103 protein-coding genes, 1 tRNA gene, 2 pseudogenes and 1 riboswitch (2 of these 107 cut by a window edge) are annotated in these 112,985 nt (G+C 65.0%); of the genes and pseudogenes, 50 read left to right on the forward strand and 56 right to left on the reverse strand.

Annotation, left to right across the window (positions count from 1 at the left end; genetic code table 11):
• Window positions 1–107 carry the beginning of a UDP-N-acetylmuramate dehydrogenase gene (murB, locus tag OKW26_RS30350; protein ID WP_429356068.1) on the reverse strand. 934 nt of this gene lie to the left of the window's left edge, so the window shows 107 of its 1,041 coding nt (coding positions 1–107); it begins with the start codon at window positions 105–107; the stop codon falls past the left edge of the window.
• Between the two features lie 283 nt (window positions 108–390).
• On the opposite strand from murB, the gene OKW26_RS30355 reads away from it, so the two are divergent.
• Window positions 391–876: a YajQ family cyclic di-GMP-binding protein gene (locus OKW26_RS30355; protein WP_018421633.1), complete on the forward strand. Its 486-nt coding sequence runs from the start codon at window positions 391–393 to the stop codon at window positions 874–876.
• A 93-nt stretch (window positions 877–969) separates the two neighbouring features.
• Here the strand turns inward: OKW26_RS30355 and plsY are convergent, their stop codons facing one another.
• Both plsY and ybaK read right to left on the reverse strand, forming a co-directional pair.
• Window positions 970–1,605, reverse strand: a complete 636-nt coding sequence (plsY, locus tag OKW26_RS30360; RefSeq protein WP_184023064.1) for a glycerol-3-phosphate 1-O-acyltransferase PlsY — start codon at window positions 1,603–1,605, stop codon at window positions 970–972.
• Between the two features lie 142 nt (window positions 1,606–1,747).
• Window positions 1,748–2,239, reverse strand: a complete 492-nt coding sequence (ybaK, locus tag OKW26_RS30365; protein WP_090801630.1) for a Cys-tRNA(Pro) deacylase — start codon at window positions 2,237–2,239, stop codon at window positions 1,748–1,750.
• A 151-nt stretch (window positions 2,240–2,390) separates the two neighbouring features.
• Between ybaK and OKW26_RS30370 the strand changes: the two genes are divergently transcribed.
• Window positions 2,391–3,953 (forward strand): class I adenylate-forming enzyme family protein, encoded by a 1,563-nt coding sequence (locus OKW26_RS30370; protein ID WP_429356069.1) that lies wholly within the window; start codon window positions 2,391–2,393, stop codon window positions 3,951–3,953.
• Between the two features lie 33 nt (window positions 3,954–3,986).
• Here OKW26_RS30370 and xerD read toward each other — a convergent pair whose 3' ends face one another.
• From xerD to queG, 3 genes are read right to left on the reverse strand one after another with little or no spacing between them, the layout of a single operon-like run.
• Complete coding sequence (gene xerD / locus OKW26_RS30375; protein ID WP_429356070.1) at window positions 3,987–4,943, reverse strand: site-specific tyrosine recombinase XerD; 957 nt, start codon at window positions 4,941–4,943, stop codon at window positions 3,987–3,989.
• Window positions 4,940–5,410, reverse strand: a complete 471-nt coding sequence (locus tag OKW26_RS30380; RefSeq protein ID WP_090801634.1) for a methylated-DNA--[protein]-cysteine S-methyltransferase — start codon at window positions 5,408–5,410, stop codon at window positions 4,940–4,942. Before OKW26_RS30380 ends, xerD begins: the two co-directional genes overlap by 4 nt.
• A 50-nt stretch (window positions 5,411–5,460) precedes the next feature.
• Window positions 5,461–6,771, reverse strand: coding sequence for a tRNA epoxyqueuosine(34) reductase QueG (queG, locus tag OKW26_RS30385; protein ID WP_429356071.1), 1,311 nt, complete (start codon window positions 6,769–6,771; stop codon window positions 5,461–5,463).
• 17 nt (window positions 6,772–6,788) lie between these two features.
• On the opposite strand from queG, the gene tsaE reads away from it, so the two are divergent.
• Window positions 6,789–7,385, forward strand: coding sequence for a tRNA (adenosine(37)-N6)-threonylcarbamoyltransferase complex ATPase subunit type 1 TsaE (gene tsaE, locus OKW26_RS30390; RefSeq protein WP_429356072.1), 597 nt, complete (start codon window positions 6,789–6,791; stop codon window positions 7,383–7,385).
• A complete protein-coding gene (locus OKW26_RS30395) occupies window positions 7,379–8,965 on the forward strand; it encodes an N-acetylmuramoyl-L-alanine amidase (protein WP_429356073.1) in 1,587 nt (528 codons plus the stop codon). The genes tsaE and OKW26_RS30395 overlap by 7 nt, the downstream gene beginning before the upstream one ends.
• 82 nt (window positions 8,966–9,047) lie before the next feature.
• On the opposite strand, the gene OKW26_RS30400 is transcribed toward OKW26_RS30395, so the two are convergent.
• Window positions 9,048–9,929 (reverse strand): EamA family transporter, encoded by an 882-nt coding sequence (locus tag OKW26_RS30400; RefSeq protein WP_184058243.1) that lies wholly within the window; start codon window positions 9,927–9,929, stop codon window positions 9,048–9,050.
• A gap of 166 nt (window positions 9,930–10,095) precedes the next feature.
• Here OKW26_RS30400 and OKW26_RS30405 point away from each other — a divergent pair, with 166 nt between their 5' ends.
• Window positions 10,096–10,971, forward strand: a complete 876-nt coding sequence (locus OKW26_RS30405) for a pirin family protein (protein ID WP_429356074.1) — start codon at window positions 10,096–10,098, stop codon at window positions 10,969–10,971.
• Window positions 10,972–11,066: 95 nt separating this feature from the next.
• Window positions 11,067–11,915: a thioredoxin gene (trxA, locus tag OKW26_RS30410; RefSeq protein WP_090801643.1), complete on the forward strand. Its 849-nt coding sequence runs from the start codon at window positions 11,067–11,069 to the stop codon at window positions 11,913–11,915.
• Between the two features lie 67 nt (window positions 11,916–11,982).
• Here trxA and tcdA read toward each other — a convergent pair whose 3' ends face one another.
• Window positions 11,983–12,840 carry a tRNA cyclic N6-threonylcarbamoyladenosine(37) synthase TcdA gene (tcdA, locus tag OKW26_RS30415; RefSeq protein ID WP_429356075.1) on the reverse strand — a complete coding sequence of 286 codons (858 nt, stop codon included), beginning with the start codon at window positions 12,838–12,840 and terminating at the stop codon, window positions 11,983–11,985.
• 266 nt (window positions 12,841–13,106) lie between these two features.
• Here tcdA and pdxH point away from each other — a divergent pair, with 266 nt between their 5' ends.
• From pdxH to OKW26_RS30430, 3 genes are all read left to right on the forward strand, one after another.
• Entirely contained in the window at window positions 13,107–13,748 is a 642-nt protein-coding gene (pdxH, locus tag OKW26_RS30420) for a pyridoxamine 5'-phosphate oxidase (RefSeq protein WP_090801646.1), read from the forward strand.
• Window positions 13,749–13,897: 149 nt separating this feature from the next.
• Window positions 13,898–15,112, forward strand: coding sequence for an SAM-dependent methyltransferase (locus OKW26_RS30425; RefSeq protein ID WP_090801647.1), 1,215 nt, complete (start codon window positions 13,898–13,900; stop codon window positions 15,110–15,112).
• 96 nt (window positions 15,113–15,208) lie between these two features.
• On the forward strand, window positions 15,209–16,546 hold the full coding sequence (locus OKW26_RS30430; protein WP_429356076.1) for a DUF72 domain-containing protein: 1,338 nt from the start codon (window positions 15,209–15,211) through the stop codon (window positions 16,544–16,546).
• Between the two features lie 63 nt (window positions 16,547–16,609).
• Here OKW26_RS30430 and msrA read toward each other — a convergent pair whose 3' ends face one another.
• A complete protein-coding gene (gene msrA / locus OKW26_RS30435; protein WP_429356077.1) occupies window positions 16,610–17,149 on the reverse strand; it encodes a peptide-methionine (S)-S-oxide reductase MsrA in 540 nt (179 codons plus the stop codon).
• Between the two features lie 499 nt (window positions 17,150–17,648).
• Between msrA and OKW26_RS30440 the strand changes: the two genes are divergently transcribed.
• Entirely contained in the window at window positions 17,649–18,158 is a 510-nt protein-coding gene (locus tag OKW26_RS30440) for a flavin reductase family protein (protein WP_090801653.1), read from the forward strand.
• Window positions 18,159–18,231: 73 nt separating this feature from the next.
• On the opposite strand, the gene OKW26_RS30445 is transcribed toward OKW26_RS30440, so the two are convergent.
• Window positions 18,232–18,753, reverse strand: a complete 522-nt coding sequence (locus OKW26_RS30445; protein ID WP_090801655.1) for an Lrp/AsnC family transcriptional regulator — start codon at window positions 18,751–18,753, stop codon at window positions 18,232–18,234.
• A 130-nt stretch (window positions 18,754–18,883) separates the two neighbouring features.
• Here OKW26_RS30445 and kynB point away from each other — a divergent pair, with 130 nt between their 5' ends.
• The 4 genes from kynB (at window position 18,884) to OKW26_RS30465 (ending at window position 22,293) form a co-directional block, all read left to right on the forward strand.
• Entirely contained in the window at window positions 18,884–19,588 is a 705-nt protein-coding gene (gene kynB / locus OKW26_RS30450) for an arylformamidase (protein WP_090801656.1), read from the forward strand.
• A complete protein-coding gene (kynU, locus tag OKW26_RS30455) occupies window positions 19,575–20,825 on the forward strand; it encodes a kynureninase (RefSeq protein WP_429356078.1) in 1,251 nt (416 codons plus the stop codon). Before kynB ends, kynU begins: the two co-directional genes overlap by 14 nt.
• A gap of 10 nt (window positions 20,826–20,835) precedes the next feature.
• Window positions 20,836–21,762: a tryptophan 2,3-dioxygenase gene (gene kynA / locus OKW26_RS30460; RefSeq protein WP_429356079.1), complete on the forward strand. Its 927-nt coding sequence runs from the start codon at window positions 20,836–20,838 to the stop codon at window positions 21,760–21,762.
• Window positions 21,763–21,921: 159 nt separating this feature from the next.
• Entirely contained in the window at window positions 21,922–22,293 is a 372-nt protein-coding gene (locus OKW26_RS30465) for a contact-dependent growth inhibition system immunity protein (RefSeq protein ID WP_429356080.1), read from the forward strand.
• Window positions 22,294–22,386: 93 nt separating this feature from the next.
• On the opposite strand, the gene OKW26_RS30470 is transcribed toward OKW26_RS30465, so the two are convergent.
• The 7 genes and pseudogenes from OKW26_RS30470 to OKW26_RS30500 form a co-directional block, all read right to left on the reverse strand.
• Complete coding sequence (locus OKW26_RS30470) at window positions 22,387–23,124, reverse strand: SDR family oxidoreductase (RefSeq protein WP_429356081.1); 738 nt, start codon at window positions 23,122–23,124, stop codon at window positions 22,387–22,389.
• Window positions 23,121–24,665: an FGGY-family carbohydrate kinase gene (locus OKW26_RS30475; protein ID WP_429356082.1), complete on the reverse strand. Its 1,545-nt coding sequence runs from the start codon at window positions 24,663–24,665 to the stop codon at window positions 23,121–23,123. The genes OKW26_RS30470 and OKW26_RS30475 overlap by 4 nt, the downstream gene beginning before the upstream one ends.
• Window positions 24,666–24,696: 31 nt before the next feature.
• A complete protein-coding gene (locus OKW26_RS30480; RefSeq protein WP_090801663.1) occupies window positions 24,697–25,785 on the reverse strand; it encodes an alcohol dehydrogenase catalytic domain-containing protein in 1,089 nt (362 codons plus the stop codon).
• Between the two features lie 39 nt (window positions 25,786–25,824).
• On the reverse strand, window positions 25,825–26,832 hold the full coding sequence (locus tag OKW26_RS30485) for an ABC transporter permease (protein ID WP_184058264.1): 1,008 nt from the start codon (window positions 26,830–26,832) through the stop codon (window positions 25,825–25,827).
• Entirely contained in the window at window positions 26,819–28,339 is a 1,521-nt protein-coding gene (locus OKW26_RS30490; RefSeq protein WP_429356083.1) for a sugar ABC transporter ATP-binding protein, read from the reverse strand. Before OKW26_RS30490 ends, OKW26_RS30485 begins: the two co-directional genes overlap by 14 nt.
• A 62-nt stretch (window positions 28,340–28,401) precedes the next feature.
• Entirely contained in the window at window positions 28,402–29,355 is a 954-nt protein-coding gene (locus OKW26_RS30495) for a substrate-binding domain-containing protein (protein ID WP_429356084.1), read from the reverse strand.
• A 111-nt stretch (window positions 29,356–29,466) separates the two neighbouring features.
• A pseudogene (locus OKW26_RS30500) lies at window positions 29,467–30,445 on the reverse strand (AraC family transcriptional regulator).
• Between the two features lie 378 nt (window positions 30,446–30,823).
• Between OKW26_RS30500 and dalD the strand changes: the two are divergent.
• The 5 genes from dalD (at window position 30,824) to OKW26_RS30525 (ending at window position 36,396) form a co-directional block, all read left to right on the forward strand.
• The gene (dalD, locus tag OKW26_RS30505) at window positions 30,824–32,245 is read left to right on the forward strand and encodes a D-arabinitol 4-dehydrogenase (RefSeq protein ID WP_429356085.1); all 1,422 of its coding nucleotides are present in this window, start codon (window positions 30,824–30,826) and stop codon (window positions 32,243–32,245) included.
• Window positions 32,246–32,312: 67 nt separating this feature from the next.
• The gene (gene xylB / locus OKW26_RS30510) at window positions 32,313–33,794 is read left to right on the forward strand and encodes a xylulokinase (RefSeq protein ID WP_429356086.1); all 1,482 of its coding nucleotides are present in this window, start codon (window positions 32,313–32,315) and stop codon (window positions 33,792–33,794) included.
• 77 nt (window positions 33,795–33,871) lie between these two features.
• Window positions 33,872–34,819, forward strand: coding sequence for a sugar-binding transcriptional regulator (locus OKW26_RS30515; RefSeq protein ID WP_187616383.1), 948 nt, complete (start codon window positions 33,872–33,874; stop codon window positions 34,817–34,819).
• 446 nt (window positions 34,820–35,265) lie between these two features.
• Entirely contained in the window at window positions 35,266–36,099 is an 834-nt protein-coding gene (locus OKW26_RS30520) for an RNase A-like domain-containing protein (RefSeq protein ID WP_184058612.1), read from the forward strand.
• A gap of 9 nt (window positions 36,100–36,108) precedes the next feature.
• Window positions 36,109–36,396, forward strand: coding sequence for a contact-dependent growth inhibition system immunity protein (locus OKW26_RS30525; RefSeq protein ID WP_184058273.1), 288 nt, complete (start codon window positions 36,109–36,111; stop codon window positions 36,394–36,396).
• A gap of 146 nt (window positions 36,397–36,542) precedes the next feature.
• On the opposite strand, the gene OKW26_RS30530 is transcribed toward OKW26_RS30525, so the two are convergent.
• The 6 genes from OKW26_RS30530 to OKW26_RS30555 all read right to left on the reverse strand — a co-directional run bounded on the left by OKW26_RS30530 (window position 36,543) and on the right by OKW26_RS30555 (window position 42,613).
• Window positions 36,543–37,652 (reverse strand): ABC transporter ATP-binding protein, encoded by a 1,110-nt coding sequence (locus tag OKW26_RS30530; RefSeq protein WP_184058275.1) that lies wholly within the window; start codon window positions 37,650–37,652, stop codon window positions 36,543–36,545.
• Between the two features lie 87 nt (window positions 37,653–37,739).
• Window positions 37,740–38,441: an HAD family hydrolase gene (locus OKW26_RS30535; RefSeq protein ID WP_184058277.1), complete on the reverse strand. Its 702-nt coding sequence runs from the start codon at window positions 38,439–38,441 to the stop codon at window positions 37,740–37,742.
• On the reverse strand, window positions 38,438–39,313 hold the full coding sequence (locus tag OKW26_RS30540; protein WP_184058279.1) for a carbohydrate ABC transporter permease: 876 nt from the start codon (window positions 39,311–39,313) through the stop codon (window positions 38,438–38,440). Before OKW26_RS30540 ends, OKW26_RS30535 begins: the two co-directional genes overlap by 4 nt.
• Window positions 39,310–40,245 (reverse strand): carbohydrate ABC transporter permease, encoded by a 936-nt coding sequence (locus OKW26_RS30545; protein ID WP_026226016.1) that lies wholly within the window; start codon window positions 40,243–40,245, stop codon window positions 39,310–39,312. The genes OKW26_RS30540 and OKW26_RS30545 overlap by 4 nt, the downstream gene beginning before the upstream one ends.
• A 168-nt stretch (window positions 40,246–40,413) precedes the next feature.
• Window positions 40,414–41,736: an ABC transporter substrate-binding protein gene (locus OKW26_RS30550; protein ID WP_184058281.1), complete on the reverse strand. Its 1,323-nt coding sequence runs from the start codon at window positions 41,734–41,736 to the stop codon at window positions 40,414–40,416.
• Window positions 41,737–41,833: 97 nt separating this feature from the next.
• Window positions 41,834–42,613 (reverse strand): L-iditol 2-dehydrogenase, encoded by a 780-nt coding sequence (locus OKW26_RS30555; RefSeq protein WP_184006440.1) that lies wholly within the window; start codon window positions 42,611–42,613, stop codon window positions 41,834–41,836.
• 298 nt (window positions 42,614–42,911) lie between these two features.
• On the opposite strand from OKW26_RS30555, the gene OKW26_RS30560 reads away from it, so the two are divergent.
• The 4 genes from OKW26_RS30560 (at window position 42,912) to OKW26_RS30575 (ending at window position 46,222) form a co-directional block, all read left to right on the forward strand.
• Window positions 42,912–43,409 carry a Fur family transcriptional regulator gene (locus OKW26_RS30560; protein WP_429356087.1) on the forward strand — a complete coding sequence of 166 codons (498 nt, stop codon included), beginning with the start codon at window positions 42,912–42,914 and terminating at the stop codon, window positions 43,407–43,409.
• 101 nt (window positions 43,410–43,510) lie between these two features.
• The gene (locus OKW26_RS30565) at window positions 43,511–44,500 is read left to right on the forward strand and encodes a metal ABC transporter solute-binding protein (RefSeq protein ID WP_429356088.1); all 990 of its coding nucleotides are present in this window, start codon (window positions 43,511–43,513) and stop codon (window positions 44,498–44,500) included.
• On the forward strand, window positions 44,497–45,447 hold the full coding sequence (locus OKW26_RS30570; protein ID WP_429356089.1) for an ABC transporter ATP-binding protein: 951 nt from the start codon (window positions 44,497–44,499) through the stop codon (window positions 45,445–45,447). The genes OKW26_RS30565 and OKW26_RS30570 overlap by 4 nt, the downstream gene beginning before the upstream one ends.
• Entirely contained in the window at window positions 45,440–46,222 is a 783-nt protein-coding gene (locus OKW26_RS30575; RefSeq protein WP_090801692.1) for a metal ABC transporter permease, read from the forward strand. The genes OKW26_RS30570 and OKW26_RS30575 overlap by 8 nt, the downstream gene beginning before the upstream one ends.
• 82 nt (window positions 46,223–46,304) lie before the next feature.
• On the opposite strand, the gene fghA is transcribed toward OKW26_RS30575, so the two are convergent.
• The 3 genes from fghA to OKW26_RS30590 form a co-directional block, all read right to left on the reverse strand.
• Window positions 46,305–47,156, reverse strand: coding sequence for an S-formylglutathione hydrolase (gene fghA, locus OKW26_RS30580; RefSeq protein WP_429356090.1), 852 nt, complete (start codon window positions 47,154–47,156; stop codon window positions 46,305–46,307).
• Between the two features lie 15 nt (window positions 47,157–47,171).
• Entirely contained in the window at window positions 47,172–48,278 is a 1,107-nt protein-coding gene (locus tag OKW26_RS30585) for an S-(hydroxymethyl)glutathione dehydrogenase/class III alcohol dehydrogenase (RefSeq protein WP_429335266.1), read from the reverse strand.
• A gap of 171 nt (window positions 48,279–48,449) precedes the next feature.
• Window positions 48,450–49,916, reverse strand: coding sequence for a xylulokinase (locus OKW26_RS30590; protein WP_429356091.1), 1,467 nt, complete (start codon window positions 49,914–49,916; stop codon window positions 48,450–48,452).
• 466 nt (window positions 49,917–50,382) lie between these two features.
• On the opposite strand from OKW26_RS30590, the gene OKW26_RS30595 reads away from it, so the two are divergent.
• Window positions 50,383–51,792, forward strand: coding sequence for a nucleobase:cation symporter-2 family protein (locus OKW26_RS30595; RefSeq protein WP_429356092.1), 1,410 nt, complete (start codon window positions 50,383–50,385; stop codon window positions 51,790–51,792).
• A gap of 115 nt (window positions 51,793–51,907) precedes the next feature.
• On the opposite strand, the gene OKW26_RS30600 is transcribed toward OKW26_RS30595, so the two are convergent.
• The 3 genes from OKW26_RS30600 to OKW26_RS30610 are packed head-to-tail and all read right to left on the reverse strand — an operon-like array spanning window position 51,908 to window position 57,902.
• Window positions 51,908–53,428, reverse strand: a complete 1,521-nt coding sequence (locus tag OKW26_RS30600) for an efflux transporter outer membrane subunit (RefSeq protein WP_184058296.1) — start codon at window positions 53,426–53,428, stop codon at window positions 51,908–51,910.
• Between the two features lies 1 nt (window position 53,429).
• Complete coding sequence (locus tag OKW26_RS30605) at window positions 53,430–56,660, reverse strand: efflux RND transporter permease subunit (RefSeq protein WP_429356093.1); 3,231 nt, start codon at window positions 56,658–56,660, stop codon at window positions 53,430–53,432.
• Between the two features lie 18 nt (window positions 56,661–56,678).
• The gene (locus OKW26_RS30610; RefSeq protein WP_184058300.1) at window positions 56,679–57,902 is read right to left on the reverse strand and encodes an efflux RND transporter periplasmic adaptor subunit; all 1,224 of its coding nucleotides are present in this window, start codon (window positions 57,900–57,902) and stop codon (window positions 56,679–56,681) included.
• 428 nt (window positions 57,903–58,330) lie between these two features.
• Here OKW26_RS30610 and OKW26_RS30615 point away from each other — a divergent pair, with 428 nt between their 5' ends.
• Entirely contained in the window at window positions 58,331–58,972 is a 642-nt protein-coding gene (locus OKW26_RS30615) for a TetR family transcriptional regulator (protein WP_184058302.1), read from the forward strand.
• Window positions 58,973–59,064: 92 nt separating this feature from the next.
• Here OKW26_RS30615 and OKW26_RS30620 read toward each other — a convergent pair whose 3' ends face one another.
• Entirely contained in the window at window positions 59,065–59,703 is a 639-nt protein-coding gene (locus OKW26_RS30620) for a cysteine hydrolase family protein (RefSeq protein ID WP_429356094.1), read from the reverse strand.
• Window positions 59,704–59,873: 170 nt separating this feature from the next.
• Here OKW26_RS30620 and OKW26_RS30625 point away from each other — a divergent pair, with 170 nt between their 5' ends.
• Window positions 59,874–60,869 carry a helix-turn-helix domain-containing protein gene (locus OKW26_RS30625; RefSeq protein WP_184058306.1) on the forward strand — a complete coding sequence of 332 codons (996 nt, stop codon included), beginning with the start codon at window positions 59,874–59,876 and terminating at the stop codon, window positions 60,867–60,869.
• A 107-nt stretch (window positions 60,870–60,976) separates the two neighbouring features.
• On the opposite strand, the gene OKW26_RS30630 is transcribed toward OKW26_RS30625, so the two are convergent.
• The 6 genes from OKW26_RS30630 to OKW26_RS30655 all read right to left on the reverse strand — a co-directional run bounded on the left by OKW26_RS30630 (window position 60,977) and on the right by OKW26_RS30655 (window position 66,685).
• Window positions 60,977–61,699 carry a CoxG family protein gene (locus OKW26_RS30630; protein ID WP_018421687.1) on the reverse strand — a complete coding sequence of 241 codons (723 nt, stop codon included), beginning with the start codon at window positions 61,697–61,699 and terminating at the stop codon, window positions 60,977–60,979.
• A 34-nt stretch (window positions 61,700–61,733) separates the two neighbouring features.
• A complete protein-coding gene (locus OKW26_RS30635) occupies window positions 61,734–62,114 on the reverse strand; it encodes a DUF427 domain-containing protein (protein ID WP_184058309.1) in 381 nt (126 codons plus the stop codon).
• A gap of 147 nt (window positions 62,115–62,261) precedes the next feature.
• The gene (locus OKW26_RS30640; protein ID WP_429356095.1) at window positions 62,262–62,756 is read right to left on the reverse strand and encodes a carboxypeptidase regulatory-like domain-containing protein; all 495 of its coding nucleotides are present in this window, start codon (window positions 62,754–62,756) and stop codon (window positions 62,262–62,264) included.
• A gap of 277 nt (window positions 62,757–63,033) precedes the next feature.
• Window positions 63,034–64,551 carry a DegQ family serine endoprotease gene (locus OKW26_RS30645; RefSeq protein ID WP_184058614.1) on the reverse strand — a complete coding sequence of 506 codons (1,518 nt, stop codon included), beginning with the start codon at window positions 64,549–64,551 and terminating at the stop codon, window positions 63,034–63,036.
• A 168-nt stretch (window positions 64,552–64,719) separates the two neighbouring features.
• Window positions 64,720–66,018 carry an ATP-binding protein gene (locus OKW26_RS30650; RefSeq protein WP_184058313.1) on the reverse strand — a complete coding sequence of 433 codons (1,299 nt, stop codon included), beginning with the start codon at window positions 66,016–66,018 and terminating at the stop codon, window positions 64,720–64,722.
• A 4-nt stretch (window positions 66,019–66,022) separates the two neighbouring features.
• Window positions 66,023–66,685, reverse strand: coding sequence for a response regulator (locus OKW26_RS30655; RefSeq protein WP_027198735.1), 663 nt, complete (start codon window positions 66,683–66,685; stop codon window positions 66,023–66,025).
• Between the two features lie 264 nt (window positions 66,686–66,949).
• On the opposite strand from OKW26_RS30655, the gene dacB reads away from it, so the two are divergent.
• The 3 genes from dacB to OKW26_RS30670 all read left to right on the forward strand — a co-directional run bounded on the left by dacB (window position 66,950) and on the right by OKW26_RS30670 (window position 71,015).
• Window positions 66,950–68,590, forward strand: coding sequence for a D-alanyl-D-alanine carboxypeptidase/D-alanyl-D-alanine endopeptidase (gene dacB, locus OKW26_RS30660; protein ID WP_429356096.1), 1,641 nt, complete (start codon window positions 66,950–66,952; stop codon window positions 68,588–68,590).
• Window positions 68,591–68,778: 188 nt separating this feature from the next.
• The gene (locus OKW26_RS30665; protein WP_429356097.1) at window positions 68,779–69,696 is read left to right on the forward strand and encodes a sterol desaturase family protein; all 918 of its coding nucleotides are present in this window, start codon (window positions 68,779–68,781) and stop codon (window positions 69,694–69,696) included.
• A 95-nt stretch (window positions 69,697–69,791) separates the two neighbouring features.
• Window positions 69,792–71,015 (forward strand): SGNH/GDSL hydrolase family protein, encoded by a 1,224-nt coding sequence (locus tag OKW26_RS30670; protein WP_429356098.1) that lies wholly within the window; start codon window positions 69,792–69,794, stop codon window positions 71,013–71,015.
• A 151-nt stretch (window positions 71,016–71,166) separates the two neighbouring features.
• Here the strand turns inward: OKW26_RS30670 and OKW26_RS30675 are convergent, their stop codons facing one another.
• The 9 genes from OKW26_RS30675 to OKW26_RS30715 all read right to left on the reverse strand — a co-directional run bounded on the left by OKW26_RS30675 (window position 71,167) and on the right by OKW26_RS30715 (window position 80,840).
• A complete protein-coding gene (locus OKW26_RS30675) occupies window positions 71,167–72,216 on the reverse strand; it encodes an L-threonylcarbamoyladenylate synthase (protein WP_429356099.1) in 1,050 nt (349 codons plus the stop codon).
• Window positions 72,217–72,226: 10 nt separating this feature from the next.
• Window positions 72,227–73,423, reverse strand: coding sequence for a 5-(carboxyamino)imidazole ribonucleotide synthase (locus OKW26_RS30680; RefSeq protein ID WP_184023007.1), 1,197 nt, complete (start codon window positions 73,421–73,423; stop codon window positions 72,227–72,229).
• Window positions 73,424–73,527: 104 nt separating this feature from the next.
• On the reverse strand, window positions 73,528–74,046 hold the full coding sequence (purE, locus tag OKW26_RS30685; RefSeq protein ID WP_018421699.1) for a 5-(carboxyamino)imidazole ribonucleotide mutase: 519 nt from the start codon (window positions 74,044–74,046) through the stop codon (window positions 73,528–73,530).
• 56 nt (window positions 74,047–74,102) lie between these two features.
• Entirely contained in the window at window positions 74,103–74,993 is an 891-nt protein-coding gene (locus OKW26_RS30690) for a phosphoribosylaminoimidazolesuccinocarboxamide synthase (RefSeq protein ID WP_429356100.1), read from the reverse strand.
• Between the two features lie 132 nt (window positions 74,994–75,125).
• Window positions 75,126–76,190, reverse strand: a complete 1,065-nt coding sequence (gene fba, locus OKW26_RS30695) for a class II fructose-bisphosphate aldolase (RefSeq protein WP_184058328.1) — start codon at window positions 76,188–76,190, stop codon at window positions 75,126–75,128.
• Between the two features lie 187 nt (window positions 76,191–76,377).
• Window positions 76,378–77,814 (reverse strand): pyruvate kinase, encoded by a 1,437-nt coding sequence (gene pyk, locus OKW26_RS30700; protein ID WP_018421702.1) that lies wholly within the window; start codon window positions 77,812–77,814, stop codon window positions 76,378–76,380.
• A 478-nt stretch (window positions 77,815–78,292) separates the two neighbouring features.
• Window positions 78,293–79,486 (reverse strand): phosphoglycerate kinase, encoded by a 1,194-nt coding sequence (locus OKW26_RS30705; RefSeq protein WP_429356101.1) that lies wholly within the window; start codon window positions 79,484–79,486, stop codon window positions 78,293–78,295.
• A 278-nt stretch (window positions 79,487–79,764) separates the two neighbouring features.
• Window positions 79,765–80,088 carry an AzlD domain-containing protein gene (locus tag OKW26_RS30710; RefSeq protein ID WP_184058332.1) on the reverse strand — a complete coding sequence of 108 codons (324 nt, stop codon included), beginning with the start codon at window positions 80,086–80,088 and terminating at the stop codon, window positions 79,765–79,767.
• Window positions 80,085–80,840, reverse strand: a complete 756-nt coding sequence (locus OKW26_RS30715; protein ID WP_429356102.1) for an AzlC family ABC transporter permease — start codon at window positions 80,838–80,840, stop codon at window positions 80,085–80,087. Before OKW26_RS30715 ends, OKW26_RS30710 begins: the two co-directional genes overlap by 4 nt.
• 226 nt (window positions 80,841–81,066) lie before the next feature.
• Here OKW26_RS30715 and OKW26_RS30720 point away from each other — a divergent pair, with 226 nt between their 5' ends.
• From OKW26_RS30720 to OKW26_RS30750, 7 genes are all read left to right on the forward strand, one after another.
• The gene (locus OKW26_RS30720; protein WP_429356103.1) at window positions 81,067–81,990 is read left to right on the forward strand and encodes a branched-chain amino acid transaminase; all 924 of its coding nucleotides are present in this window, start codon (window positions 81,067–81,069) and stop codon (window positions 81,988–81,990) included.
• An 81-nt stretch (window positions 81,991–82,071) separates the two neighbouring features.
• Window positions 82,072–82,266 (forward strand): zinc-finger domain-containing protein, encoded by a 195-nt coding sequence (locus OKW26_RS30725; RefSeq protein ID WP_008920434.1) that lies wholly within the window; start codon window positions 82,072–82,074, stop codon window positions 82,264–82,266.
• Between the two features lie 52 nt (window positions 82,267–82,318).
• Window positions 82,319–82,513, forward strand: coding sequence for a hypothetical protein (locus tag OKW26_RS30730; RefSeq protein WP_429293882.1), 195 nt, complete (start codon window positions 82,319–82,321; stop codon window positions 82,511–82,513).
• Window positions 82,513–83,538 carry a lipopolysaccharide heptosyltransferase II gene (waaF, locus tag OKW26_RS30735; RefSeq protein WP_184058338.1) on the forward strand — a complete coding sequence of 342 codons (1,026 nt, stop codon included), beginning with the start codon at window positions 82,513–82,515 and terminating at the stop codon, window positions 83,536–83,538. The genes OKW26_RS30730 and waaF overlap by 1 nt, the downstream gene beginning before the upstream one ends.
• A 165-nt stretch (window positions 83,539–83,703) precedes the next feature.
• Window positions 83,704–84,150 carry a nuclear transport factor 2 family protein gene (locus OKW26_RS30740; protein ID WP_184051410.1) on the forward strand — a complete coding sequence of 149 codons (447 nt, stop codon included), beginning with the start codon at window positions 83,704–83,706 and terminating at the stop codon, window positions 84,148–84,150.
• A gap of 52 nt (window positions 84,151–84,202) precedes the next feature.
• Window positions 84,203–85,255: a hydrolase gene (locus OKW26_RS30745; protein WP_429356104.1), complete on the forward strand. Its 1,053-nt coding sequence runs from the start codon at window positions 84,203–84,205 to the stop codon at window positions 85,253–85,255.
• Window positions 85,248–85,823: a DUF2946 family protein gene (locus OKW26_RS30750; RefSeq protein ID WP_187609920.1), complete on the forward strand. Its 576-nt coding sequence runs from the start codon at window positions 85,248–85,250 to the stop codon at window positions 85,821–85,823. The genes OKW26_RS30745 and OKW26_RS30750 overlap by 8 nt, the downstream gene beginning before the upstream one ends.
• Window positions 85,824–85,890: 67 nt before the next feature.
• On the opposite strand, the pseudogene OKW26_RS30755 reads toward OKW26_RS30750, so the two are convergent.
• Window positions 85,891–86,611: pseudogene (locus OKW26_RS30755) on the reverse strand (hypothetical protein); the annotation flags it as partial.
• Window positions 86,612–86,797: 186 nt separating this feature from the next.
• Between OKW26_RS30755 and moaC the strand changes: the two are divergent.
• Together moaC and OKW26_RS30765 are read left to right on the forward strand one after the other, a co-directional pair.
• Complete coding sequence (moaC, locus tag OKW26_RS30760) at window positions 86,798–87,277, forward strand: cyclic pyranopterin monophosphate synthase MoaC (protein ID WP_184058346.1); 480 nt, start codon at window positions 86,798–86,800, stop codon at window positions 87,275–87,277.
• A gap of 31 nt (window positions 87,278–87,308) precedes the next feature.
• Window positions 87,309–87,659, forward strand: a complete 351-nt coding sequence (locus tag OKW26_RS30765) for a nucleotide pyrophosphohydrolase (protein WP_429356105.1) — start codon at window positions 87,309–87,311, stop codon at window positions 87,657–87,659.
• Between the two features lie 53 nt (window positions 87,660–87,712).
• On the opposite strand, the gene OKW26_RS30770 is transcribed toward OKW26_RS30765, so the two are convergent.
• From OKW26_RS30770 to recA, 8 genes are all read right to left on the reverse strand, one after another.
• On the reverse strand, window positions 87,713–89,497 hold the full coding sequence (locus tag OKW26_RS30770) for a PglL family O-oligosaccharyltransferase (protein ID WP_429356106.1): 1,785 nt from the start codon (window positions 89,495–89,497) through the stop codon (window positions 87,713–87,715).
• Window positions 89,498–89,659: 162 nt separating this feature from the next.
• Window positions 89,660–90,283, reverse strand: coding sequence for a pilin (locus OKW26_RS30775; protein ID WP_429356107.1), 624 nt, complete (start codon window positions 90,281–90,283; stop codon window positions 89,660–89,662).
• A 157-nt stretch (window positions 90,284–90,440) separates the two neighbouring features.
• Window positions 90,441–91,145 carry a TerC family protein gene (locus OKW26_RS30780; protein ID WP_026226026.1) on the reverse strand — a complete coding sequence of 235 codons (705 nt, stop codon included), beginning with the start codon at window positions 91,143–91,145 and terminating at the stop codon, window positions 90,441–90,443.
• 166 nt (window positions 91,146–91,311) lie between these two features.
• Window positions 91,312–92,193, reverse strand: a complete 882-nt coding sequence (sucD, locus tag OKW26_RS30785) for a succinate--CoA ligase subunit alpha (RefSeq protein ID WP_184058350.1) — start codon at window positions 92,191–92,193, stop codon at window positions 91,312–91,314.
• 130 nt (window positions 92,194–92,323) lie between these two features.
• Window positions 92,324–93,493, reverse strand: coding sequence for an ADP-forming succinate--CoA ligase subunit beta (gene sucC, locus OKW26_RS30790; RefSeq protein WP_013090442.1), 1,170 nt, complete (start codon window positions 93,491–93,493; stop codon window positions 92,324–92,326).
• A 55-nt stretch (window positions 93,494–93,548) separates the two neighbouring features.
• The gene (locus OKW26_RS30795; protein ID WP_176078965.1) at window positions 93,549–94,223 is read right to left on the reverse strand and encodes a DUF2889 domain-containing protein; all 675 of its coding nucleotides are present in this window, start codon (window positions 94,221–94,223) and stop codon (window positions 93,549–93,551) included.
• 130 nt (window positions 94,224–94,353) lie between these two features.
• Window positions 94,354–95,121: a recombination regulator RecX gene (recX, locus tag OKW26_RS30800; protein ID WP_429356108.1), complete on the reverse strand. Its 768-nt coding sequence runs from the start codon at window positions 95,119–95,121 to the stop codon at window positions 94,354–94,356.
• A gap of 7 nt (window positions 95,122–95,128) precedes the next feature.
• On the reverse strand, window positions 95,129–96,205 hold the full coding sequence (gene recA, locus OKW26_RS30805; RefSeq protein ID WP_018421721.1) for a recombinase RecA: 1,077 nt from the start codon (window positions 96,203–96,205) through the stop codon (window positions 95,129–95,131).
• A gap of 254 nt (window positions 96,206–96,459) precedes the next feature.
• Here recA and OKW26_RS30810 point away from each other — a divergent pair, with 254 nt between their 5' ends.
• From OKW26_RS30810 to OKW26_RS30825, 4 genes are all read left to right on the forward strand, one after another.
• A complete protein-coding gene (locus OKW26_RS30810; protein WP_429356109.1) occupies window positions 96,460–97,248 on the forward strand; it encodes a response regulator in 789 nt (262 codons plus the stop codon).
• Window positions 97,249–97,257: 9 nt separating this feature from the next.
• Window positions 97,258–98,817 (forward strand): sensor histidine kinase N-terminal domain-containing protein, encoded by a 1,560-nt coding sequence (locus tag OKW26_RS30815; RefSeq protein WP_429356110.1) that lies wholly within the window; start codon window positions 97,258–97,260, stop codon window positions 98,815–98,817.
• 208 nt (window positions 98,818–99,025) lie between these two features.
• Window positions 99,026–100,684: an MFS transporter gene (locus OKW26_RS30820; RefSeq protein WP_429356111.1), complete on the forward strand. Its 1,659-nt coding sequence runs from the start codon at window positions 99,026–99,028 to the stop codon at window positions 100,682–100,684.
• Window positions 100,685–100,770: 86 nt separating this feature from the next.
• Window positions 100,771–100,847 (forward strand) — tRNA-Met (locus tag OKW26_RS30825).
• A 182-nt stretch (window positions 100,848–101,029) separates the two neighbouring features.
• Here the strand turns inward: OKW26_RS30825 and OKW26_RS30830 are convergent.
• The gene (locus tag OKW26_RS30830) at window positions 101,030–102,241 is read right to left on the reverse strand and encodes an MFS transporter (protein ID WP_429356112.1); all 1,212 of its coding nucleotides are present in this window, start codon (window positions 102,239–102,241) and stop codon (window positions 101,030–101,032) included.
• Between the two features lie 299 nt (window positions 102,242–102,540).
• Window positions 102,541–102,640: riboswitch (guanidine-I (ykkC/yxkD leader) on the forward strand.
• 57 nt (window positions 102,641–102,697) lie between these two features.
• Here OKW26_RS30830 and OKW26_RS30835 point away from each other — a divergent pair.
• The 8 genes from OKW26_RS30835 to OKW26_RS30870 all read left to right on the forward strand — a co-directional run bounded on the left by OKW26_RS30835 (window position 102,698) and on the right by OKW26_RS30870 (window position 112,906).
• Window positions 102,698–103,768, forward strand: coding sequence for a putative urea ABC transporter substrate-binding protein (locus OKW26_RS30835; protein ID WP_429356113.1), 1,071 nt, complete (start codon window positions 102,698–102,700; stop codon window positions 103,766–103,768).
• Between the two features lie 75 nt (window positions 103,769–103,843).
• Window positions 103,844–104,656, forward strand: coding sequence for an ABC transporter permease (locus OKW26_RS30840; protein WP_429356114.1), 813 nt, complete (start codon window positions 103,844–103,846; stop codon window positions 104,654–104,656).
• Window positions 104,653–105,444, forward strand: coding sequence for an ABC transporter ATP-binding protein (locus OKW26_RS30845; RefSeq protein ID WP_429356115.1), 792 nt, complete (start codon window positions 104,653–104,655; stop codon window positions 105,442–105,444). The genes OKW26_RS30840 and OKW26_RS30845 overlap by 4 nt, the downstream gene beginning before the upstream one ends.
• Before the next feature lie 13 nt (window positions 105,445–105,457).
• A complete protein-coding gene (locus tag OKW26_RS30850; protein WP_429356116.1) occupies window positions 105,458–106,174 on the forward strand; it encodes an urea amidolyase associated protein UAAP1 in 717 nt (238 codons plus the stop codon).
• A 15-nt stretch (window positions 106,175–106,189) separates the two neighbouring features.
• Window positions 106,190–106,831: an urea amidolyase associated protein UAAP2 gene (locus tag OKW26_RS30855; protein WP_184022979.1), complete on the forward strand. Its 642-nt coding sequence runs from the start codon at window positions 106,190–106,192 to the stop codon at window positions 106,829–106,831.
• Window positions 106,832–107,003: 172 nt separating this feature from the next.
• A complete protein-coding gene (uca, locus tag OKW26_RS30860; RefSeq protein ID WP_429356117.1) occupies window positions 107,004–110,603 on the forward strand; it encodes an urea carboxylase in 3,600 nt (1,199 codons plus the stop codon).
• A gap of 17 nt (window positions 110,604–110,620) precedes the next feature.
• The gene (gene atzF / locus OKW26_RS30865; RefSeq protein WP_429356118.1) at window positions 110,621–112,453 is read left to right on the forward strand and encodes an allophanate hydrolase; all 1,833 of its coding nucleotides are present in this window, start codon (window positions 110,621–110,623) and stop codon (window positions 112,451–112,453) included.
• A 114-nt stretch (window positions 112,454–112,567) separates the two neighbouring features.
• Window positions 112,568–112,906 (forward strand): hypothetical protein, encoded by a 339-nt coding sequence (locus OKW26_RS30870; protein WP_429356119.1) that lies wholly within the window; start codon window positions 112,568–112,570, stop codon window positions 112,904–112,906.
• Window positions 112,907–112,982: 76 nt separating this feature from the next.
• Here OKW26_RS30870 and OKW26_RS30875 read toward each other — a convergent pair whose 3' ends face one another.
• Window positions 112,983–112,985, reverse strand: partial view of a MarR family winged helix-turn-helix transcriptional regulator gene (locus OKW26_RS30875; RefSeq protein ID WP_184050828.1) — the 3' portion only. 441 nt of this gene lie beyond the right edge of the window; 3 of the gene's 444 nt are visible here — the last part of the coding sequence; its start codon lies beyond the right edge, outside the window; it ends in the stop codon at window positions 112,983–112,985.

The following is a 112,985-nucleotide window of genomic DNA, read 5'->3' on the forward strand; positions in this document are numbered from 1 at the left end:
TCGCGCACCGCGGCGAGCAACTGTTCCTCACGCTCGATCAGGCACGCGAACTGCGCGCGCACGTCGAAGCCGAAGGTGTTGTGGGCCTTCAGCGGATAGCCGGCCATGAGGGACGCGACAGCGGGAGCGGCAAGAGCGGATTGGGACATCGGAATGGCAACAGGGCAACGACGGGAAGCAACAGGAAACGACAAAAACCACCAATGACGCGCCTGACGACACGAGCGGCGGCGCCCGACGCGGGATCGCCCGCCGTCGCGACGCCGCGCGGCGGCCTTGGGCAAAAGAGAGCGGCGTCGGTAAAATGACGTCCGGTCCGTGATTATAGCGAGTGCCTCGCGCTCAGCCGACCGGCTGTGTCGCGCACTGCCGCACTATTGGGAGAAAGCAATGCCATCGTTTGACGTCGTCTGCGAAGCGAACATGATCGAAGTCAAGAACGCGATCGAGCAGTCCAACAAGGAAATTTCGACGCGTTTCGACTTCAAGGGGTCCGACGCGCGCGTCGAACACAAGGAAAACGAAATCACCGCGTACGCCGACGACGACTTCAAGCTCGGCCAGGTGAAGGACGTGCTGCTGTCGAAAATGGCCAAGCGCAACGTCGACGTGCGCTTCCTCGACTACGGCAAGATCGAGAAGATCGGCGGCGACAAGGTCAAGCAGGTCATCAAGATCAAGAAGGGCGTCTCGGGCGATCTGTCGAAGAAAATCGTGCGTCTGGTGAAGGACAGCAAGATCAAGGTGCAGGCGAGCATCCAAGGTGATGCGGTGCGCATCACCGGTGCGAAGCGCGATGATCTGCAAAGCGTGATCGCGATGCTGCGCAAGGACGTGACCGACACGCCGCTCGACTTCAACAACTTCCGCGACTAAGCGACGCGACGCGCCAAGCTTGCAACGAGCCTCCCGCGGACCCGGAAGCGCTTCGCATCGGGCCATCGGGCCGGGCGAAGCGCTCAGCCCACTTCAAAGATCGTTGCCCGCCGCCGGACCGGCTGCCTTCTTTTTGTCGCCGATACGGCTCTCCTGCCCCCGCATCAGCTTCGCAATATTGCCGCGATGCCGCCACACGAGCAGCAGGCTCATCACCAGAACCGCGAGCGCGACGATGCGCGGCCCGAACAGAAACACGTAGAACAGCGGCGCGAACAGCGCCGAGCACAGCGCCGCGAGCGACGAGTAGCGCGTAAAGAACGCGACGATCAGCCAGGTTAGCAAGGTCGCGACGCCAAGCGTCGGGTTGATCGCGAGCAGCACGCCCGCGGCGGTCGCGACGCCTTTGCCGCCCTTGAAGCGGAAGAAAATCGGATACAGGTGACCGAGAAACACCGCAAGCGACGCAATCGCGATCGCGCGCTCGTCGAGCCCGTAACGCGCGCCGAAATGCACGACCAGCCATACCGGCAGCCAGCCCTTGAAGGCGTCGCCGATCAGCGTCAGAATCGCGGCCTTCTTGCTGCCGCTGCGCAGCACGTTGGTGGCGCCCGGGTTGCCCGAGCCGTACGAGCGCGGGTCGTCGAGACCCATCGCGGCGCTCACGATCACGGCAAACGACAACGAACCGATCAGATAGGCAACGACAGCGACGATCAGGTTTTGCATCTGGGACTCTTATAAGGATCGCGGTCTGACATTCGATACCCCAACCGCAACAGGGCATGCCCGTCGAATCAGGGCGGCGCACATTTTACCGAACGCGTCCGCGCGAAAAACATTCAGGCAAACGTCAACCCGCTCATCGGCGTCAGTCCACGCTCGCGCATTGCACCGGCTTCGCCGCGAGCAGATCGGTGAGCACCTTCGGCTCGATGCTGACGAGAAAGCCGCGCCGCCCGCCGTTCAACCAGATTTTGTCCATCTCGAGAATGGTCGATTCGACGTACACCGGCATCTGCTTGCGCGTGCCGAACGGCGACGTGCCGCCGATCAGATAACCCGAATGCCGGTTCGCGACCTCGGGCTTGCACGGCTCGACGCGCTTCGCGCCGATCTGCCGCGCGAGGTTCTTGGTGCTGACGGTGCGATCGCCGTGCATCAGCACGATCAACGGCTTCGCGTGCTCGTCTTCCATCACCAGCGTCTTCACGACGTGATGCTCGTCGACGCCGAGCTGGCACGACGATTCCGCGGTGCCGCCATGCTCGACATAGTCGTAAGGATGCTCGCCGAACGTGACGCCGTGACGGCGCAGCAGCTGCGTGGCGGGTGTTTCCGACACATGTCTGGATTTGCTCATCGGCGCATTGTAATGGCGAGTTTGCACAACGGCTATTTGCCGGATGGCCAATTGTGCGGGTTCGACACTTGTGGCACGATCGTTCGAAAATATGCCGGCGTGGTGCGAGATACTGCGCGCAGGGCCACGAATTGGTAAAGAGGAGACAGTGTTGAAGCAGGCTTCATCCATCCGTTCCACGATCGATATCCCCGCGCTGCTCGCCGCCCTGCCCGCGCGCATCGGCGACATTCCGGCGCTCGCCGCCGCACGCGATCCGCGGCATGTCGCGCTGATCGAAGATGCGCGCCGCCTGACCAACGCGCAACTGCGCGAGGCCGTCGATGCGGCCGCCGCGCTGCTGCGCGACTGGGGCGTGCGCGGCAGCGATCGCGTGATGATCGTCGCGGAGAACAGCATCGCGCAAATCGTGCTGCTGTTCGCGACCGCGAAGCTCGATGCGTGGGCGCTCGTGTCGAACGCCCGACTGTCGGCCGCCGAACTCGATTCGATCCGCGCGCATGCGCAACCGCGCGTCGTCGCGTATGCGCTCGAAAGCTCGCTCGACGCACGCCAGCATGCTGAGCGGCATCGAGCGACGCACGCACCCACGCTGTCGGCGGACATCGGCGCATGGTCGTATGCGGTGGACAGCAGCGTGCAAGCCGAAGCCGTCGAAGCCGCCAGCGACCGCCAATGCGCGGCGCTGATCTACACGACCGGCACCACCGGCACGCCGAAAGGCGTGATGCTGTCGCATCGCAATCTGCTGTACATCGCGGCCGTGTCGAGCCGGCTGCGCCAGGTCGGGCCCGACGACGTCGTCTATGCGGTGCTGCCGATCTCGCATGTGTACGGCTTCGCGTCGGTGTGTCTCGGCAGCCTGCATGCGGGCGCGACGTTGCGGCTCGCGCCGCGCTTCGTGCCGGAAGCGGTGCGCCTCGCCCTCGCCACCGAGCACGTCTCGATCTTCCAGGGCGTGCCGGCGATGCACGCGAAGCTGCTCGAACATCTGCACACGCACGGCCACGCATGGTCCGCGCCGCGACTGCGCTTCGCTTACTCGGGCGGCTCGCCGCTCGACGCCGCGCTGAAGGCGCAGGCCGAAGCCGTGTACGGTCTGCCGCTGCACAACGGCTACGGCATGACCGAAAGCAGCCCGACCGTGTCGCAGACGATGGTCGACGCGCCGCGCGCCGATTGCTCGGTCGGCGAAGTCATTCCGGGCGTCGAAGTGAAGTTCGTCGGGCTCGACGGCGCCGAAGCCGCGCCGGGCGAGATCGGCGAGCTATGGGTGCGCGGGCCGAACGTGATGCTCGGCTATTACCGCAACCCCGAGCAGACTCGCGCGAGCGTCACCGAGGATGGCTGGCTGAAGACCGGCGACCTCGCGCGGCAGGCCGCGGACGGCGCGTTGCATATCGTCGGGCGCAGCAAGGAGCTGATCATCCGCTCGGGCTTCAACGTGTATCCGGCCGAGGTCGAGCACGTGCTGAACGCGCATCCGCAGGTCGTGCAGTCGGCGGTGATCGGACGCGCGGTCGAGGGCAACGAGGAGGTGATCGCGTTCGTCGAACTGGTTTCCGGCGCGACGGTCACGCCCGCGGCGTTGATCGCGTGGTGCGGCGAGCGGCTCGCGCCGTATAAGCGGCCAGCCGAGCTGAAGGTGCTCGCGGCGCTGCCGGCCGCATCGACCGGCAAGATTCTCAAGCACCGGTTACGCGAGTTCGTGTGAAGCGCGCGGGCACCCGCGCGCTTCATGTCGTGCTCACCCGCGCGGATGATGCTGCGCATGCAGCGATTTCAGCCGCTCTCGCGCGACGTGCGTGTAGATCTGCGTCGTCGAAATATCGGTGTGACCGAGCAGCAATTGCACGACGCGCAGATCCGCGCCGTGATTGAGCAGATGGGTCGCGAACGCGTGCCGCAGCGTGTGCGGCGACAACGGCGCATGGACGCCCGCGGCCTGCGCGTGTCGCTTGATGATGTTCCAGAACTGCTGGCGCGTCATGCCTTCCGCGCGTGTCGTCACGAATAGCGCATCGGCCGCGCGCGGGCCGAGGAGCGCCGGGCGCGCCTCGCGCAGATAGCGCTCGATCCACGCGTGCGCCTCTTCGCCGAACGGGACCAGCCGCTCCTTCGAGCCCTTGCCAGTGACGCGCACGACGCCTTCGTTGAGTCCCACCTCGACGGTTTTCAGTGTGACCAGTTCGGTCACGCGCAAGCCGCTCGCGTACATCAACTCGAGCATCGTGCGATCGCGCAAGCCGAGCGGCGTGTCGATGTCGGGTGCGCCGAGCAACGCTTCGACCTGGACCTCGCTCAACGTCGAAGGAAATCGCGGCGGCTGCTTCGCCGAGCGGATGCGCAAGGTCGGATCGGCGGCCGCGCGATGCTCGCGCACCGCCCATGCGTAATAGCGGCGAAACACCGACAGCCGGCGGTTCGCCGAAGTCGCCTTGTCCTTTTGCCGCGCCGCGCTGTAGGCGCTCAGGTCGGCTTCGCTCGCGGTGTCGAGCGAAGCGTTGCGCGTGTGCGCGAGCCATTCGCAGAAGAGCCGCAAGTCGCGGCGATACGCGTCGAGCGTGTTGCGCGACAGGCCATGCTCGAGCCACAGCGCGTCGCAGAAGGCGTCGATCGATGCGGAGCTGGTCAGCGGCAGCGGTGATGCGGCGGCTGTGTCTTCGACGTGTACAGCGGTATTGGTGGTGGTGCTCGTGCTCATACGTACGGCACACCTTCATGCGCGAGCAACCAGCGCTTCACGTTGCGGAAGAAGCCGTCGCCGCCATCGTGCGCGAAGCCGCCGATGCCGCTCGAACTCACCACGCGGTGACACGGAATCACGATCGGAAAGAAATTGGCGCCGCACGCCTGGCCGACCGCGCGCGGCACGCTGCCGAGCTGCTTGGCGAGTTGTCCGTAAGTCAGCACGACGCCCGGCGGGATGTCGCTGATCGCCTGCCACACGCGCCGCTGGAACGCGGTGCCGCACTCGGCGAGCGGCAGCTCGAATTTCGCTGAGGCGTGCTCGAAATAACGCTCGATCTGTTCGGCCACCTCGCGTGCGAGCGGCGTGTCGGGCGCGACGTTGGGGGTCGAGTCGGGCAGATAGACGATCTCGCGCACGGCTTCGCCTTCGAGCCGGATGCCGATTTTGCCGAACGGCGCATCGATCACTGCGTTGAACATGTGCCTGCTCCTCTAGCGTGCCAGATCGCCGGCACCGAATTGCCACGACTTTACGCCGCTTCGAGCGCCCACTCCACATGCTCGCGCACGACCGCCGACGGATCGTCGGATCGCTGCCTCAAAGCCAGCACGATCGCGGCACGGGCATCGAGGTCGAGACTTGCTGGCGCGGCGCGCAACGCGTTACCCATGCCGACCGCGAGATTGCGCAGCCAGTTCTCGTAGCCGATGCGGCGAATCGCGCTGCCCTGCATGCGCGTATCGAACTCCTCGGCGCTCCACGCGAACAGTTCGACCAGCGACGCGCGATCGAGCCCGTGCCGCACGTCGAAATCGGCGACCGGTGCGGCCTGCGCGAACTTGTTCCAGGGACACACGAGCTGGCAATCGTCACAGCCGTACACCCGATTGCCGATCAGCGGCCGCAGGTCGAGCGGAATACTGCCCTTCAGCTCGATCGTCAGATACGAGATGCAACGCCGCGCGTCGACCTTGTACGGCGCGACGATCGCACCGGTCGGACAGGCGCCGATGCAGCGCGCGCAGCTGCCGCAATGCGAGCCCGGCGTTTCGGGCGCGGCCTCGGGCGAGGTTTCGGCGTCGGTCGGCAGCGGCACGTCGACATAGATCTCGCCGAGGAAAAACAGCGAGCCGGCGTCGCGCTGCAGCAGCAATGTGTGCTTGCCGCGCCAGCCGATGCCGGCCTTCTGCGCAAGCTCGACTTCGAGCACCGGCGCCGAATCGGTGAACACGCGATAGCCGAACGGCCCGATCGCCGCTTCGATCCGGTCGGCCAGTTGTTGCAGGCGCTGACGCATCACCTTGTGATAGTCGCGGCCGCGCGCGTAGATCGACACGACCGCCGTCGACGGGTCCGCGAGCCGCGCGTGCTCGGCCGCGCGCCAGTCGCGCGCGCGGGGTGTGGCGCGTGAGACGGGTTGCGTTACGTCTTGCGGCATGCTTTCAGGCGCGCTTTCATGGCCCCCTTCATGCGCCCCTTCAGCCGCCTCTGCTCCCAGCGTCTGCGCAGGCAAATAGGCGATGCGCGCGGTGATCACGCGTCGCGTGCCGGCCACAAGCTCGGCCGGCCGCGCGCGTTTCATGCCGTGTTTGGCCATATAATCCATCTCGCCGTGGCAACCCGCTTCGAGCCACGCTGCAAGCGGCGCTTCGGCGGCCGACAGATCGGTATCGCTAATGCCGATCGCCCCGAAACCGAGTTCACGGCCCCACGTCTTGATGTCGAGCGCGAGCGCACGAAGCGCCGCCTCGTCGAAACGGGACGTTGCGCCAGAAGCTCGCGCGGCATCATCGGCCGATGCGGGCGTGCAGAAAACAGGGGACTTCGGACTTCGGTTCATCACGCCATTTTACGAGAATGCCTGTCAATCCCGATCACGCGCCCCTACCGTCCGCTCCCGTGCTGCTCGAACGCTCTGTCGCGCTCGCGGACGAAGCCGCCACGCAGGCGTTCGGCGCGCGCTTCGCACAAGCGATCGAAAGCGTGCGCGCGGCCTCGCATCAGGCACAGCCAGCCCAGCCTGGCGCTGTAAGCAGCCTCGCGTTCCACGGCCTGCAAGTCCAACTGGTCGGCGACCTCGGCGCCGGCAAAACCACGCTCGTGCGCGCGACCTTGCGCGGCCTCGGCCACACCGGCCGCGTGCGCAGTCCGACCTACACGCTCGTCGAACCGTATGTGCTCGAGCGGCCCGCCGGGGAACTCGCGCTCTATCACTTCGATCTGTACAGATTCACCGATCCGGCCGAATGGGCCGACGCGGGCTTTCGCGAATATTTCGACAGCGGCGCGGTCTGCCTCGTCGAATGGCCGCAACGCGCGGGAGCGCTGCTCGGCGTGCCGGATCTCGTCTTCTTGCTCGGGCTCGTCGGCAACACAGACGCAAACGCGGACGCACGCGTACTCGTCGCACGCGCTTATAGCGAATCAGGAAAGGCATGTCTCGAAAGATGTTAATCAAACCATTCCATTCGATCGAATCGGCGGCGGGCGCAACGCATAACTGGCGGCGCCGGCAGATCCTGCGCGCCAGTGCGTCGACGCTGGTGCTCGGCCTCGTCGCTCCGCGTCTCGCGTTTGCGAGCTCGGTGCTCGGCGTGCGCGTGTGGCCCGCGCGCGACTACACGCGCGTGACGATCGAATCCGATCAGCCGCTGCAGAACACGCAGCAACTGCTGCAGGGACCGGACCGGCTCGTCGTCGATCTGAACGGCCTCGACCTCGATCAGGCGCTGAAGGAGCTGGTCTCGAAGATCACGCCGAACGATCCGCAGATTTCGTCGGTGCGGGTCGGGCAGTATCAGCCGCACGTGGTGCGCATGGTGTTCGACCTGAAGGGCTCGGTGAAGCCGCAGGTGTTCGCGCTGCCGCCGGTCGGCGCGTACAAGTACCGGCTCGTGTTCGACCTGTATCCGGCTGTCGCGCCCGATCCGTTGATGGACCTGCTCGCGCAGACCGAGCGCAAGCAGCAGGCACTCAACGAAGAAAACAGCGCGCCGCCCGCGACGCTTGCCGGCCCCGGCACGGCGCCGCCGGTCGACAACAGCGAAGCGTTCTTCGAGCACTACGCGCAGAGCGGTGGCGCCGGCAATGGCGCCGCGGGCGTACCGCATCCGCCCACGCATGGCACGACGGCGCCGTCCGCGCCGGTCATTGCCGGCAGGCAGGCGTCGCCCTCCGCGCCGCCTGCCGCACTGGCGCGCAACAAGGGTGGCAACGCCAACAGCAACAGCACCGCACGCGGTCTCGACAGCAACAACGACAACCTCGGCGACAGCGGCGACACCTACGCATTCACCACACCGAAGTCGAGCCGCAGCAACACCGTGCGACTGCTCACCGTCGCAATCGATCCGGGTCATGGCGGCGAGGACCCGGGCGCGATCGGCGGCGCAGGCACCTACGAGAAGCACGTCGCGCTCGACATCGCGAAGAAGCTGCGCGCGAAGATCGACGCGCAGCCGAACATGCGCGCGATGATGACGCGCGACGCCGACTTCTTCGTGCCGCTGAACGTGCGAGTGCAGAAAGCGCGCCGCGTCGGCGCGGACCTGTTCGTGTCGATCCACGCGGACGCGTTCACGACGCCCGAGGCGAAGGGCTCCTCGGTGTTCGCGCTGTCGGAGCACGGCGCGTCGAGCGCGGCCGCGCGCTGGATGGCGAACAAGGAGAATTCGTCGGATCTGATCGGCGGCATCAACATCAAGTCCGCCGACGCCACCGTGAATCGCGCACTGTTCGACATGTCGACCACCGCGCAGATTCGCGACTCGATGCGCTACGGCAACTTCGTGCTCAAAGAGATCGGCGACATCAACAAGCTGCACAAGGGCTCGGTCGAGCAGGCCGGCTTCGCGGTGCTGAAGGCGCCGGACATTCCGTCGATCCTCGTCGAGACCGCGTTCATCAGCAATCCGGACGAAGAGCGCCGCCTGAACGACGACGCGTATCGCGACAAGATGGCCAGCGCGATCCTGACCGGCATCAAGCGCTATTTCGCGGCGAATCCGCCGCTCGCAAAGGGCCGCATGACGTGATGTCGGCACACACGAACCAATCACAAAACGGCCCTCCGGCCGTTTTGTGATTCACGCTCGCAACCCGTGGCGCAACGGTTGCTCAGCGTGCCGGTATCAAGCGCTGCACGACCCAGCCGCCGAACACGTTGACCGCGAGCCCCGCCATCACGAGCAACGCGCCCGCCACCTGCATCGCAGACAGTTGCTCGCCGAGCAGCCACGACGCCGACGCGAGTCCGACGATTGGCACCAGCAGCGAGAACGGCGCGACCTGGCTCGCCGGATAGCGCGACAGCAGACGGCTCCACAAGCCATAGCCGACCAGCGTCGCGATAAACGCCAGATAGACGATCGCGAAGATCGACAGCGCGCTGATACCAGTCAACGCGGCGGCGATCTCGCGGGGCCCTTCGAACACGAACGACGCCGCGAAAAACGGCAGCGGCGGAATCAGGCTCCCCCACACGACGAGTCCGACCAGATCGACCTTGCCGACCTTCTTCGTAACGATGTTGCCGAGTGCCCACATGCACGCGGCGCACAGCGTCAGCAGGAAACCAGCGACGGACATCGTGTGGCCGCCTTGCAGGCCGATCACCGCGAGCCCCGCCGCGGCGATCAGCAGACCCGCGACGTTCGGCAAACGGAAGCGCTCGTGCAGAAACAGCGCCGCGAAGATCAGCGTGAAAAACGCCTGCGCCTGAAGCACCAGCGATGCAAGCCCCGCCGGCATGCCGACGTACATCGCCGAGAACAGGAACGCGAATTGCCCGAACGAGATCGTCGCGCCGTAGGCGAACAGCCACCGCCACGGCATCTGCGGCCGCTTGACGAAAAACACCGCCGGGACCGCAGCGAGCGTAAAGCGCAGCGCGCCGAGCAGCATCGGCGGCACGCCGTGCAGGCCGACCTTGATCACGACGAAATTGACGCCCCACGCGAGTACGACGATCAGCGCGAGCAGCAAGTCCCTGGGCGACATCCGGGTCTCCAAAGAAATGGTTCGATCTGGCAGTGTAACGGAGGCCGCCAATTCGCTTCGTTGCGCCCGCTCGTGGCGAGCGTGCGCCGTTGCCTCGGCAGCGCGCGACGCGCAGTAGAATCGACCATTCGAGCCGTCTCCTTCCATTTTCCCGTCGAGCCCGCCCATGACTTCCTCGATCAAAGCCGTCCTCAAACCGCACTTACGCGACATCGGCAATCTGACCGTGCGGCGCGTGCTGCCCGCGATGGCGGCGCGCCTCGTCGGCCCGTTCATTTTCTTCGACCACATGGGCCCCGCGACCCTCGAACCCGGCAGCGGCCTCGACGTGCGCCCGCATCCGCATATCGGCCTCGCGACCGTCACCTATCTGTTCGACGGCGCGATCATGCATCGCGACAGCCTCGGCTCCGAGCAGAAGATCGTCCCCGGCGACGTCAACTGGATGACGGCCGGGCGCGGCATCGTCCATTCGGAGCGAACGCCGCCGGAAGACCGCGCGCGCGGCCAGACGATTCACGGCATCCAGACCTGGGTCGCGCTGCCGCTCGCCGATGAAGACGCCGAACCGTCGTTCGCGCATCACGCGGCGGCGACCTTGCCGGTCGTCGAGCGCAACGGCGTGACGCTGCGCGTGATCGCGGGCACCGCGTTCGGCGCGGTGTCGCCGGTCGCGACGTTTTCGGGCACGCTGTACGTCGCCGCCGACTTCACGCCGGGCAGCGCGTTCGCGCTCGAACCGGAGCACGAGGAGCGCGGTGTATATCTGGTGGAGGGCGATCTGGAGATCGACGGCACGCCGCTCGAAGCGGGCCAGATGGCCGTGCTCGCGCTCGACGAAACCGTCACGCTCGCGAGCACGCACGGCGCGCGAGCGATGCTGCTCGGCGGCGAGAAGCTCGACGGCGAGCGCTTCATCGAATGGAATTTGGTCGCGAGCTCGCGCGAGAAAATCGAAGCCGCGAAGCTCGCGTGGACCAATCAGGAAATGGGCCACGTGCCCGGCGAAACCGAATGGATTCCGCTGCCGCAGCGCAAGTGACGGCGCCGGGCCGCGCGCCAGGGTGGGCATTGAATTCGCGCGATTCGGCCCCACCTAGCGCCTGTTCACAAACCGTTTCTATCGACGAGGACGCAATGGACACCACTCTGGCCACTTTCGAACAGGACGTCATCAAGGCGTCGATGCTGGCCCCCGTGCTGGTCGATTTCTGGGCGCCGTGGTGCGGCCCCTGCAAGAGCCTCGGCCCGATGCTCGAAAAGCTCGAAGCCGAAGCCGCCGGCAAATGGAAGCTCGTGAAGGTCAACGTGGACGAGAACCACGAGCTGGCCGCGCACTTCCAGGTGCGCAGCATTCCGCACGTGATCGCGTTCGCCGACGGCCAGGCCGTCGATCAGTTCGTCGGCGTGCTGACGGAAGGACAACTGCGCGAGTTCCTCGACCGGCTCGTGCCGCAAGGGGCGCCGGCCGCGCGCATCGAAGCGCAGACCGCGCTCGCCGAAGGCCGCCGCGACGACGCCTACGACCTGCTGCAAGCGGCGCTCGCTTACGACCCGGGCTTCGACGACGCGCGCATGGACCGCATCGAGTTACTGCTCGAAGACAACCGCATCGATGAGGCCCGCAACGAAGTCGATCTGCTGTCGCCGAAAACCACGCAAGGCATCGACGCGCGTTTCAACGCGATCAAGACGCGGCTCGACGCGGTGGACGCCGCCGCGGACCTGCCGCCCACCGATGCGCTCGAAGCGCGTGTCGCCGGCCACCCCGACGATCTCGAAGCACGCTTCGATCTCGCGAATGCGTTTATCGCGCGACGCAAATACGCGCAGGCGCTCGAACATCTGCTCGCGATCGTGCAACGCGACCGCGCGTTCCGCGACGATATCGGCCGCAAGACGATGTTGTCGGTGTTCGATCTGGCCGCGCATCAGCCGGAGCTGGTGTCGCAGTGGCGGCGCAGGCTGAGCGCGTCGTTATATTGATCATTGTGATGTTTTGCCCGATGGCAGCCTGGGTCAGAGCGGTTGAAACCGCCGCCCGGGCTGCCACCTAAACCGTCGCCTTCTTCGCCAGCTCCCGCAACACAAACGCCGCGGCCGCAAAACCAAAGCTCGCGGTCACGCACACGCTGGAGCCAAACCCCGCGCAATTCAAGCCGACCGGCCCCGTATGTCCCGGCGACGTGCTCACGTGCTCGGCTTCTTCATCGATATCGCAGACGGCCGCTTCCGGATAGATCAGCGGCTCGTCGGAATACACGGCGTTCACCTTGAACTTCGCCTTCGGCCCGCGCGGAAAGCCATGCTGCTTGCGCAACTGCCCGCGCACCTTCGACAGCAGCGGGTCCTGGATCGTCAGCGCGAGATCGTCGATGCGGATCCGCGTCGGGTCGAGCTGACCGCCCGCGCCGCCGACCGTGATCAGCGGCTGCTTGCGCTCGACGCACCATGCGATCAGCGCGGTCTTCGTGCGCACGCTGTCGATCGCGTCGATCACATAGTCGAAGCCGCCGCCGAGCGTGGCCGCGAAATTGTCCGGCTCGACGAAGTCCTCGATCAGCCGCACCTCGCAGTACGGATTGATTGCCGCGATGCGTTCGGCCATCGCTTCGACCTTCGGTTTTCCGTAATTGCCGTCGAGCGCGTGAATCTGCCGGTTCGTGTTGCTTTCCGCGACGTTGTCGAGATCGATCAGCGTCAGCGTGCCGAGCGCGCTGCGCGCAAACGCCTCCGCGACCCACGACCCCACCCCGCCGATGCCGATCACCGCGACGTGCGCACCCTCGAATGCGGCGAGCGCGGGCGCGCCATACAGACGGGCGATGCCGCCGAAACGGCGCGCGCGGTCGGCGGTTTCGTTCGCGTCGAGGCTGGTAGTAAGATCGGATTGCGCGGCGGTGCTGGACATGATGGCAGGGCTCGAAAACACAGGCGGAACAAAGCAGGCGGCGGCGCTTTGGCAAATCGCCTGGGCAAATTGCTTTGGCAAATTGGGCGCGCAGCCCGTATTTTGCCTGAACACGTGAAAACAGCCGCGCAGGACCACGAGCAGCGACGCAATGTTGCAGGCTTGCGCCGGCGCAACATGCGCCGCGCCATACGTTGCTCCGCTCGCGCGCAAAAACCTGACGCCTTAGCTATACTTGGCCCACACTGTAGCGTTCGCATAAGAATATGATCTCACTCGCCGAGCTTCGAAAAAACTACTCGCTGGGCTCACTGGACGTTGCCGACGTCAACCACGATCCGTTCCGTCAATTCGACACGTGGTTCCAGCAGGCCATCGACGCCAAGCTGCCCGAGCCGAATGCAATGACGCTGGCCACGGTCGACGCGCGCGGCCGCCCTTCGGCACGCATCGTGCTCATCAAGGGCGTCGACGAGCGCGGTTTCGTATTCTTCACCAACTATGAAAGCCGCAAGGGCCGCGAACTGAACGTGAACCCCTACGCGAGCCTGCTGTTTCACTGGATCGAACTCGAACGCCAGGTGCGCATCGAGGGCCGCGTCGTCAAAACGAGCGAGGCAGACAGTGACGCGTATTTCGCGTCCCGTCCGCTCGGCTCGCGGATCGGCGCATGGGCATCGAATCAGAGTCAGGTGATTGAAAGCCGTTCGCAGCTCGAAGTACGCGAACGCGAAATCAGCCTGCAATACGGCGAAAATCCTCCGCGTCCGCCGCACTGGGGTGGCTACCGTCTGGTGCCCGACGCGATCGAATTCTGGCAGGGGCGGCCGTCTCGGCTGCACGATCGTCTGCTTTACACGCGCGCGGAAGAAAGCGCCAACTGGCTGATCGCACGCCTGTCGCCCTGACCGGTCGATGACCGGACGAATGAGGCCGGCGGCGGCGCCAACGTAGCGGCGCGCGTCGGCGGGATTGCGTTGCGCGGCCCGCGGAATGCGCCGCGCCATGTCGCGATCCACATAGCTTTGCTTTAAATCAACGAACACGGAGAGATCACATGTTCTGGGAGAAAAAGCTGGCGCAGTGGGTTGAAGATGTCAAAACCACAGCTAACCTGCCCGCACGCCTCGTGCTGTGGGACGGTCAGCAACACGACTTCGGGCAGTTCGCCGCGCCCCGGGTCACGCTACACGTGAAGAGCGCAACCGCGCTGCCCTATCTGCTCGAACCGAGCCTCGACAATCTTGGCGAAGCCTATGTCAAAGGCAAGATCGACATCGAGGGCAAGCTGTCGGACATCATCAATATCGGCTATCAGCTCGCGCGCAGCACCGTGACGAGCGCCGGCAAGCTCGCGCGCGTGCGGCGCTACTTCAATCACTCGAAGACGTCGGATAAGAAAGCGATCCAGTATCACTACGACGTGTCGAACGAGTTCTACAGGTTGTGGCTCGACGAGAACATGGTCTACTCGTGCGCGTACTTCGAGACCGGCACCGAAGACCTCGCGACCGCGCAGCTGAAGAAAATCGATCACATTCTGACCAAAATCCAGCTGCAGCCCGGGCAGCGTCTGCTCGACATCGGCTGCGGCTGGGGCGCGCTCGTGCTGCGCGCCGCGCAGAAGTTCGGCGCGAAGTGCGTCGGCGTCACGCTGTCGCAGAACCAGTTCGATCTCGCCACCGCGCGCGTGAAAGCGGCGGGCCTCGAAAACCAGATCGATATCCGCCTGCAGGACTATCGCGACGTCAAGGGGCAGTTCGACCGCATCACGAGCGTCGGCATGTTCGAGCACGTCGGCCGCAAAAACCTGCCCGGCTATTTCCAGAAGATGCACGATCTGCTCGCCGACGACGGCATCGCGATGAACCACGGCATCACGTCGAGCGACGCCGATAGCGGCGAAACCGCGCTCGGCGGCGGTGAGTTCATCGACCGCTTCGTGTTCCCGGACGGCGAGCTGCCGCACATCAGCCTCGCGCTCGAATCGATGCAGCGCGGCGGGCTCGAACCGGTTGACGTCGAAAGCCTGCGCCGTCACTATGCGCACACGCTCGACATCTGGGCGGAAAATTTCGAAGCCCACGCAGACCAGGCGCGCAAGCTCGTCGACGACGAAAAATTCCGCATCTGGCGCGTGTATCTGGCCGGCTGCGCGTATGCGTTCGAAAACGACGACGTGTCGATTTTCCAGGTGGTGTGCCGCAAAGCCGGCCGCAGCGCGAAAACCCTGCCGTGGTCGCGCCGCTACATGTACGAAAAACCGCTGTGACCCGGCTGTGACCCGGTTTGTGACCGGTCGCGCCGCGGCGGCGTGCATGGAGCGCGCGCCGCGGCGCAATTCTGATGAACAGCAGGCCGGACATTGATGGACCAGAGCAGGACGAGTGACGTTGAAGAGCCGTTAAACAGCAAGGACGGCAGCACGGACGATGCGGCGCATCAGGCCGCGCAGCAGTTCGATCTGTTCGGGATGCCGGTGGAGGCCGCGGCTGAAGCGCCGGCCATGTCCGCACGTGAAGCCGATTCGGCCGCAAGCGCTGCCGCGCGGCCAGAGCACAAGCGCACGCCGAAGACCGCAATTTCCAACGCCCCCGCGTCGCTGTTCGAAGACGACACCCGGCCCGACAGCCCCGCTCCTGAACCAGACTGCGCCCCGGTCTCCGCCGACGCCCCGAAAAAGCGCCGCAGCCGCGACGTGCTCGCTGAACCGCCCTCGCCTGAGCTGCTCGCGCTCGCGGCGCAATTGCCGCCGCAGATCCACCTCGGCACGTCGACATGGTCGTTCCCGGGTTGGACAGGCATCGTCTACGGCGACGACTACAGCAACAGCAAACTGTCGCGCGAGGGCTTGAGTGCGTACGGCGCACATCCGCTGCTGAAGACGGTCAGCATCGACCGCTCGTTCTACCAGGCGTTGACGGTCACCGAATACCTGCGCTACGCACAGCAGGTGCCCGAGCACTTCCGCTTCATCGTCAAGGCGCCGATGACGATCACCGACGCCACCGTGCGCGCCGAGCGCGGCGAGCCGGTGTCGCTGAACCCGTGCTTCCTGAACGCGCAGATGGCGATCGACGATTTCGTCACGCCCTGCCTCGAAGGCCTCGGCGCAAAGGCCGGCGCGCTGGTGTTCCAGTTCTCGCCGCTGCCGGATCAGATGCTCGCGCAGCCGGCGGTATTCATCGAACGACTGGGGGAGTTTTTCGACGCGCTGCCCGGGCTGCCCGACGGCAGTTGCTACGCGGTCGAGATTCGCGACGCGAGCCTGCTCACGCCGCGCTTCATCCGCATGCTGAAGACGGCTGGCGTGCGCTACTGCGTCGGCATTCATGCGCGGATGCCCGATCCGCTGCGCCAGGCCGCGGCGCTCGCGCTGCTCGATGGTGAGCCCGCCGGTCCGCTGATCGTGCGCTGGAGCCTGCACGGCGGTTTCAAGTACGAACAGGCGAAGGCGAAGTACGAGCCGTTCAACCGGCTCGTCGACGAAGATCCGGCGACGCGCGCGTCGCTCGCCGAACTGGCCGCGCGTTACGCGCTCGCTGGTCAGCCGGTCGTGATCGCGGTCAACAACAAGGCGGAGGGATCGGCGCCGCTCAGCTGCGTGAAACTGGCCGAAGAAATCGTCGAAGCCTGCGTGCGTGTCACGCAGGGACGCGGCGATAACGGCGACGAGGCGTCATCGCGAGCACAGGAACCGCAGTGACGAACAGCAGCGGGCGGTCTCCCGCATCCGCCCGTTGCCGACTCCAATCCCCACGCTGCGCCGTTAACCCGCCTTGATCCGATGCGCGAACTTCTGGCGGAATTTCGCGACTTTCGGCGCTACCACGAACGAGCAGTAGCCCTGATTCGGATGCTGCGCGAAATAGTTCTGGTGGTAGGCCTCGGCGGGCCAGTAGTTGTCGCCGAGCGGCAGCACCTCGGTCACGAGCTTGCCGTCGTAGATGCGCTGTTCGCCGATCTCGCGAATCGCCTGCAGCGCGGTTTCGTGCTGCGCGTCGGAATGCGTGAAGATCACCGAGCGGTATTGCGTGCCGACGTCGTTGCCCTGCCGGTTCAGCTGGGTCGGATCGTGGATCGCGAAAAAGATGTCGAGAATCTCGCGATAACTGATCTTGGCCGGATCGAAGTCGACCTTGACCACTTCCGCGTGACCGGTGTCGCCGTCGCAGACCTGCTCGTAGCTCGGATGGCGCGCGTGACCGCCCGCATAACCCGACTCCACCGCATTGACGCCCTCGACGCCCAGATACACCGCTTCGAGGCACCAGAAACATCCACCGCCGAGCGTTGCTGTCTCGTTCATAAGCTTCACTCCAGGATCAGATTCACACAATGATCGGCAGCCGGCCTGCGTAGCGCCGCCGTATCTGCCACCGCATCCGAATATATGGCCGAACACGCGTTCTGAAAGGCGCAGTCAGGCACGAGTCAGGCACCCGTCGCGCAATGACCGCAAATCCGGCCGTGCAGATATCGAGTATAGAAACGCCGGCACGCGACGTGTGAATAACCGTGCCTCACACCCGCAAGCGCCGCGCCCGCGCCTCGATCCAGCACGATCGGCAAATTTTCGGGTGCAGCCTTTCGAGGCGATAGTCGCTGCAACCGCCCGGCTGCCACGCGCCGCACGCATCGTGGTGCGGCGCGCGCGGCGATTGCAGTTAAAATTGGCGGAAATCAACGATTTTCACCATGACTTTCGAAACATCCGCTTCCCGCCGCGCGGGTATACGCTTCAATTCGCGCCTTGATTCGCGCTGCAGTCGTTCTTTCACACGGCGCGCGACGGGGGCCTCGCCCCGATGAAGCGCGCGAGCCCACCCAACTTCGACCCGTCCGCGTTCAAACAGGCGCTCAGCCAGTTCGCGACCGGCGTCACCGTGATTACGACGCGCGCCGCGTCCGGCCAACTGATCGGCATCACGGCCAGTTCGTTCAACTCGGTGTCGCTTTCTCCGCCGCTCGTGCTGTGGAGTCTCGCGACGCGCTCCGCGTCGATGCCGGTGTTCCGCGCCAACAGTCACTATGTGATCAATGTGTTGGCCTCGACGCAGCTCGATCTGTGCAAGCGCTTCGCGACCGTGAAGGGCGACCGCTTCGAGGGCGTGTCGCACGCGGCGGGCGACAGCGGCATGCCGGTGCTCGACGGCGCACTCGCGTGGTTCGAATGCCATAACCGCAGCCGCTACGAGGAAGGCGACCACGTGATTTTCGTCGGCGAAGTGGAGCGCTGCGGTGTGCATGAAAATGCCGCGGACATGCTGCCGCTCGTGTTCCAGAGCGCGCAGTTCCACGGCCTGAAGCCGCTTTGAGCGGCGCGGCGCTTCCCTGGCGTCTGTAGCGCCTGTCGGTCGGACGCGTCGAAAACGGCGCGCCCCGCCCTCATCATCCTGAACGGTCGCTATGCGTGGCTCCGTGCCCGCTGTTCTTCTTCACGAGCGACACCGGCACGCCCGAATCTTCCTTCAGCGTTTCGAGCACGATGTTCGAGCGGATGTCCATCACTCCCGGCGCCTTGTACAAGCGATTGAGCACGAAATCCGAATAGTGCTTGAGGTTGTGCGCGAGCACGCGCAGCAGATAGTGGGTTTCGCCGGTCACGACGAAAGCGCCGACCACTTCGGGCCAGTCGCGCAACGCTTCGGCAAAACTCTCGTGCCAGTTCTGCTGGTCGTTGCGCATCGATACCTGCACGAACGCTTCCAGCTCGAACCCCAAAACTTCGCGGTTCAGGCACGCTCGGTAGTGTTCGATGACGCCCTGCTCTTCCAGCAGACGCAGGCGTCGCAGACAGGCCGATGGCGAGAGCGAGATGCGCTCCGCCAGGTCGAGATTGCTGATCCGTCCTTCCTGCTGAAGCACCGTCAAGATACGGCAATCGGTGGCGTCGAGCGAGATCGCGTTCATATTCGGTCTCCCTTTCCTGTTTGACTCAAATTATGTTCCAAGACACGGCTGGTAAGGAGATTTTTTCGCAATCACATTTCACAGCTTGACCTCTATCATTTAGAGATCGCTACCAACCGCCGACACCGCCATGCGAGCACTCTGGGACATCACCCCCGCCGTCGATACCGCCACGCCCGTCTGGCCGGGCGACACGCCGGTCGGCATCGAGCGCGTCTGGCGCATGGAGGCTGGCTCGCCGGTCAATGTCGCGCGTCTGACGATCTCGCCGCACACCGGCGCGCATACCGATGCGCCGCTGCACTACGACGTCGACGGCGCCGCGATCGGCAACGTGCCGCTCGACGCATATCTCGGTTTATGCAGAGTGATTGACTGTATCGGCGCGTCGCCTGTTGTGACGCCACAACATCTGGCCGGCTCGCTCGACGATTTGCCGCCGCGAGTCTTACTGCGCACTTACAGAAAAGCGCCGACGCGCGAGTGGGATAGTGCGTTCTGCGCGGTCGCGCCCGAGACCGTCGACCTGCTCGCCGCGCGCGGCGTGACGCTGCTCGGCATCGATACGCCGTCGCTCGATCCGCAGGAATCGAAGACGATGGATGCGCATCACCGCATTCGCGCGCACCGGATGGCGATTCTCGAGGGCATCGTGCTCGACGCGGTCGAACCCGGCGACTACGAGCTGATCGCGCTGCCGCTGAAGCTGACCACGCTCGACGCGAGCCCGGTGCGCGCGGTGCTGCGTGCACTGCCCGGCTCGCGCTCAGCCACGCTCCCCGGCGAGCGATCTACCCGACAACCCAACCCATCGAACCACCATGAACCATCGTGATGAAGCCGTGGCGCTCGACAGCGCCGACCCGCTCGCAGCGCTGCGCGAACAGTTCGCGCTGTCGCCGACGACCATCTATCTCGACGGCAACTCGCTCGGCGTGCCGCCGGCCGCCGCCGCGCAGCGCGCGCAGACCGTGATCGCCGCCGAATGGGGCGAGGGACTGATCCGCAGCTGGAACAATGCCGGCTGGTTCGCGCTGCCGCGCCGACTCGGCAACAAGCTCGCGCCGCTGATCGGCGCGGCCGAAGACGAAGTCGTGATTACCGACACGATCTCGATCAACCTGTTCAAGCTGCTGTCGGCCGCCGTGCGGCTCGCCAATGCGCGCGATCCGAAACGTCGCGTGATCGTGTCCGAGCGCTCGAACTTCCCGAGCGATCTGTATATCGCGCAGGGCCTGATCGAGCAGCTCGATCGCGGCTACGAGCTGCGCCTTGTCGACGATCCGTCCGAACTGCCCGACGCGATCGGCGAGGACACCGCGATCGCGATGATCACGCACGTGAACTACCGCACCGGCTACATGCACGACATGGCCGCGCTGACGAAGCTGATTCACGACAGGGGCGCGCTCGCGCTGTGGGATCTCGCGCATTCGGCGGGCGCGGTGCCGGTCGATCTGAACGGCGTCGGTGCCGACTACGCGGTCGGCTGCACGTACAAGTACCTGAACGGCGGTCCCGGTTCGCCCGCGTTCGTGTGGGTGCCCAGACGTCACCAGAACGGGTTTGCGCAACCGCTGTCGGGCTGGTGGGGGCATCGCGCGCCGTTCGAGATGAACCCGACGTATCAGCCCGACAACGGCGTGGGCCGCTACCTGTGCGGCACGCAGCCGATGGTGTCGATGGCGCTCGTCGAATGCGGGCTCGACGTGTTCCTGCAAACGTCTATGCAGGCGGTCCGCCAGAAGTCGCTCGCGCTGACCGATCTGTTCATCGAACTCGTCGAGACACGTTGCAGCGAATTTCCAATGAAGCTCGTGACGCCGCGTGAGCATGCGAAGCGCGGCTCGCACGCGAGCTTCGAACATCCGCACGGCTACGAGGTGATGCAGGCGCTGATCTCGCACGGCGTGATCGGCGACTATCGCGAGCCGCACGTGCTGCGCTTCGGCTTCACGCCGCTGTACACGCGCTTCGTCGACGTATGGGACGCCGTCGAAATCTTGCGCGACGTGCTCACCCGCGAGACCTGGCGGGCTCCTGAATTCGCCCAGCGCGGCGCCGTTACCTGAGGACGACAGAATGACCGATCACATGCACACGCCGGGCTTGCCAGAAGAACCGGCGGCACAAGGCTGCCCGTTCGGGCACGGACGGACGGCGTCGGCGCCGTCCGCGAGCGCGTCCGACAGCAGCTGGCACGACGCGCAGCTCGACTTTTCGGAGTCGATGAGCTACGGCGATTATCTGTCGCTCGGCACGGTGCTGGACGCGCAGCATCCGTTGTCGCCGGATCACAACGAGATGCTGTTCATCATCCAGCATCAGACGAGCGAGCTATGGATGAAGCTCGCGCTGTACGAACTGCGCGCGGCGCTCGCGGCCGTGCATCGCGACGACCTGCCGCCCGCGTTCAAGATGCTTGCGCGCGTGTCGCGAATCATGGAGCAGCTGGTGCAGGCGTGGAGCGTGCTCGCGACGATGACGCCGTCCGAATACACGGCGATGCGGCCGTACCTCGGCAGTTCGTCGGGCTTTCAGTCGTATCAGTACCGGCAGATCGAATTCCTGCTCGGCAACAAGAACGAGCAGATGCTGAAGCCGCACGCGCATCGCGCCGACGTGTACGCGCAAGTGAAGGCATCACTCGAAGCGCCGTCGTTCTACGACGAAGTGGTGAGGCTGCTCGCGCGCCGCGGCTTCAGGATTTCGCCCGCGCGGCTCGAACGCGACTGGACGAAGCCGACCGAACATGATGCATCGGTCGAAGCGGCGTGGCTCGAGGTGTATCGCAATCCGTCCGAGCATTGGGATCTGTACGAGATGGCCGAGGAACTCGTCGATCTGGAGGATGCGTTCCGCCAGTGGCGCTTCCGCCACGTGACGACGGTCGAGCGCATCATCGGCTTCAAGCAGGGCACCGGCGGCACGAGCGGCGCGCAGTATCTGCGCAAGATGCTCGACGTGGTGCTGTTTCCCGAGCTGTGGCACGTGCGGACGATGCTGTAGCGGTTAGCGCGTGTAAGGCACTTCCCGGGCAAACCTGGCATCCTGGCGGGGAACAAAGAGCAAGCCAACACTATTACGCAAGTTCGGAGTTATCCGAATCTTGAGAGATGGTCAGCATGGCAGCATCGGAACCCCATAAAAACATCAGAGTGTTTCGATATGCCCGGTGCCGATGACGACGAAGGACTGAAGGTTGTACTGAGTGCTCAGCAACTCGCGGCTGTGCTATCCGGCCAGTCGATCAATCTGAGATACGAAAATTTGTATCAATTGATTGGTGGCCGCTTCCATGAAGATTTCGACTTGTTCGGAAACACAATTGAGGAATTGGTTTTGTCTTTTACATGCGAATGCACACCGGAAGAGATTAACGCGACGGTGGCCGAGATAGACCGATTCAAGAGCGATCATGCGGGGAACCTTGACGCAGCACTTGAGGAAAACTTTGGCTACCAGTGCGATCCGACCGTGTGGGAGCAGACCACCGAGGCTTTTCTCGACAAGCTTAAGCGTCTTCTTCTGAGTGAGTAGCCCGCACTTCCTCCCGCCGGACGGCCCCACACCGTCTGGTAGGGCCTCCGTGTACTTCCATTTCACCCGGCAACCGACAGTGCCTGACACCCGCTAGCGCGCGGTATAACCACCATCGATCGGCAAACACACCCCGCTGATCATCGACGCCGCGTCGCTCAACAGAAACAGAATCGGCGCGGCGACTTCGTCGGATTCGGCAAAGCGCCTGAGCGGAATCGCCTGCAAAGCGGGATCGCGTTTGACAGGATCGCTCCACGCCAGCACCGCCATCGGCGTCAGCGTGACCGTCGGGTTCACGCTGTTCACGCGAATTCCGTACGGCCCCAGCTCGATGCACAACGCGCGCGTGACTGCATCGAGCGCGGCCTTCGACGCCGAATAGCTCAGATGATCGTCGAGCGCGACGAGCGCGGCCTGGCTCGACACGTTGACGATGCTGCCCGCGCGCCCCGCGTCGAGCATGCCACGCGCGACGTGCTTCGCGACCAGCACCGCCCCGCGCGCATTCACCGCCATCACGCGATCGAAGCTTGCGGCCGTCGTTTCCACCGCGCGTTCGAGCAACGCGATGCCCGCGCAATTCACCAGACCGTCGAACGGTTCGAGCGAGGCCATTGCTTCGTCGATCACGGCTTCGTCGCTGATGTCGAGCCTCAACGGCTCGCAACCGGTTTCCTCGGCGAGCCGCGCGAGCTCGTTCAGGTTGCGCGCGGCCGCGACGACCGACGCGCCGCTCGCGCACAGCGCCTCGACCGCCGCGCGGCCGATGCCGCTGGAGGCGCCCGTCACCAGAATCGAGCGGCCGGAAAAATCGAAAGTAGCGTTCATGATGATTGCAAGCGATGCATGACCGGCTTCAACGCCGGATAGAGGTCCGTGTACACGCCGAAGCGCTCTTTGTATAGCGCCATGCGCCGTGCCTCGGGCTGCGCGCGCTCGATCAGCGTGACCCAGCCGCCTTGCGCCGCTTCGCGCGACACGAGACCGACGCCGAGCGCGGCGAGCAGCGCGGCGCCCATCGCGGCTTCGACGTCCTGCTCGATCGTGTAGACCGGATAGCCGGTGACGTCGGCGATGATCTGCATCCACAGGTCCGAATGCGCGGCGCCGCCGACCACGATCAGCTTATCGTCGAGCGATTGCGCGCCTTTGCGCCCCGCCTCGATGTTGTGCTTCAGCGCGAACGACACGCCTTCGAGCACCGCGCGATACAGATGCGCGCGCGTATGAAACAGCGACAGCCCGACGAACGCGCCGCTCGCTTTCGCATCCCACACCGGGCTGCGCTCGCCCATCAGATACGGCAGGAACAGCACGCCGTCGGCGCCAGCCGGCACTTGCGCGGCGCTCTCTTCGAGCAGCCGATGCGGATCGCCATGCGGTGTCGCGCGCGCGGCCTCGATCTCCGCATGACAGAACTGCTCGCGATACCAGCTGACCGACGCGCCCGCGGTAATCGCGCCGCCGAATATGTAGATGTCGTGCTGCCCGTTGAAAACGTGCGGCATGCTGATCAAACCGTGCCGTGCGTCGACACGCTGATTGAGGTAACCCCAGCACATGCTGGTGCCGATCATCGCAACGTGCTGCCCCGCGCGCGTGACGCCGGCCGCGAACGTCGCCATCGCCGCATCGACGCCACCCGCGACGATCGCCGTGCCCGCGTCGAGCCCGAGCTGCGCGGTCCATTGCGACAACAGCCCGCCCACCACCTCCGACGATTCGACGAGCCGCTCCGGCATCATCGTCGCGGGAATGCCGAGCATGTCGAGCGCTTCGTCCGACCAGTCGCGCCGCGCGATATCGTAGACGCCGCCGATGTTGCCGGCCGAGCTGTGATCGACGGCGACCTCGCCGGTCAGCATGTAGATCACGTATGCGTTCGGCGGCAAAAAATAGCGCGTATGCGCCCACACGTCCGGCTCGTTCTCGCGCAGCCACAGCATCTTCGTGTAACCGTAGTAGCTATCGACGCCGTTGCCGGTGATCGTATAGAGCCGTTCGAGATCGACGTTCTCGCACACCCAGTCGACCTGCGCGGTCGCGCGCCGGTCCATCCAGATCAGGCACGGCGCGAGCGGCCGCATGTCGTTGTCGACCGCAATGCCCGAGCCGCCGTACAGGCTACTCACGCACAGTGCCTTGATCGCGCCCGGCGCGATGCCGGCCGCCTTCGCGTCGCCGACGCACGCGGCCACGCATTCGACCACGGCCTTCAGCCACACCGCGGGCCACTGCTCGGCCCACAATGGCTTCGGCGTATCGGGCTGATAGCTCGACGCATGCTGCGCGACGATCGCGCCCTGCTCGTCGACCAGCAGCGCCTTCGTGCTCTGCGTGCCGATATCGACGCCGATGACGTAGTTCATAGAGTCTCCGTTGAAACGCCGCGCCCCAGATTCACGCGCGCGGCTTCATCAGCACTTTGATCGAATCGAGCGAGTTCGCGATCCTGATCGCTTCGTCCCATTCTTCCAACGAAAAGCCGTGCGTGACGATGCCCTTCGACGTAACGAGTCCGCGCGCGAGCAGATCGATCGCGATCGGATAGCAATAGGGCCCAAGATGCGCGCCGCGCACGTCGAGTTCCTTGCGATCGCCGATCACCGACCAGTCGAGCGTCGTATCCGCGCCGAACACCGAGAATTCGACGAAGCGCCCGAGCTTGCGGATCAGGTCCATCCCCTGATTCACGCCAATCGGCGCACCCGTCGTTTCGATATAGACGTCGCAGCCGTAGCCGTCCGTCAGTGAATGGATGATCGCGAGCGCGTCGTCCTTCCGAGGATTGATCGTCACGTCCGCGCCATATTCGCGCGCGAGTGCGAGCCGTTCTTCGACCAGATCGATCACGACGAGCCGCTTCGGCGTCTTCAGATGCGCGACCTGCGTCATCATCAGACCGAGCGGCCCCGCGCCCGCGATCACGACCACGTCGTCGAGTTGCAGATCGCCGCGATTGACCGTGTGAATCGCACACGCGAGCGGCTCGATGATCGCGGCGTCTTCGAGCGAGATGCCGTCGGGAATCTTGTGGACGATCGCGGTCGGCGGAATGCGCATGTACTCGGCCATGCCACCGTCCGCGACTTCGCGCTGAAAGCCGAAGATGTTGTGCACTTCGCACATCCAGTACTGGCCGGACTTGCAATAGCGGCACTTGCCGCACGGCACGATCTGCTCGGCGATCACGCGCTCGCCCTTCTGCACGCCGAAATGCTCGGCCGCGCCTTCGCCCAGTTCCTCGACATAGCCGAAGAACTCGTGGCCCGGAATCACCGGCGCCTTGACCCATGGGCTCGGGCCGCCCCAGAACATCTTCGCGCCCGAATGGCATTTGCAGTCGCTCGCGCAGATGCCGCACGCGGCGATGCGGATCACGAGTTCGTGCGCGCGCGCGCGTGGTTTCTGTACCTGCTCGACTCGATAGTCTTTCGGTGCATGACAGACGATGGCGGTCATGTTCTGCTGGTCGGATTGAGTCGTCATTGCATGGTCCTGCGAAAAGAGGGATGTGGGAAGCGAGCGTTACTTTCTACGGTCGCGGCTGATATAGATCGCGAGCAGAATGATTCCGCCCTTGATCACGTTCTGCACGTATGGATTCACGCCGACCATGTTCAGGCCGTTATTCAGGACGCCGAGTAACAGCGCGCCGATCAGCGTGCCGATGATCGAGCCGCGCCCACCGGAGATCGACGTGCCGCCCATCACGACGGCGGCGATCGCGTCGAGTTCGAAACCGACGCCCGCGTTCGGCTGGCCGCTCATCAGGCGCGCGGTCAGCACGATCGCGGCAAACGCTGACGTCAAGCCGGCGATCGTGTAGACGATCAGCTTCACGCGCGCGACGCGCACGCCGGACAATCGCGTCGCCTGCTCGTTACCGCCGATCGCATACACGTAGCGGCCAAACGGCATCCGTTCGAGCAGCACCCACGCGATCAGATAGATCACCGCCATGATCACGACCGGTGCCTGGACGCCGAGAATCTTGCCGCTGCCGAAGAAGCTGACCCAGTCGGGCAGACCGTCGATCGGGTAGCCGCCCGTGTAGATCAGTGCGAGGCCGCGCGCGATACCCATCGTCGCGAGTGTGACGATGATCGGCGGCATGCCGGCGAACGCGACGAAAAAGCCGTTGGCCGCGCCGAAGCCGAGACCGACCGCGAGGCCGACCGCAAGCGCGGCCACCCCATTCATGCCGGCGACCATCAGCCCGGCCGACAGCGTGCCCGAGAGCGCCATCACCGAGCCGACCGACAGATCGATGCCGCCCGTCAGGATCACGCAGGTCATGCCGACCGCGATGATCGCGTTGATCGACACCTGGCGCAGCACGTTCTCGATGTTCGCGGCCGACAGAAAGCTGTCGCTCGCGAACACCATCACGATGCAGACGACCAGCAGGCCGATGAACGGATAGAACAGCGTCGAGCGCTTGAGCGCGGCCCACGTGAAGCGCACCGGCGCGCCCGGCGTGTCGCTGTTGACACTCGATGTTTTCGGCGAAGAGAAAGGATTAGGCATGTTCATGAGAGGCTCCAGCCGAACCGGCGGTCGCATAGGTCATCACGGCATTCGATTCGATCGCGTCGCCTTCGAGCAGCGCTTCGATGCGGCCCTGCCGGAATACGGCGACGCGGTCGCACATGCCGACGATCTCCGGCAACTCGGACGAGATCATGATGATCGAGTAGCCGCGCGCGGTCAGTTCGCGCATCAGCAGATAGATTTCGGCCTTCGCGCCGACGTCGATGCCGCGCGTCGGTTCGTCGAAGATCAGGATGTTGGTGTGGTGATTGAGCCAGCGCGCGATCACGACCTTCTGCTGATTGCCGCCCGACAGCGTCGCGACTTCGGTGTGCATCGTTGGGGCCTTCACGCCGACGCGCTTCATGATGTCGGCGGTCGCGCGCGCTTCGCTACGTTGGTCGATGAAGAAACGTAGCGACCGGTACTTGCCGAGGTTGTTGATCGAGATGTTCTGCTTGATCGAGAACTCGGTAATGAGCCCTTCGGTCTTGCGGCTCTCGGGCAGAATGCCGACGCCCGCGCGCAGCGCATCAGCCGGATCGGCGAGCTTCGCGGCCGCGCCGTTGACGCGAATTTCCTTCGCGTACGCACGGTCCGCGCCGATCACCGCGAGCGCGGTCTCGGTGCGCCCCGAACCGACGAGTCCCGCGAAGCCGAGAATCTCGCCCTCGCGCAGCGTGAAGCTCAGCTCGGGGCTGTCTTTGAACAGCTGCAAGCGCACGACGTCGAGCACGACCTTCGCGTCGGCGCGCGGCGTCGGCTTCGGCGGAAAGCTGCTTTCGATGCGGCGTCCCACCATCATCTGCACGAGCCGGCCCACGTCGGATTGCGCGACCTCGGTCATGCCGACGTACTGGCCGTCGCGCAGCACCGTGATGCGGTCGCACACCTCGAAAATCTCTTCGAGGTGGTGCGAGATGAAGATCATCGCGACGCCCTGCTGCTTCAGCTCGCGCATGATCGTGAACAGATGCGCGGCCTCGGCGGGCGTCAGCGTCGCGGTCGGTTCGTCGAGAATCAGCACGCGCGCATCGAGCGACAACGCCTTGCCGATTTCGACGAACTGCTGCTGCGCTACCGACAGTTCCCGGATCTGCACCGACAGATCGATCGCTACGCCAAGCCGCTCAAAAATCCGCGCCGCCGCGCGCCGCATTCTGCCGCGTTCGAGCAGACCGAAACGATTGCGCAATTCACGGCCGAGAAACATGTTCTCCACCGCGTTCAGATACGGAATCAGGCTGAACTCCTGAAACACGATACCGACGCCCGCGGCCACCGCGTCGTGATAGTTCGCGAAGTGGCGTTGCTCGCCGTCGAGCGTGATCGAGCCTTCGTCGGGCTGGTAGATACCGCACAGAATCTTCATCAGCGTCGACTTGCCCGCGCCGTTCTCGCCGAGCAGCGCGTGAATCTCGCCGCGCGCGATCTCGAGGTGAATGCCTTGCAGCGCCTTCACGCCGGGAAAGCTCTTGCTGATGTTGTCGAGCTTCAGAATCGTGTCCATCGCATGTTCCTGTGCCGCGCGCCGCCGCGCATGATCCGCACGCGCGGCAGCCTGCGCTTGCATTACCAGCTGAAGCCCTTGGCGTTGCTCTTGTCGATCATCTTCACGTCGACCGGAATCGCTTTCGGCACATTGGCGCCCCACTTCTTCGCGAGCGCGATGCCGAGCGCGATGCGCACCTGGTCGGCCGGGAATTGCGCGGACGTCTCGACGAATTTCGAATTCGGCTTCTGGATCGCGGCGATCGCTTCCGGTGCGCCGTCGACGCTCGTCAGCTTGATGTCCTTGCCCGACGATTCGATCGCCGACAGCGCGCCCATCGAGCCGCCGTCGTTCACGCTGAACACGCCCTTCAGATTCGGATGCGCCTGGATCATGTTCTCGGTGACGGACAACGCGGTCGCGCGTTCCTGCTTGCCGTTCTGCGTATCGACGAGCTTCACGCCCGGCGACTTCGCGAGCGCCGCCTTGCAGCCGCGCACGCGTTCGAGAATCGGCACGACCGGAATGCCGTCGAGAATCGCCACTTCGCCGCTGCCGCCGATCGACTTCGCGAGGTAGTCGCACGCCATCACGCCCGCGTCGTAGTTCTTCGAGCCGACGAACGAATCGACCGGACCGTTCGCGTTCGCATCGACCGCGACCACGACGACGCCCGCCTTCTTCGCCGACACGACCGCCGACTGGATGCCGGTCGAGTCGGTCGGATTGACGAGCAGGATGTCGATTTTCTTTTGCAGCATGTCTTCGACGTCGCTGACCTGCTTGCTGACGTCGTGATGCGCGTCGGTGACGACGACCGTCGCGCCGGTCGACGCGGCCGCGTCGTTCAGCGCTTTCTGCATCGTCACGAAGTACGGATTGTTCAGTTCCTGGAACGTCATGCCGATTTTGAGCGGCGCGGCCTGCGCGGTCTGCGCGGCCGACACAGCGACTAGCGACAAACCGAACGCGAGCGCGGCGACACGGCGCGCGAACATCATCGAAGGGTTGAGCGAAAGAGTAGACGGCTTCATGGTTGTCTCCATTTTTTGAAGTGAGCACGCCCCCTCGCGCTGTGGGCGCACAGCGCGATCGATGCGTGTTGAAACGCGAGTTGAATAAAGCTGTGAACTACCGGATGGGCACTATGTGACCGGGTACGCGACGCCGCTACGCGACAAGCCCGGCGCGAGCACGATCGCCGGCGCGTTGTCGATGCCCCTGCCATGCGCGGCCGCCTGCTCGGAAGCATCGCGGCTCGCATCGTTCAGTTGCTGATAACGGCGAAACGTCGACGGCGCCATGCCCTTCATCGCAAGAAACTGCCGGTTGAAATTCGACAGGTTGTTGAAGCCCGCCTTGAAGCAGATGTCGGTCACGCTCAGTTCGCCGTCGGTCAGCAACTGGCACGCGAGATTGATGCGCATGCGGTTCACGTACTGCACGAACGGCAGCCCGGTATGGCGGCGGAAATATCGCGAAAACGCGCTGACGCTCTGGCCGGCGAGTTGCGCAAGCTCCGACTCGCGCAACTCGTTCGCGAGGTTCTTGCCGATATACGCGAGCACGTGATTGATGCGGGTCGCCGCGAAGCTGGTCGGATCGGCCTGATAAGCGGGACTCGCGAGCGTGTCGCGATCCGGCGCGTTGATCAGGATCTCGAGCATCGACATGAACAGCACGAGCCGGCGCAGCCCGCGCGCCGCGAGCAGTTCGAGAAAGAGCGGCTTGATCTGCGCGGATGTCTCCAGGCCGAACGACAGGCCGCGACGCGCATCGGCGAGCAGCGCCTCGACCTGACGCCACTCCGGAAAACTCTCGAGACAGTTCGATACGAACTCCTGGCCAAACTGCACGACCAGATTGCGCTGCGCGACGCTCTCGCCTTCGGGCACGTCGCTGACCCAGTTGTGCGGCAGGTTCGGCCCCATCAACACGAGGTTGCCGAGGCGCGAAGCTGCCGATGTGATCGCCGACGAACATCTTGCCGGTCGTCGCGACGATCAGATGGATTTCGTACTCCGGATGAAAGTGCCAGCGCACCGTGCGATACGGATAGCCATGCGACCACACTTTGAACGATTCGTCGTGGCGTACGGCCACGATTTCGAGATCAGGTTGCACTGTCTGCCTCCATGAAGCGGCGCGCGGGAGGCGCCGCCGATCTTGATCTTGTAAAGCGAAAAGTAACCGCCAAACGCGTTGGCGACCACTTTAAAAGAAACCGCGGACCGATACTTTTTTGTATTCGGGTTAGCCCCGACGTGTGCGCGGTCAAATTTGATGCAATGCAATATGAGTGGCGCGACTCGTTTTCTCGCCTCGGTTGCTCGTCGCTGCCGCCGGCGCATCGCCCATGCCGCGCTGCGCCATCAAAAGCCCGTCCCCTTGCCTTGACTTTCGTTTCTCCGGGTACGATCATTCGCTCACATACAGAGCAAATGCTCTGCACGCACAGAACGCGCGCCGCGAGCGCCGCGGACAAGTTTTTGGAGACACAACATGAACAGCGGGCAAGGCAGCGGCGCGGCCGCACACGTGATCCTGCACATCGGCGCGGGATCGTTTCATCGCGCGCATCAGGCGTGGTATCTGCACCGGCTGAACGAAGCGAGCACGGCCGGCGAGCCGCGCTGGTCGCTGAGCGTGGGCAATATCCGCGGCGACATGAACCCGGTGCTCGAAGCGCTCGCCGCGCAGAACGGCGTCTACACGCTCGAAACCGTCACGCCGCAAGGCGAGCGCGCCTACGAGACGATCCGCTCGATCGAGCGCGTGCTGCCGTGGAGCGAAAGCCTCGACGGACTGATCGAAGCGGGCGCCGATCCGGCTTGCAAGATCATCGCGTTCACCGTGACCGAAGGCGGCTATTACCTCGACGAACACGACCGGCTCGACACCGCGAATGCCGATCTCGCCGCCGACCTCGCCGGCGGCCACACGACGATCTACGGCGCGCTCGCGGCGATTCTCGACGCGCGCGTGAAGCGCGGCGCGGGACCCGTCACGCTGCAGACCTGCGACAACCTGCGCAGCAACGGCGAGCGCTTTCATGCGGGCATGAGCGAGTTTCTCGAACGACGCGGCGCGAACGAACTCGCGCAATGGTTCGACGACAACACGTCATGCCCGTGTTCGATGGTCGATCGCATCACGCCGCGTCCGACGCCCGACGTGCGCGAGCGCGTGAAGGCCGCGACCGGCGTCGACGACGCGAGTCCGGTGATGGGCGAGGCGTTCATCCAGTGGGTGATCGAAGACCGCTTCATCGCGGGACGGCCCGCCTGGGAGAAGGTCGGCGCGGAACTCGTCGATTCGGTGCTGCCGTACGAGGAAGCGAAGATCCGCATTCTCAACGCGACGCATAGCTGCATCGCGTGGGCGGGCACGCTGGTCGGCCTGAACTACATCCACGAAGGCACGCTCGACGCCGACATCCGCCAGTTCGCGTACGACTACGTGACCGAGGACGTGATCCCGTGTCTGACACCGAGTCCGCTCGATCTCGAACGCTATCGCGACGTCGTGCTCGAGCGCTTCAGCAACCCGCATATCCTCGACACGAACCAGCGCGTCGCCGCCGACGGCTTCTCGAAGTTGCCCGGCTTCATCGCGCCGACACTCGCCGAATGCTTCGAGCGCGGCGTCACGCCGGCGGCGAGCGCGATGCTGCCCGCGTTGTTCTTCCGCTTTCTGGAACGCTGGCACACGGGCAAGCTGCCCTACGCGTATCAGGACGGCGTGATGGAAGAGCGCGTCGCGCACGCCTTTTTCACGGCGCCCGATCCGCTGCGCGCGTTCGCGGCCGACCGGCTGCTGTGGGGCGGCATGGCGCAGACGCCCGAGCTCGAAGCGGCGCTCGCGGACGCGCTCGCGCGGGTCGACGCATGGCTCGCCGAACGCGGCGCGACTAGCCAGGCTTAATGCGCATGACAGCGCGCGCGATGAACCGCTAAAGTAGCGCATCCCCAACGACGAAGGTTTCGCTCCCATGTACCTTGGCATCGACCTCGGCACGTCCGAAGTGAAAGTTCTGCTGCTCGCCTCCGACGGCCGCGTGATCGGCACCGCAGGCTCGCCGTTCACCGTTTCGCGTCCGCACCAGCGCTGGGCCGAGCAGAATCCCGAAGACTGGTGGGCCGGCACGCGCACGGCGCTCGCCGCGTTGCGCGCGCGTCATCCCGACGAATTCGCGCGGATTCGCGGCATCGGCCTGTCGGGGCAGATGCACGGCGCGGTGCTGCTCGACGCGGAAAACCGCGTGCTGCGGCCCGCGATCCTGTGGAACGACATGCGCAGTGACAAGGAGTGCGCGGAACTGACCGAGCGCGCGCCGGAACTGCACAGCGTCGCCGGCAATCTGGCGATGCCCGGTTTCACGGCGCCGAAGCTGCTGTGGGTCGCGCGTCACGAGCCGGAGATTTTCGTGAGGACTGCCTGCGTGCTGCTGCCGAAAGACTATCTGCGCCTGCAACTGACGGGCGGCAAGGTGTCCGATCCATCGGACGCGGCCGGCACATTGTGGCTCGACGTCGCGAAACGCGATTGGTCCGATTCGCTGCTCGCGGCCTGCAACATGACGCGCGCGCAGATGCCGGCGCTGCGCGAAGGCAGCGCGCCGGCCGGCACGCTGCTGGCGGAACTCGCGCGCGAATTCGGCCTGCGCGACGACGTGATCGTCGCGGCCGGCGGCGGCGACAACGCGACCAGCGCGATCGGCATCGGCGCGACGCAACCGGGCGACGGCTTCGTGTCGTTGGGCACCTCGGGCGTGCTGTGCGTGGTCGGCGACAGCTTCCGCCCGAACCCGGCCTCCGCCGTGCACGCGTTCTGTCATGCGATCCCGGACCGCTGGCATCAGATGAGCGTGGTGCTGTCGGCGGCGAGCTGTTTGCGCTGGGTCTGCAAGCTGACGTCGACCGACGAGCCGACGCTGCTCGCCGAAATCGAGGCGCTGCCCGCCGAGGCCTTGAGCACCGCGCCGCTCTTTTTGCCGTATCTGTCGGGCGAGCGCACGCCGCACAACGACCCCTATGCGCAAGGCGTATTCTTCGGCATGACTCACGCAACCGACCGCGCGCTGCTCGGCTACGCGGTGCTCGAAGGCGTGACGCTCGCGCTGACCGACGGCCTCGACGCGCTGCGCGCGGCCGGCACCGAGGCGAAGGTGTTGTCGCTGCTCGGCGGCGGCGCACGCAGCGACTACTGGGCCCAGTTGCTCGCCGATGCGCTCGACACCGTCACCGTCAAGCACGGCGGCGGCGAAACCGGCGCGGCGCTCGGCGCGGCGCGTCTCGGCTGGCTCGCCGCCGGTGGCGAGCCGGCCACCGTGCTGACCAAGCCGCCTGTCGAAAAGGAGTTCACGCCGAATCCGCGCCGCCACGCGCAATTGCGCACCCGGCTCGAAGCGTATCGCGCGCTGTATCGCCACGTACGGCCGCTGTTCGATCCCGCGCGCGCACCGCTCGCCTGAGCGTCAACCGCGGCCGGCCCGCGCGACAGACGCGCCGCCGGCCGCTATCATCGGCGCACTTCAACCGAAACCTCATCGTGCCCAGGTCCACAGAAAAACTCGATCTCGCCACACGCGCCGCGTGGCTTTATTACGTCGCGGGCAATACCCAGAACGAAATCGCCGAGAAGCTGCAGGTATCGCGGCCGGTCGCGCAGCGGCTCGTCGCGTTCGCGGTCGAAAAGAACCTGATCCGCGTGCGGGTCGATCACAAGCTCGCTGATTGCCTGTCGCTCGCCGATCAGCTGTCGAAGCGCTATGGCCTCAGCATGTGCGAGATCGTGCCGATCGATGGCGATACCTCCGAGGAAGTCGACCGTAAGCTCGCGGTGGCCGGCGCGCAGGTGATGGAGCGCTATCTGAGCGAGGAAAAGCCGATGGTCGTCGCGGTCAGCAGCGGCCGCACGCTGAAGGCCGCGGTCGATCAGATCGCGCAGCTAGACCGTCCGCAGCATCGGCTGGTATCGATGGTCGGCGCGATCGCGCAGGACGGCTCCTCGAACCGCTACGACGTCGCGCTGCACATTTCCGAAAAGACCGGGGGCAAGCATTTTCTGCTGCCCGCGCCGCTGCTCGCCGACAGCGAGGCCGAGCGCGCGCAGTGGTGCAATCACCGTCTCTATCGGATCGTCGAATCGCTGTCGGCGCAGGCCGATGTCGCGTTCGTCGGCATCGGCAACATTGGGATGACCTGTCCGTTGCACGAGGACGGCTTCATCACGGAAGGCGAGGTGAACGAGTTGATGCACAACGGCGCGGTCGCCGAAATGCTCGGCCTGCCGATCGATGCGGCCGGCGCGCACGTCGAATCGCCGACCGGCCGACGCGTGACGAGCATCGCGCTCGACACGCCGCCACGCCGGCCGACCATCGGCTTCGCGGGCGGGCTGCGTAAGCGCGAGGCGCTGATCGCGGTGCTCAAGGGGGGATGGTTGTCGGGGCTCGTGACCGACGAGGTGTGCGCGCGGGCGGCGTTGGAGGCGTGAGTTTCGAATGCGTGCCGGTCGCGCTCTATCGCGTCAACGCCCGCAAGCACCGCTCACGCTTGACGATCTGTAGTGCGTGTCTTTGACACGCATGATTCTTTCAATGCAAGGCATAAAAAAGCGCCCGCAGAAGAAGCGTGCCTTCTGTTTAATCTATCCAGAGCGATTGTCTACTCGCTTGCCAAATCAGTCTTCATCTTCAAGCCAGATACAGAAATATTGACCATCTCCACTACTTATCACAGTACCCGAATCAAATGTCGATTCCCTGCCTGTAGCGCCGTTATGACGAAACAGTCACGGCGAGCATCATGCTGCGGCTATTCCTGCTTGATGCAGAACGGGTCTCGTGCATCGGGCTACGGAAAATTCGGAGTCGTCCGAATCTTGAGAGACGGTCCGCACGGCAGCATCGGAACCCCATAAAAACATCAGAGGGGTTCGATATGCCCGGTGCAGATAATGCCGACGGAGTGAAGGTTGTACTGAGCGCTCCGCAACTCGCGGCCGTGCTATCCCGCCAGTCGATCAGCCAGACCGAGATGCTTTCCAACCGGCTTTGGGGCGGGTTACAGCTCGTCGGCGGCGTGCTGGAAATGGTCGGTGCGGGTGCGCTGTGCGTTTTGCCCGACCCGACGATGGCGAGCAAAGCCGGGTGTGTCGTGTTCGGGGTACATGGTTCGGACTCGGCGGCGGCGGGCCTGCGGCAGGTCTGGACTGGTCAGGATACGGCCACGCTGACCCAGCAGGGCACGACGAAACTCGCTGAAGCGATGAAGGCGAGCCCCGACATGGCGAACAATATCGGCCTGTCGCTCGATATCGCCGTGCCATTCGGCTTTGCCGGCTCGATCAAGGCGGCACGCGCTGCGCGCGTCACGATGGGCCGGATCAACCTGGACATGCATGAGGCGAAGGCGGGCAGCCGGATCGGTGGACATACGCTCTTGAAACATGTCGGACGGACCGAAGCGCAGTTGCGGGAAAGATTGGTAAATGAGCCGAAGCGGAAAATCGTGTCGTCGTTCACAAGCCGCGGGACTGCGGAATGGGCTATATCGGAAGTTATGTCTTCAAACGTAGGTAGAATCCGCACGTGGGCGCAGAATCCGACGCGAGATATTACTCTCACACTGATTAAGCACGTCGCGGGTGACGTTGGATATGGGATATCGAGGGCAACAGGAAAGCTAACGAAGATGAACAGGGTTACAGTCTTTCTAAAGTACGAACCCTATAATGGCATGTCATATTACGTGCTTACCGCTTACATTGACTGAAGGGAAACGATGTCGCCCGAACGCTACCCGGCGATGCGCCGCATATTCCACGTGTATTTTGGTCAGGATTTTGACCTGTTTGGCGAAACCATTGCTGAAATCGTGGCTTGTTACAAGAAGGACAGTCCCCACACATATTCGGATTTGATTCGTGAAATCAATTCGTTCATGGATGAGCACTCGACCGATCTGGATTCTGCGTTCGAAACAAGCTATGGAGCGGGTTTTGATCCGACACTGTGGGGACACACCACCGAGTCTTTTCTTAATGAACTTAAGCGTCTCATGAGCGAGTAACCTCGTTTTCCCCGAACCGGACGACTCCCCGCCGTCCGGTAGGTTTTTCGTGCGTTCGTTTCACCTTGGCAAGCGAACGCGCCTAACACCTTCCACGGACAGCGCCTTGCGTGCGCCGCCTGCTTATGCAATGCGTCATCGCGCGATCACGCCGCCAGCACCTCAACAATCTTGCGCTGGAACGCCTTGCCTTCGCTGTCGAACAGATGGCAATGCTCGGGCGTCGCGCCCAGCTTCTGCGTATTGCCCTTCGCATGCCGTTCGAGCGGCGGAATCCGCGCGATCAACCCATCGGGCGCGACGCTCGACTCCGCGTACAGATACGCGGCATCGCCGAGCGATTCGACCGTCATCGTGCGTGCCTCGATACCATCCTCGGTCGTGCTGACGTGCAGATGCTCGGGGCGGATGCCGACCGTCACCTTGTCGCCCTGCTTGGCCGCGCCCGGCTCGACCAACACGCGCTGCGTCTCGCCGGTCTCGTAACGCACCGAGACGCCGTCATGCGACACCGACTGCACGACGCCTTCCATGAAGTTCATCTTCGGCGAGCCGATGAAGCCGGCGACGAAGCGGTTCGCCGGCGCGTGATACAGCATCGTCGGACTGCCGACCTGCTCCAGATTGCCCGCCGACAACACGACGATCTTGTCGGCCAAAGTCATCGCCTCGACCTGGTCGTGCGTCACGTAGATCATCGTCGTCTTCAGTTCGTCGTGCAGGCGCGCGAACTCGAGGCGCATCTTCACGCGCAGCGCGGCGTCGAGATTCGACAGCGGCTCGTCGAACAGAAACACCTTCGGCTTGCGCGTGATCGCGCGGCCGATCGCGACGCGCTGACGCTGGCCACCCGACAGCTGCTTCGGCTTGCGATCGAGCAGATGGTCGATGTGCAGGATCTTCGCCGCGTTGCGCACGGCTGAGTCGATCTCCGGCTTCTTCGCGCCGGCAAGCTTCAGGCCGAACGCCATGTTGTCGTACAGCGTCATGTGCGGATACAGCGCGTACGACTGGAACACCATCGCGATGCCGCGCTTGGCCGGCGGCACGTCGTTCATGCGCACGGCGTCGATGTTCAGATCGCCGCCCGTGATGTCCTCGAGGCCCGCGATCATCCGCATCAGGGTCGATTTGCCGCAACCGCTCGGCCCGACGAACACGACGAACTCGCCATCGGCGATGTCGAGATTGATGTCGCGCATCACTTCGTTGTCGTCGTAGGCCTTTCTGATGTCGCGCAAGGTTACGCTTGCCATGATGTGTCTCCGTGTAATGCTGTTCGATGCTGCTCGTTACTTCGTGCTGCTACCTGATGCCGTGTCACGTCGCGTGCATTCGTGCGCTCATGGCGCCGCGGCCGTCGCGGAGAGCGTCCATTGCGCGACGAGGTCGGGCAACTGCCGCATGTCCTCGAACACATGACGCGCGCCCGCCGCGTGCAATCGATCGATCTGCGCATCGCTCGCATGACCGCCGCCGATAAACCCCAGCACCGCCATGCCCGCCGTGGCCGCCGCCGTGACGCCGGTCACGCTGTCCTCGACGACGAGGCACGCACCCGGCGCGAGCCCGAAGCCTTGCGCCGCCGCCAGGTACACGTCCGGCGCGGGCTTCGGATTCGGCACCGCATCGGCGCAGAACAGCCGCTCGCCGAAGAAACGCTTCAGGCCCGTGCGCGCCAGCACCGTCTCGACGTAGGGCCGGAAGCTATTGCTCGCGCAGCCTTTGACGAGCGGCACCTGGGTCAGCGCCATCTCGATGCCATCGACGGCGGGCGCCTCGATCGCCGCCGCTTCGACCGCGCGGCGGATCGCATCGATATCGTCGGCGCCGAGTTGTTTGCCGAGCTGAGTCGCGGTGTCCTGCAACACGCGCTCGATGCGCAGCCCGAGCAGCGGCAGCACGACCGGCGCGGCGTCGATGCCGGGCCAGCGCGCCTCGAGTTCGCGCACCAGCATGCGCGCGGCCACCGCTTCGCTGTCGATCAGCACGCCGTCGCAATCGCAAATCAACGCATAGCGCGCGATGCCCGGGCCAGCCGTCATTTGACGGCCCCGAACGTGAGCCCGCGCACCAACTGCTTCTGCGACAGCCAGCCGACGATCAGGATCGGCGCGACCGCCAGCAACGAAGCGGCCGACAACTTGGCCCAGAACAAACCTTCAGGACTCGAATACGACGCGATGAACACGGTCAGCGGCGCCGCGTTCGAGCTCGACAGGTTGATGCTCCAGAACGCCTCGTTCCACGCCAGGATCACGAGCAACAGCGCGGTCGACGCGAGCCCGGGCAGCGCCATCGGCATCAGCAGATAGACGATCTCCTGCCACGTCGCCGCGCCGTCGATGCGCCCGGCTTCGAGAATGTCGCGCGGAATCTCGGCGAAGTACGTGAACGCCATCCAGACCGCGATCGGCAGATTGATCAGCGTGTAGACGATGATCAGGCCCGACACGGTATCCAGAAGGCCGGTGTTTTTCCACAGCAGATAGATCGGCACCAGCACGCCGACCGACGGCATCATCTTCGTCGACAGCATCCACAGCAGCACTTTCTGCGTGCGGCGCGTCGGGAAGAACGCCATCGCGTACGCGCACGGCACCGCGAGGATCAGGCACAGCAGTGTGACGCCGACCGAGATCAGTATCGAGTTCCACGCGAACGCGAAGTAGTTGCTGCGCGCGAACACCTCGCGGAAGCTGTCGAGCGTCGGCACGAAAAACAGCGACGACGCATAGGCCTGCTGCTCGGTCTTGAACGCGGTGATTGTCATCCAGAAGATCGGGAAGAACAGCAGCAGCGCGACGAGCCACGCGATCACGCCGGGAATGCCGCGACGAATCGTGTCGAACGGCGATTTGGTCGGCACCGCGACCGGCTGCGTCGTCGATGCCGTAGTGGAGGCAACGTGGCTCATTTTTCGTACTCCCCTTTCAGGTTCTTCGCGAGCATCCGCACGAGGAAGATCGACACGATGTTGGCCAGCACGACCGCGAGAATACCGCCCGCCGAGGCGAGACCGACGTCGAACTGTTGCAGGCCCAGCGCGAAGATCAGGTACGACAGGGTGGTGGTCGCGTTGCCCGGACCGCCGCCCGTGGTCGTATAGATCTCGGCGAAGATCGACAGCAGGAAAATCGTCTCCATCATCACGACGACCGCGATCGCACGTCGCAGGTGCGGCAGCGTGATGTAGAAGAACATCGAGAACGGACCGGCGCCGTCGATCTTCGCGGCTTCCTTCTGCTCCTGATCGAGCGACTGGATCGACGTGAACAGGATCAGGAACGCGAACGGCAGCCACTGCCACGCGACGATCATGATCACCGCGGTGAGCGGATAGTCGGCGAACCAGTCGATCGGCTGCATGCCGAGCGCGCGCATGCCCTGCGCGACGAGGCCGTACACCGGGTGCAGAATCATGTTCTTCCAGATCAGCGCGCTGACCGTCGGCATCACGAAGAACGGCCCGATCGCGAGCAGGCGGGCCACGCCCTGCCCGTAGAACTTGCGATCGAACAGGATCGCCATCAGCACGCCGCCGCCCACGGTGATCACGAGCACCCATACGATCAGCTCGATCGTATGCGCGATCGACGGACCGAACGACGGATCGGTCGCGAGATAGCGGTAGTTGTCGAAGCCGGCGAAGCCGCGCAGATCGGGATTGAGCAGGTTGTAGTGCGAGAACGAGAACCAGATCGTCATCGCGAGCGGGATGACCATCCACAGCACGAGCACGCCGACCGACGGCGCCACGAGCCAGCGGGCCGAATTGGCCTTACGCTCCTCGCGTTCTTTTTCTGTCTGGGGATGGGTTTGCATCAGAGGTAGGCGCAAAGGACGCATGATGGACCACCTGTTCGGTAATGCGCGGAGCGTTCGCCGGAGCCGCGTATGTGCGACGCGGCGTGCCGTGCCTGAATGGCGCACGACACGCGCCGCATCGCATCGGGCGCAGACGAACGGCCGCCCTGCTGCATGAGCCGCATCGGTCGATGCGGCGGGCCTGCCGGGTTACTTCTGATAACCCGCCTGCTTGACCGCGCGATTCGCGGCCGCGTTGCCGGCCGCGAGTGCCTGGTCGACCGTCATCTGACCGGCGATCGCGCCGGAGATGCTCTGCCCGACCACCGTGCCGAACGACTGGAATTCGGGAATTCCGACGAACTGCACACCCGTGTACGGGACAGGCTTCAAGGTCGGATGATCCGGGTCGGCGGTCTGGATCGCCTTTAGCACGAAGTCGCCGAACGGCGCGGCCTGCTTGTACTCGGGGCGCGCGTAGGTGGACTCGCGCGTGCCCGGCGGCACCGAGGCCCAGCCCTCATCCTTCGCGACCATTTCAATGTACTCCTTCGAGGTCGACCACTCGATGAACTTCTTCGCCGCATCTTGCTGCTTCGACGACTTCGGAATCGCGAGCGCCCACGCCCACAGCCAGTGCGAGCCCTTCGGCGTGACCTCGATCGGCGCGGCCGCGAAGCCGACCTTGTCGGCGATCTGCGACTGCTGCTTGTTGTAGAGCATGCCGGCCGCGACCGTCGCGTCGATCCACATCGCGCACTTGCCCGACGACATCAGCGTCAGGTTTTCGTTGAAGCCGTTCGAGCTCGCTCCCGGAGGACCGTCCTTCCTCAGCAGATCGACGTAGAACGTTATCGCCTTCTTCCATTCCGGCGAGGTCAGCTGCGCGTTCCACTTCTCGTCGAACCAGCGGCCGCCGAAGGTGTTCACGACCGTCGTGGCGTACGCCATGTTCTCGCCCCAGCCCGCCTTGCCGCGCAGGCAGATGCCGTATTGCTCCTTGGACTTGTCGGTGAGCTTGTCGGCGAATTGGGCGATCTGGTCGTAGGTCGGCTGGTCGGGCATCTTCAGACCGGCCTTGTCGAACAGATCCTTGCGGTAATAGGTCATCGAGCTCTCGACGTAGAACGGCAGCGCGTACAGCTGGCCGTTCGCGGACAGGCCGTCGCGGGCCGTCTTCACGACGTCGTTGAGGTCATAGCTCGCCGGCAGGTTCGTGATCGGCGCGAGCCAGCCGCGCTTGCCCCATTGCGGCGTTTCATACGCGCCGATCGTCATTACGTCGAACTGGCCGCTGCCGGTCGTGATGTCGGTCGTCGCGCGCTGACGCAGCACGTTTTCCTCGAGGATCACCCAGTTCAGCTTGATGTCCGGATTCGCTTTTTCGAACGCGGGCGACAGCTTCTTCAACTCGATCATGTCCGGATTGTTCAGCGTCGCGATCGTCACCGTCGCCGCCGATGCGCTCAGCGCGAAGCAGGTGGCCGCGCCGGCACCGGCCGCCTTCAGCACGAATTTGAAAGCTGGTTTCATCGTTGTCTCCTTTCTCGTACGTTATGTGATGCTGCGTTCGTTTGACGGAATGACGCGCCGCTCAGAGCAGTCAACGTGCCCGCTCCCTGCTCTTTATTCAGCTCATCCAGTTGCCGCCGTCGACGTTCAGCGTCTGCGCGGTGATGTAGTCGGCATCGGCCGACGCGAGGAACAGCGCGGCGCCGGTCAGGTCGTCGGGCACGCCCATGCGGCCGAGCGGCACGGCCTCGCCGACGAGGCGCTTCTTCTCGCCGAGCGGCCGGTTCTCGTAGCGCGCGAACAGCGCGTCGACCTCGTTCCACATCGGCGTGTCGACGACGCCCGGCGCGATGCCGTTCACATTGATCTTATGCGGCGCGAGCGCGAGCGCCGCGGACTGCGTATAGCTCAACACCGCCGCCTTGGTCGCGCAGTAGTGCGACACGAGCGCCTCGCCGCGCCGCCCGGCCTGCGACGACATATTGATGATCTTGCCGCCGCGGCCCTGTTCGACCATCTGCCGCGCGACCGCCTGCATCAGGAAGAACATGCCCTTCACGTTGACCGCGAACAGGCGGTCGAACACGTCCCAGGATTCGTCGAGGAGCGGGCGCATGTCGAACAGCGCCGCATTGTTGAACAGGATGTCGATCTGGCCGAAGCAGCCGAGCGTGCTCGTGACGATGCGCTCGATGTCCTCGCGGCGCCGGACGTCGGCGCTGACGCTCAACACGCGCTCGCCGTAGATGCCGCGCAGCGCGCCGCCGAGGCTGTCGGTCGGCTTCACGTCGACCAGCACGCAGCGCGCGCCCTCGTCGAGATAGCGCAGGGCTACCGCTTCACCGATACCGCTGGCCGCGCCCGTCAGAATGGCGACTTTGTCCTGCAATCGTGCCACTGCCTGTCTCCGCTTCGTTTTTACATTTTGGCGCGCGGTGAGCGAACGCTCATCGCGCGAACAATTGCTCGGCTAGTGATCGAATGATCGGATACGGACCGGATCATGTCAAGGCACGCGGACGAATTTCGATGGTGCAGCGCGGCAGGAGCAAGCCCATTGCGCGATGGGTCGCCACGACGCGTTCGCTGCGTGCCGTCGTGCGAGGATTCGCACCGCTGACAAAAAATCGCGCTACGTTATATCATTTCGACCTTGCAGCCCGCTCGGGGGCCGCCATGTCAGGAGATTCACGCCGATGACTACCTCGCTCGCCGAACAGCACGCGATGCGGCTCGCGCATGCGGACGCGCACGCCGCGGCGCAGGGGCTCGCGCTGACGCCGCTGCGCCGCCAGGTGTACGCGGCGATCGTCGCGAGCGAGCGGCCGGTCGGCGCGTACGAGTTGCTCGACGCGCTCGCCCCCGAGCGCGGTCGCATGTCGCCGACCACCGTCTATCGCGCGCTCGACTTCCTCGTCGCGCACGGCTTCGTGCACCGGATCGAATCGAAGAACGCGTTCGTCGCCTGCTGCGAAATCGGCGTGCCGCATCGCAGCCAGTTCCTGATGTGCGACGGTTGCGGCGCGACTGTCGAGATTCCCGGCGACGAACTCGCCGACCGCCTGTCGCACAGCGCACCCGCGCATGGCTTCGAGGTGCATCGTCAGGTGATCGAGCTAAGTGGACTGTGCGGGCCATGTGCGCGAGCGGCGAAGCCTGGCGGCGCCGGCGGCGCAGCAGGCACTTCGTCGTGATCAGAGGCGCGGCGCCGCGCTAAGCACCACCCCGTGCCACCCCGTATTTGGCCTTGCCACCGCGAGTGGCTGATTCAACTCTCACCCAGCAGGAAACAACGATGAAAACAATCGGCTTGATGTTGTCCAGAGCGCACCGCGCGCTGAAGCGTTCGACGTCTGTGCGCACCCATCTGTGCACCTGCCTGCTCGCGATCGCGGCGCTCGGCTTCGGCCACAACGCGTTCGCCGCCGACGCGAAAATTCCGGTCGTCGCCGCGGAGAACTTTTATGGCGACGTGGTCCGGCAACTCGGCGGCGATCGGGTCGACGTGACCAGCATCCTCAGCAACCCGGACCAGGACCCGCATCTGTTCGAAGCGAGCCCGGCCACCGCGCGCGCGTTGCAGCACGCGAGCCTCGTCGTCTACAACGGCGCCGACTACGATCCGTGGATGGTGAAGCTGCTGGCCGCCTCGAAAGGCGCGCATCGCACGGTGATCGTCGCGGCCGACCTCGTCGGCAAAAAAGGCGGCGACAATCCGCACCTGTGGTACGACCCGGCGACGATGCCGAAAGTCGCGCGCGCGGTCTGCGACGCACTCGGCGCTGCTGACCCGGCGCACAAGCCGGCGTACGATGCGAACCTCGCGAAGTTTCTCGATTCGCTGAAGCCGATCGACGCGAAGGTCGCCGAGCTGCACGGCCGCTATGCGGGCTTGCCGGTCACGGCGACGGAGCCGGTGTTCGGCTATATGTCTGACGCGATTGGCCTCGCCATGCGCAACCAGCGCTTCCAGCTCGCCACGATGAACGACACCGAAGCGAGCGCGGCCGATATCGCCGCGTTCGAACGCGATCTGCGTGAGCGGCGCGTGCGCGTGCTGATCTATAACAGCCAGGCCACCGAGGCGCTGACCAAACGCATGCTGAAGCTCGCGCAACAATCGAAGGTACCGACGATGAGCGTCACCGAAACCCTGCCGCCCGGCAAGACCTATCAGACGTGGATGCTGACGCAGCTCGATGCGTTGCAGAAAGCGCTCGCGGCGGGTGACACGAACGGCGCGATCGGCGCGACCAGCGCGAGCGCGAAAGGCAAGGCTCCATGATTCCGACTGGCCATCAAACGCCAGCAGGTGCGCAATCAGGCGCACCCACCGCGCGCGGCGACCGGCCCGTGCTCGAACTCGACAACGTGACGCTCGATCTGGGCGGCCGCACGATCCTGCGCGACACCAGCTTCGTCGTGAACCAGGGCGAGTTCATCGGCGTGCTCGGGCCCAACGGCGCGGGCAAGACGACGCTGATGCGCGCGGTGCTCGGCCTCGTGCCGGCCGCGGGCGGCGCGATCCGCGTGCTCGGGCAGACGGTCGAGCGCGGCAACGCGTCGATCGGCTATATGCCGCAGACGCGCAGCGCGCTCGCCGGCCGTCGCGTGCGCGGCCGCGATCTGGTCGCGATGGCAGCCGATGGTCATCGCTGGGGCTTGCCGCATGCGGATGCAAAAACGCGCGCGGACGTCGATCGGGTGCTCGAGCTCGTCGGCGGGACGACTCTGTCGAAGCGGCCACTGTCGGAGTTGTCGGGCGGCGAACGGCAGCGGCTCCTGCTCGCGCAATGCCTGCTCGGCAATCCGAAACTGCTGCTGCTCGATGAACCGTTGATCAGTCTCGATCCGCATCACCAGAAGAGCGTCGTCGAACTGGTGCGGCGCGTGCAGCAGGAGCTCGGCATCGCGGTGCTGTTCTCCGCGCACGAACTCAATCCGCTGCTGAACTCGATCGATCGCGTGCTGTATCTCGGCAGCGGCGTCGCGGCGCTCGGCACCGTCGACGAAGTGATCACACGGCCGGTGCTGTCGCGTCTGTACGGCTCGCCGATCGACGTGATGCGCGTGAACGGCCGCATCTTCGTGATGTCGGGCGGCGTCGAAGTCGAGAAGCACGATCACGGGCACGAACACGACGAGGACGGCGGACATACGCATTCTCACGGCCACTCACACAGTCGCCCAGACCCGCACGACTCACGCGACGGACACACGCACGATGTTTGAATACGATTTCATGGTGAACGCCTTCGCGGCCTCGGGGATCGTCGCGGTGCTGGCAGGCGTGGTCGGCTATTTTCTCGTGATGCGCGGACAGACGTTCGCGGGCCACGCGCTGTCGCACGTCGGCTTCACCGGCGCGACCGGCGCGGTGCTGATCGGCATCTCGCCTATCTGGGGGATGATCGGCTTCACGCTCGCGGCCGGTGTGGGCATGGGCGCGCTCGGCGAACGGCTCGCCGGCCGCGACGTCGCGATCGGCGTAATCCTTTCCTTGTCGCTCGGCTTTGGGCTGCTGTTTCTGCATTTCTTCACCGCCTACGCGACGCAGGTGACGGCGCTGCTGTTTGGCAACGTGCTCGGCGTCAATGCAGCGACGCTCGGTGTGCTCGCGGCGTTGGGCGTCGTCAGTCTGGCCGCGCTCGCGGCCATCATGCGGCCGCTGCTGTTCGCGTCGCTGCAACCGGAGCTGGCCGAAGCGAAGGGCGTATCGCTGCGCCGCGTGTCGGTGCTGTTTCTCGCGATCGCCGCGCTGGCCGTCGCCGCTTGCACGCAGATCGTCGGCGTGCTGCTCGTGTTCACGCTGATGGTGGGGCCGGCCGCCGCCGCGCAGAACCTGAGCACGCGGCTGTCGACGGGTCTCGTGCTCGCGGCCGTGTTCGCGCTTGCGCAGGCGTGGCTCGGGCTGACGCTCGCGTTCTATACCGATTGCCCGACGAGCTTCTGGATCACCGCGCTGTCGGCGGTGGTGTATGGCGGGAGTCTGTTGAAGCGGCATTGAGCGGCGCTTACGCCGATCAAATGAAAAAACGGCGGCACATGAAGTGCCGCCGTTTTTTTTGCCCCGCGTTTTACGACGTTGTTCAGCCGAGCAATACCTTCGCGTGATGCGCGAGATGATCCTCGACGAACGTCGAGATGAAGTAGTAGCCGTGGTCGTAACCCGCATGCCGGCGCAACGTCAGTGGCTGACCCGCGGCCTTGCACGCCGCTTCGAATACGTCGGGATTGAGCTGCGTGGGCAGGAACTGATCCGCGAGCCCCTGATCGACGAGAATCCCTTCCGCGAACTTGTGCGTCGCGTGCGAAACCAGCTCGCTCGCGTCGTACTGCTTCCACGCTTCACGGTTCTCGCCGAGATAACCGCTAAACGCCTTTTCGCCCCAGGGACAACGCATCGGCGCCGCGATCGGCGCGAACGCCGACACCGACCGATAAATGTCCGGATTGCGCAGCGCGAGCATCAGCGCGCCGTGGCCGCCCATCGAATGACCGAAGACGCCGAGACGCGCGCCATCGATCGGCAGGTTGGCAAGCGCCGTTTCGCGCAGCTCGTCGCGCACGTACGAGTACATGCGGTAGTTCCGCGCCCACGGCTGCTCGGTCGCGTCGACATAAAAGCCCGCGCCGACGCCGAAGTCCCACGCATCGCTCTCGCCTGGCACGCCCGCGCCGCGAGGGCTCGTATCCGGCGCGATCAGCGCGATGCCGTGCCGGGCCGCGAAGCGCTGCGCGCCGGCCTTGATCGCGAACGTCTCTTCGGTGCAGGTCAGCCCCGCTAGGCAGAACAGCGCGGGCACCTTCGCATTGCCCTGCAACGCCTGCGGCGGCAGATAGACCGAAAAGCGCATCGGCAGACCGACGGTGCGCGACTCGTGCCGGTAAAAGCGCTGCTCGCCGCCGTGGCAGGCGTGCGACGATAGTAGTTCGAGCATCGCGACGCTCCTCGCTTAGTAGAGCACGACCGAGCGGATCGACTCGCCCTTCTTCATCAGCTCGAAGCCCTCGTTGATGCGCTCGAGCGGCAGACGGTGCGTAATCAGATCGTCGATATTGATCTTGCCTTCCATGTACCAGTCGACGATCTTCGGCACGTCGGTGCGGCCTCGCGCGCCGCCGAACGCCGAGCCCTTCCACTCGCGGCCCGTCACCAGCTGGAACGGCCGCGTGCTGATCTCCTCGCCCGCCGCCGCGACGCCGATGATGAACGACTGCCCCCAACCCTTGTGCGTGCATTCGAGCGCCTGGCGCATCACCTTCACGTTGCCGATGCATTCGAACGAGTAGTCGGCGCCGCCGTCGGTCAGCTGCACGATGTGATCGACGACGTTCTCGACTTCGTTCGGGTTGATGAAGTGCGTCATGCCGAACTTCTTCGCGAGTTCGACGCGGCCCGGGTTGAGATCGACACCGATGATCTTGTCCGCGCCGACCATCTTCGCGCCTTGAATCACGTTCAGCCCGATACCGCCGAGCCCGAACACCACCACGTTCGCACCCGCCTCGACCTTCGCCGAATACACGACCGCGCCGACGCCGGTCGTCACGCCGCAGCCGATGTAGCAGATCTTGTCGAACGGCGCGTCTTCACGCACCTTCGCGACCGCGATCTCCGGCACGACGATGTAGTTCGAGAACGTCGACGTGCCCATGTAGTGAAACAGCGGCTTGCCATCGAGCGAGAAGCGCGAGGTCGCGTCGGGCATCAGGCCTTTGCCCTGCGTCGCGCGGATCGCCTGGCAGAGATTCGTTTTGCGCGACAGGCAGAACTTGCACTGACGGCATTCGGGCGTGTAGAGCGGAATCACGTGATCGCCCTTCTTCAGCGCGCCGACGCCCGGCCCGACATCGACGATCACGCCCGCGCCTTCGTGGCCGAGAATCGCCGGGAAGATGCCTTCGGGATCGGCGCCCGACAGCGTGTAGTAGTCGGTGTGGCAGATGCCCGTCGCCTTCACTTCGATCAGGACTTCACCGGCGCGCGGACCTTCGAGATCGACTTCCTCGATCGTCAACGGGGCGCCGGCTTTCCATGCGATTGCTGCTTTGGTCTTCATCGTCAATGCTCCTGTGAGTCCGTGAGTCCGTGAATGCGTGAATGCGTGAATGCGAAATGGCATCGCGTGCCGGCGACTGCGTGGCGCGCGAAAAGCGTCATGGTATTGCATAGTGCGTGAAGGCTGCCTCGCCGATGGCTGCGCTCGGCACCGTGTTCAACGCCGTCGCTGTCACTGCGCTTCGCACCGCGCGCTACCACCGAACCACGGCTCGACCCGGACATACAGATCGACGAAGCGCGCATAGCGTTCAGCAAGCGCCGCATCGCCGCGTGGACCCGCGACGCGCGTCGCGCCCGGCGCGAGCGCGGCGAGATCGCGCGTCTGCCAGTGGCCGCACGCGAGACCGCCGAGGATCGCCGCGCCGCGCGGCGCCGCGTTCGGGCAATCGACCGCATGCAGGTCGACGTCGAGCGCATCGGCGAGCAGTTGTCGCCAGCGCGCATCGACGGAGCCGCCGCCCGCGAGCTTGAGCGCCGTCACCGGCGCGCCGCTCGCGCGAATCGCGTCGAGCCCCGCGCGCAACGAGAACGCGACGCCCTCGAACGCGGCACGCATCATCGCGCCGCGCGTATGCTCGAGCGACAAACCGAGCCAGCCGCCGCGCGCCTGCGGGTTCAGCCACGGCGTGCGCTCGCCGGTCAGGTACGGCAGGAAGCTCAGCGTCGACGCCGCTTCAGCGGCGGCATGAGCGCTTGCATCAGCCGCATCGTCAAATGCCTCTCGGTAAGCCTCCGCCCACCCAAACGACAGCCACCCGCGCACCCGCTCCAGCGCGATGCCGACGTTCTGCATCGCCGCCATCCGATACCAGTGATCGCTCGCCGCGCGATAGCGATGCAAGCCCTTTAGCGGCGCAGGCTCGTCGTTCGCGAGCACGACGATCTGTCCGCCGGTGCCGGTCGTCAGCAGCGCGTCGCCATCACGCACGAGTCCGCTGCCGAGCGCCGCGCACGGCGTATCCGCGGCGCCGGTTGCGAGCACGATACCGGCCCGTAAGCCAAGTGCCTGCGCGGCCTGCTGCGACAGCGCGCCCGCCGCCGCATACGACAGCGCCACAGGCGCGAACCACTCGGGCGGAATCTCGAGGCGTTGCAGCAGCGCCGTGTCCCACGCGCCGGCGGGATCGGCGAGCGCGGTCGCGCACGCGTCGGACGCATCGGTCACGCACGCGCCGCCGAGCGCGACGCGCAGCCAGTCCTTCGGCTGCAGCGCCCAGCGCGTGCGGCGCGCGGCATCTGGCTCTTGCAGCACGAGCCAGCGCAGCAGCGGTCCGGCCATGCCGGGCGCGACCGGATTCGGTTGCGGCTCGGGCCACGCGTCGAGCATGGCGAGCGCGCGCGAGTCCGGCCACAGCATGGCGCGCCGCACCGCTGCGCCGTTTGCATCGAGCAGCACGACGCCGTGCATCTGGCCAGAGAAGCCAATCGCGCGCACGCCGTCACGCAGCTCGCGCGGCAGGCCCGCCATCGCATGGACGAGCGCGTTCCACCACGTCTCGACGTCGATTTCGGCCCAACCCGCGTGCGGCGTAACGAGCGCATAAGCGACGCTCGATACCGCCTGCTCGCGTCCATGTTCGTCGACGATTGCCGCTTTCAGGGAGCCGGTGCCGAGATCGATGCCGAGAAAACTCATGAGCGCAGGGACGTTGAAACGAGGTGAAGAAGGAGCCAGCGAGACTGGCGACGAAGTGGGAAAGCGAAGCTCAAAGGCGAAGCTGCACAGACGCCGCGAACGTTGAACAAACGGCTCGGAAAACACGCGAAAAAAAACCATTCGCGGGTTAACCCCGCCGTGCTGCGAGCGTCATCAAAACAGGACTATGCGTGAAGCGTGATACACGTCATTGATTCTCACACATATCCCCTCGCGCGACGAACCCGCGCCGCGCACGCCATGCACCGCCCGCGGCCCCCACTGCATAGGGTTCTCTGGCGTCCGGCGGCCGATCCGTCCCACTCGTGGCTTTAATTTGCCTTTCAAAACAGGTCTCTGCATATCGCCGCCGGGAATGCCGGAATAGCCACGTATGGTCTTGTTGCGACTTTTCGTCCCCGATACCTTGGAGTCATCCCAAAACGAGATGGTGGAGACAGACGATATGCAAGCGAACACGGTTCACCCGTGCGACGAGCGCCTACCGGCGGGCCAGTTGCTCACTCTCGGCATCCAGCACGTGCTGGTCATGTACGCTGGCGCGGTCGCGGTGCCGCTGATCATCGGCGCGGCGCTGAAGCTGCCGAAAGACCAGGTCGCCTTCCTGATCAGCGCCGATCTGTTTTCCTGCGGCATCGCCACGCTGATCCAGACGCTCGGACTGTGGATCTTCGGCATCCGCCTGCCCGTCATCATGGGCTGCACGTTCGCGGCCGTCGGCCCGATGGTCGCGATCGGCACCAATCCTTCGCTCGGCATCCTCGACATCTTCGGCTCGACGATCGCGGCCGGCGTGATCGGCATTCTGCTCGCGCCCGCGGTCGGCAAGCTGTTGCGCTTCTTCCCGCCGGTCGTGATCGGCGTCGTGATTTCGGTGATCGGCCTGTCGCTGATGGAGGTCGGCATCAACTGGGCGGCCGGCGGTGTCGGCAATCCCGACTACGGCAATCCGGTCTATCTCGGCCTGGCGCTGCTCGTGCTGACGCTGATCCTGCTGATCAACAAGTTTGCCAGGGGGTTCGTCGCCAATATCTCGGTGCTGCTCGGCATCGTCGCGGGCTTTGCGATCGCGCTGATGCTCGGCCGCGTCAACCTGGACGGCGTCATGCACGCGCCGTGGGTCGGCTTCGTGATGCCGTTCCACTTCGGTCTGCCGCACTTCGATGCGCTGTCGATCGCGACGATGGTCACCGTGATGTTCGTCACGTTCATCGAATCGACCGGCATGTTTCTCGCGGTCGGCGACATGGTCGATCGTCCGGTCGATCAGAAAACGCTGGTGCGTGGCTTGCGCGTCGACGGTCTCGGCACGCTGATCGGTGGCATCTTCAACTCGTTCCCGCATACGTCGTTCTCGCAGAACGTCGGGTTGATCGGCGTGACCGGCGTGAAGAGCCGCTTCGTGTGCGCGATGGGCGGCGTGATCCTCGTGCTGCTCGGCCTCTTCCCGAAGATGGCGCAGGTGGTCGCGTCGGTGCCGGCGTTCGTGCTCGGCGGCGCGGGCATCGTGATGTTCGGCATGGTCGCGGCGAACGGCATCAAGGTGCTGTCGCGCGTCGACTTCGTGAGGAATCAGCACAACCTCTTCATCGTCGCGGTCAGCATCGGGCTCGGCCTCGTGCCGGTCGTCTCGCCGCACTTCTTCTCGCAACTGCCGCCGGCGTTGTCGCCGCTGCTACATAGCGGGATTCTGCTCGCGTCGGTGTCGGCGGTCGCGCTGAACCTGATCTTCAACGGCGTGAAGAGCGAGAAGAAGGCGAAGAGCGAGCTTCGCCGCGCCGGGCACGATCTCGACGCCAGCGCGGGCGGCGCACCGCAGAGCAACGAGATGCTGCGGGCGGCGGATCTGCATTGAGCTTTTGATGCATCGATGATGCGGCGAGCGACACCGAACGCCGCGAATCAACAAAAACGCCACGGCATGCCGTGGCGTTTTTGCTTTACTTCAGCGGTTCGTCGAGCCGCAGCGCTTAGCCTGCCGTCGCCGCCGAAGCCGCGACCGGTGCGCTCGCCGCACCGTAGTCGACCGGCGCGTCGGCGGGACGCGGCTGGTCGCCGTTGTGCTCGATCCAGCCGCCGCCGAGCGCCTGGTACAGCGTGACCAGGTTCTGCAGACGTTCCATGCGCGCGGTGACCAGCGCCTGCTGAGCCACGTACAACGAGGTCTGCGCGGTCAGCACCGAAAGATAGCTGTCGACACCGTTCGTATAACGGAGGGTCGACAGATCCAGCCGGCGCTGCTCGGCCGCGACATCCCGCTCGAGCGCCGCGATCTGCTCGTCGTACGTGCCGCGCGCGGCCAGTCCGTCCGCCACTTCGCGGAAGGCCGTCTGGATCGCCTTTTCATACGTGGCGATCTGCACGTTCTTCTCGATGTTGGCGAGATCGAGGTTGGCCATGTTCTGACCGCCCTCGAAGATCGGCAGCGTGATCGACGGTGCGAAGCTCCACGCCGCCGAACCCGGCTTGAACAGCCCGCCGAGCGTCGGGCTCAGCGTGCCGGCGCTGCCGGTCAGCGTGACCTTGGGGAAGAACGCGGCGCGCGCCGCGCCGATGTTCGCGTTGGCCGCGAGCAGATTTTCCTCGGCCTCCATGATGTCGGGACGGCGCGTCAGCAGATCGGACGGCAGGCCCGCCGGAATATCCGTGAGCAGGCTCTGGTCGCTCAGCGGCAGGCCTGGCGCAAGATCAGCCGGCAACGGCTCGCCGATCAGCAGCACCAGCGCGTTGTCAGCCTGAGCCCGCAAACGCATCTGCGCCTGCAGGTCCGCGCTCGCGGTTTCGACAACCGTTTGCGACTGGCGCAGATCGAGTTCCGAACCGGTGCCGTTGTCGAACTGCAGCTTGGTGATCCGAAACGACTCCTGCGCCGTCTTCAGCGTGTTCTGCGTGACCTTCAGCAGATCGTCCAGTTCCAGCACCGTCATGTACTGGTTCGCCACCTGCGACACCAGCGCGATTTCCGCGGACTTGCGCGCCTGCGCGGTGCCGAGGTACGTGGCCAACGCCTGATCCTTCAGGCTCTGCACGCGCCCGAAGAAGTCGATTTCCCACGACGCGTTCAAGCCCACCGAATACGTGTTGCTAATCGTCGGGCCGTTGGGCAACGCCAGCAGATCGCGCGGCGTGCGCTGCCGGCTTTGCGAAGCCGCGGCGTCGAGCGTCGGGAACAGGCCCGCGCGCACGATACGGTACTGCGCCGCCGACGCCTGCATGTTCAGCACCGACACACGCAGATCACGGTTGTTCTTCAGCGCGATTTCGATCAGCTGCTGCAGACGCGGATCGACGAAGAAGTCGCGCCAGCCGATGTCGCCGGCAGCCAGGCCGTTCGCGCCGCGCGCGCCCTGCGCGCCCGGCTGCTGGTCGTACACGCCGCCCGTCGGGAAAGTCGCCGTCACGGGCGCGGCGGGCCGCTGGTAGTGCGGCGCCAGCGTGCAACCCGCGGCGAGCAGCGCGACCGCCACTGCAATCAAAGAGTGTTTTTGCATCTCAATGCCCATCCTTGCCCGAGCCATTGCCATCCGAGCCGTCGGTCGTGCCACCCGCCGCGCCGCCTTGCGGATCGTGCGGATGGTGCTGTTGATAGTGGCGCAGCGCCTCATCCGGGTCTTCCTTCTCACCGCCGAACTTCGCGCGAATCACGACGAAGAACATCGGGATCATGAAGATCGCGAGGAAGGTCGCCGTCAACATGCCGCCGATCACGCCGGTACCGATCGCGTGCTGGCTGGCCGAGCCCGCGCCGTTACTGATCGCGAGCGGCAGCACGCCGAGAATGAACGCGAGCGAGGTCATCAGGATCGGACGCAACCGCAGACGCGCCGCTTCGAGCGCGGCTTCGATCGGTCCCATGCCTCCACCCTGCTGCAGTTCTCGCGCGAATTCCACGATCAGAATCGCGTTCTTCGCCGACAGACCCACTGTGGTCAGCAGACCCACCTGGAAGAACACGTCGTTCTCGAGCCCGCGCAGCGTCGCGGCCAGCAGTGCGCCGATCACGCCGAGCGGCACCACCATGATCACCGAGAACGGGATCGACCAGCTTTCATACAGCGCCGCGAGACACAGGAACACGACGAGAATCGAGATGCCGTACAGGATTGGCGCCTGCGAACCCGACTGACGCTCTTGCAGCGACAGACCCGTCCACTCGTAGCCGACTCCCGCCGGCAGCTTGGTGACGATCTGTTCCATCGCCGCCATCGCCTGACCGGTCGACTTGCCCGGCGCGGCCGCACCCTGGATTTCCACCGACGAAATACCGTTGTAGCGCTCGAGCTTCGGCGAACCGTAGGTCCACTCGGTGCTCGCGAAGGCCGAGAACGGCACCATCGCGCCCGCGCCGTTGCGCACGAACCAGGCATTCACGTCTTCCGGTTTCATCCGGAACGGTGCGTCGCCCTGCAGGTAAACCTTCTTGATCCGGCCGTCCGTGTCGAGGAAGTTGTTCACATACGCCGAGGCCCATGCGATCGAGAACGTCTGGTCGATCGAGGCGAGCGAAACACCCTGCGCCGAAGCCTTCTCGTGGTCGATGCTCACCTTGAACTGCGGCGTATCGTTCAGGCCGTTCGGACGCACCTGCGCGAGCGTCGGATCTTTCGCCGCCAGACCGAGCAGCATGTTGCGCGCTTCCATCAGCTTCGCGTGACCGATACCCGCGCGATCCTGCAACTGGAAGTCGAAGCCCGCAGCCGTGCCGAGTTCAGGAATCGACGGCGGATTGACCGGGAACACCGTCGCGTTCTTGTAGGTGCTGAAGTGCATGTAGAGACGGCCCACCAGCGCTTGCACCTTCTGGTCCGCGTGCTGGCGCTGCGCGTAGTCCTTCATCCGCACGAACACGAGACCCGCGTTCTGGCCACGACCCGCGAAGCTGAAGCCGTTCACCGTGAAGGTCGATTCGACGATCGCCTTCTCCTCGTTCAGCAGGTAGTCCGACACATCCTTCAGCGCGCGCGCGGTAGTTTCCTGCGTGGAACCCGACGGCGTTTGCACCAGCACGAACATCGTGCCCTGGTCTTCGTCAGGCAGGAACGACTTCGGCAGACGCACGAACAGCAGCCCCACCGCGAAGATCACCACCATGTAGATGATGAGCCAGCGGCCCGAGCGCTTGATCACGTGGTGCACGCCCGAGTGGTACTTGTCGCGGCTCGTGTTGAAGGTACGGTTGAACCAGCCGAAGAAGCCGGTCGCTTTTTCGTGATGACCCTTCGGAATCGGCTTCAGGATCGTCGCGCACAGCGCCGGCGTCAGAATCAACGCGACGAGCACGGACAGCACCATCGCCGCGACGATCGTCAGCGAGAACTGCCGGTAGATCGCGCCGACCGAGCCGCCCGAGAACGCCACCGGCACGAACACCGCCGACAGCACGAGCGCCACGCCGACGAGCGCGCCGGTGATCTGGTCCATCGCCTTGCGGGTTGCCTCGCGAGGCGATAAGCCCTCCTCCTGCATCACCCGCTCGACGTTTTCCACCACCACGATCGCGTCGTCCACCAGCAGGCCGATCGCGAGCACGAGACCGAACATCGACAGCGTGTTGATCGAGAAACCGACCACGTTCATGATCGCGAACGTACCGAGCAGCACCACCGGCACCGCGATCGTCGGGATCAGCGTAGCGCGCAGGTTCTGCAGGAACAGGTACATGACGAGGAACACCAGCACGATACCTTCGAGCAGCGTCTTGACCACTTCCTCGATCGACAGGCGCACGAAAGGCGTCGTGTCGTACGGGTACTGCACCACCAGGCCGTGCGGGAAGTACTTCGACAGTTCGGCGATCTTCGTGCGCACCGCCTTCGCGGTGGCGAGCGCGTTCGCGCCCGTGGCGAGCTGGATACCGAAGCCTGCCGTCGGCTGACCGTTGTACTTGGTGTCGAAGTTGTAGTTTTCGCCGCCGAGCTCGACGCGCGACACGTCGCGCAGACGCACCTGCGAGCCGTCCTGATTCACCTTCAGCAGGATGTTGCCGAACTGCTCGGGCGTATTGAGCAGCGTGGCCTGCGTGATCGTGGCCTGCAGCACCTGCCCCGGCACCGACGGCGTACCGCCGAGCGAGCCGCCCGCGACCTGCACGTTTTGCGCCTGCAGCGCGGAGGAGACGTCGAGCGGCGTCAGGCCGAAGTTGTTCAGCTTGTTCGCGTCGAGCCAGATCCGCATCGCGTACTGCGAGCCGAACAGCGTCACCGTACCCACGCCGTCGATACGGCTGATCGGATCCTGAATGTTCGACGCCACGTAGTTCGCGAGGTCGTACTTGTTCATGCTGCCGTCGGTCGACACGAACGCCATCACCATCAGGAAGCTGCTGCTCGACTTCGTGACCTTGGTGCCGAGCTGCTGCACCGCTTGCGGAAGCAGTGGCGTGGCGAGCTGCAGCTTGTTCTGCACCTGCACCTGCGCGATGTCAGGGTTGGTGCCGGCCGCGAACGTCAGCGTGATGGTGGCCGTGCCTGAGTCGTCCGAGGTCGACGCGAGGTACAGCAGGTGGTCAAGACCACTCATCTGCTGCTCGATCACCTGCGTAACGGTGTTTTCCACCGTCTTCGCCGAAGCACCCGGATAGGTTGCGCTGATCTGGATGGACGGCGGCGCGATGGTCGGGTATTGCGCGATCGGCAGCGTGAACACCGACGCGATACCCGCGAGCATCAGGATGATGGCGATCACCCATGCAAAAATCGGGCGATCAATAAAGAACTTTGCCATGAGGCGGGCTCCCTGTTATTACGCGCCCGAAGCGGCGGAGGCAGGCTGAGCCGCGGGTTGACCTGTCTGGGCGCCGTTTGCGGCGGCCTCGGAAGCCGGGTTGCCGGGCAGCTGCGCCGGCACGGGCTTGACCTGCTGGCCGGGACGCGCCTTGTCGGTGCCCTGGACGACCACGCGGTCACCCGGCTTCAGGCCGTCCGAGACCACCCAGTACGAGCCGAAGGTGCCCGAGGTGACGAGCTGACGCAGCTCGACCTTGTTGTCGTTGCCGACGACGAGCGCGGTGGGCTGACCCTTCTGGTCGTGCGTGACGCCGACTTGCGGCACGATCAGCGCGTTCTGGTTGACGCCCTCGTCGATCTTCGCGCGCACGAACATGCCCGGCAGCAGCACGTGGTTCGGGTTCTTGAAGATCGCGCGCACCGTAACCGAACCGGTGCCCTGGTCGACGGTCACGTCGGTGAACTGCAGCTTGCCCTTCTCGGAGTAGACGCGGCCGTCTTCCAGCACCAGCGTGACCTGCGCGGCGCCCGGGCCGGTCGTCTTGAGACGCCCTTCCTGCATGTCGCGGCGCAGCTTCAGACCTTCGAGGCTCGATTGCGTGAGGTCGGCGTACACCGGGTCGAGCTGCTGGACCGTGGCCATCAGCGTGGCCGCACTCTGCTGCACGAATGCGCCCGGCGTGACCTGCGACACGCCGATCCGGCCGGTCACGGGCGAGGTCACGTCGGTATAGCCGAGGTTGATCTGCGCGGTATCGACCGCGGCCTTGCCCGCGGCGACGTCGGCGGCGGCCTGGCCTTCGGCGGCGACCGCGTTGTCGTAGTCCTGCTTGCTGACCGCGTTCGCCGCGACCAGCACCTTGTAGCGATTGGCCTGCGCGGTGGTCGTTACCAGGTTCGCCTGCGCCTTCGCGAGCGATGCCTTCGCGTTGTTCAACGACGCGATGTACGGCGCCGGATCGATCTTGTACAGACGCTGGCCGGCCTTGACCTCACTACCCTCGGTGAACTCACGGCGCAGCACGATGCCGTCGACCCGCGCGCGCACCTGCGCGACGAGGAAGGCACTGGTACGGCCGGGAAGTTCGGTGACGACGGGCACGGTCGTCGGCTGGAGGGTGACGACGCCGACTTCGGGCGTCTGTGGCGGCGGGGCAGATTGTTTTGGTCCGCACGCCGCCAGCAAGATGGCAGCCGTCGCGGCACTGATTAAGCGGAATGGAACCCGTTCGACGCGCATGGAGCGACCTCTGTCAAAGACTGAGTAATGAAAAAGTGCGCGCATCCCTACCCCGGGGACGACAGCGCACACAAGCGTCTCGCGACGCTCGACCGGAAGCCCATGGATGCAAACCTGCGCCTGCAGGGCACCCTGCTACGAATGCGCCATACCGGGGAATGCCGCGCAACGCCGCCGTTTGGCGGCCGCGAAAGCGCTTTCGAAAGGCAACAGTGACGGATATTAACCGCTCGTCACGGCTTGGGCTATCCGATCGTGGGGTGCTATTATATATACATTCATGAATGCATGTAAAAGTGCATTTATATCTTCCGAGGCTGGGGTACCGCAGATTCGCGTCGCAATTCGCTTCAGAAGTAGTCAAAGCGTCATCAGACTGACTTAAAACTGTCCGCATAAACCCCAGGATCAGCGCAGGCTACACCAATATGGTCAGAAGAACCAAAGAAGAGGCGCTGGAGACGCGCAACCGGATTCTCGACGCGGCCGAACTGGTCTTCTTCGAGAAGGGTGTATCGCGCACGTCGCTGGCCGATATCGCCCAGGCCGCGGGCGTCACGCGCGGCGCCATTTATTGGCATTTCGCGCATAAGAGCGAGCTGTTCACCGAAATGTTCGACCGCGTGCTGCTGCCGCTCGACGAACTGAAGGCGGCGTCGCTCGATCCCAACGAAGCTGACCCGCTCGGGCGACTGATGGAAGTCTGCATCGTCTGCCTGCGCGACACCGCCAACGATCCGCGCCGCCGCCGCGTGTTCGACATCCTGTTTCTGAAGTGCGAGCTGGTCGAAGACATGGGGCCGGTGATGGAACGGTATCAGACCAATATGCGCGAGGGGCTCGCGAAGATCGAGGGCGGTCTGCGCAATGCGATCTCCAAAGGCCAGATGCCCGCCGACCTCGACACGAAGCTTGCCGCGGCGATGGTCCACGCGTTCGTCGGCGGCTCGTTACGCGACATGCTGTTTTTGCCCGACGCGACCGACTTCGGCGCGCATGCGCAGCAGATGGTGGAAGCGATGTTCGACGCCTTGCGCCTGAGTCCGGCGTTGCGCAGGAAGGCGGCGTAGAAGGCGCGCGAGGGTGACGGATTGGAACAGCGGGCGGTTCGGTGAACCGCCCGTTTCTGTTTTTGGACCGGACCACCGCCCCTGCGCCGGGTTCAGGCAACCGCCCGGCGCGCTCGCGCCGCCTGATTCGACGCATAGATGTTGCCGCGCTCGAGCGGCGCGCCGCTCTTTAGCACCGCGATCCATTGATCGGTGCTCGCGACCGCCGCGAAGCGCGACTGCAGCACCACGCTGAACACGCGATGAATCTCCTCCGCGCTCGCGAAGCCCGCGCTGTTTTCATACGGCACCGAGCCGGTTGCGTCGTGCAGGAACTCGACGGCGAGGCCAGCATGCACCGCGTGGTTGATCGTCGAGGCATCGCAATTGTGGGTCATGTAGCCGGTGACGCTCAGCGTATCGATCTGCCGGGCGGCGAGCCAGTCGCCCAGATCGGTCCCAGCGAATGCGCTCGGCAGCGACTTCTCGACGAAATGATCATGAGCGCGCGAGCTCACGACCGTGTGCAGTTCCGCGCCCGCGCTGCCGCGCGCGAACAGCGGCGAGGTGGCGGGCGCGACGTTCTGCACGATCACGACCGGCACGCTGGCGGCGCGCGCTGCATCGATCGCGCGACCGATGTTGGCGAGCGACGTGCGCACGTCCGGAAATTCGATCGGCAGGTCGCCGCTCACGTATTCGTTCTGCACGTCGATGACGATCAGCGCACGGCGCGGCGCGGGTGTGCTCATGGCAAGGCTCCTTGTCAGAAAAAGCGGTCGATGGTGCGCGCCCAGCGCGGTGGCCGCGGCGCAACGGCAATGACGGCATTGTTGCTCCGCTGCCCGCCTGTCGACAGCGGCCCGAATGACAACCTTCGCTAGAATCGGGCCATACTTATGGCTTTCATGAGGCGCCCGGCATGACCACCTTCGCATCTTCCGACGACGTCTCCGATCAGGCGCCGCGCCACGTCGTCGCCGTCGTCGCGTTCGACCGCATCAGCCCGTTCCATCTGTCGGTGCCGTGCGTCGTGTTCGGCGAGGACCGTCGCGGCGGCGGTGTTCCCGACTTCGACTTCCGCGTCTGCGCCGCGGAGACAGGCGCGCTCGCGACGACCGCGGGCTTCTCGATCGCGGTCATACACGGACTCGAAGCGCTTGCCGACGCGCAGACGATCATCGTGCCGAGCTGGCGCGATCCCGCCGAAACCCCGCCCGCCGCGCTGCTCGACGCGCTGAGGGCCGCGCATGCGCGCGGCGCGCTGCTCGTCGGCCTGTGCCTCGGCGCTTTCGTGCTGGCCGCCGCGGGCATCCTCGATGGACGGCCCGCTTCGACGCACTGGGCCTGGGCCGACGACTTCGCGCGCCGCTACCCGCGCGTGCGGCTCGACGCCGACGTGCTGTACGTCGACGACGGCAACGTGCTGACCTCGGCCGGCACCGCCGCCGGCCTCGACTGCTGCCTGCACGTGCTGCGCAAGATCTGCGGCGCGCGGGTGGCGAACCACGTCGCGCGCCGGCTCGTCGTATCGCCGCATCGCCAGGGCGGCCAGGCGCAATACGTGCAGCAGCCGATGCCGCCGAACCCGCGCGGCGATCGCCTGTCCGGCCTGCTCGACTGGGTGAGCGGCAACCTGGCCGCGCCGCATACGCTCGACACGCTCGCCGCGCGCGCGTTGATGAGCCGCCGCACCTTCACGCGGCGCTTCCGGCTCGCGACCGGCACCACCGTCGGCGCGTGGCTGCTCGCGCAGCGGCTCGCGCGTGCGCAACAGCTGCTGGAAAGCACCGACGGGTCGGTCGAAGCGATCGCGGCGAGCGCCGGATTCGGCTCGGCCGCATCGCTGCGGCAGCATTTCGCGGACGCGTTTCGCACGTCGCCGAGCGCGTGGCGGCGGGAGTTTCGCGGGGATTAGATGAAGGCGGCGGGAGCACCGCTATTTCGTAGTGCGTCACCGGGATTTCGTAGTCGCGCGGGATGTTTGTCGCGCGTTCCATCAGGGGCTGCGCGCGGCTCGCGGCCTCAATGCTCGCTGAACCAGCGCGCGACATACAACAATAGTGCGACCAGAAAGATCATCCCGGCCCACGCCCAGTACGGCACGACATGCTGACCGGGCTCGTGATGCGACCAGCTATGCGACGCGCTCGCCGCGCGCCCCGACAGCGCATGGCTGTGCTCGATGCGCGCTCGCCGCGCGATGCCGCCGAGCGTGATCGGCCGCAAAAACACGTACTGGCGACGCGGCGCCGTGCCACGCGCGCGGTTCGGCCCTTTGCCGTGCTTGGCGCGCACGACGGCGTCGAACTCGGCGAAAAAATCGTCGGCGATCTGACGCAAGGCGTTCTCGAGCTGGCGCGTCGGCAGCTCGGCTAGCGGTCCCGACGACGTCGCCCACAGTGTGTAGTCGATGCGCGTGCCGCGCTCCCGCCCCTCGTCCGCGCGCAAACGCACTTCGATCTGACCGCGCAACGCGCCGATGCCCTCGGCCAAGGCCTTGAAGTTGATGGTGCGGCGCTGCGCGTCCGCCGGGCCGGAATCCTGGCCGGCGACGTGCGCGCGCGCCTGATAATGCGCGCGCAACGGGCCGAGCGGCACGGTCATCGTCAGCGCGTATTCGCCGTGGGCGAGACGCACGAACGACTCGCAGTTGTCGAGGCTGGCACGCAACAGCGCGAGGTCCTGCAACGCGTCCCAGACCTCGGACGGCGCCAGCGGAATCCGTAACGCGTCGTTCAGTTCCATGACAACCTCCCCGATGAACGCGCCGACTGCGGGATCAGGACGTCTGATCGATGCGGTCGACGCGCGATGCGTAAAAAGCGAGATAGCCCTTGATGCGACTGACCGGCTCGAACGGCGCCTCGTAGCACCACACCGCGTTCTCGATCACGCCATCTTCGGTGCGCAGATGGAAGTACGACGCGTCGCCCTTGAACGGGCAATGCGACGTGTGCGTCGAGCGTTCGAGCCGGGCCATGTTCACGTGCTCGCGCGGGAAATAGAACACGTCGGCGAGGCCGGTCTCCGATAGCGTCAGCGCGGCCTTGGTGTCGGCCATCGTCACGCCGCCGTGAATCACGCGCACGCGGTGACCGTTGTCGCGGATCACGATGGTATGGCCGTCCAGCCGTCCCGCAGATGTCGACGCATCGCTCATGTCCAGGCTCCGTGATGGGGTGGGTGCTGCACTGCCGGCTGTTGCCGCCGGAACGGCAAAGCCACGGGAGCTGCCCGTGGCTTCATTATCGGCCAAACTTCGGCCGATTGCGCAAGCTTGCTGCGCGGCGGCGGACCGATCGACCCGTTACTTCGCGTTCCAGATGAACGCGGATTTGACGTTGCCGTGCGCCGGCACGCTAACCGAGCGGGTTTGCTCGCTGTCGTTGTATTTCGCGTGCACCGTATAGCGGCCGGGGCTCAAGCGCACCAGCATGAACGGTCCGCGCGACGTCGTGTTCAGCACTTCGCCGTTATGGGCATCGACGATACGCACGTGCACATCCGCGAGAAACTCGGCGTTGGGTCCGGTGAAGCGCAACGTCATTGGCCACTGGCTTTGCGCTTGTCGCAACGCCCGCGATTCGTCGAGGCCGACGCCGCCCGACACGTACGACACGTCGCCCTGCTGCTGGACTTGCGGCAGACCGCCGCCGTTGGTGTTGCCCGCGCTGGTGTTGTCGGTCGTCGAGCCACCGGTCACGCCCGCCTGCTGCGCGTACGCACCGCCCGCCAGTCCGAGCGCGAGCGCCGCGCACAGCGCGACGGCTACGATCCTTTGCTGATTGCGTTGGGTTTTCATCGGTTCGCTCTCCTTGTTGCAGTCCTTTCCCAGTCCCCGAACAGGCCCAAATCAAGGTCGAAGCAACCTGCGTGCCAACCATCCGGTTGCGTCGACTGGACATGCGCGACCGTGGCAACAAGCCGCGTGGCGCGTTTCGCCCTGTCCGCGCTGCTCGCTGTAGCACGGTACGGACCGGCGAAAAAAAACCGGTCCTTGCAGTAAATGCAAAGGACCGGCAATCGCTACTACAGCCAAACTGGAATGGGCGATCCGTTCGAACCGCCCGGATACTGGATCAGCCGAGATCTACGGGCACGAAAATCTGCGCGTTGTCCCGCTGGATCAGCAACGCAATGCTGTTGCCTGCGCCCGAAATCATCTGCTTCAGCTGATCGATGTTCGTGACCGGACGGCCATTGACCGCGAGAATCACGTCGCCCGCCTGGATGCCGGCACTCGCCGCCGCGCCGCCTGCCTGCTGTACGAGCAGACCGTGCGACACCGACGCGCTGCTCTTCTCTTCCGGCGTCAGCGGCCGCACCGCGACGCCGAGACGGCCTTGCAACTGGGTCTGCTGATCGGTCTTGTTCGCCGACGCAACCTTTGCGTCCGAGAACGAGCCGATCGTCACCTTCACGTCCTTGCTGGCCTTGTCACGCCACACTTTCAGCGTGGCCGAGCTGCCCGGCGCGAGACCTGCGATCTTCGCCGGCAGATCCGTCGAATCGCTCACTTCGTCGCCATTCACCGACAGGATCACGTCGCCCGGCTGCAAGCCAGCCTTGGCCGCCGGCCCGTTGGCGTCGACCGAGCTGACCAGCGCACCTTGCGGCTTCTGCATGCCGAACGACTCGGCGAGCGTCTGGTTCAAGCCCTGTACCGCGACGCCGAGGCGGCCGCGGCTCACGTGACCGGTCTTGACGAGATCGTCTTTGACCTTGATCGCCTCGTTGATCGGGATCGCGAACGACAGGCCCTGGAAGCCGCCCGTCTGCGAGTAGATCATCGAGTTGATGCCGATCACTTCGCCTTGGAGATTAAAGAGCGGACCGCCCGAGTTGCCAGGGTTCACCGGCACATCGGTCTGGATGAACGGCGTGTAGTTCTCATTGGGCAGCGAACGCGACTTCGCGCTGATGATGCCCGAGGTCACGGTGTTGTCGAAGCCGTACGGTGAGCCGATCGCGACGACCCACTGACCAACCTTGCTTTGGCGCGGATCGCCAATCTTCACCGTCGGCAGATCGCTCGCGTTGATCTTCAGCACGGCGACGTCGGACTGCTTGTCGGCACCGACCACCTTCGCCTTGAATTCGCGCTTGTCGGTGAGCTTCACGGTGACGACGTTCGCGCCATCGACCACGTGCGCGTTCGTCAGAATGTAGCCGTCATTGCTGATGATGAAGCCCGAGCCGAGGCTCGCGCTCGGCTGGTCGGGCGCGTCTCCGCCATCGCCGCCCTGCATGCCGGGCACGCCGCCGAAGAACCGCTTGTAGAACTGATAGAACGGATCGTTCGGATCGATCGGCAGCTGGTTGCCGTTGAGGTTGCCGCCATTACCACGCATCGCGGTTTGCTTGACCACGTGCTTCGCGCTGATGTTGACGACGGCCGGACCGTAGGTTTCGACGAGACCGGAGAAATCGGGGATACCGGTTTTGGCGGCTGCTTCGGCTGGCATCATCGCGGCGGCTTGCGCTGGCGAGATGATCTGCGGTGCTGGCACGTCGCGATGGCCCGCCACATAGCCGGCTGAAAGCGCAGCGGCCACAGCTACCGCAACGGCGCCGCGGGACAAGGTTTTCGCGTTCATCATGAGCTCCTGACTGGAGAAAGTGACTTGGGATGTCGAGGAGCGTAAGGGGCATCACTTAAAAGAGTCTTAAGCAGCGCCAGATCATGGGAACCTTATCGGACCGGCCGCTACGGACTGCCGCGCCAGCACGAACGCCGGCGTTGGCCGAACAGTAAATCACCATGATCAGAAGCGTACGATGACCTGCAAACCACCGGCCGGCGAGTCATCGAGCGACACTTGCGCATGATGTTGGGTGGCGATCCGACGCACGATCGCGAGACCGAGGCCGCTGCCCGCCACGTCGGTGCGCGCGCGATTCGCGCCCGCTCCCGCGCGATAGAACCGGTCGAACACGCGCTCGCGATCGGCGGGATCGATACCGGGGCCGCTATCGGCGATCCGCACGACCGGATGGCCGTCCTCGACACGCAGGCTGACGTCGACGCGGCCGCCACGCGGCGTGTACTTGGTCGCGTTGTCGACGAGGTTGTTGAACATCACGCGCAGCGCTTCGGCGTCGCCGGTCACGCTGGCGGCCTCGCTCGCCTCGATGCCGAGGTCGACGCCGCGATTCATCGCGAGCGGCGCGTAGGTCGCGACGCACTCCTGCAGCAGCTCGCGCAGATCGAGCATCACTGCGCCGGCGGCGCCGTCCGGCTCGGCGCGCGCGAGCGCGAGCAGTTGCTCGGCGAGGCGCGTCGCGCGCGTGACACCGGCCTGCAGATCGACGAGCGCCTCGCTGCGGGCTGTGTCGTCCTTCGCGCGCGCGACCAGTTGCGCCTGAATCTGTACCGCGGCGAGCGGCGTGCGCAATTCGTGCGCGGCATCGGCGACGAACGCCTTCTGGATATCGAGCGCGGTCGCGAGCCGCTGCAGCAGCCCGTTCAGCGCACGCACGAGCGGCCGCACTTCGAGCGGCAGGCGCTGATCAGGCAATGGATCCAGCGCTTCGGGATGACGGGTGTCGAGCGCGCTCGTCACGCGCCGCAGCGGCCGCAGCCCGCGACCGACGATCACCCATACCGCGAGTCCGAGCAGCGGCAGCAGCACGATCAGCGGCCACAGCGTGCGCAGCGCGACATTGGCGGCGAGCCGGTTGCGCACCGACAGCGGCTGCGCGAGCTGCACGACGTTGTCGCCGACGATCGCGCCATATACGCGCCATTCGCCGCGGTCGGTGCGCTCGGTCGAAAAACCGAGTTCGGCGCGCGGCGCGAGCGGCGCACGCGGCCGCGAGTAATACATCAGCATGCCGTTGCGGTTCCAGATCTGCAGCACGATGCCCTCATCGCCGGTATCGCGGCCGAGCACCTGCGAGAACGGTTCCGCCGGCAGCGCCGCGGCGATCTGCTCGAGCTGGTAGTCGAACAGCTCGTTCGCTTCGGCGAGTGCCTGCCGGTAGATCAGCCAGCCCGCGATGCCGACGCCGAGCAGCACGAGCGCGAGCAGCCAGAACAACAGTTGTCGACGAATCGAGCGCATCGGCTCAGGCGTCCTTCGCGATCATGTAGCCAAGCCCGCGAACGTTGCGGATCAGATCGGCGCCGAGCTTCTTGCGCAGCGCGTGGATATAGACCTCGACGGTATTGCTGCCGATCTCCTCGCCCCAGCCATACATCTTTTCCTCTAGCTGGCTCTTGGACAGCACCGCGCCGGGTCGCGCGAGCAGCGCCTCGAGCAGCGCGAATTCGCGCGCGGATAGCGCGACCAGGGCGCCATCGAGCGTCACCTGGTGCGACGCGGGATCGAGGGTCAAATTGCCGTGGCGAATCGTCGAATCGCTGCGGCCGGACTGGCGCCGGATCAGTGCGCGCATCCGCGCACCGAGCTCGTCGAGATCGAAAGGTTTGACAAGGTAATCGTCAGCGCCGGCGTCGAGGCCTTTGACACGATCGGCGACCGCGTCGCGCGCGGTGACGATCAGCACCGGCAGCGCATGGCCGCGCGCACGCAGTGCGCGCAGCACCTCGAGACCGTCGCGCTTAGGCAGACCGAGGTCGAGCAACGCGAGGTCGTAAGGTTGGGCCGCCGCCGCTCGCAGCGCCGCTTCGCCGTCCTCGACCCAATCGACGGCGAAGCCTTCGCCGCGCAGCGCCTTGCGCACGCCTTCGGCGATCATCCGGTCATCTTCGACTAGCAGGATGCGCATGGTTGTCCGTTCCAAAACATTCGATGATGCCGCATTCTAGCGCCCGCTTCCGACCCGTGCGGCGTGTGGCGCTTTTTTCACCGCAGCCTCGCGGGATGTCACTACAATGGGCGCTTTGCGTCGCGCGACGGCCGTCGGGTAGACCGCGGCGCGCTACCGCGCCGTCAAGGCGCCCAGCTTGCCGTTCCATCGTCCCGCGCACGGCGCACGCCGCTCGCCGCACACCTTGAAATCCTGCTCATCCGTTTGCCCGTTCACCCGTTCATGACGCACCCTTTTCTGTCTTCCGTCGCACGCCGTATGGCGCTGCGCTCGCGCCGTATGTTCGATCGCGCAGCCTTCATGCCTAACCGCGTCGTGCCGCGCGCGGCCGTCTGGCTCTGCGCCGCCGCGCTCGGCGCAGGCACGCTGCTGCCGCTGACCGGGGAGGCCCGCGTCAAGGCCACGCATCCGAGCGTCAACGTCACGACGGTACTGCCGCAGCCGGTGATGGTCGGTCTGCAGCGCGCGCACGTGCCGTTGTCGTCGATCAGCGTGGTCGTCGAAAAGGTCGGCGATCGCACGCCGATCCTCGCGCTGAACGCCGGCAAGCCGATGATGCCCGCCTCGACCATGAAGCTCGTCACCACCTACGCGGGCCTGTCGATCCTCGGTCCCGGTTACCGCTGGCGCACCAGCGCGTACGCGGACGGCCCGCTCGACGCGAGCGGCGTGCTGCACGGCAATCTGTACATCCAGGGCACCGGCGACCCGAAGCTCGTGCCCGAAGAACTGATCGACCTCGTGCAGAAGATTCACAAGGCGGGCATCAACGGTATCGACGGCGCGCTGGTGCTCGACAAGCGCTACTTCGATCCGTCGACTCGCGACCTGCCCGCGTTCGACGACGACGTGAACGCGCCATACAACGTCGGCCCCGATCCGCTGCTGTACGCGTTCAAATCGCTGTCGTTCACGCTGACGCCGTCGCCCGATGGCACGGTGGCGATCGACGTGCTGCCCGCGCTCGCGCAACTGCGCATCGACAACCAGTTGCGTGCGACGAGCGGCCCATGCCGGGGCGAGCTGCCGACGCCGACCGTCACGCCGGAGCCTGACGGCACGCTCGTCGCGTCGTTCATCGGCGATTTTCCGGTGCGCTGCGACGCGCGCACGATCAACGTCGCCGTGCTCGATCACTCGACGTTCTTCGCGCGCGGCTTCCTCGCGCTGTGGCAGCAAACCGGCGGCACATTCACGGGCGCGACCCGCGAAGGCGCGGTGCCCGCCGGCGCGAAGCTCGTCGCCAGGCACGAGGGGCCGATGCTGTCGGACATCGTTCGCGACATCAACAAGTTCAGCAACAACACGATGGCGCGCAACCTGTTCCTGACAATCGGCGCCGCCGAGGAAAGGCCGCCCGCCACGCCCGCGAAAGCCGCGCACGCGGTCGAAGCTTTCCTGACGCGCGACAGCCTGAACACCGAATACCTGTCGCTCGATAACGGCTCGGGCCTGTCGCGCGACGAACACATCACCGCGCTCGCGCTCGCCGATGTTCTGCAACGCGCGAACGCGAGCCCAGTCGCGCAGGTGTTCGTCGACTCGCTGCCGATCGCCGGTGTCGACGGCACGATGCGCAATCGCCTGACCAGCCAGGGCGCGGGCGGCAACGCGCACATCAAGACCGGCACGCTGCGCGACGTACGCGCGATCGCCGGCTACGTCGCGTCGGCCGACGGCAACAGCTATGTCGTCGTCAGCCTGATCAACGATCCGCATTCGGAAGCGGCGCGCGCCGCGCACGACGCGCTGCTCGAATGGGTGTACGAAGGCCCGTCGCAGGGCTTTACGAAGGTTTCCGCGCCCATCGAGGAAGCGCGCGAGAAGCCCAGGAAAAACCCGCGCAAGCGCGGCAGCCACTGAGTATTCCTTCTAGCGATGCCGCGCGCGGCAAGCCCCTAACCGTGTACGCTGTCGGGCAGCATGCGGCGCGCGACATCACGGGCTTGCCGCGCAGGGCGCCGGTCGTGCAGACCGCGCGACCTCACGAACGATAACGACACCACCCGCCGCGTACCGCGCGGCGGTCAGGGACCAGGAAGGGAGACAAGATGCAATTCGATGCCGAATTGCTGCTGCTCGCCATGGCGCCCGTCTTTCTTGCCTGCATCGGCTGGGAGGCGTGGCACGTGAGCCGCACGCGCCCGGCCGAGCGGCTCTACAGCTGGCGCGACACGCTGTGCAACGCCGCGCTCGCGCTGCTGCAGCAGGCCGCCGACAAGCTCGCGTGGCTCGCGATCATCCCTGTCTACGCGTTTTTCTACGAACATTACCGCTTTCATACATGGCCGGCGACGTGGCTGTCGTTCGTCGTGCTGTTCGTCGCGCAGGACCTGCTCTATTACCTCTTTCATCGCTGCAGTCATCGCGTGCGCAGGCTGTGGGCCGCGCACGTCGTGCATCACTCGTCGGAGCGGATGAATTTTTCGACCGCGTTCCGCCAGAGCCTGATGTACCCGATCGCCGGCATGTGGGTGTTCTGGATTCCGCTCGCCATTGCTGGCTTTGCTCCGAAGCAGATCGTCGCGGTCGTGCTGATCAATCTCGGCTTCCAGTTCTTCGTGCAGACGCAGGCGATCGGCAAGCTCCGCTGGCTCGAATACGTGTTCAATACGCCGTCGATCCATCGCGTGCATCATGCGCGCAACGATCGCTACATCGATCGCAATTACGCAGGTGTACTGGTGATCTGGGATCGCCTGCTCGGCAGCTACATCGAAGAAGACCCGCACGAGGCGCCGCGGTACGGCATCGCCGAGCCGCTGCATACGTACAACCCGCTGAAGGCGACGTTTCACGAATGGGCATCGATGGCCGCAGACTTCGCGAGCGTGCGCGGCTGGCGCAACAAATGGCGTGCGCTGTTCGCGCCGCCCGCCTGGGCCGCCGCTTATCATGCGCAGCGCGCGAAGGGAGCCGGCTTGAACTCAAACCATACGGTCGCGCTTCGGACATCGCGCAGGCCGTAGAAGATTCTGTAAGCTGTCGTCACGCCGCCAACGCGGTGGACGCCGCCTGCAACACATGGCATCAAGGGCCACACATACGAGGAGATGCAGTCAACATGAATCAAACCGCTTCGAAGAAACAGCAATGGTTGCGCGTCACGCAGATCGCAGTGGCGAGCGCAGCGTTCGCCGCGCTCGCGGCATGCGGCGGTGGCAGCGACAACAATAGTTCGAGCAGCAGCAACACGCCGCCGGGGGGCGTCACGCTGCAGGTCGTGTCATTCGGCGACAGCCTGTCGGATGTCGGCACATACATGCCGACGGTCCAGGCGAACGTCGGCACGGGCGGCGGCCGCTTCACGACGAATCCGGGTGAGGTCTGGACGCAGAAGGTCGCCGAGTACTACGGCGGCACGCTCACCGCCGCGTACGTCGGCGGCTTCGGCATGCCGCTCACCGCGACGGGCGGCCTCGGTTACGCGCAGGGCGGCTCGCGTGTCGATCTGCAGCCGGGCGAAGGCTACGCGCCGAACAACATGGCCGCGACGACGGTGCCGGTCACGACGCAGGTCGCCGAGTATCTGGCCGGGCACAATAACAGCTTCAATTCGAACCAGCTCGTGCTGATGAACGGCGGCGCGAACGACATCTTCGTCGCGGTGCAAGCGGTCTCGGCTGCCGGTACGGCAGCGGCGACGCAGGCGCTCCTGAACGGCGGTACCCCGGCCGACGCGCAGACGGCGGCAGCCGCCGCGTCGCAGACGGCCACGCTGGCCGCGCTGCAGGACATCACCACCGCGGCGACCACGTTCGTCGGCACGGTGCAGAAGGTCGTCGCGTCGGGCGCGACGCACGTGGTGGTGTCGGACGTGCCGGACATCGCGCAGACGCCGCAAGGTCTCGCCGCGGGCGCGCAAGGCCAGGCGCTCATCAACGCGCTCGTCAAGACCTACAACGGCGTGCTGCAGCAAGGCCTCGCGTCGAGCAAGCAGGTCATCTACGTGAGCGCATTCGCGTGGATCGACCAGACGTTGCAGAACTATCAGTCGCTCGGTTTCACCGTGTCGAATACGGGCACCGCGTGTAACCTGACGTCGATGGCCCAAAGCGCGACCACGTACGCGACGAACAATCCGAGCGTGCTCGCCTCCGGCCAGACGGCGGCGGACTTCGGCAGCGCGCTTGCGTCGTCGCTGTTCTGCTCGCCGCAAACCTACACGGTGGCCGGCGCGGACCAGACCTACATGTTCGCCGACCTCGTGCATCCGACCACGCATCTGCAAGCGCTGTTCGCACAGCAGGTCGAGACGCAGATCGCTGCTAGCGGGCTTGGCAAGTAACGCGGCGTTGGCCGTGGGGTTAGCGGTATTGACATGACAGCTAACCGGCGTCGCTAAGGCTGGCTGGATGGCAAAAGGCCCGGCTCGTTGAACGAGCCGGGCCTTTGTCTTTTCCGGTGGCCGTGCCATGCAGCGCAGCGAGCCGATTGCGTCAGTGCTGCGCTTCGAACGCCGCCGCCGCGCGCCCGAGCCGATCGTTGACCGCAATCCATTCGATCGTATCGGGCAGCTTCTCGATCAGAATCCGCGTGACGTTCGCGCGATCGAGCGCGCGCAGCAAACCGTAGAGTTCGCGTGCATAGACGTGCGGATCTTCCGGCGCGGCGACGAAATGCACGCCGTCGACATCGGCCCACTGTCCCGCACGCGACGCGCGCGCGACCAGTGCGACGCGCTCGCCCGGCTCGCGCACCGCGAGCAGCGGCTCGAGCTCGCCGAGTGGCAGCAGCACGAGCGGCGTGCGCGGCGCGTAATGCGCTTTCAACGTGCCCGACGCGCGCGGCGCGGTCGCGTCCGACCCGTCGGGCAGACGCGGCGCCTCGCCGAGCACGTCGGCGATATCCTGCGGCGTCACGCGACCGGGCCTCAGCAGCGCCGGAAAGCCGCGCGACAGATCGAGAATCGTCGACTCGATACCGACATCCGACGCGCCGCCATCGAGCACATGAATCGCGCTGCCGAACTCGTCGCGCACATGCTGCGCGGTGGTCGGGCTCACATGCCCGAAGCGGTTCGCCGACGGCGCGGCGACGCCGCCATGCCCGCCGCGCAACGCGCTGAATGCATCGAGCAACGCCTGCGCAACCGGATGCGACGGGCAGCGCAGTCCCACGGAGTCCTGCCCGCCGCTGACCGCCGCCGGAATGCGCGCAGCGCGCTTGAGGATCAGCGTGAGCGGTCCCGGCCAGAACGCGTCGATCAGACGCTGCGCATCCTCCGGCAAATACTCGACCCAGTAGTTCGGATCGCCATGCGGCGCGAGATGCACGATCACCGGATGATTGGCCGGCCGCCCCTTCGCCGCGTAAATGCGCGCGACCGCGTCCGGGTTCTCGGCATCGCCGCCGAGGCCGTACACGGTTTCCGTCGGAAACGCGACCAGCCCCCCCGCGTCGAGCAAGGCCGCCGCGTGCTCGATCTGCGCGGCGCTGACCGGCAACGCGTTGGTAGCGTCCTCGGCGGGTTTCAGTTGATCCGGCATGGCGCGCGCGTCAGCTGGTGGCGATGTGCAGCAGCCGCGCGCAATCGCGCGCCGCGGTGCGGGCTTCTTCGAGGGTCGGCGCGGTGAAGTTCACGTGGCCCATCTTGCGGCCGCAACGCGCCTCTTCCTTGCCGTACAGATGCAGGCGCGCTGACGGCATCGCGGCGACTTCCTGCCACGGCGGCGTGACCGCCGCGCGCTTCGGACCGTCCGGAAACCACACGTCGCCGAGGATGTTCAGCATCACCGCCGGCGAATGCTGGCGCGTGTCGCCGAGCGGCATGCTGGTCATCGCGCGCACCTGCTGCTCGAACTGGCTCGTCGCGCAGGCGTCGACCGTGTAGTGGCCGGAGTTATGCGGGCGCGGCGCCATTTCGTTGGCGACCAGCGAGCCGTCTTCGAGAATGAAGAATTCGACGCACAGCACGCCGACGTAGCCGAGCTTCTCGGCGATCTGCAGCGCGGCCTGTTGAGCCTGCTGCACGAGCGCCGGCGACGCGTCCGGCGCGGGGACGATGGTGTGCGACAGCACGCCGTCGCGATGGGTGTTCTGCGCGAGCGGATAGACCACCGACGCCCCGCTCGCCGCGCGCGCGATCAGCGCCGACACCTCGAACTTCAGCGGCAGGCGCTTCTCGAGCACACACGGCACGCCGCCGAGCGACGCATGCGCCTCGCGCACTTCCTCGGCGTTGCGCACGCGAATCTGGCCTTTGCCGTCGTAACCCATGCGCGCCGTTTTCAGGATGCCGGGCAGCACCGCTTCGAGCTCGCCATCGCCCAGCGCCGCAAGCGCATCCGACGACTCGATCACGACGTGCGGCGCAACCGTCACACCCGACGACGCGATAAAGCGCTTCTCGGCGATCCGGTCCTGCGCGACGGCGACGCAACGCCCCGCCGGGCTCACGAAGGTGGTCTTGCCGAGAAAGTCGAGGCTCGCGGACGGCACGTTCTCGAATTCGGTCGACACCGCCGCGCACAACCGCGCGAGTTCGGTCAGCGCCGCTTCGTCGCCGTAGGCCGCGCGCAGGTGGCGGTCGGCGACCGCGCCGGCCGGGCTGGTTTCGTCCGGATCGAGCACAGCGACGCGATAGCCCATCGCCTGGGCGGCAAAACAGAACATGCGGCCGAGCTGGCCGCCACCGACCATGCCAAGCCATGCGCCGGGCAGAATCGGTGAAACCGGTGTGTTGTCAGGGTTCATCTTGGTGGTCGGTCGCGGCCGGATACGCGTCGCGCTCGCACAGCGAGCGGCGGGCATCCGGCCGGGGGTCGGACAGGAGACGTCTTATAAAACAACCAGCGCGCTTACAGCGCCGGCAATACCATCGCGTGAGCCGCTTCGTTCTGGCGCACACGGAATGCAGCGAGCTTGTCCGCGTATTCGGCGCTGGTGCCGGAGAGCAGGGACACCGCGAACAGCGCCGCGTTCGCGGCACCCGCCTCGCCAATCGCAAACGTCGCGACCGGCACACCCTTGGGCATCTGCACGATCGAATGCAGCGAATCGACGCCCTTCAGATACTTGCTCGCGACCGGCACGCCAAGCACCGGCACCGTGGTCTTCGCGGCCAGCATGCCCGGCAGATGCGCGGCGCCGCCCGCACCCGCGATGATCGCGCGAATGCCGCGCTCGCGCGCGCTTTCAGCATAGGCGAACATTTCGTCGGGCATGCGGTGCGCGGACACGACCTTCGCTTCGTACGGCACGCCGAATTCCTGCAGAATCGCGACGGCGTTTTTCATCACTTCCCAGTCGGAACTGGAGCCCATCAATACGCCGACGACCGGCGCATCATGCGTATGGGCGGTTTGTGCTTCACTCATCTTACGGCTTCCTTGTTTCCCGGCGATGCGCGCCTGACACGGCGCGCGCGATCACATCAGTCGAGCTTGTGGCCGGTCAGGCGCTCGAGCGCTTCCTGGTACTTCTCGCCCGTTTTCGCGACCACGTCGTCCGGCAGCTTCGGCGCCGGCGGCTCTTTCTTCCACGGCTGGGTTTCGAGCCAGTCGCGCACGAACTGCTTGTCGAACGATGGCGGGTTCGTGCCGACCCGGTACTGGTCCGCCGGCCAGAAGCGCGACGAATCGGCGGTCAGCGCCTCGTCCATCAGGTACAGCTTGCCGTGGTTGTCCAGACCGAATTCGAACTTCGTGTCCGCAATGATGATGCCGCGCGTGGCCGCGTAATCAGCGGCTTCCTTATACAGACGGATCGAAATGTCGCGGATCGTGGCCGACAGTTCGGTGCCGATGCGGCGCTCCATCTCGTCGTAGGTGATGTTTTCGTCGTGGTGGCCCATCTCGGCCTTGGCGGCCGGCGTGAAGATCGGCTCGGGCAGCTTCTGCGCATTCTGCAGGCCCGGCGGCAGTTGCACGCCGCAGACCGAACCGGTGGCCTGGTAATCTTTCCAGCCGCTGCCGGCCAGATAGCCGCGCACCACCGCTTCGACGAGGATCGGCTCGAGACGCTTGACGACCACCGCGCGCCCCTTGACCTGCTCGACTTCGTCCGGCGCGACCACCGACTCCGGCGCGACGCCCGTCAGGTGGTTCGGCACCACGTGCTTCAGTTTCTCGAACCAGAAGTTCGCCATCGCGTTGAGCACGCGACCCTTGTTCGGAATCGGCTCGCCCATGATCACGTCGAACGCCGACAGACGGTCGGTCGTGACGATCAGCAACTGGTCGTTGCCCACGGCATAGTTGTCGCGGACTTTGCCGCGGCCGAGCAGCGGCAGCGAGCGGAGCGTGGATTCGTAGAGGGTAGACATCGTCGTGGTTCGCTAAAGTGGTGCAAAAAATGTGACCGGAACAAAAGGGAAACGCCGTTCCCCCGATGATGCGGGAACGGCGATCGGACGACAACCTGGCCGAACGGCCAGGCGCGGAGCCAAAACTACAGCTTAACGGACGACTTGCGCGAGCTCGCCCGACTTGTACTTCTGCGCAATTTTATCAAGCGAAACCGGCTTGATCTTGCCAGCCTGGCCTTCGCAGCCGAATTGCATGTAACGGTCGATACAGATCTTCATCGCCGCTTCGCGCGCCGGCTTCAGGTAATCGCGCGGATCGAACTTGCCCGGGTTGGTCGCCATGTAGCGACGGATCGCGCCCGTGATCGCCAGACGCAGGTCGGTATCGATGTTGACCTTGCGCACGCCGTGACGGATGCCTTCCTGGATTTCTTCGACCGGCACGCCGTAGGTTTCCTTCATGTCGCCGCCGAATTCGCGGATTTCCGCGAGCAGCTCCTGCGGCACCGACGACGAGCCGTGCATCACGAGGTGCGTGTTCGGAATGCGCTGATGGATTTCCTTGATGCGCTGGATCGAGAGAATATCTCCCGTCGGCTTCTTGCTGAACTTGTAGGCGCCGTGCGAGGTGCCGATCGCGATGGCCAGCGCGTCGCACTGGGTCAGCTTGACGAAGTCGGCGGCCTGCTCCGGATCGGTCAGCAGTTGTTCACGCGTCATCGTGCCTTCGGCGCCGTGGCCGTCTTCCTTGTCGCCCTTCATCGTTTCGAGCGAACCGAGCACGCCCAGCTCCGCTTCCACGGTGACGCCGATCGAGTGCGCCGCCTCGACGACCTTGCGCGACACTTCGACGTTGTACTCGTACGATGCGACCGTCTTGCCGTCGGCTTCGAGCGAACCGTCCATCATCACGCTGGTGAAGCCGCTGCGAATCGCCGCCATGCACACCGCCGGCGACTGACCGTGGTCCTGGTGCATCACGACCGGAATGTGCGGATACGACTCGACCGCCGCTTCGATCAGATGACGCAGGAACGGCTCGCCCGCGTACTTACGCGCACCGGCCGACGCCTGCATGATGACTGGGGCGTTCACCTTGTCGGCCGCGGCCATGATCGCCTGCACCTGCTCCAGGTTGTTCACGTTGAATGCCGGAAGGCCATAGCCGTTTTCCGCAGCATGGTCCAGCAGTTGACGCATTGATACGAGAGGCATGCTGAAACTCCTTAGATTGAAACGAATTCTTTTGCCGTCGGCATCTTTTGCGGCGATTTTATCGCGAAGCAGGCGGCGTTCCCGCGATGACACCGGCGCTTTGGTGCGCCGTCGCACATGGACCGTACGGGTTTCGCCGCCCTGCTTCGCTCAATCGAGCCTGTGCCGATCGAGCAGTCCTGCCTGATCAGTACGGTTCACCGACCCGCACGATCTTCAACGTGTTGGTGCCGCCCGCCTGACCCATCGGCTCGCCGACCGTCAGCACGACCATGTCGCCGTGCGACGCGTAGCCCTTGCCGACCACCGTTTCGAGCGCCTGCTGCAGCGCCGTGTCGCGGTCGGTGTTGGTGTCCAGATGCAGCGAAGTCACGTTGCGATACAGCGCCATCGCCCGTTCGCTGCCGACGCGCGGCGTCAGCGCGAAGATCGGCACGTGGGTCCAGTGACGCGACATCCACAGCGCGGTCGAGCCCGATTCGGTCAGCGCGACGATGGCCTTGGCGCCCAGGTGATAGGCGGTGAACAGCGCGCCCATCGCGATCGACTGGTCGATCCGCGTGAACGTGCGGTCGAGGAAGTCCTTGTCGAGCTCCGACTGCTCGGACTTTTCCGCTTCGACGCAAATCGCGGCCATCGTCTCGATGGTCTGCACCGGGTACTTGCCCGCCGCCGATTCCGCCGACAGCATCACCGCGTCCGTGCCGTCGAGCACCGCGTTGGCGACGTCCGACACTTCCGCGCGGGTCGGCACCGGCGCGTGGATCATCGACTCCATCATCTGCGTCGCGGTGATCACGAACTTGTTCGATTCGCGCGCCATCCGGATCATGCGCTTTTGCAGCGCCGGCACCGCGGCATTGCCCACTTCCACGGCCAGATCGCCACGCGCGACCATGATGCCGTCCGACGCGTCGAGGATGCCTTGCAGCGCCGGAATCGCTTCCGCGCGCTCGATCTTCGCGATCATCTTCGGCTTGATGCCGTACGGCGCGCCGGCGATGTTCGCGAGCTGGCGGGCCATTTCCATGTCGGTCGCGTTTTTCGGGAACGACACCGCGACGAAATCGACGCCGAGCGACATCGCCGTGCGAATGTCCTCCATGTCTTTCGCGGTCAGCGCGGGCGCCGACAGACCGCCGCCCTGGCGGTTGATGCCCTTGTTGTTCGACAGCTCGCCGCCGATCTTCACGACCGTGTGGATCTCGTTGCCGATCAGGCGCTGCACGTTCAGCACGATCAGGCCGTCGTTGAGCAGCAGTACGTCGCCCGGCTTCAGGTCGCGCGGCAGATCCTTGTAGTCGAGGCCGACGCGCTCGTCGTTGCCGAGCTCGCAGTCGGCATCGAGGACGAACGGATTGCCGGTGACGAGCGTCGTGCGGCCGTTCTCGAATTTGCCGACGCGGATTTTCGGGCCTTGCAGGTCAGCCATGATGGCGACTTCGCGGCCGGCCTGGCGGGCCGCCTCGCGCACGAATTCGGCGCGCTGGCGATGGTCGTCCGCGGTGCCGTGTGAGAAATTGAGCCGCACCACGTCCAATCCCGCCTGAATCATTTGCAGCAGGATTTCCGGCGTGCTGGAAGCCGGACCGATAGTAGCGACAATCTTGGTGGCGCGATGCATGAGTCTCCTCGTCTGGATAGGATCGCTGGTAAGAGCGCTGCGGGGCTGCTGCGGAGTTCGCGCATCGAAAGATGCTGCCTGGGGTCGCGCGCCGGTTGTGGCCGGTGTCGCTTTGTGGAGTGATGCGGTATTCGAGAGCGGCGCCTCGCGCGCCGGAGATTTGCTGTCCTGCTTGCCGGAAGGCTGTTCCGGCTGGGCCGAATCGTGTTGAGCACCTTCGACCTGTGCCGTTGGGGGCTGCTCCGCGTCGCCGGTCGGAGCATGCGCTGCAACCGGTCCCGCGGGCGCTCCGGCGGCTAGCGCCGGTTCGGTGGCCGCGGGCGCTATCGGCGCTTCGGCAGCCACGTCCTGTCCGGCCGCTGCCGACGCAGCGGCCGCGCGTGTCGCGCGCTCCCCTGCCGGCGTTGCCGCGTTACCGCGCTGCGCTTTCACGCCACGCGCCTTGGTCGACTTCGCCGCTGGGGAGCGCGTCGCCACGTTAAGCCCGCGATTCCAGAACTTCTACCGCCGGCAGCTTCTTGCCCTCGAGGAACTCGAGGAATGCGCCGCCGCCCGTGGAAATGTAGCTCACCTGGTCGTGGATGCCGTACTTGGCGATTGCCGCGAGCGTATCGCCGCCGCCTGCGATCGAGAACGCCGCCGAGCGCGCGATCGCGTCCGCGAGCGTCTTCGTGCCGTTGCCGAACTGGTCGAACTCGAACACGCCGACCGGGCCGTTCCACACGATCGTGCCGGCCTTCTCGAGTTGCGCGGCGAGCACCTTGGCCGTTTCCGGGCCGATGTCGAGGATCATGTCGTCGTCCTGCACATCGGCGACGGCCTTTACTTCTGCCTTCGCGCTCGGCGAGAACTCCTTGGCCGTGACGACGTCGGTCGGGATCGGCACCGAGGCGCCGCGGGCCTTGGCCGCGTCGATGATCGCCTTCGCTTCGACGACCAGATCGGCTTCGGCGAGCGACTTGCCGATCTTCAGGCCGGCCGCGAGCATGAACGTATTGGCGATGCCGCCGCCGACGATCAGCTGGTCGACCTTCTCCGCGAGCGACTTCAGGATGGTCAGCTTGGTCGACACCTTGGAGCCCGCGACGATCGCCACGAGCGGACGCTTCGGTGCGCCGAGCGCCTTGCCGAGCGCTTCGAGCTCAGCGGCGAGCAGCGGACCCGCGCAGGCAACCGGCGCGTACTTCGCGATGCCGTGTGTAGTCGCTTCGGCGCGGTGGGCGGTGCCGAACGCGTCGTTCACGTAGATATCGCAGAGCTTGGCCATTTTCTGCGCGAGCTCGTCGGAATCTTTCTTTTCGCCCTTGTTGACGCGGCAGTTTTCGAGCAGCACGACCGAGCCCGGCGCGACGTTCACGCCGTTTTCGACCCAATTCGCGACGAGCGGCACGTCGCGGCCGAGCAGCTCCGCGAGACGCTTCGCCACCGGTGCGAGCGAATCTTCCGGCTTGAAGTCGCCTTCGGTCGGACGGCCGAGGTGCGAGGTGACCATCACCGCGGCGCCGGCGTCGAGCGCGGCCTTGATGGCCGGCACGGAAGCGCGGATGCGGGTGTCTTCGGTGATGTTGCCTTGATCGTCCTGCGGCACGTTCAGATCGGCGCGGATGAACACGCGTTTGCCGGACAGCTTGCCTTCGGCGATCAGGTCGGAGAGACGCAATACCTTGTTCATGGGCTTGAGTATGCGAGTTGATGAGAAGGCGGTGACGGTCAGCGCGCGGGGACGAGGCGCAGCGAACTCCAGCGCTTCGGCCCAACGGCTCCGCGGGATCGGGCGCCGGCGGCCGGCCGCGGCACCAGGCGCCTTGCCGCGGCGCGCTCAACCCGGAAAAGGCATTTTAACTGATCCCAACGGCCTTCTGATCCGCGACACAGCGAATGTCGCGGATTTGATCGCAAGGCCGCGGATGCCGCGGCGTAGCATTCATCGCCGCACCCCGGGCCCGGCCCTCACAGGAAGACGCGCATCAGCGTGAATACGACCATTCCGGTCACGATCGTGCCGAGCATGGTGCGCCGCCACAAAAACCAGCCGAGGCCGGCGAGCGTCGCGTAAAGCTCATGGTTGGAAGGCGCGAACGACAGCCCATCGGACGTCGTCAGCACGTCGGGCACCACCACCGCGGCGAGCGCGGCGGCCGGCGCGTAGCGCAGCATCTTCTGCACGCGCGCCGGCAGTACCGTGCGCTCGCCGCCGATCAGGAACATCGCGCGCGTGAGCGCGGTGACGAAGGTCATGCCGAAAATGGCGAGCCAGATTTGCGTGGTGGTCATCGGGAGTCTCCGGCGCGATCGTTCACGCCACGAATGCGGCGCAGGTCGGCGCGCTCGATCATCAGGTCGGCCGCGCTGCCGGCCGCGATCGCCGCGATCACCGCGAGCAGCAACGCCAGCCGGTACGGCAGATCGAGCGCGAGCAGCGACACGATGCCGGCCACGCTGACCGCGACCAGCGTTGAGCGGGTGGCGATCGCCGACACCATCACCGGCAGCAGCGCGAGCGTGCCGGCCAGCGCGAGCCCCCAGTTGTCCGGAATCAGGCTCGCGAGCAGGATGCCGATGATCGACGACACCTGCCACGACAGCCAGCTCGATACCGCCATGCCCCAGAAGTATGCCTCCTTGCCCGGCACGTAGCCGGTCGGAAAGCTCTTCTTGACGAATAGCAGATAGATCACGTCGCCGTTGAAATAGCCCAGCACGATGCGCCGCCACATCGACAGATACGAGAAGTGCGGCGCGAGGCCGGCGCTGAAGATCACGAAGCGGGTGTTGACCATCGCCGCGGTCAGCAGCACGGTCCACACCGGCAGCTTCGCGGCGAGGAGCGGCAACACCGCCAGCTGCGACGATCCGGCGTAGCACAGCAGCGACGTCGTGAGCGCCTGGGGCAGCGTCAGCACGGACTTGCTCATCGCGATGCCGGTCACGAGGCCCCAGGAAAAAATCGCCATCAGCGTGGGGGCATAGGCGCGCGCGCCTTCACGAAAAGCGCGGCGATCGGTGTCGGACAGTCGAGCGAGCATCGGGCGAAGGGTGCGGGCGCAGGAAACGCCGTCAAGAAGGCCAGGTCGGCGCCAGCTTGCGAGACCACCCGCTGGCGCATCCGGATTTGATTTATGCGTGCGCTGGATTATAGCGTCCGGGGTGCGCCCAAATGCCCGTGGTGTGTGCAAAAGACGCTAAAATAGCGCTCCCGGCTATGTCCTGCGCTCATGGCCGCACCTCATAACGCACCTGCTGGAGAACCGTATGTCAATGGCCGACCGCGACGGCAAGATCTGGATGGATGGCAAGCTCATCGAGTGGCGTGATGCCAAAATCCACGTGCTCACCCATACGCTGCACTACGGCATGGGCGTGTTCGAGGGCGTGCGCGCTTACAAGACCGCCGACGGCGCCACCGCGATTTTCCGCCTGCAGGAGCACACCAAGCGCCTGCTGAACTCGGCGAAGATCTTCCAGATGGCCGTGCCGTTCGACCATGAAACGCTCGCCGCCGCGCAGCGCGAAGTGGTCCGCCAGAACAAGCTCGAGTCGTGCTATCTGCGCCCGATCATCTGGGTCGGCTCGGAAAAGCTCGGCGTGTCGGCCAAGGGCAACACGATTCACGTCGCGATCGCCGCGTGGCCGTGGGGCGCATACCTTGGCGAAGACGGCATCACCAAGGGCATCCGCGTAAAGACGTCGTCGTTCACGCGCCATCACGTGAACGTGTCGATGGTGCGCGCGAAGGCGTCGGGCTGGTACGTGAACTCGATCCTCGCGAACCAGGAAGCGATCGCCGACGGCTACGACGAAGCGCTGTTGCTCGACGTCGACGGCTACGTGTCGGAAGGCTCGGGCGAGAACTTCTTCCTCGTCAACAACGGCAAGCTGTACACGCCTGATCTGTCGTCGTGCCTCGACGGCATCACGCGCGACACCGTCATCACGCTCGCGCGCGACATGGGCCTGCAGGTGATCGAAAAGCGCATCACGCGCGACGAAGTCTATACCTGCGACGAAGCGTTCTTCACCGGCACGGCGGCCGAAGTCACGCCGATCCGCGAGCTCGACAACCGCACGATCGGCGCTGGCGCGCGCGGCCCGATCACCGAAAAGCTGCAGTCGGCTTTCTTCGACGTCGCGAACGGCAGAAGCGCGAAATACGCGCACTGGCTCACGAAGATCTGAGCGACGTTTCGAGATGCCCCGCGCAGCCCAACGGCGGCGCACCGCAAGCACCCCGCATACAACGAGAAACGAGAAAGTCTCATGAGCGAAATCAAGGAAATGCCGCTGGTCGAACTGTCGGCAAAAGATCTGCCGGCGTATTGTCCGAACCCGGCCATGCCGCGCTGGAGCGCGCATCCGCGCGTCTTCATCGACGTGTCGCACGGCGAAGCGCGTTGCCCGTATTGCAGCACGCGTTACAAGCTGCGCGACGGCGAAGTGATCAAGGGCCATTGATCCAACGCATCGAGCGGTTCTGAGCCAGCTTGCGCGGCACGAGGTGCGCGTTTTGAATCACGCGCTCGCCGCGCCGCAGGCTCGACCGCACGACCCGTGCGGCCGCACCGCCGCCGCGCCGCCATCGCGGCGCGTGTGGCCAAACGGCATCGCGCCGTGCGGCTTTCCGCTTTCCCCATTTACCTATCCGAGCGCCGCGCGCATCGCGCGCGCGGCGCTTGTTATCGACACCGGACACTCACTCTGATGCGTCGCGCGTTGGTTATCGCACCGAACTGGATCGGTGACGCATTGATGGCGCAGCCGCTGTTCGCGCGCCTCGTGAAATTGCATCCGCGCATCGTCATCGACGCGGTCGCGCCCAGCTGGGTCGCACCCGTGCTCGAACGCATGCCGGAAATCCGCGACGTCTACGCGACCGATCTCGCCCACGGCAAGCTGCAGATGCTGCGCCGCTGGCAGCTGTCGAGCGATCTGCGCGACGTCGGCTACGACGCGGCCTACGTGCTGCCGAATTCGTTCAAGTCGGCGCTGATTCCGTGGCTGGCGGGCATTCCGCTGCGCATCGGCTACACCGGCGAGAGTCGCTACGGCGTGCTGAACGTGCGTCACGCGAATCCGCGCAAGGACGCCCGCCCGCCGATGGTCGGCCACTACGCCGCCCTCGCCTACGCGCCAGCCGCCAAGGTCCCCGAAGATCTGCCGATGCCGCGCCTCGACACGGACCTGAACGAGGCCTCGCGCGTGTCGGCGCGCTTCAATCTCGATACGCGCGTGCCGCTGTTGGTGTTCTGCCCCGGCGCAGAATACGGTCCCGCGAAGCGCTGGCCGCCCGAGCACTTCGCGTCGCTCGCGCAGATGGTCGGCCAGTCGTTCCCGTACACGCAAATCGTCGCGCTCGGCTCGCCGAAAGACGCGCCGCTCGCGCAGGCGATCGCCGAGAAAGCGCCGAACGTGCGCAACCTGTGCGGCCAGACCGCACTCGGCGAGGCTTGCGCGCTGATCTCGCGGGCCAACGCGGTCGTCACCAACGACTCCGGACTGATGCACGTCGCCGCCGCGCTGCGCCGCCCGCTCGTGGCCGTCTACGGTTCGACCGATCCGCGCCACACCCCGCCCTTGTCCGAGCTCGCGAAGGTACAATGGCTTCATCTCGAATGCAGCCCCTGTTTTGAGCGCGAGTGCCCGCTCGGTCATCTGAACTGTCTGAAGCAGCTGAGCGCCGAGCAGGTTTTCGGCGATTTGCGCGGCATGCTGCTCGCGCAGCGCTGAGCCGACTGGTACTTGCACGCAACACCGCACGCCCCGAGCGCGTCGCGTCATGTTCGCGCCTTGCGGCACGGGCAAGCTGACGCCGGGGGCGATGGTCCGGCGCTCTGGACCGTCCCGCTACCGCTGCCCCGCAACCGCGCGCCGCGCACAAGAGACTGACAAGCCATGCCACGTTTTGCCCACATCTTCGAAGCCGCCGCCGATACCCTGAGCGCCTACTATCAGGCCGTCGCCGAGGTCAATATCGACAGCTTGATGGGCTTGTGGATCGACGAGGAGTTCGTCAGTTGCATCTGCGCGGACGGCTCGCATCTGCACGGCCTCGAGAGCATCCGCAATGGCTTGCAGGTCCAGCTCGAAGCGCTGCCGGTGTCGATCGAGCCGCTCGACATCCGCGTCTACGACAGCCTCGGCACCGTCGTCTATGCGATTGCCGAAGCACATCGTCCGGCCGACCCGACCGCCACGCCCGCGATGGTCTTCACCACCTACGTGATGGTCCATGAACGCGGCGAATGGCGCATTGCGCATATTCACGCAAGCCCGATGCCGAACGAGACCGCCAGCCAGTTCGCAACGAAGATGCGGCATGGCCAGGGCCCGCTGCACTGACGCGCGGCACCACGACAGATTCAGAATCACGTTTTCTCGCTTTTCCGCCGGTATGAGTTCGACGCCACATAAACCCGCTTCCTCCGGTACGGCCCCCGCCAAGGTGGCGGCCGCCGTCGAGGCGGCCGTCGAGCTGCTGTACCGCGCGCCGCTCTGGCTGCCGAACCGGCATGTGCAGACGATCGTCCCGTCGCTGTTCGCGCGCCGCCCCGCGGTATCGTTTCGCCGTGAGCGCTGGGACACCCCGGACGGCGATTTCATCGATCTCGACTGGGTCGCGCACGATACTCCGCCCACCGACACCGCGCCGCTCTTCGTGCTGTTTCACGGCCTGGAAGGCAGTTCGTCGTCGCACTACGCGGTCGCGCTGATGGCCGCCGCGCGCGAATACGGCTGGCACGGCGTGGTGCCGCACTTTCGCAGTTGCAGCGGCCCGCTGAACCGGCTGCCGCGCTTCTACCATCTCGCCGACAGCAACGAGGTCGACTGGATACTGCGCCGCCTGCGCGCCGCGCATCGCGGGCCGGTGGTCGCGGCGGGCGTGTCGCTCGGCGGCAACGTGCTGCTGCGCTGGCTCGGTGAGCGGCAGGCCGATGCGGCGCGGGTGGTAGCCGCCGCTGCCGCGATTTCGACACCGATCGACGTCCATGCGGGCGGCCGTGCGCTGTCGCAGGGCTTCGGCCTCGTCTACACGCGCAGCTTCCTGAAGACGCTGAAGCACAAGGCCAACCAGAAGCTCGAGCAGTTCCCAGGCCTGTTCGATCGCGACGCGATGCTCGCGAGCCGCACGATGTACGAGTTCGACAACGTCGTGACCGCGCCGCTGCACGGCTTTCGCGATACCGACGACTACTGGAGCACCGCAACCACCCGCCCGCTGCTGCCGCACATTCAGGTGCCGACGCTCGTGCTCAACGCGCGCAACGACCCGTTCCTGCCGGCCGAAGCGCTGCCGTCGCGGCACGAGGTGTCGGCGGCGGTCGAGCTTTATCAGCCTGAGCACGGCGGCCACGCGGGCTTCATGACCGGGCCGTTCCCGGGCCGCATCGACTGGCTGTCGCGGCGCGTGTTCGGCTATCTGGAGCGACACGTCGATCATGGATGACATCGTCAAACAGGCGCTCGCCAAATGGCCGAACGTGCCGAGCTGCACCGGCTGGCTGATGCTCGACCGGCGCGGCAACTGGCGCATGCGCGACGAAGCGGCCCAGGCGAGCGGCGCGCCCGGCGTGCCGATCCGGCATGAGGCGCTGCTTGGCTTCATCAACCGGAACTACGAGGCCGATGAGCGCGGACAGTGGTTTTTTCAGAACGGACCACAGCGCGTGTATGTCGAGCTGGCTTATACGCCGTGGGTGGTCAGATTGTCCGCGCACGCGGATGGAACGCTCGCGCTGCACGACCAGGGCGGCGGCGCGTTCGAGCCGGCGGCGGTGTTCGCGGATGAAGACGGCGGCATTCTGTTTGCCGATCGCTCGCAGCCAGCACGTATCGCGGTGCTGCACGACCACGACCTCGAGCTCTTCTCCGATCACGCGACGCTCGCCGACGATGGCTCATTGAGCGGTGCGTTCCACTGGAGTGTTCAGCGCACCTTGCCGCTGCAAAGCGTGCGACGCGATCAGGTGGCCGCGCGCTTTGGCTTCGTTGCGAGCCCGGCGGCGCAGGTCTGACGCGCGCAGCGGCGCGCGTTCACGTCCACCTTACCCTTTCTCGTCGAGCCGCTCCTGCTTGTATCGGCTCTCCATCTCGTGCACGCGCGCCCGAGACGAACGTCGCGCGCGCGTTCGCGAGCGAGGCCGCCGCGTCGTCGTAGCGCTCGAGCAGCATCTGCCCGTAAGCGATGCCGTACCAGTTCGCCGCGACGTTCAGCGCGGTGCGGTCCTCGATTTCCGAGCGCAATCGCGAAATCTCGTCCGCGTATTCGCTGCGCGACTGGTCCTGCAACAGACGCGAGCGCGCCCGCACGAAGCCGTACTCGGGGTCCTGATGCGGCTGCCGCTGCCGCGAGCTTGACGGCGACCGAATTGAGATAGTCGCGCACGAGCCAGTCGTCGAGATAGTCGGGGTCGCGGCGTATCTCACGCATCACGCGCTCGCCGAGCTTGCGTTCGGCCTGTGGACTCAGCGAGCCGGCGCCGCCGCTGCCGAGATCGGGCAACTTCTGCGCGACGATCGGCGCGCGCCAGTCGTTGCTGCCGGTTTTGCCGCCAGTGCCACCGCTACCGCCGCCATTGGAAAAGCGGCTCTGCGCGCCGCCGTAGGTGCCGAACACGCCGCGCGCGATGTCGGGCGGCAGGATCGGATCGGCATGCGCGTCGCTCGGGCCGCTCACGAGCGGCGCCTCGACGATGACGTTCCCGGCACGGTGGCCGCCCCGCCCGTCGATTGCGCGAGCGCGCCCGGCGGCATCGCGATGCGCGATGGATAGCGACGCAGCGAGGAATCGTTTTGGATGCAACGCGAAGCCGGTCTGACGAAGTCGAAAACGCCGCGCGTGGCCCGGACTAAGATAACGGGCAAGGGCGTCGCAGGACGCGTACGAGGCAAAACTCAGCGCACGACACAGCGCAAGTGGAATCAGTCGCCGCGACGATTCGAGGCCGCGCCGCACTGCTATGATAGGCGCCCTCTGAAGGAGTCAACCATGCCTGAACTCACTCATTTCGATGCGGCCGGTGACGCGCATATGGTGGACGTCGGCGGCAAGCAGGAGACGAGGCGCATCGCGATCGCGCGTGGCTCGATCCGCATGCTGCCCGACACGTTCGCGCTGATCCGCGACGGCAACGCCAAAAAGGGCGACGTGATCGGCGTCGCGCGGATCGCGGCGATCCAGGCCTCGAAGCGCACCGCCGATCTGATTCCGCTCTGTCATCCGCTCGCGCTGACACGCGTGAAGGCCGATTTCGAACTCGACGAGCAGATGCCCGGCGTGCATTGCACGGTCCAGGTCGAGACGTTTGGACGCACGGGCGTCGAAATGGAGGCGCTTACCGCCGTGCAGATCGGGCTGCTGACCGTGTACGACATGTGCAAGGCGGTGGATCGCGGGATGACGATCACCGATGTGAAGGTGATGGAAAAGCACGGCGGGAAATCGGGGGATTGGGTGGCGCAAGCTTGACGTGCGATTCGACAACTATCCGGATAGCAACATGACCATCGACGAACTGCTCGAGCAGCTACTGGCGTTTCGCGACGCGCGCGACTGGCGACAGTTTCACACGCTGCGCAACCTAATCGTCGCCACCGGCATCGAAGCCGGCGAGCTGTTGGAGACGATTCAGTGGAAGACCGATGCGCAGATCGACGCGCTGCTTGGCGATCCCGCGCAATCGACGAACCTCAGGCACGAGTGCGCCGACGTGTTCATGTATCTGCTGCTGGTCGCCCATACCGCCGGCTTCGATCTCGTCGACGCGGCAGCGGAAAAACTGAAGCTGAACGAAGCGCGCTACCCCATCGACAAGGCGAAAGGCACGGCCGCGAAGTATTCCGAGCTTTGAACTTTGAAGGGAGGAAGCCGCGGCGCCAGCACGCCCAAGCTTCCGCGGTCCGATCAATCGTCGTCACTGTCGTCATCCGGCGTCGCATCGGCCGCCGGTGTGCCGTAGCGCTTCACCAACTGCTGCTTGAAGCCCGCGAGCGACTTCTGCTCGTCGACGAGCTGGTAGAGATAGCCGAGCTGCGCCGGCCAGTCTTTCAATTCCTCGGCGAAGATCCGCAAGCGTTCGACCGTATCGAGCGCCGCCGCGGTATCGCCGGTCAGCGCCTGCAGCACCGCGTAGCGACGCAGCACCGTCTCGCCCGGCAACAGCGCGATCGCCTGCTTGTGCATCGCGAGCTTGCGCTGCAGGTTCAGCGGATTCATCGGCTGCAGCGTCGCGAGACCGTATTCGCCCCACGCGCCGAACATGAACGACGGATCGGCGCCGTACTGCTCGGCCGGACGCGCGCCGTAGTAGAGCACCTCGGCACGCGCATAGTCGCGATACACCGGATACAGCGCGGCGAGTCCGCCGAACACCACCACCGCGAACGCGCCGAGCGACAGATTCGCCGGCACCGCGCGCAACGGCCGCGTTTCGAGCAGGCCGAACACGAACATCGCGGGCAACAGGAAGAACATGTACTGCTGCGGATACTCGACGAGCGCATGCATCGTCAGCACGCCGATCAGCGCGATGCCGAACACGCGCGCGGCGCTTTGCGGCGCACGCACGACGCGCACGAGCCACGCGACGAGACCCACGAGCACGATCGCGAGACCGATCAGACCGGTTTTCGCGAGCAGGTCGACGAAAATGTCGTGCGAGTTGTTGGCGATTTCGACGCCGCCCAGCTGCTTGACGAGCTCGAACTGATGGCTCGGAAATTCGCCCCAGCCGACGCCGAGCAGCGGATGCTGCTTGAACATCGTCCAGCCGTATTTCCACAGCGCGAGGCGCGGCGCTATCTGGCCGGCATCCTGGAAGCGTTCGGCCGCCGACTGCGCGAGTTCGAGGTGAAAGCGCACGTTGGCCCAGCGGATCAGCGCATTGACCACGAAAAACAGCACCGCGAGCGCGATCGGCACCAGCCATTCACGGTTGCTACGGCGCAATTGCGGTTCGTTGCGAGTCTGCGCGAAGGCCATCCAGAAGCCGGCGACGACGATCACGCCCATCTGCAGCCATGGACCCCGCGACACGGTCAGCGCGAGGCCGACCGAGAAAATCGTCGAGACGAGCAGCCAGATGGGCACCGCGATGCGCCGCGTCTGCACGAGATACAGCGCGCCCGCCATCGCGAACGCGATATACGTCGCGAGGTGGTTCGCCTGCGCCATGTTGCCGAACGGCCGGCGCTCGACGGTTATGTTGTACGCGACGACGAGCGGAGCCACGCGCGCCTCGAGGTGAAACAGCTGGATCACCTGACTGAACACCGCGAACAGACCGCCGACGATCAACGCCCCCGCCGCCCAGCGCAACGCGGTCTCGTCGAGCTTCACGCGCGTGAAGCCGTAGCCCACATGCACGGCCATCCACGCAGCGAGCAGGAAGCCCGCGCCGAGCCAGTTCATCGATGGCTCCGCGACCGGCAGCACCAGCGTCTGCACGACCAGCACGAGGCCGAACAGCAAGGGTACGAGCGCGACCGTGGGCGACGCGAAGCTCACGCGCGGCCGGGTGGTCGCGACCAGCAGCACGACGGCCGCCCCGGTCAGCAGAAACAGCGCGAGCGAGGTGAGTTCGGCGTAGAAGGTTGGGATCGGATACGTATGGTTGGCAACCGCGTAGGGCAGGATCAACGCAAGAGCCAGCAGTACGAGAGACAGGTAGCGTGCGAAAGGGGTGGGCATCGAATCAACAGTGGGCGTCAGCAACCGGCGCACTATACAAAAATTTCGTTGCACTGTGCGCCGGTCCGGCCGAAATAGGCTGAAAATCAGCCCTTTACGTCGTGGCTTCGACTCATCCAGTCAGCGCTCGGCTGCTGTCTCGCTCACTCACTCATTTGCCCCTTATGAACGGCATTCGGGCGGCGCCAGATTCGCGGCGAGCGTCGGCGCCTCGCTTGGCATCGGCCCCGAACCCGGCGCCGGCAACGACGACGCGCTCTTGCCGCTCGCAAAGCATTCCCACGTCAGCGCGCCGGTCTGCACCGCGTCCTTGCTCAACGCGACTCGCGCGCTCGGCGCATCTACGTTGTCCGGGACCGACGGCACCAGCGTCATGGTGTTTGCGCCGGCCTGCGCGACACGCGTCGAGTACGTGATCGTGATCTGACCAGTGTCGTCGTCGATCTGGATGGACTCGACGTTGCGCGTGGCGGGCGGCGACGCATAACCGCCGCTGAACGCGTTGCCGCTCGCGGCGTTTTCGGCCACCGCGAGCCGCGCCGACGCCGCGAGCGACAAGCCCTCGCCGACCCGGCTGCGCGCCAGATAGTCCTGATACGCGGGAATCGCGTAGGCCGCGATCACGCCGACGATCGCGAGCACGATCATCAACTCGATCAGCGTGAAGCCGACGCCGCAGCGGCGGCAGATGCGCGCGAACCAGTTCGCGCGCCAGCGTGCGCGGCGCGACCTACGCGGGGATTGCGTCGATTGAGAGTAAGGGGAATATGGCAGGGTAACGATCATCGGCAGACTCCTGATACGAGAAACGCCTGGCCCGTGGATCGGGAACAGGCGTTTCAATCGTAGCGAGCGAAGCTTGCGCGTCACAGTCAGCCGGATGGCCAGGCTTGCATTCGGACGGCATCACGAATCAGGCAGCGATGCACCGTCAGCACCATGCTCACACCGCCGCACGTTTCGCGTTACGGCGCTTCAACAGATAACCGACGATCACGACGAACAGCGCGCCCGCGATGCTCATCCCGTATTCGGCGACTGGCGTGTCGAGGATCGGCCAGCGGTCGCCGGCCGGGTCGTTGACCATCAGACCACCCGCGATCCAGCCGAGCAGGCCCGCGCCGAACAGTACGATGCCCGGAAAGCGATCGAGCAGCTTCAGAATCAGCTGGCTGCCCCACACGATCAGCGGAATGCTCACGACGAGGCCAAAGATCACCAAAGCCAACCGGTGCTCGTGCTCCGCGGCTTCGGCCGCGCCCGCGATCGCGATCACGTTGTCGACGCTCATCACCGCATCCGCGATGATGATCGTCTTCACCGCCGAGATCAGCTTGTCGGCCGGCTTCACGTTGTCGTGAGCGTCGTGCGCCGGCGCGAGCAGGCGCACGCCGATCCACAGCAGCAGCAAGCCGCCCGCGAACTTCAGGAACGGCACGTCGAGCAGCACGACCGCGAACGCGATCAGCACGACGCGCAGCGCGATCGCGCCGGCGGTCCCCCACACGATCCCACGCATGCGCTGCGACTGCGGCAGGTTGCGGCAGGCGAGCGCAATCACGACCGCGTTGTCGCCGCCGAGCAGAACGTCGATGACGATGATCTGAAAGACCGAGCCCCAATGGAGGGTCGTGAAGAATTCGAGCATGGAAAAAAGCATAAGAAAAAATCGACCGCGCGGACAGAACCGCGGCGCAAGCGCGGACAAAAAAAAAGCGGGGGAGTCTGCACTCCCCCGCTTTTCGGGACCGCCCGCTCACGAAAGGAGTTCGTAAGCGTAACAAAATCGCGCGCCAACGGCACGCGAATTCGATTTACAGCATCGCCTTCAGAAGACGCGCCATTTCCGACGGGTTCTTCGTGACCTTGATACCGCACGCGTCCATGATTTCCAGCTTCGCTTCGGCGGTGTCCGCACCGCCCGAGATCAGCGCGCCGGCGTGGCCCATGCGCTTGCCCGGAGGCGCCGTGACGCCAGCGATGAAGCCAACCACCGGCTTCTTCATGTTGTCCTTGATCCACTCAGCAGCGTTCGCTTCGTCCGGACCGCCGATTTCGCCGATCATGATGACGGCGTCCGTATCCGGATCGTCGTTGAACATCTTCATCACGTCGATGTGCTTCAGACCGTTGATGGGGTCGCCGCCGATGCCGACTGCCGACGACTGGCCGAGGCCGATCGCGGTCAGCTGGCCGACTGCTTCGTACGTCAGCGTGCCCGAACGCGACACGACGCCGATGCGGCCCTTGCGATGGATGTGACCCGGCATGATGCCGATCTTCAGCTCGTCCGGCGTGATCGTGCCCGGGCAGTTCGGTCCGAGCAGCAGCGTCTTGCGGTTTTCGCGACGCATACGGTCCTTGATCTCGATCATGTCGCGGACGGGAATGCCTTCCGTGATACAGATTGCGAGATCCAGGTCGGCTTCGACTGCTTCCCAGATTGCGGCGGCAGCGCCTGCCGGCGGAACGTAAATCACCGACACGGTCGCGCCCGTTTCAGCCTTGGCTTCAGCGACGCTCGCGTAGATGGGGATGCCTTCGAAATCTTCGCCGGCGCGCTTCGGGTTCACGCCCGCGACGTACGCTTCGCGGCCGTTTGCGTATTCACGGCAAGCACGCGTGTGGAACTGACCGGTCTTGCCGGTGATGCCCTGCGTGATGACCTTGGTGTCTTTGTTGATCAGAATCGACATGTATTGACCTCTGTTCGTTTGGCGTCGCGCGGTAGCGCCACTCGGCGCGATGCTTCACGCCTGTGTCGCTCGCGCGCCGCCACTCGTAAACCTGGCAAATGAGCTGGTAAATGCGCCGTGGACAGCTGGCTTACGCCTTGCCCGAAGCAGCCGCGACGACCTTCTGAGCCGCCTCTTCCATGCTGTCCGCCGAGATGATCGGCAGGCCGGATTCGGCGAGCATCTTCTTGCCCAGGTCTTCGTTCGTGCCCTTCATGCGGACCACGAGCGGCACCTTCAGCGACACGGCCTTCGACGCCGCGATCACGCCTTCCGCGATCACGTCGCAGCGCATGATGCCACCGAAGATGTTGACCAGAATCGCGGTCAGGTTCGGGTTCTTCAGCATGATCTTGAACGCTTCGGTGACCTTCTCGGTCGTAGCTCCTCCGCCGACGTCGAGGAAGTTCGCCGGTTCGCCGCCGAACAGCTTGATGGTGTCCATCGTTGCCATTGCGAGGCCGGCGCCGTTCACCAGACAGCCGATGTTGCCGTCGAGCGAGATGTACGCGAGGTCGAACTTCGACGCTTCGATTTCAGCCGGATCTTCTTCGTCCAGATCGCGGTACGCGACGATTTCCGGGTGACGGAACAGCGCATTCGAGTCGAAGTTGAACTTCGCGTCGAGTGCGATGACCTTGCCGTCACCGGTCAGGATCAGCGGGTTGATTTCGGCGAGCGATGCGTCGGTTTCCCAGAATGCCTTGTACAGGCCTTGCAGGATCGCGCGAGCTTGCGGGATCGAAGCGTCGGGCACGCCGATCTTCTTCGCGAGGTCGTCTGCTTCCGAGTCCTTCAGGCCAGTCGACGGATCGACGGCAACCTTGTGGATCAGCTCAGGCGTCTTTTCCGCGACTTCTTCGACGTCCATGCCGCCTTCGCTCGACGCCATCACGACGATCTTCTGCGAAACGCGATCGATCACGAGACCGACATACAGTTCCTTCTTGATGTCGGCGCCTTCTTCGATCAGCAGGCGGTTCACCTTCTGGCCTTCCGGACCGGTCTGGTGCGTGACGAGCTGCATGCCGAGGATCTGGTTCGAGTACTCGCGAACCTGTTCCAGCGACTTGGCGACCTTGACGCCGCCGCCCTTGCCACGGCCACCCGCGTGGATCTGAGCCTTCACGACCCACACCGGGCCGCCCAGCTCTTCCGCGGCCTTGACCGCATCATCCACCGAGAAGACCGGCTTGCCGCGCGGTACCGCGACACCGAATTTCCGCAGGATTTCCTTACCCTGGTACTCGTGAATCTTCATGCGTGATTCCCTTCAGTCTGAGAGTTGGATAGAACTTCGATTCCGTTGCCGCCGTTCAGGCCGACGCGTCGCCGCTTCGTTCGCGGGCCGCCGCGCCGTCCGACGAGGCCGCGCGTTGCGCCGGACGCGGTGCATGACCATACCAGCGCGGATAAAACTGTTTCACCGCCTCGCCGTCGAAACGCAGCGCGTGGCAGCGTCCCAGCTGGAATGGCGGTTTGTCGTTGGAATGCTCGCCTGTGCCGTTGGACGATTCGTCTCCCGAACCCGCGTTCGCGCCCGGCGTGCCGTCATCGGTGTTCCATACGTCGCCGGCGAACGCCTGGATCGCGGCGGTCGGCAGGATCGCGCACAGCTCGGTGAGATGCGTGCAACCGGCCGTGCCGGCCAGCAAACGGGCAGCATCGCGACGGAAGTTGTGGAACAGATTGAGCCCGATGAGGGCACGGTAGGCGGGATTACTGGCTTGGCACAACCCTGGATAGGGGACCCAGTCGGACGACGCCTCGGCGTTGACGACATTGAGCTTGCGATCGATGGTGATGCGAAGCCAGAGTTCATGGATCGGCTGACCATTGGGCCGGACACCCGACGCAAGCGCCACATCGCGTGGCTTTTCGTCGGTCAGGCACGCTTCCACATCCCACAGGCCATCGGCTCGCTCGTAAGCTTCCGCTCTGATTGCGCGACGATGGCGCAACTGACGGGACACTGGCGGGGAGAGCGACATGCGGGAAGGAAAGGCCGGATTGGAAAACTTCTGGAGTTTAGCATAACGGGTATTTGGGACAGCCCCGATTGCGCACGGCCTGGCGCCAGGTTACGGCGCGGTAATTGCCCTACCCGTCGAGACTGGCGTGTTAGTCGCCGTCCCCGATCTCGTCGATACCCTTCAGGATCTTGCCGATCGTCGCGCCGGAGAAGCCGCGCGACGCGAGAAAGCGCGCCTGCTTCGCGCGCTCGGCCGGCGTTTGCGGCAACTGGCCGAACTTCTTGCGCCAGACCGCCTGGGCGCGCGCGAGTTCGGTTTCGCGCAATTGCGCGCTCGCCTCTTCGACGAGCGCCGGGTTGAGCGCGTGTTGCTTCAGTTCGCCGAGAATGCGGCTCGTGCCGAGCCGCGATGCGCGCCGATGGATCAGGCTTTCCGCGAAGCGCGAGTCGGATAGCCAGTTTTCGGCCTGCAGCGCGTCGAGCACCGTGTCGAGCGAATCGGTTTCCTCGACGTAAGGCTTCAGCTTGCGGGCGAGGTCGGCGCGGCTATATTCGCGGCGCGACAGATAGCCGAGCGCGCGCGCTTTCAGCGAACGGGCGGGGCGTTGGGATTTTCTGCTGTCGTCTTTGTCGGACTGGCCCGGCTTCTCTTCGCCGGGTTGGCGACGCGAGCGGGTGTAGGTGACCTCGGAGGGGATTGGGGAATCGAGTCCGGAGGAATCCCGGCTGGACAACGCTGCAGCGGGCGCAGACCGCGTACGCTGCGGGCCGCGGCCCGCGGCGCGGTCATGTGCGTCGAACGGTTCGAACGGTTCGAACGGATCGCCGGACTCAGGCGATCCGTCCGCCACGTCGCGCGGGCCGTCCGGATAGCGTCCGGAGTCGAAACCGGACAGCGGCCGACCTTTGCGTATCACTTGATGCTTACTCTTCTTCGCCCGCGACTTCAGCGTCCGCGCCGGTCACGGCGTTCGCCATCGCGGTAACGCCCAGCGATTCGCGGATACGGTTCTCGATTTCGCGAGCGATATCCGGATTTTCGCGCAGGAATTCACGCGCGTTGTCCTTGCCCTGACCGATCCGCTCGCCGCTGTAGCTGTACCATGCGCCGGCCTTGTCGACGATCTTCGCCTGCACGCCGAGGTCGATGATTTCGCCCTGACGCGAGATGCCCTCGCCGTACAGGATGTCGAAAATCGCTTCACGGAACGGCGGCGCCACCTTGTTCTTGACGACCTTCACGCGGGTTTCGTTGCCGATCACTTCGTCGTTCTTCTTGATCGAGCCGATGCGGCGAATGTCCAGACGCACCGACGCGTAGAACTTCAGCGCATTACCGCCCGTGGTGGTTTCCGGGTTGCCGAACATCACGCCGATCTTCATGCGGATCTGATTGATGAAGATCACGAGGCAGTTCGTGCGCTTGATCGTGCCGGTCAGCTTGCGCAGCGCCTGCGACATCAGACGCGCCTGCAGACCCGGCAGCGAGTCGCCCATTTCGCCTTCGATTTCCGCCTTCGGCACCAGCGCCGCGACCGAGTCGATCACGATCATGTCGATCGAGCCCGAGCGCACCAGCGCGTCGGCGATTTCGAGCGCCTGTTCGCCGGTGTCCGGCTGCGAGACCAGCAGGTCGGCGACGTTCACGCCGAGCTTGCCCGCGTATTGAATGTCCAGTGCGTGTTCCGCGTCGATGAACGCCGCGGTGCCGCCGAGCTTCTGCATTTCGGCGACGACCTGCAGCGTCAGCGTGGTTTTACCGGACGATTCCGGACCGTAGATTTCGACCACCCGGCCACGCGGCAAACCGCCGACGCCCAGTGCAATGTCGAGGCCGAGCGATCCGGTGGAGACCACCTGGATGTCTTCGACTGCCTCACCTGCGCCGAGCCGCATGACCGACCCTTTGCCGAACTGCTTTTCGATCTGCGCGAGCGCGGCGGCGAGAGCCTTGCTCTTTTCAGCAGTCAGTCCAGCCGAGCCTTTCTTGCTTTCTTCCATGAATCGTCCTTTGCTATGATGAACGGCGTCTGAGGCAGGTGTGCACCCGTGGTTCCACTCGAATTGAGCGGAATCTCCAGGACATCACACGAAACGCAGACACTGTATAAAAAAACAGTAGTTTTGGCAAGCGCGATTGTGATGCGAACGCGCATCTTTTACTGTCGCATCGCCCCAACTACCCACAATAATGTTCGGAGACCGCTGCGCGCCGGGGCAACCCCGCGGTGCCGGCAAAGCCAGGCTGGCGCATCATGCGAATTCTGATTGCCGAAGACGACAGCATACTCGCGGATGGTCTGGTTCGATCACTCCGCCAATCGGCCTATGCGGTCGATCACGTGAAAAGCGGCGTAGAAGCCGACACCGCGTTGTCAATGCAAACGTTCGACCTATTGATCCTCGATCTGGGCCTGCCGCGCATGTCCGGGCTCGAGGTGCTGCGCCGCCTGCGCGCGCGCAATTCGAACCTGCCCGTGCTGATCCTGACCGCCGCCGATAGCGTCGACGAACGCGTCAAAGGCCTCGACCTCGGCGCCGACGATTACATGGCCAAGCCCTTCGCGCTGAACGAACTCGAAGCGCGCGTGCGCGCGCTGACACGGCGCGGCGCGGGCGGCGGCCCGACCGTCGTGCGGCATGGCTCGCTGTCGTTCGATCAGGTGGGCCGCATCGCCTACGTCAACGACCAGGCGATCGATCTGTCCGCGCGCGAACTCGGGCTGCTCGAAGTGCTGCTGCAACGGATCGGCCGGCTGGTCTCGAAAGAGCAGCTCGTCGACCATCTATGCGAATGGGGCGAGGAAGTCAGCAACAACGCGATCGAAGTCTACGTGCACCGGCTGCGCAAGAAGATCGAACCGAGCGGCGTGCGCATCATCACCGTGCGCGGGCTCGGCTACTGTCTCGAAAAAGCGGCGCCGCCGGCGAATGCGAGCGCGCCCGCCACCCCGGCCGGCTCCGAGCCGCAGACGGCACAAGCGGCACAATCGTCCACCGCGCCGTCGTCCGCCGCGATGCCGGCGAGCCACCACTACAAATAGAGGCCAGCGATGTCCGCACGCGCTGATCGCGCCACGGCGCACGCTGCGGACCTCGACGAGGCGCGCGACGCGCGCTACGCCAATCCGTTCGCCCCGCCCGACGAAACCGAAGCCGCCGCCGAAGCGCGTCCGCGCTCGCTGTTCGGCGAAATTCTCGACTGGATGCTCGCGCCGCTGCTGCTGCTGTGGCCGATGAGCCTCGCGGTCACCTATCTGGTCGCGAAGTCGATCGCGAACGGGCCGTTCGACCGCGCGCTCGAAACCGACGCCTACGTGCTCGCGCGCCAGATCCATCCGGTCAATGGCGTCGCGGAGCTGTCGCTGCCCGAGTCGACGCGCGATTTCCTGCGTGCCGACAACGTCGACAGCGTGTTCTTTCAGGTGCTCGGCACGCGCGGCGAGCTCGTGGCCGGCGAGCGCGACATGCCGCTGCCGCACGAGGAGGACCGCCCGCCACCGGGCCTCGTCGAATTCCGCGACGACGTGCTGCGCGGCAACGACATCCGCGTCGCCTACACGACCGTCGAGTTTCCGCAGACGCCGGGCGCGCAGGCCGTGCTCGTGCAGGTCGCCGAAACGCTCGACAAGCGCAGCCAGCTCGCCAACGACATTATCAAGGGCGTGATCCTGCCGCAGTTCGTGATCCTGCCGCTCGCGATCCTGCTCGTGTGGTTCGGACTGTCGCGCGGGCTCGAGCCGCTGCATGCGCTGCAGGCGCATATCCGCGCGCGCCGGCCGGACGATCTGTCGCCGCTCGAAGCGCGCCGCGCGCCGCCGGAAATCGAGCCGCTCGTCACGTCGTTCAACGATCTGCTCACGCGCCTCGAACAGAACATGGAGCTACAGAAGCGCTTCATCGCCGACGCCGCGCATCAGATGAAAACGCCGCTGGCCGGACTGCGCACGCAGGCCGAGCTCGCGCTGCGCCAGAACGCGTCGGCCGAGGTTCGTCGCTCGCTCGAACAGATCGCGACGAGCTCCGAGCAGGCCGCGCGGCTCGTCACGCAATTGCTCGCGCTGGCGCGCGCGGAGAACCGTCGGTCGGGGCAGATCTTCACGCCGCTCGAACTCGGCGAACTCGCGCGCAGCGCGGTGCGCGAATGGGTGCAGGCCGCGCTCGCGAAGCAGATGGACATCGGCTACGAAGCGCCCGACGAGCCGGTCGAAGTCGCCGGCAATCCGGTGATGCTGCGTGAAATGCTGTCGAACCTGATCGACAACGCGATCCGCTATACGCCGGCGGGCGGCCGCATCACCGTGCGCGTGCGGCACGACGCCCCCGCGCGGCTCGTGCACCTGGAAGTCGAGGACACCGGGCTCGGCATTCCGGCCAACGAGCGCTCGCGTGTGGTCGAGCGCTTTTACCGGATTCTGGGCCGCGAGGGCGACGGCAGCGGCCTCGGCCTCGCGATCGTGCGCGAGATTGCGGCAATGCACGGCGGCGAGCTCGCCATCGACGACAACGTCTACCAGGAGTCGCCGCGGCTCGCCGGCACACTGGTGCGCGTCAGCTTGCACGTGCTCGAACGGGGCGGGACTTACCCTAACGCGCCTCTATCGTCGGCTTGACGGTCAGCGTTTTTTGAGATATTTCAGCGTGGGTTGCGCGAACATACCAGCACATTCACGGAAATTGAACGCCTATTCGTCGGCTTACCGGACTACCCCCAAGTTCAGGCGCCGAGTCAGAACGCCGTAAGTTTCCACTCCAATAATCGGTTGCACGGGAACGCCTGTGCCGGCGATCCGTGGATATATCAATATTGGAGACGACAATATGGCTACCGTTGGCGGGCAAATCTCGCGCGTGCCGATGACGCGCGATGAGAAGCGGGTGATCTTCGCATCGTCGCTGGGTACGGTTTTCGAGTGGTACGACTTCTATCTGGCCGGCTCGCTTGCGGCCTTCATCAGCAAGAGCTTCTTCTCCGGCGTCAATCCGACCGCGGCGTTCATCTTCACGCTGCTCAGCTTCGCGGCGGGCTTCGCGGTGCGGCCGTTCGGCGCGATCGTATTCGGGCGGCTCGGCGACATGGTCGGGCGCAAGTACACGTTCCTGATCACGATCGTCATCATGGGCCTGTCGACGTTCCTCATCGGCTTCCTGCCGGGCTACGCGGCGATCGGCATTGCTTCGCCGGTGCTCTTCATCGCGATGCGCCTGCTGCAGGGTCTCGCGCTCGGCGGCGAGTATGGCGGCGCCGCGACCTACGTGGCCGAACACGCGCCGGCGAACCGCCGCGGCTTCTACACCGCATGGATCCAGACCACCGCCACGCTCGGTCTGTTTCTGTCGCTGCTCGTGATTCTCGGCATTCGCACGTTCATGGGCGAAGACGCCTTCGGCGCCTGGGGCTGGCGCATTCCGTTCGTCGTGTCGATCCTGCTGCTCGCGGTGTCGGTGTGGATTCGCCTGCAACTGCATGAGTCGCCAGTGTTCGCGCGCATCAAGGCCGAGGGCAAGACCTCGAAGGCGCCGCTTTCCGAAGCGTTCGGCCAATGGAAGAACCTGAAGGTCGTGATTATCGCGCTGCTCGGCCTGACGGCCGGCCAGGCTGTCGTCTGGTACACGGGCCAGTTCTACACGCTGTTCTTCCTCACGCAGACGCTGAGGGTCGACGGCTCGAGCGCCAACATCATGATCGCGCTCGCGCTGCTGATCGGCACGCCGTTCTTCCTGTTCTTCGGCTCGCTGTCGGATCGCATCGGCCGCAAGCCGATCATCATGGCCGGCCTGCTGATCGCCGCACTCACCTACTTCCCGCTGTTCAAGGCGCTCACACACTACACGAACCCGGCGCTCGAAGCGGCAACCGCGAAGTCGCCGATCGTCGTGATCGCCGATCCGGCCGAGTGCTCGTTCCAGTTCAACCCGGTGGGCACTGCGAAGTTCACGAGCTCATGCGACATCGCGAAGGGCGCGCTGTCGCGAGCCGGCCTGAACTACGACAACGTCGCGGCGCCTGCCGGCACGATCGCGCAGATCCGCGTGGGCGATACGGTCGTCAACACGTTCGACGGCCGCGCCGGCGACGCGAAGGAGCAAGCCAAGACGTTCGAGAAGACGCTCGCCGCGACGCTGAAGGCCGCCGGCTACCCGCCGAAGGCCGATCCGGCTCAGATCAACTGGCCGATGAGCATCGTGATCCTGACGATCCTCGTGATCTACGTGACGATGGTCTACGGGCCGATCGCGGCGATGCTGGTCGAGATGTTCCCGACGCGTATCCGTTATACGTCGATGTCGCTGCCGTATCACGTCGGCAATGGCTGGTTCGGCGGCTTCCTGCCGGCCACCGCGTTCGCGATCGTCGCGGCGAAGGGCAACATCTACTCGGGGCTCTGGTATCCGATCATCATCGCGTTGGTCACCTTCGTGATCGGCATGCTGTTCGTGCGCGAAACCAAGGACTCGGATATCTACGCGAAGGATTGAGTGGACCGACAGCCGGAGCCATCTGAAAAAGTTGTGAGCCGGGGGTTGACAGCCTCCGGTGGCCCCAGCATAATCTCGCTTCTTTCGGCGAATTAGCTCAGTCGGTTAGAGCGACGGAATCATAATCCGCAGGTCCGGGGTTCGAGTCCCTGATTCGCCACCAGCTTCAAGAAAAAGCCGCTGTCCCACAAGGACAGCGGCTTTTTTGTTTTGAAACGCTGCCACGAAGCCTGACGACCGATGGGCATCCGAGTTCAGGCAGACGCAGCGACACACCACTCGACGTTGGGGAAATAGCGGCAACAATGCGCGCATTTTCCAGACGGATACCCCGGCTATGCCACGTTAGCTCAGGTCGTGAAGAGATTGAGCCGGTGTCGGGTGAAAGAGCAGCAGCACCACGGTCATCAGACCGAAGGCTGCGCCCGCATAAAAGGTCGTGGCTGCGCCCAGACGTTCCCACAACTGGCCTGCGATAACGCTCGAAACCAGCGTCACGATGCCGCTCAACAGATTGAAGAAACCGAACGCAGTCCCGCGCAGATGCGCAGGTGCCGTGTGCGCGACCATCGTAGCGAGCAGGCCTTGCGTCATCCCCATGTGCAGCCCCCACAGCGCTACGCCTACGACGACTATGCCCCAGTGGGTGCCGTGTGCAAGCACGAGGTCGGCGCCAATCAACACGATCAGACCACCTATCAGCAGCCGCGTATGCCGCATCGTGTCCGCGAGCTTCCCGAACGGATAAGCGGACAGCGCGTAGACGATATTCATTGCCACCATGACGAGCGGAACGAGCGCAATCGGTACGCCGCTGCCCATCGCACGAAGCACCAGAAAAGCCTCGCTGAATCGCGCCAACGCAAAAACGGCGCCTATCCCTACGACCCACCAGTAGTCCAAACCAAGCGCCCTGAGACTCTGCCACCGCACAGGATTGCTTCTTTTGGCGCGAGGCTCGTGCTCAGGCTCCGTGATACCAAACGTCAACAGCGCGACCGCGAGCACACCGGGAATGACGGCAAGCCAGAAGGCAAGCCGAAAATTATCTGCCCATATCAGCATGATGAGAACGGCCAGCAGCGGTCCGAGGAACGCACCGACCGTATCGAGCGACTGGCGCAGGCCGAAGGCCGCGCCACGCAGGTGCTGCGGCGTGACATCCGCGATGAGTGCATCGCGAGGCGCACCGCGAATGCCCTTGCCGACACGGTCAATGACGCGCGCCGTCACCACGACGCCAACCGAGGACGCAATGGCAAAAAGCGGCTTGCTCATTGCGCCGAGCGAATACCCGGCTACGGCGAGCCACTTTCGGTTGCCGAGGTAGTCACTCAGCGTTCCCGAAAACACCTTGACCATCTGGGCCGTGGCCTCCGCGATGCCCTCGATGAGCCCAATCGTGCCGGCGCCGGCGCCAAGGCTTGCCAGCAGAAACATCGGCAGCAGGCTGTGGATGATTTCGGAAGAGATGTCCATGAAAAGACTCACACATCCTAGAACCCACACGCTGCGTGGAATCTGCCGGACGACATTGACTTGCGGTTCGTTTCGCATTCGATAGGGATGGCATCAAATAACACGTTCGAACGGCGCAGACGCATGCGAGCAGCAAGGCAGCCCGCTACGACCGTTGCATCTTGTCTGGCATCGCTGAGTCGGATACCCGTCCTCTCACGCCCGAATCGAGTGCACTCCCTGACACACATCAGTGCACACCTTCCCCGCCCCAGGGCAAAAACTTGCCCTTCGCCGCACAAAGCTAACGACCAACCCGCGGTATGGCCCCTGGCACACTTCCCGCTTTAAAGAGCGCGCAAGGAGCCGGCGCAACCTCCGGTTCGACAGACAATCTGGAAATGGACGGCTAGGGTTCCGGCCTGCTTCACGCAGGTGCTGGTCCGAGAGCTGTCGACCTCAGGCGAGGTTACACGGCGGGACAAAAGCCCGGGAGAGAACGCGATGTTTGCGCTGCTCCCTGCCGTCGCTAACCGTCCCCTCCGAGGTCAACCCATGTTCAAGCTCGTTCGCTGTCTTGGCATTGCCGCCGTCTCCCTCGCCACCTTCGCCTCGAGCCCCACGTTCGCCGCGGGCCGCAACGACTTCAAGGTCTGCTGGACCATCTACGCCGGCTGGATGCCGTGGGGTGAGGCGAAAACCCAAGGCATCGTGTCCAAATGGGCCAGGAAATACGGCATCAATGTCGACGTCGTGCAGCTGAACGACTACGTCGAGTCCATCAATCAGTACACGGCCGGCAAGTTCGATGGCTGCGCGATGACCAACATGGATGCGCTCACGATTCCCGCCTCCGGCGGCGTGGATTCGACGGCCCTGATCGTCAGCGACTATTCGAACGGCAACGACGGCGTGCTGATGAAGGGCAAGGGCAAGCAGATCGCCGACCTGAAGGGCCAACAGGTCAACCTCGTGCAGTTTTCCGTCTCCCACTACCTGCTCGCACGCGCGCTCGAAAGCGCTCACATGAGCGAGCGCGACCTCAAGGTCGTGAACACCTCGGATGCCGACATCTCGGGCGCATTCGCGACCCCTACGGTTCACAACGCGGTCACCTGGAATCCGATGCTCGCCGATCTGAAGGCGCAGCCGAACGTCAGCGAAGTCTTCGACTCCAGCAAGATCCCCGGCGAAATCATGGACATGATGGTTGTCAACACGAAGACGTTGCAGCAGAACCCCGCCCTCGGCAAAGCGCTGACCGGTGCATGGTTCGAAATGGTCGCGCTGATGCACACCGACTCCGCGGCCAGCACGTCCGCGCTGAGCGCGATGGCGAAGGCCTCGGGCACCGATCTCGCCAACTTCAAGGGCCAACTGGCGACGACCGCCCTCTTCTATTCGCCGCAAGCCGCGCTCGACTTCGTCACCAGCGCCGACATGCCGAAGATCATGACGCGCGTCGCGAAGTTCTCTTTCGATCACGGCCTGCTCGGACAGGACGCGAAGAGCGCGGACGCGGTCGGCATGGCGTTCGACAAGGGCGTCGTCGTCGGCAACAAGAACAACGTCAAGCTGCGTTTCGATCCGACCTACGTCGCGATGGCGGCCGCGGGCAAGCTCTGACACGGACCCTCCAGGCACTCGCCGGGGGCTCGCTATCGCGGGCTCGCATCGCAGCTTTCCAACCAGGCGCTCACCATGCGACTCATCAATCGACATCCGAGCCGGATCGGCGGCTTGATGCTGCTTCTGCTGCCGTTCGTCGTGCTGTTAGCGGTCTACTTCACCGGGTCCTCGATGCGACTCTCGCTCAATCCCGATGACAAGCTGCTGCCGAGCGCGGCGCAAATGAGCGACGCGGTGAAGTCGGCCGCCTTCACCGAGGACAAGCGCACCGGCGAGTATCTGTTGTGGACCGACACGCTGTCGAGCTTGCGGCGGCTCGGCATCGGCCTTGTCGTCGGTGCCGTGATCGCACTGATGGCCGCGATCGCGACCGGTTCGTTGCCGCTCGTCAGCGCGACGCTGTCGCCATTCATCACCGTGATCTCAATGGTGCCGCCGCTGGCGGTGCTGCCGGTCCTGTTCATCGTATTCGGGCTCGACGAGTTGTCGAAGGTCGTGCTGATCGTCGTCGGCATCACGCCGGTGATCATTCGCGATCTGCATGCTCGCGCCCGCGAGATTCCGGTCGAGCTATGGGTCAAGGCGCAGACGCTCGGCGCCACCAGCTGGACGCTGATTCTGCGTCTGGTGCTGCCGCAACTGCTGCCGCGTCTGCTGGCGGCGACGCGTCTTTCTCTCGGCGCGGCGTGGCTCTTTCTGATCGCCGCCGAAGCGATCGCGTCGACCGATGGCCTCGGCTACCGCATCTTTCTCGTGCGCCGCTATCTGTCGATGGATCTGATCCTGCCGTACGTCGCGTGGATCACGCTGCTCGCATGGCTCACCGACGAGCTGCTGCGCCGGATCACGCAATGGTGCTTCCCGTGGTACGGAGGCGCGCGATGATCGAAGTCCGCAACGTCTGGAAAGAGTACGGCGACCAGGTCGTGCTCGAGCGTTTGAATCTGACCGTCAAGGAAGGCGAGTTCTGTTCGATGGTCGGCGCGTCCGGCTGCGGCAAGTCGACGTTTCTGCGCCTGCTGCTGGGTCAGGAGCGCGCGACGCGCGGCGAGATCCTGCTGGACGGCAAGCCGCTGCCCGGCGAACCGGACCGGCATCGCGGCGTCGTGTTTCAACGCTACTCGGTGTTCGACCATCTGAGCGTGTTCCGCAACGTGATGCTGGGGCTGGAGCTTCCACAGGCGAAGTTCACCGGCCGGCTATTCGGTGCCCGTCGGCGCGTGGCGCAAGACGAGGCAGCGGCCATGCTCGAGCGCGTCGGGCTGGGCGCTGCGTTGAACAAGTTTCCGCAGCAGCTGTCGGGCGGCATGCAGCAACGCCTCGCGATCGCGCAGGCGCTGATGATGAAGCCTCGCGTGCTGCTGCTCGACGAACCGTTCGGCGCGCTCGACCCCGGCATCCGCAAGGACATGCATGAGCTGCTCTCCGACCTGTGGCGCGAAGCGAAGCTCACGATCTTCATGGTCACGCATGACCTGAAAGAAGGCTTCACGTTGGGAAGCCGCGTGCTGGTTTTCGACAAGGTGCGCGTCGACCCGCAGGCACCGGGCGCCTATGGCGCGCGCATCACCTACAACATTGCGCTCGACCGTAGCCGCGATTCCATGTCCGCCGTGCATATCGCCGAGGCTGCCGTGCGAGGCGCATCGCATATCGAACTGGTCTCCGACTGAAGGGAACTCAGGTATGAACTCAGATACGACCTTATTGCTTGAAGAAACCGTCCCAGGCGGCGGCCATACGTCGCTGATCGTCAAGCGTGGTCGATCGCTGCGCATTACCGACCTGCGCGGCGGTGCGAACGTCAGCGTGATGATGGTCAACGCGACGGAAAAGAGCGAACGGCTCAATCTGCCGGATTCGTTGAAGTGCCAGCACACGGCCAGGCTCACGGTCGGGCACTGCCTGTACTCCGACATGGGCCGCGTGCTTGCCGCAATCGTCGCGGATACCTGTGGCTGGCACGACAGCATCGGTGGAGCTTCGAATGCCGACGAGGTTCGCGAACGATACGGCGCGGGCCGCTACCAGGAGCTGCGCAACGCGTTCTATCGCAACGGCACGGACAACCTGCTCGTCGAAATGGGCAAGTGGGGACTCGGCATCACTGACCTGCTGATGACGCTCAATCTGTTCAGCCGTGTCGATGTCAGCGACGACGGCGTTCTCAGTTTCGTGCCAGGAAACTCAAAAGCCGGCAACTACATCGAGCTCTACGCACCGATGAACACGCTCGTCGTGCTCACCGCGATCCAGCACCCGCTCGACCCGAACCCCGAGTACGCGCCGAGGCCCGTCAAGCTCGAGTTGAGCGACGCGCGGCCCGAGCTCGCCGAAGTTTGCCGCACCGCATGCGAAGAGAACGCACGCGGTTTCATCAACACAGAACGCTTCTTTCTTTGAGCGAAGGCCACGCTTATGACCAGCACGCTTATCGTCAGCGACAAACGTCCGGAAACCGCGGTCTATCGCGAGACACTCGCCGCCGGCGAGCCGTGGCTTCACGAGGTGAAGGCCGGGCAAACGCTGCGCATCGTCGATCTCGAAGGCAACCAGGCGGTCGACACGCTGTTCTACAGCCTCGCCGATCCGCGCGAGCGCTTCGACCCGCAACGCACGTTGCGCCGGCAAAAAAGCCTCTACCTGACGACGGGCTCGGTGCTGTACTCGAACCTCGGCAAGCCGATGCTGACGATCGTCGCCGACACGTGCGGCCGCCACGATACGCTCGGCGGCGCCTGCGCGCAGGAAAGCAACACGGTGCGCTACGCACTGGAGAAGCGCTACATGCACAGCTGCCGCGACAACTTCCTGCGTGCCTGCGCACATGACGGCCGCCTGTCGAAGCAGGACATCGGCGCGAACGTCAACTTCTTCATGAACGTGCCGGTCACGGCCACGGGCGGGCTCAGCTTCGAAGACGGCATTTCCGCGCCGGGCAAATACGTCGAATTGCGCGCGGAGATGGACGTGATCGTACTGATCTCCAACTGCCCGCAGCTGAACAATCCGTGCAACGCCTACAACCCGACGCCCGCGGAGCTGCTGATATGGAATTGAAGCGCATCCGCCACTGGCTTTTTCTCCTCATGCTGGTTCGCTCGGGCCGGTACTTCAGCCGTACGCGCGAAGAACTGATCCAGACGCATCGCTGACGCGACTTCGGCCGTGGACGACCACGGCCGGCCATTCCCACGGCGGGACGGCCCGCCTTCGAATCAACACACCTTCCATGTTCGAGAAGATTCTGATCGCCAATCGCGGCGCTATCGCGTGCCGCATTCTCAGGACGTTGCGCGAACTCGACGTCACGGGCGTCGCCATCTATGCGGAAGCCGACCGAGCGAGCCGCCACGTCAGCGAAGCGCCTGTCGCGCATGCGCTCGGCGAGGGTCCGGCCGCGCTGACTTATCTCGACGTGGACAAGATCCTCGCGATTGCGCGTCGCGAAGGCGTGCAGGCGATCCATCCCGGCTACGGCTTCTTATCGGAGAACGCGGCGTTCGGCGCAGCCTGCGAAGCGGCCGGCATCGCGTTCATCGGACCGACACCCGCGCAGCTTCGCGCGTTCGGCCTCAAGCACACGGCCCGCGAAATCGCGGCCAACGAAGGGGTGCCGATGCTCGAAGGCACCGGGCTGCTCGCGGACTTGCCGGCGGCGCTCGCGGCGGCACAGGCCATCGGCTATCCGGTGATGCTGAAGAGCACCGCGGGCGGCGGCGGCATCGGCATGCGGGTGTGCTGGAACGCCGACGAACTCGGCGCCCATTTCGATGCCGTGAAGCGTCTCGGCGAAAACAATTTCAGCGATGCCGGCGTGTTTCTGGAGAAGTACATCGAACGGGCGCGGCATCTGGAAGTGCAGGTATTCGGCGATGGCAAAGGCGACGCGCTCGCGCTTGGCGTGCGTGACTGCTCGGTGCAGCGGCGCAATCAGAAGGTGCTCGAGGAAACGCCCGCCCCCTGCCTGCCGGACGGCATTCAGGCCGCGCTCTGCGAGGCAGCGGTCAAGCTCGCGAAAGCCGTCGACTATCGCTCCGCCGGCACCGTCGAATTCGTGTACGACAGCGCCGCCGAACAGTTCTACTTCCTCGAAGTCAATACGCGTCTGCAGGTCGAGCACGGCGTCACCGAACAGGTGTGGGGCGTCGACCTCGTGCGTTGGATGATCGAGCTGGCGGCCGGCACGCTCGCGCCGCTGAAGGACCTGGCGGCGAGTCTAACGCCGCGAGGGCACGCGATCCAGGCGCGACTCTACGCGGAAGATCCGGGGCGTGATTTCAAACCGAGTCCGGGCCTCTTGACCGAGGTCGCGTTCCCGAATGCCGACGGGCGCGCATTGCGCATCGATACATGGATCGAGGCCGGTTGCGAAGTGCCGCCGTACTTCGACCCGATGCTCGCGAAAGTGATCGCGTGGTCGCCGACTCGCGATGAAGCGCGCGATGCGCTCGACGCTGCGCTGCGCAACACCCGACTCTACGGCGTCGAGACGAATCGCGACTATCTGCGCCAGATTCTGCGCGACCGGCCGTTCGCGTCGGGCGAACCGTGGACTCGATGTCTCGAAGGGCTCAGGTATCGGGCCAGCACGGTCGAAGTCGTCAGCGGCGGCACGCAGACGACGGTGCAGGACTATCCCGGCCGCCTGGGCTACTGGGCAGTCGGCATCCCGCCGTCGGGGCCGATGGATGACCGGGCGATGCGGCTCGGCAATCGCCTGCTCGGCAATGCGGCCGACGCCGCCGCTCTCGAAGTCACGATGAGCGGGCCGACGCTGCGCTTCAACACGGATGCCGTGGTCGCCATCACCGGCGCGCAAATTCCGGTGCTGCTCGACGATGTCGCTCAGCCGCTGAACACGAGCCTCCATGTGCCGGCGGGTTCGACGCTCGCGCTCGGCACGATACGCGGCGCGGGCGCGCGCGCTTATCTGTGCGTGCGCGGCGGCTTCGACGTCGCACTGTATCTCGGCAGCCGCAGCACCTTTACGCTCGGCCAGTTCGGCGGACATGGCGGCCGCGCGATCCGCGCGGGCGACGTGCTGCATCTTTATCCGCTCGGCGATGCGCAAGCCGGCGCGGCGCTCGTCGACGCGCCGACGCTCGACGGCGTGCGCACCGTTCGCGTGATCTATGGCCCGCACGGCGCACCCGAATACTTCAGCGCCCGCTATATCGCGCAGCTGCTCGACACCGAGTGGGAGGTTCACTTCAACTCCAGCCGTACCGGCGTGCGCCTGATCGGACCGAAACCCGAGTGGGCGCGCGAGGACGGCAGCGAGGCTGGACTGCATCCGTCGAACATTCACGATAATCCGTACGCGGTCGGCGCCGTCGACTTCACCGGCGACATGCCCGTGATTCTCGGACCCGACGGCCCGAGTCTCGGCGGCTTCGTCTGTCCGGTGACGATCATCGAGGCGGACCTCTGGCAGATCGGCCAGCTGAAAGCAGGCGACAAGATCCGCTTCGCGCCCGTCGAAGTCGAACAAGCGCGTGAGGCTGCGCGTGAGCGTCGTCGGGAACTGGAGAGCCTCGAGATTGCACCGGGTGCGCCGAGCGAAAGAAGAGCATCGCTGACGTCGCCGATCGTGCTCGATACCGGGGCGGACCGCGACAGACTCGTCGCACGTGTATCCGGCGACACACATCTGCTGCTCGAAATCGGTCCAGCGGAGCTCGACCTCGTGGCACGGTTTCGCGGACATGCGCTGATGCAGTCCCTCGAAGCGCAGCATCTGACTGGCGTCATCGATCTCACGCCGGGCATCCGTTCGCTGCAGATCCACTACCGGCCCGAGGATCTGCCGCTCGCCAGGTTGCTCGACATCGTCGCGCGGGCGTGGGACGAGGTCCTGTTGCAGAAGGATCTGCGCGTGCCGTCGCGGGTCGTTCATCTGCCGCTGTCATGGGACGACCCCGCGTGCCAGCTCGCGATCGAAAAATATATGACCACCGTGCGCAAGAACGCGCCGTGGTGCCCGAGCAACCTCGAATTCATTCGCCGCATCAACGACCTCGACTCCATCGACGCGGTCAGGCAAATCGTCTTCGATGCGAGCTATCTGGTGATGGGCCTCGGCGACGTGTACCTCGGCGCACCCGTCGCGACACCGCTCGACCCTCGTCACCGGCTGGTCACGACGAAATACAACCCGGCCCGTACGTGGACCGCGGAGAACTCGGTCGGCATCGGCGGCGCGTATCTGTGCGTGTATGGCATGGAAGGGCCTGGCGGCTATCAATTCGTCGGCCGCACGTTGCAGATGTGGAATCGCTACCGCGAAGTCGCGGATTTCGCCGGACAGCACTATTTGCTACGCTTCTTCGACCAGATTCGTTTCTACGAAGTATCGGCCGACGAACTGTTGCGCATCCGCGCGGACTTTCCGCTTGGGCGTTTTCCGTTGCGGATTGAAGAGTCCGAGCTTTCGTTGCCGGACTATCAGGCGTTTCTCGCTAGCGAATCCGCCAGCATCGAGCAGTTCCGTTCAAGGCAGCAGGCGGCCTTCCAGGCCGAGCGCGAGCGGTGGCGTGAAGCGGGCACCTCGGAAGTCACGTTCGAGACGCCGGTCACCGAAGACACTCAGTTAGCTCCGCTTCACGACGGCGAAGTCGCCGTGGACAGCGAGATCGCCGGCAGCCTCTGGCAAGTCAAGGTGAAAACCGGCGACGCGGTCGACGCGGGCGACGTGCTGCTCATCATCGAGTCGATGAAGATGGAAATCCCGGTGTGTGCGCCGTGCGCCGGAACGGTCGGCGAGATCTACGTGGCGCCGGGTTCGCCCGTGCGCGCGGGGCAACGCGTCGCCGTCGTCGAACGTCACTAATTATCTGGACGCAAACCATGTCTTCATTCTCGTCATTCGATCTTCGCCTCCCGACACTTCGCTCCGCATACCGTGATGGAACGCTCACGCCGCGCAGGCTCGTCGCGGAACTGCTCGAAAAAGCTGCGGCGCTCAATCCATCGTTCAATCTGTTCATCCATCTTCTGACCGAAGATGAAGTCGCGCCCTACCTCGACTGGCTCGACACCCAGGACGTCGAAAGCCTGCCGCTCTATGGCGTTCCGTTCGTGATCAAGGACAACATCGATCTCGCCGGCATTCAGACAACCGCCGCGTGCCCCGCGTTCGCGTACACGCCGTCGCGATCGGCGAGCGTCGTTGCGCAATTGATCGCGCTCGGCGCGGTGCCGCTCGGCAAAGCCAATCTCGACCAGTTTGCGACCGGTCTGAACGGCACCCGGTCGCCGTATGGCAAGTGTCGCAATAGCGTGCATCCCGACTATCCGTCGGGCGGCTCGAGCGCGGGGTCGTCACTCGCGGTCGCGCTCGGCGTCGCCAGTTTCGCGCTCGGGACCGACACGGCCGGTTCCGGTCGCGTGCCTGCCGCGCTGAACAATCTCGTCGGTCTCAAGCCGACTAAAGGCCTGCTGTCCACCGCGGGTGTGGTGCCCGCGTGCCGCACGCTCGATTGCGTGACGTTCTTCACGGCGACGGCGGAAGAAGCGAGCGAGTTGCTTGCGTTGAGCGCGCACCCCGATCCTCGCGATGCATACAGCCGCGCGAATCCGCAATGGAATACGGCACGCGCGTTTGGCGAGCCCACGGCGTTCAAGTTCGGCGTGCCGGCGCAACTGGAATTCGCCGGCTGTTCCGAGAGCCCCGGGCTGTTCGCGAAGGTGCGCGCGTTGCTCGAAGAAGCAGGTGGTGAAGCTGTCGAAATCGACTTCACGCCGTTTGTCGAAACCGCCAATCTGCTCTATCAGGGGCCGTGGGTGGCCGAGCGTTACAGCGTGGCGGGCGAGTTGATGACGGAGAAACCCGCTGCGGTTTTGCCCGTCATTCGCAATGTGTTGGCGAAGGCACCCGGCGCGAGCGCGGTCGAACTGTTTCGCGCGCAGTATCGCTTGCAGGAATTGAAGGCCGTCTGCGATGCGTCGATCGATTCACTCGATTTCGTTCTGACGCCGACGTATCCGCGTGCCGTGACGCTCGACGAGTTGGAGCGCGACCCCATTGGTCCGAACTCCCTGCTCGGCTATTACACGAACTTCATGAATCTGCTGGACTATGCCGCCGTCGCTACGCCGACCGGTTTCATGAAGAATGGTCTGCCCTGGGGCGTGACCGTCTTTGGCCGCGCGTTCACCGACCAGTATCTGTTGGGTGTGGCCGACCTGCTGCAACGAAAGAGCGGCGTGCACTGCGTCGGAGGTCTAACCGTCGAGCCGGAGCCGCGCGGCGAACGATGCGCGGCGAGCCACGATCGCATGCGGATCGCGGTCTGCGGCGCACACATGCAAGGTTTGCCCCTCAACCGCGATCTGCTTGCCCGACGCGCGCGGCTCTTGCAGGCCACTCAGACTGCCGCGCAATACCGGTTGTCGGCGCTGCCTGCGTCGGCGGACGGCACGAGGCGTCCAGGCCTGTGGCGCGTCACCGATGGCGGCGCAAAAATTGCTGTCGAAGTGTGGGAAATGCCCAGCGCGGAGTTCGGCTCGTTTATTTCGACCGTTCCGTCTCCGCTGGTTCTGGGGAAGGTCGAACTCGTCGACGGTTCGTGGGTTACCGGTTTCCTCTGCGAGCCGTATGGCGTGCAGTCGGGAACCGATATCTCGGAGTTTGGCGGATGGCGAGCATGGCTTGCCAGCGAGCATTGCGCGAGTTTCTGATGGAACGAACGATGAGCGGCGGCGTCGCAGGGTATGGGCAGTGAAGCGCCGCGGGTTTGGTTGGCACCTCCGGCTTCCTTCCGCAATTCCGTCGCAACTTCGAGAGGTTCCTTAATGACGCTCCGCACCGTCGCGCTCGCCGCAACCACCGCTGCGCTCACGCTCGCCGGCACGACCGCCGCCCTCATCGCACAAGCTCAAACGCCGAGCACCGCCGACAGTCAATGGCGCGCCAGTTCCACCATGCTCGCGACGCTGCTGCAGGACGGCTACAAGATCGTCGCCGTGGTCAACAACGGTCCCGCCGACACGATCTTCGTGCAGCGCGATCAGAGCGCGTTCAAATGCATCGATACGCAGCAACCGGATGCAAAAGCAAAAACGGCGGTGGCGCCGGGCTGTTACGAGCTGGTACCGCCGAGCGGCGCCACGCCGGCGTCGGAATCCAGATAACGTGATTTGAAGCGCGAGCTCAACGTAACCCCGGCTCGCGCGAAAGACTTCGGCGTCGCGCCAACACCGCGACGCTTCA

The organism is Paraburkholderia sp. 32 (genome assembly GCF_050435345.1).
Taxonomy (GTDB): domain Bacteria; phylum Pseudomonadota; class Gammaproteobacteria; order Burkholderiales; family Burkholderiaceae; genus Paraburkholderia; species Paraburkholderia tuberum.

What these genes read in the sequence shown, in the direction of transcription:
- OKW26_RS30355 (WP_018421633.1), top strand. Translation starts at nt 391, where the DNA reads ATGCCATCGTTTGACGTCGTCTGCGAAGCGAACATGATCGAAGTCAAG.
- plsY (WP_184023064.1), bottom strand. Translation starts at nt 1,605, where the DNA reads ATGCAAAACCTGATCGTCGCTGTCGTTGCCTATCTGATCGGTTCGTTG.
- ybaK (WP_090801630.1), bottom strand. Translation starts at nt 2,239, where the DNA reads ATGAGCAAATCCAGACATGTGTCGGAAACACCCGCCACGCAGCTGCTG.
- xerD (WP_429356070.1), bottom strand. Translation starts at nt 4,943, where the DNA reads ATGAGCACGAGCACCACCACCAATACCGCTGTACACGTCGAAGACACA.
- OKW26_RS30380 (WP_090801634.1), bottom strand. Translation starts at nt 5,410, where the DNA reads ATGTTCAACGCAGTGATCGATGCGCCGTTCGGCAAAATCGGCATCCGG.
- queG (WP_429356071.1), bottom strand. Translation starts at nt 6,771, where the DNA reads ATGAACCGAAGTCCGAAGTCCCCTGTTTTCTGCACGCCCGCATCGGCC.
- tsaE (WP_429356072.1), top strand. Translation starts at nt 6,789, where the DNA reads ATGCCTGTCAATCCCGATCACGCGCCCCTACCGTCCGCTCCCGTGCTG.
- OKW26_RS30395 (WP_429356073.1), top strand. Translation starts at nt 7,379, where the DNA reads ATGTTAATCAAACCATTCCATTCGATCGAATCGGCGGCGGGCGCAACG.
- OKW26_RS30400 (WP_184058243.1), bottom strand. Translation starts at nt 9,929, where the DNA reads ATGTCGCCCAGGGACTTGCTGCTCGCGCTGATCGTCGTACTCGCGTGG.
- OKW26_RS30405 (WP_429356074.1), top strand. Translation starts at nt 10,096, where the DNA reads ATGACTTCCTCGATCAAAGCCGTCCTCAAACCGCACTTACGCGACATC.
- trxA (WP_090801643.1), top strand. Translation starts at nt 11,067, where the DNA reads ATGGACACCACTCTGGCCACTTTCGAACAGGACGTCATCAAGGCGTCG.
- tcdA (WP_429356075.1), bottom strand. Translation starts at nt 12,840, where the DNA reads ATGTCCAGCACCGCCGCGCAATCCGATCTTACTACCAGCCTCGACGCG.
- pdxH (WP_090801646.1), top strand. Translation starts at nt 13,107, where the DNA reads ATGATCTCACTCGCCGAGCTTCGAAAAAACTACTCGCTGGGCTCACTG.
- OKW26_RS30425 (WP_090801647.1), top strand. Translation starts at nt 13,898, where the DNA reads ATGTTCTGGGAGAAAAAGCTGGCGCAGTGGGTTGAAGATGTCAAAACC.
- OKW26_RS30430 (WP_429356076.1), top strand. Translation starts at nt 15,209, where the DNA reads ATGGACCAGAGCAGGACGAGTGACGTTGAAGAGCCGTTAAACAGCAAG.
- msrA (WP_429356077.1), bottom strand. Translation starts at nt 17,149, where the DNA reads ATGAACGAGACAGCAACGCTCGGCGGTGGATGTTTCTGGTGCCTCGAA.
- OKW26_RS30440 (WP_090801653.1), top strand. Translation starts at nt 17,649, where the DNA reads ATGAAGCGCGCGAGCCCACCCAACTTCGACCCGTCCGCGTTCAAACAG.
- OKW26_RS30445 (WP_090801655.1), bottom strand. Translation starts at nt 18,753, where the DNA reads ATGAACGCGATCTCGCTCGACGCCACCGATTGCCGTATCTTGACGGTG.
- kynB (WP_090801656.1), top strand. Translation starts at nt 18,884, where the DNA reads ATGCGAGCACTCTGGGACATCACCCCCGCCGTCGATACCGCCACGCCC.
- kynU (WP_429356078.1), top strand. Translation starts at nt 19,575, where the DNA reads ATGAACCATCGTGATGAAGCCGTGGCGCTCGACAGCGCCGACCCGCTC.
- kynA (WP_429356079.1), top strand. Translation starts at nt 20,836, where the DNA reads ATGACCGATCACATGCACACGCCGGGCTTGCCAGAAGAACCGGCGGCA.
- OKW26_RS30465 (WP_429356080.1), top strand. Translation starts at nt 21,922, where the DNA reads ATGCCCGGTGCCGATGACGACGAAGGACTGAAGGTTGTACTGAGTGCT.
- OKW26_RS30470 (WP_429356081.1), bottom strand. Translation starts at nt 23,124, where the DNA reads ATGAACGCTACTTTCGATTTTTCCGGCCGCTCGATTCTGGTGACGGGC.
- OKW26_RS30475 (WP_429356082.1), bottom strand. Translation starts at nt 24,665, where the DNA reads ATGAACTACGTCATCGGCGTCGATATCGGCACGCAGAGCACGAAGGCG.
- OKW26_RS30480 (WP_090801663.1), bottom strand. Translation starts at nt 25,785, where the DNA reads ATGACGACTCAATCCGACCAGCAGAACATGACCGCCATCGTCTGTCAT.
- OKW26_RS30485 (WP_184058264.1), bottom strand. Translation starts at nt 26,832, where the DNA reads ATGAACATGCCTAATCCTTTCTCTTCGCCGAAAACATCGAGTGTCAAC.
- OKW26_RS30490 (WP_429356083.1), bottom strand. Translation starts at nt 28,339, where the DNA reads ATGGACACGATTCTGAAGCTCGACAACATCAGCAAGAGCTTTCCCGGC.
- OKW26_RS30495 (WP_429356084.1), bottom strand. Translation starts at nt 29,355, where the DNA reads ATGAAGCCGTCTACTCTTTCGCTCAACCCTTCGATGATGTTCGCGCGC.
- dalD (WP_429356085.1), top strand. Translation starts at nt 30,824, where the DNA reads ATGAACAGCGGGCAAGGCAGCGGCGCGGCCGCACACGTGATCCTGCAC.
- xylB (WP_429356086.1), top strand. Translation starts at nt 32,313, where the DNA reads ATGTACCTTGGCATCGACCTCGGCACGTCCGAAGTGAAAGTTCTGCTG.
- OKW26_RS30520 (WP_184058612.1), top strand. Translation starts at nt 35,266, where the DNA reads ATGCCCGGTGCAGATAATGCCGACGGAGTGAAGGTTGTACTGAGCGCT.
- OKW26_RS30525 (WP_184058273.1), top strand. Translation starts at nt 36,109, where the DNA reads ATGTCGCCCGAACGCTACCCGGCGATGCGCCGCATATTCCACGTGTAT.
- OKW26_RS30530 (WP_184058275.1), bottom strand. Translation starts at nt 37,652, where the DNA reads ATGGCAAGCGTAACCTTGCGCGACATCAGAAAGGCCTACGACGACAAC.
- OKW26_RS30535 (WP_184058277.1), bottom strand. Translation starts at nt 38,441, where the DNA reads ATGACGGCTGGCCCGGGCATCGCGCGCTATGCGTTGATTTGCGATTGC.
- OKW26_RS30540 (WP_184058279.1), bottom strand. Translation starts at nt 39,313, where the DNA reads ATGAGCCACGTTGCCTCCACTACGGCATCGACGACGCAGCCGGTCGCG.
- OKW26_RS30545 (WP_026226016.1), bottom strand. Translation starts at nt 40,245, where the DNA reads ATGCGTCCTTTGCGCCTACCTCTGATGCAAACCCATCCCCAGACAGAA.
- OKW26_RS30550 (WP_184058281.1), bottom strand. Translation starts at nt 41,736, where the DNA reads ATGAAACCAGCTTTCAAATTCGTGCTGAAGGCGGCCGGTGCCGGCGCG.
- OKW26_RS30560 (WP_429356087.1), top strand. Translation starts at nt 42,912, where the DNA reads ATGACTACCTCGCTCGCCGAACAGCACGCGATGCGGCTCGCGCATGCG.
- OKW26_RS30565 (WP_429356088.1), top strand. Translation starts at nt 43,511, where the DNA reads ATGAAAACAATCGGCTTGATGTTGTCCAGAGCGCACCGCGCGCTGAAG.
- OKW26_RS30570 (WP_429356089.1), top strand. Translation starts at nt 44,497, where the DNA reads ATGATTCCGACTGGCCATCAAACGCCAGCAGGTGCGCAATCAGGCGCA.
- OKW26_RS30575 (WP_090801692.1), top strand. Translation starts at nt 45,440, where the DNA reads ATGTTTGAATACGATTTCATGGTGAACGCCTTCGCGGCCTCGGGGATC.
- fghA (WP_429356090.1), bottom strand. Translation starts at nt 47,156, where the DNA reads ATGCTCGAACTACTATCGTCGCACGCCTGCCACGGCGGCGAGCAGCGC.
- OKW26_RS30585 (WP_429335266.1), bottom strand. Translation starts at nt 48,278, where the DNA reads ATGAAGACCAAAGCAGCAATCGCATGGAAAGCCGGCGCCCCGTTGACG.
- OKW26_RS30590 (WP_429356091.1), bottom strand. Translation starts at nt 49,916, where the DNA reads ATGAGTTTTCTCGGCATCGATCTCGGCACCGGCTCCCTGAAAGCGGCA.
- OKW26_RS30595 (WP_429356092.1), top strand. Translation starts at nt 50,383, where the DNA reads ATGCAAGCGAACACGGTTCACCCGTGCGACGAGCGCCTACCGGCGGGC.
- OKW26_RS30600 (WP_184058296.1), bottom strand. Translation starts at nt 53,428, where the DNA reads ATGCAAAAACACTCTTTGATTGCAGTGGCGGTCGCGCTGCTCGCCGCG.
- OKW26_RS30605 (WP_429356093.1), bottom strand. Translation starts at nt 56,660, where the DNA reads ATGGCAAAGTTCTTTATTGATCGCCCGATTTTTGCATGGGTGATCGCC.
- OKW26_RS30610 (WP_184058300.1), bottom strand. Translation starts at nt 57,902, where the DNA reads ATGCGCGTCGAACGGGTTCCATTCCGCTTAATCAGTGCCGCGACGGCT.
- OKW26_RS30615 (WP_184058302.1), top strand. Translation starts at nt 58,331, where the DNA reads ATGGTCAGAAGAACCAAAGAAGAGGCGCTGGAGACGCGCAACCGGATT.
- OKW26_RS30620 (WP_429356094.1), bottom strand. Translation starts at nt 59,703, where the DNA reads ATGAGCACACCCGCGCCGCGCCGTGCGCTGATCGTCATCGACGTGCAG.
- OKW26_RS30625 (WP_184058306.1), top strand. Translation starts at nt 59,874, where the DNA reads ATGACCACCTTCGCATCTTCCGACGACGTCTCCGATCAGGCGCCGCGC.
- OKW26_RS30630 (WP_018421687.1), bottom strand. Translation starts at nt 61,699, where the DNA reads ATGGAACTGAACGACGCGTTACGGATTCCGCTGGCGCCGTCCGAGGTC.
- OKW26_RS30635 (WP_184058309.1), bottom strand. Translation starts at nt 62,114, where the DNA reads ATGAGCGATGCGTCGACATCTGCGGGACGGCTGGACGGCCATACCATC.
- OKW26_RS30640 (WP_429356095.1), bottom strand. Translation starts at nt 62,756, where the DNA reads ATGAAAACCCAACGCAATCAGCAAAGGATCGTAGCCGTCGCGCTGTGC.
- OKW26_RS30645 (WP_184058614.1), bottom strand. Translation starts at nt 64,551, where the DNA reads ATGAACGCGAAAACCTTGTCCCGCGGCGCCGTTGCGGTAGCTGTGGCC.
- OKW26_RS30650 (WP_184058313.1), bottom strand. Translation starts at nt 66,018, where the DNA reads ATGCGCTCGATTCGTCGACAACTGTTGTTCTGGCTGCTCGCGCTCGTG.
- OKW26_RS30655 (WP_027198735.1), bottom strand. Translation starts at nt 66,685, where the DNA reads ATGCGCATCCTGCTAGTCGAAGATGACCGGATGATCGCCGAAGGCGTG.
- dacB (WP_429356096.1), top strand. Translation starts at nt 66,950, where the DNA reads ATGACGCACCCTTTTCTGTCTTCCGTCGCACGCCGTATGGCGCTGCGC.
- OKW26_RS30665 (WP_429356097.1), top strand. Translation starts at nt 68,779, where the DNA reads ATGCAATTCGATGCCGAATTGCTGCTGCTCGCCATGGCGCCCGTCTTT.
- OKW26_RS30670 (WP_429356098.1), top strand. Translation starts at nt 69,792, where the DNA reads ATGAATCAAACCGCTTCGAAGAAACAGCAATGGTTGCGCGTCACGCAG.
- OKW26_RS30675 (WP_429356099.1), bottom strand. Translation starts at nt 72,216, where the DNA reads ATGCCGGATCAACTGAAACCCGCCGAGGACGCTACCAACGCGTTGCCG.
- OKW26_RS30680 (WP_184023007.1), bottom strand. Translation starts at nt 73,423, where the DNA reads ATGAACCCTGACAACACACCGGTTTCACCGATTCTGCCCGGCGCATGG.
- purE (WP_018421699.1), bottom strand. Translation starts at nt 74,046, where the DNA reads ATGAGTGAAGCACAAACCGCCCATACGCATGATGCGCCGGTCGTCGGC.
- OKW26_RS30690 (WP_429356100.1), bottom strand. Translation starts at nt 74,993, where the DNA reads ATGTCTACCCTCTACGAATCCACGCTCCGCTCGCTGCCGCTGCTCGGC.
- fba (WP_184058328.1), bottom strand. Translation starts at nt 76,190, where the DNA reads ATGCCTCTCGTATCAATGCGTCAACTGCTGGACCATGCTGCGGAAAAC.
- pyk (WP_018421702.1), bottom strand. Translation starts at nt 77,814, where the DNA reads ATGCATCGCGCCACCAAGATTGTCGCTACTATCGGTCCGGCTTCCAGC.
- OKW26_RS30705 (WP_429356101.1), bottom strand. Translation starts at nt 79,486, where the DNA reads ATGAACAAGGTATTGCGTCTCTCCGACCTGATCGCCGAAGGCAAGCTG.
- OKW26_RS30710 (WP_184058332.1), bottom strand. Translation starts at nt 80,088, where the DNA reads ATGACCACCACGCAAATCTGGCTCGCCATTTTCGGCATGACCTTCGTC.
- OKW26_RS30715 (WP_429356102.1), bottom strand. Translation starts at nt 80,840, where the DNA reads ATGCTCGCTCGACTGTCCGACACCGATCGCCGCGCTTTTCGTGAAGGC.
- OKW26_RS30720 (WP_429356103.1), top strand. Translation starts at nt 81,067, where the DNA reads ATGTCAATGGCCGACCGCGACGGCAAGATCTGGATGGATGGCAAGCTC.
- OKW26_RS30725 (WP_008920434.1), top strand. Translation starts at nt 82,072, where the DNA reads ATGAGCGAAATCAAGGAAATGCCGCTGGTCGAACTGTCGGCAAAAGAT.
- waaF (WP_184058338.1), top strand. Translation starts at nt 82,513, where the DNA reads ATGCGTCGCGCGTTGGTTATCGCACCGAACTGGATCGGTGACGCATTG.
- OKW26_RS30740 (WP_184051410.1), top strand. Translation starts at nt 83,704, where the DNA reads ATGCCACGTTTTGCCCACATCTTCGAAGCCGCCGCCGATACCCTGAGC.
- OKW26_RS30745 (WP_429356104.1), top strand. Translation starts at nt 84,203, where the DNA reads ATGAGTTCGACGCCACATAAACCCGCTTCCTCCGGTACGGCCCCCGCC.
- OKW26_RS30750 (WP_187609920.1), top strand. Translation starts at nt 85,248, where the DNA reads ATGGATGACATCGTCAAACAGGCGCTCGCCAAATGGCCGAACGTGCCG.
- moaC (WP_184058346.1), top strand. Translation starts at nt 86,798, where the DNA reads ATGCCTGAACTCACTCATTTCGATGCGGCCGGTGACGCGCATATGGTG.
- OKW26_RS30765 (WP_429356105.1), top strand. Translation starts at nt 87,309, where the DNA reads ATGACCATCGACGAACTGCTCGAGCAGCTACTGGCGTTTCGCGACGCG.
- OKW26_RS30770 (WP_429356106.1), bottom strand. Translation starts at nt 89,497, where the DNA reads ATGCCCACCCCTTTCGCACGCTACCTGTCTCTCGTACTGCTGGCTCTT.
- OKW26_RS30775 (WP_429356107.1), bottom strand. Translation starts at nt 90,283, where the DNA reads ATGATCGTTACCCTGCCATATTCCCCTTACTCTCAATCGACGCAATCC.
- OKW26_RS30780 (WP_026226026.1), bottom strand. Translation starts at nt 91,145, where the DNA reads ATGCTCGAATTCTTCACGACCCTCCATTGGGGCTCGGTCTTTCAGATC.
- sucD (WP_184058350.1), bottom strand. Translation starts at nt 92,193, where the DNA reads ATGTCGATTCTGATCAACAAAGACACCAAGGTCATCACGCAGGGCATC.
- sucC (WP_013090442.1), bottom strand. Translation starts at nt 93,493, where the DNA reads ATGAAGATTCACGAGTACCAGGGTAAGGAAATCCTGCGGAAATTCGGT.
- OKW26_RS30795 (WP_176078965.1), bottom strand. Translation starts at nt 94,223, where the DNA reads ATGTCGCTCTCCCCGCCAGTGTCCCGTCAGTTGCGCCATCGTCGCGCA.
- recA (WP_018421721.1), bottom strand. Translation starts at nt 96,205, where the DNA reads ATGGAAGAAAGCAAGAAAGGCTCGGCTGGACTGACTGCTGAAAAGAGC.
- OKW26_RS30810 (WP_429356109.1), top strand. Translation starts at nt 96,460, where the DNA reads ATGCGAATTCTGATTGCCGAAGACGACAGCATACTCGCGGATGGTCTG.
- OKW26_RS30815 (WP_429356110.1), top strand. Translation starts at nt 97,258, where the DNA reads ATGTCCGCACGCGCTGATCGCGCCACGGCGCACGCTGCGGACCTCGAC.
- OKW26_RS30820 (WP_429356111.1), top strand. Translation starts at nt 99,026, where the DNA reads ATGGCTACCGTTGGCGGGCAAATCTCGCGCGTGCCGATGACGCGCGAT.
- OKW26_RS30830 (WP_429356112.1), bottom strand. Translation starts at nt 102,241, where the DNA reads ATGCGAAACGAACCGCAAGTCAATGTCGTCCGGCAGATTCCACGCAGC.
- OKW26_RS30835 (WP_429356113.1), top strand. Translation starts at nt 102,698, where the DNA reads ATGTTCAAGCTCGTTCGCTGTCTTGGCATTGCCGCCGTCTCCCTCGCC.
- OKW26_RS30840 (WP_429356114.1), top strand. Translation starts at nt 103,844, where the DNA reads ATGCGACTCATCAATCGACATCCGAGCCGGATCGGCGGCTTGATGCTG.
- OKW26_RS30845 (WP_429356115.1), top strand. Translation starts at nt 104,653, where the DNA reads ATGATCGAAGTCCGCAACGTCTGGAAAGAGTACGGCGACCAGGTCGTG.
- OKW26_RS30850 (WP_429356116.1), top strand. Translation starts at nt 105,458, where the DNA reads ATGAACTCAGATACGACCTTATTGCTTGAAGAAACCGTCCCAGGCGGC.
- OKW26_RS30855 (WP_184022979.1), top strand. Translation starts at nt 106,190, where the DNA reads ATGACCAGCACGCTTATCGTCAGCGACAAACGTCCGGAAACCGCGGTC.
- uca (WP_429356117.1), top strand. Translation starts at nt 107,004, where the DNA reads ATGTTCGAGAAGATTCTGATCGCCAATCGCGGCGCTATCGCGTGCCGC.
- atzF (WP_429356118.1), top strand. Translation starts at nt 110,621, where the DNA reads ATGTCTTCATTCTCGTCATTCGATCTTCGCCTCCCGACACTTCGCTCC.
- OKW26_RS30870 (WP_429356119.1), top strand. Translation starts at nt 112,568, where the DNA reads ATGACGCTCCGCACCGTCGCGCTCGCCGCAACCACCGCTGCGCTCACG.